Origin of the sequence: Kocuria salina (assembly GCF_013368965.1) — a bacterium.
Lineage (GTDB): Bacteria > Actinomycetota > Actinomycetes > Actinomycetales > Micrococcaceae > Kocuria > Kocuria rosea.
This window is the reverse complement of sequence record NZ_SSSF01000002.1, coordinates 110,851-222,400: the sequence shown is the minus strand read 5'-3', so window position 1 is coordinate 222,400 and position 111,550 is coordinate 110,851. Positions and strand designations below refer to the sequence as shown.

Annotated in this window: 104 protein-coding genes, 3 tRNA genes and 1 pseudogene (2 of these 108 running past the window's edge); 40 read left to right on the top strand and 68 right to left on the bottom strand. The window is 74.3% G+C overall.

Annotation, left to right across the window (positions count from 1 at the left end):
* Positions 1–526: the start of an alanine dehydrogenase gene (gene ald / locus E7Z53_RS05135; RefSeq protein ID WP_095649823.1), read on the bottom strand. It extends 569 nt beyond the left edge of the window; 526 of the gene's 1,095 nt are visible here — the first part of the coding sequence; its start codon is at positions 524–526; its stop codon lies off the left edge, out of view.
* 75 nt (positions 527–601) lie between these two features.
* The gene (locus E7Z53_RS05130) at positions 602–1,603 is read right to left on the bottom strand and encodes a D-2-hydroxyacid dehydrogenase (protein ID WP_035925582.1); all 1,002 of its coding nucleotides are present in this window, start codon (positions 1,601–1,603) and stop codon (positions 602–604) included.
* Positions 1,604–1,667: 64 nt separating this feature from the next.
* On the opposite strand from E7Z53_RS05130, the gene E7Z53_RS05125 reads away from it, so the two are divergent.
* From E7Z53_RS05125 to E7Z53_RS05110, 4 genes are all read left to right on the top strand, one after another.
* Complete coding sequence (locus tag E7Z53_RS05125; protein WP_035925578.1) at positions 1,668–2,939, top strand: aspartate aminotransferase family protein; 1,272 nt, start codon at positions 1,668–1,670, stop codon at positions 2,937–2,939.
* Positions 2,940–3,081: 142 nt separating this feature from the next.
* Positions 3,082–4,545 carry an NAD-dependent succinate-semialdehyde dehydrogenase gene (locus tag E7Z53_RS05120; RefSeq protein WP_176337434.1) on the top strand — a complete coding sequence of 488 codons (1,464 nt, stop codon included), beginning with the start codon at positions 3,082–3,084 and terminating at the stop codon, positions 4,543–4,545.
* Positions 4,535–5,749 (top strand): M24 family metallopeptidase, encoded by a 1,215-nt coding sequence (locus E7Z53_RS05115; RefSeq protein ID WP_176337329.1) that lies wholly within the window; start codon positions 4,535–4,537, stop codon positions 5,747–5,749. Before E7Z53_RS05120 ends, E7Z53_RS05115 begins: the two co-directional genes overlap by 11 nt.
* Positions 5,750–5,753: 4 nt before the next feature.
* Complete coding sequence (locus tag E7Z53_RS05110; protein WP_217905468.1) at positions 5,754–7,049, top strand: aminotransferase-like domain-containing protein; 1,296 nt, start codon at positions 5,754–5,756, stop codon at positions 7,047–7,049.
* Between the two features lie 59 nt (positions 7,050–7,108).
* Here E7Z53_RS05110 and E7Z53_RS05105 read toward each other — a convergent pair whose 3' ends face one another.
* Together E7Z53_RS05105 and E7Z53_RS05100 are read right to left on the bottom strand one after the other, a co-directional pair.
* A complete protein-coding gene (locus tag E7Z53_RS05105) occupies positions 7,109–8,824 on the bottom strand; it encodes an alpha/beta-hydrolase family protein (RefSeq protein WP_126350424.1) in 1,716 nt (571 codons plus the stop codon).
* A 44-nt stretch (positions 8,825–8,868) separates the two neighbouring features.
* Positions 8,869–9,267 carry a phage holin family protein gene (locus tag E7Z53_RS05100; RefSeq protein WP_035925575.1) on the bottom strand — a complete coding sequence of 133 codons (399 nt, stop codon included), beginning with the start codon at positions 9,265–9,267 and terminating at the stop codon, positions 8,869–8,871.
* 152 nt (positions 9,268–9,419) lie between these two features.
* Here E7Z53_RS05100 and E7Z53_RS05095 point away from each other — a divergent pair, with 152 nt between their 5' ends.
* From E7Z53_RS05095 to E7Z53_RS05085, 4 genes are read left to right on the top strand one after another with little or no spacing between them, the layout of a single operon-like run.
* Positions 9,420–11,735, top strand: coding sequence for a helix-turn-helix transcriptional regulator (locus E7Z53_RS05095; RefSeq protein WP_217905467.1), 2,316 nt, complete (start codon positions 9,420–9,422; stop codon positions 11,733–11,735).
* An 18-nt stretch (positions 11,736–11,753) separates the two neighbouring features.
* Positions 11,754–12,239: a response regulator transcription factor gene (locus E7Z53_RS20715; RefSeq protein WP_217905466.1), complete on the top strand. Its 486-nt coding sequence runs from the start codon at positions 11,754–11,756 to the stop codon at positions 12,237–12,239.
* Entirely contained in the window at positions 12,236–12,709 is a 474-nt protein-coding gene (locus tag E7Z53_RS20615) for an SHOCT domain-containing protein (protein WP_017833062.1), read from the top strand. The genes E7Z53_RS20715 and E7Z53_RS20615 overlap by 4 nt, the downstream gene beginning before the upstream one ends.
* 42 nt (positions 12,710–12,751) lie before the next feature.
* A complete protein-coding gene (locus E7Z53_RS05085) occupies positions 12,752–14,002 on the top strand; it encodes a phospholipase D-like domain-containing protein (RefSeq protein WP_051063743.1) in 1,251 nt (416 codons plus the stop codon).
* Positions 14,003–14,024: 22 nt separating this feature from the next.
* On the opposite strand, the gene E7Z53_RS05080 is transcribed toward E7Z53_RS05085, so the two are convergent.
* Positions 14,025–15,026 carry an AI-2E family transporter gene (locus tag E7Z53_RS05080; RefSeq protein ID WP_369597957.1) on the bottom strand — a complete coding sequence of 334 codons (1,002 nt, stop codon included), beginning with the start codon at positions 15,024–15,026 and terminating at the stop codon, positions 14,025–14,027.
* A 94-nt stretch (positions 15,027–15,120) separates the two neighbouring features.
* Here E7Z53_RS05080 and E7Z53_RS05075 point away from each other — a divergent pair, with 94 nt between their 5' ends.
* On the top strand, positions 15,121–15,858 hold the full coding sequence (locus E7Z53_RS05075; protein ID WP_109242986.1) for a trimeric intracellular cation channel family protein: 738 nt from the start codon (positions 15,121–15,123) through the stop codon (positions 15,856–15,858).
* A gap of 31 nt (positions 15,859–15,889) precedes the next feature.
* Here E7Z53_RS05075 and E7Z53_RS05070 read toward each other — a convergent pair whose 3' ends face one another.
* From E7Z53_RS05070 to E7Z53_RS05005, 14 genes are all read right to left on the bottom strand, one after another.
* On the bottom strand, positions 15,890–16,552 hold the full coding sequence (locus E7Z53_RS05070) for a GntR family transcriptional regulator (protein WP_043738845.1): 663 nt from the start codon (positions 16,550–16,552) through the stop codon (positions 15,890–15,892).
* 219 nt (positions 16,553–16,771) lie between these two features.
* Positions 16,772–17,191, bottom strand: coding sequence for a DUF3151 domain-containing protein (locus E7Z53_RS05065; protein WP_017833053.1), 420 nt, complete (start codon positions 17,189–17,191; stop codon positions 16,772–16,774).
* 120 nt (positions 17,192–17,311) lie between these two features.
* Positions 17,312–18,334, bottom strand: a complete 1,023-nt coding sequence (gene fbaA, locus E7Z53_RS05060) for a class II fructose-bisphosphate aldolase (protein ID WP_109221779.1) — start codon at positions 18,332–18,334, stop codon at positions 17,312–17,314.
* Between the two features lie 98 nt (positions 18,335–18,432).
* On the bottom strand, positions 18,433–19,086 hold the full coding sequence (locus tag E7Z53_RS05055; protein WP_109221780.1) for a TrmH family RNA methyltransferase: 654 nt from the start codon (positions 19,084–19,086) through the stop codon (positions 18,433–18,435).
* Positions 19,079–19,660: an orotate phosphoribosyltransferase gene (gene pyrE / locus E7Z53_RS05050; protein ID WP_017833050.1), complete on the bottom strand. Its 582-nt coding sequence runs from the start codon at positions 19,658–19,660 to the stop codon at positions 19,079–19,081. Before pyrE ends, E7Z53_RS05055 begins: the two co-directional genes overlap by 8 nt.
* Positions 19,661–19,685: 25 nt before the next feature.
* Positions 19,686–20,444, bottom strand: coding sequence for an SDR family NAD(P)-dependent oxidoreductase (locus E7Z53_RS05045; protein WP_035925563.1), 759 nt, complete (start codon positions 20,442–20,444; stop codon positions 19,686–19,688).
* Between the two features lie 65 nt (positions 20,445–20,509).
* Positions 20,510–21,718 (bottom strand): acyl-CoA dehydrogenase family protein, encoded by a 1,209-nt coding sequence (locus tag E7Z53_RS05040; protein ID WP_109221781.1) that lies wholly within the window; start codon positions 21,716–21,718, stop codon positions 20,510–20,512.
* Positions 21,719–21,842: 124 nt separating this feature from the next.
* On the bottom strand, positions 21,843–22,481 hold the full coding sequence (locus tag E7Z53_RS05035) for a sulfate/molybdate ABC transporter ATP-binding protein (RefSeq protein WP_249033731.1): 639 nt from the start codon (positions 22,479–22,481) through the stop codon (positions 21,843–21,845).
* A 29-nt stretch (positions 22,482–22,510) separates the two neighbouring features.
* Complete coding sequence (locus E7Z53_RS05030) at positions 22,511–23,317, bottom strand: ABC transporter permease (RefSeq protein WP_017833046.1); 807 nt, start codon at positions 23,315–23,317, stop codon at positions 22,511–22,513.
* Positions 23,314–24,072 carry a molybdate ABC transporter substrate-binding protein gene (gene modA, locus E7Z53_RS05025; protein ID WP_176337328.1) on the bottom strand — a complete coding sequence of 253 codons (759 nt, stop codon included), beginning with the start codon at positions 24,070–24,072 and terminating at the stop codon, positions 23,314–23,316. Before modA ends, E7Z53_RS05030 begins: the two co-directional genes overlap by 4 nt.
* Before the next feature lie 7 nt (positions 24,073–24,079).
* Positions 24,080–24,478 carry a TOBE domain-containing protein gene (locus tag E7Z53_RS05020; protein WP_017833044.1) on the bottom strand — a complete coding sequence of 133 codons (399 nt, stop codon included), beginning with the start codon at positions 24,476–24,478 and terminating at the stop codon, positions 24,080–24,082.
* 61 nt (positions 24,479–24,539) lie between these two features.
* Positions 24,540–26,345: a DNA helicase RecQ gene (recQ, locus tag E7Z53_RS05015; RefSeq protein ID WP_176337327.1), complete on the bottom strand. Its 1,806-nt coding sequence runs from the start codon at positions 26,343–26,345 to the stop codon at positions 24,540–24,542.
* On the bottom strand, positions 26,342–28,696 hold the full coding sequence (locus E7Z53_RS05010) for a glycoside hydrolase family 65 protein (protein WP_109221785.1): 2,355 nt from the start codon (positions 28,694–28,696) through the stop codon (positions 26,342–26,344). Before E7Z53_RS05010 ends, recQ begins: the two co-directional genes overlap by 4 nt.
* A gap of 50 nt (positions 28,697–28,746) precedes the next feature.
* Positions 28,747–29,610 carry an enoyl-CoA hydratase gene (locus tag E7Z53_RS05005; RefSeq protein WP_229587642.1) on the bottom strand — a complete coding sequence of 288 codons (864 nt, stop codon included), beginning with the start codon at positions 29,608–29,610 and terminating at the stop codon, positions 28,747–28,749.
* Between the two features lie 153 nt (positions 29,611–29,763).
* On the opposite strand from E7Z53_RS05005, the gene nadE reads away from it, so the two are divergent.
* On the top strand, positions 29,764–30,588 hold the full coding sequence (gene nadE / locus E7Z53_RS05000; protein ID WP_035925543.1) for an ammonia-dependent NAD(+) synthetase: 825 nt from the start codon (positions 29,764–29,766) through the stop codon (positions 30,586–30,588).
* 114 nt (positions 30,589–30,702) lie between these two features.
* Positions 30,703–32,445, top strand: a complete 1,743-nt coding sequence (locus E7Z53_RS04995) for an HNH endonuclease signature motif containing protein (RefSeq protein WP_176337326.1) — start codon at positions 30,703–30,705, stop codon at positions 32,443–32,445.
* Between the two features lie 264 nt (positions 32,446–32,709).
* On the opposite strand, the gene E7Z53_RS04990 is transcribed toward E7Z53_RS04995, so the two are convergent.
* The 4 genes from E7Z53_RS04990 to E7Z53_RS04975 all read right to left on the bottom strand — a co-directional run bounded on the left by E7Z53_RS04990 (position 32,710) and on the right by E7Z53_RS04975 (position 36,198).
* Positions 32,710–34,002 carry a CAP domain-containing protein gene (locus tag E7Z53_RS04990; protein WP_176337325.1) on the bottom strand — a complete coding sequence of 431 codons (1,293 nt, stop codon included), beginning with the start codon at positions 34,000–34,002 and terminating at the stop codon, positions 32,710–32,712.
* Positions 34,003–34,140: 138 nt separating this feature from the next.
* Positions 34,141–34,866 carry a hypothetical protein gene (locus E7Z53_RS04985; RefSeq protein ID WP_176337324.1) on the bottom strand — a complete coding sequence of 242 codons (726 nt, stop codon included), beginning with the start codon at positions 34,864–34,866 and terminating at the stop codon, positions 34,141–34,143.
* Between the two features lie 13 nt (positions 34,867–34,879).
* Complete coding sequence (locus E7Z53_RS04980) at positions 34,880–35,803, bottom strand: ATP-binding cassette domain-containing protein (protein WP_176337323.1); 924 nt, start codon at positions 35,801–35,803, stop codon at positions 34,880–34,882.
* Positions 35,800–36,198, bottom strand: a complete 399-nt coding sequence (locus E7Z53_RS04975; RefSeq protein ID WP_017833036.1) for a GntR family transcriptional regulator — start codon at positions 36,196–36,198, stop codon at positions 35,800–35,802. The genes E7Z53_RS04980 and E7Z53_RS04975 overlap by 4 nt, the downstream gene beginning before the upstream one ends.
* A 112-nt stretch (positions 36,199–36,310) precedes the next feature.
* On the opposite strand from E7Z53_RS04975, the gene E7Z53_RS04970 reads away from it, so the two are divergent.
* The 5 genes and pseudogenes from E7Z53_RS04970 to E7Z53_RS04950 form a co-directional block, all read left to right on the top strand.
* Positions 36,311–37,117, top strand: a complete 807-nt coding sequence (locus E7Z53_RS04970; RefSeq protein WP_017833035.1) for an exodeoxyribonuclease III — start codon at positions 36,311–36,313, stop codon at positions 37,115–37,117.
* 6 nt (positions 37,118–37,123) lie between these two features.
* A complete protein-coding gene (locus tag E7Z53_RS04965) occupies positions 37,124–37,996 on the top strand; it encodes a hypothetical protein (protein WP_241482840.1) in 873 nt (290 codons plus the stop codon).
* 213 nt (positions 37,997–38,209) lie between these two features.
* Positions 38,210–38,515 carry a DUF4193 domain-containing protein gene (locus E7Z53_RS04960; protein WP_035925540.1) on the top strand — a complete coding sequence of 102 codons (306 nt, stop codon included), beginning with the start codon at positions 38,210–38,212 and terminating at the stop codon, positions 38,513–38,515.
* Positions 38,516–38,575: 60 nt separating this feature from the next.
* Positions 38,576–39,823 carry an MFS transporter gene (locus E7Z53_RS04955; protein ID WP_095649843.1) on the top strand — a complete coding sequence of 416 codons (1,248 nt, stop codon included), beginning with the start codon at positions 38,576–38,578 and terminating at the stop codon, positions 39,821–39,823.
* 40 nt (positions 39,824–39,863) lie between these two features.
* A pseudogene (locus E7Z53_RS04950) lies at positions 39,864–40,814 on the top strand (Gfo/Idh/MocA family protein); the annotation flags it as partial.
* Here E7Z53_RS04950 and E7Z53_RS04945 read toward each other — a convergent pair.
* Positions 40,757–42,283 (bottom strand): carboxylesterase family protein, encoded by a 1,527-nt coding sequence (locus E7Z53_RS04945; protein WP_176337322.1) that lies wholly within the window; start codon positions 42,281–42,283, stop codon positions 40,757–40,759. The pseudogene E7Z53_RS04950 and the gene E7Z53_RS04945 sit on opposite strands and share 58 nt — an antisense overlap.
* 222 nt (positions 42,284–42,505) lie before the next feature.
* On the opposite strand from E7Z53_RS04945, the gene E7Z53_RS04940 reads away from it, so the two are divergent.
* Positions 42,506–43,522, top strand: a complete 1,017-nt coding sequence (locus tag E7Z53_RS04940) for a DMT family transporter (protein WP_176337321.1) — start codon at positions 42,506–42,508, stop codon at positions 43,520–43,522.
* 69 nt (positions 43,523–43,591) lie between these two features.
* Complete coding sequence (locus tag E7Z53_RS04935) at positions 43,592–45,298, top strand: glycoside hydrolase family 13 protein (RefSeq protein ID WP_035925530.1); 1,707 nt, start codon at positions 43,592–43,594, stop codon at positions 45,296–45,298.
* 126 nt (positions 45,299–45,424) lie between these two features.
* On the opposite strand, the gene E7Z53_RS04930 is transcribed toward E7Z53_RS04935, so the two are convergent.
* The 6 genes from E7Z53_RS04930 to E7Z53_RS04905 all read right to left on the bottom strand — a co-directional run bounded on the left by E7Z53_RS04930 (position 45,425) and on the right by E7Z53_RS04905 (position 47,073).
* Positions 45,425–45,922, bottom strand: a complete 498-nt coding sequence (locus tag E7Z53_RS04930) for a hypothetical protein (protein ID WP_126350435.1) — start codon at positions 45,920–45,922, stop codon at positions 45,425–45,427.
* Entirely contained in the window at positions 45,919–46,077 is a 159-nt protein-coding gene (locus tag E7Z53_RS04925; RefSeq protein ID WP_017833025.1) for a hypothetical protein, read from the bottom strand. The genes E7Z53_RS04930 and E7Z53_RS04925 overlap by 4 nt, the downstream gene beginning before the upstream one ends.
* 66 nt (positions 46,078–46,143) lie before the next feature.
* Positions 46,144–46,605, bottom strand: a complete 462-nt coding sequence (locus tag E7Z53_RS04920) for a hypothetical protein (RefSeq protein WP_176337320.1) — start codon at positions 46,603–46,605, stop codon at positions 46,144–46,146.
* A 106-nt stretch (positions 46,606–46,711) separates the two neighbouring features.
* Positions 46,712–46,784, bottom strand: a tRNA-Phe gene (locus E7Z53_RS04915).
* 63 nt (positions 46,785–46,847) lie between these two features.
* Positions 46,848–46,921 (bottom strand) — tRNA-Asp (locus E7Z53_RS04910).
* A 79-nt stretch (positions 46,922–47,000) separates the two neighbouring features.
* Positions 47,001–47,073, bottom strand: a tRNA-Glu gene (locus E7Z53_RS04905).
* Positions 47,074–47,229: 156 nt separating this feature from the next.
* On the opposite strand from E7Z53_RS04905, the gene E7Z53_RS04900 reads away from it, so the two are divergent.
* Positions 47,230–47,583: a metallopeptidase family protein gene (locus E7Z53_RS04900; RefSeq protein WP_017833023.1), complete on the top strand. Its 354-nt coding sequence runs from the start codon at positions 47,230–47,232 to the stop codon at positions 47,581–47,583.
* A gap of 10 nt (positions 47,584–47,593) precedes the next feature.
* Here E7Z53_RS04900 and E7Z53_RS04895 read toward each other — a convergent pair whose 3' ends face one another.
* A complete protein-coding gene (locus E7Z53_RS04895) occupies positions 47,594–48,673 on the bottom strand; it encodes a universal stress protein (protein WP_017833022.1) in 1,080 nt (359 codons plus the stop codon).
* Between the two features lie 180 nt (positions 48,674–48,853).
* On the opposite strand from E7Z53_RS04895, the gene E7Z53_RS04890 reads away from it, so the two are divergent.
* Complete coding sequence (locus E7Z53_RS04890) at positions 48,854–50,215, top strand: D-arabinono-1,4-lactone oxidase (protein ID WP_017833021.1); 1,362 nt, start codon at positions 48,854–48,856, stop codon at positions 50,213–50,215.
* Between the two features lie 82 nt (positions 50,216–50,297).
* Here the strand turns inward: E7Z53_RS04890 and E7Z53_RS04885 are convergent, their stop codons facing one another.
* The 8 genes from E7Z53_RS04885 to E7Z53_RS04850 all read right to left on the bottom strand — a co-directional run bounded on the left by E7Z53_RS04885 (position 50,298) and on the right by E7Z53_RS04850 (position 59,517).
* On the bottom strand, positions 50,298–51,725 hold the full coding sequence (locus E7Z53_RS04885) for an FAD-dependent oxidoreductase (RefSeq protein WP_017833020.1): 1,428 nt from the start codon (positions 51,723–51,725) through the stop codon (positions 50,298–50,300).
* Between the two features lie 99 nt (positions 51,726–51,824).
* Entirely contained in the window at positions 51,825–52,808 is a 984-nt protein-coding gene (locus E7Z53_RS04880; protein ID WP_035925516.1) for an ABC transporter permease, read from the bottom strand.
* Positions 52,798–53,571: an ABC transporter ATP-binding protein gene (locus E7Z53_RS04875; protein WP_017833018.1), complete on the bottom strand. Its 774-nt coding sequence runs from the start codon at positions 53,569–53,571 to the stop codon at positions 52,798–52,800. The genes E7Z53_RS04880 and E7Z53_RS04875 overlap by 11 nt, the downstream gene beginning before the upstream one ends.
* Positions 53,568–54,704 (bottom strand): ABC transporter substrate-binding protein, encoded by a 1,137-nt coding sequence (locus tag E7Z53_RS04870; RefSeq protein ID WP_017833017.1) that lies wholly within the window; start codon positions 54,702–54,704, stop codon positions 53,568–53,570. The genes E7Z53_RS04875 and E7Z53_RS04870 overlap by 4 nt, the downstream gene beginning before the upstream one ends.
* Before the next feature lies 1 nt (position 54,705).
* Positions 54,706–56,097, bottom strand: a complete 1,392-nt coding sequence (locus E7Z53_RS04865; protein ID WP_017833016.1) for a sulfate adenylyltransferase subunit 1 — start codon at positions 56,095–56,097, stop codon at positions 54,706–54,708.
* A gap of 2 nt (positions 56,098–56,099) precedes the next feature.
* Positions 56,100–57,032: a sulfate adenylyltransferase subunit CysD gene (cysD, locus tag E7Z53_RS04860; RefSeq protein WP_031282790.1), complete on the bottom strand. Its 933-nt coding sequence runs from the start codon at positions 57,030–57,032 to the stop codon at positions 56,100–56,102.
* Between the two features lie 26 nt (positions 57,033–57,058).
* Positions 57,059–57,826 carry a phosphoadenylyl-sulfate reductase gene (locus tag E7Z53_RS04855; protein ID WP_176337319.1) on the bottom strand — a complete coding sequence of 256 codons (768 nt, stop codon included), beginning with the start codon at positions 57,824–57,826 and terminating at the stop codon, positions 57,059–57,061.
* Positions 57,823–59,517, bottom strand: coding sequence for a nitrite/sulfite reductase (locus E7Z53_RS04850; RefSeq protein ID WP_176337318.1), 1,695 nt, complete (start codon positions 59,515–59,517; stop codon positions 57,823–57,825). Before E7Z53_RS04850 ends, E7Z53_RS04855 begins: the two co-directional genes overlap by 4 nt.
* Positions 59,518–59,805: 288 nt before the next feature.
* Here E7Z53_RS04850 and E7Z53_RS04845 point away from each other — a divergent pair, with 288 nt between their 5' ends.
* Together E7Z53_RS04845 and E7Z53_RS04840 are read left to right on the top strand one after the other, a co-directional pair.
* A complete protein-coding gene (locus E7Z53_RS04845; protein ID WP_133408924.1) occupies positions 59,806–61,275 on the top strand; it encodes an NCS2 family permease in 1,470 nt (489 codons plus the stop codon).
* A complete protein-coding gene (locus tag E7Z53_RS04840) occupies positions 61,272–61,661 on the top strand; it encodes a YchJ family protein (protein WP_176337317.1) in 390 nt (129 codons plus the stop codon). Before E7Z53_RS04845 ends, E7Z53_RS04840 begins: the two co-directional genes overlap by 4 nt.
* Positions 61,662–61,671: 10 nt before the next feature.
* Here E7Z53_RS04840 and E7Z53_RS04835 read toward each other — a convergent pair whose 3' ends face one another.
* The 3 genes from E7Z53_RS04835 to E7Z53_RS04825 all read right to left on the bottom strand — a co-directional run bounded on the left by E7Z53_RS04835 (position 61,672) and on the right by E7Z53_RS04825 (position 64,068).
* Positions 61,672–62,037, bottom strand: a complete 366-nt coding sequence (locus E7Z53_RS04835) for a VOC family protein (RefSeq protein ID WP_017833010.1) — start codon at positions 62,035–62,037, stop codon at positions 61,672–61,674.
* 9 nt (positions 62,038–62,046) lie between these two features.
* A complete protein-coding gene (locus tag E7Z53_RS04830; RefSeq protein ID WP_017833009.1) occupies positions 62,047–62,931 on the bottom strand; it encodes an SDR family NAD(P)-dependent oxidoreductase in 885 nt (294 codons plus the stop codon).
* Positions 62,932–63,042: 111 nt separating this feature from the next.
* On the bottom strand, positions 63,043–64,068 hold the full coding sequence (locus tag E7Z53_RS04825; protein ID WP_176337316.1) for an AraC family transcriptional regulator: 1,026 nt from the start codon (positions 64,066–64,068) through the stop codon (positions 63,043–63,045).
* Between the two features lie 69 nt (positions 64,069–64,137).
* Between E7Z53_RS04825 and E7Z53_RS04820 the strand changes: the two genes are divergently transcribed.
* Both E7Z53_RS04820 and E7Z53_RS04815 read left to right on the top strand, forming a co-directional pair.
* On the top strand, positions 64,138–65,685 hold the full coding sequence (locus tag E7Z53_RS04820) for a flavin-containing monooxygenase (RefSeq protein ID WP_136341835.1): 1,548 nt from the start codon (positions 64,138–64,140) through the stop codon (positions 65,683–65,685).
* Complete coding sequence (locus tag E7Z53_RS04815; protein WP_081994315.1) at positions 65,682–66,617, top strand: alpha/beta fold hydrolase; 936 nt, start codon at positions 65,682–65,684, stop codon at positions 66,615–66,617. Before E7Z53_RS04820 ends, E7Z53_RS04815 begins: the two co-directional genes overlap by 4 nt.
* Before the next feature lie 183 nt (positions 66,618–66,800).
* Here E7Z53_RS04815 and E7Z53_RS04810 read toward each other — a convergent pair whose 3' ends face one another.
* From E7Z53_RS04810 to E7Z53_RS04785, 6 genes are all read right to left on the bottom strand, one after another.
* Positions 66,801–67,676, bottom strand: a complete 876-nt coding sequence (locus tag E7Z53_RS04810) for a helix-turn-helix domain-containing protein (RefSeq protein ID WP_095649856.1) — start codon at positions 67,674–67,676, stop codon at positions 66,801–66,803.
* A gap of 43 nt (positions 67,677–67,719) precedes the next feature.
* On the bottom strand, positions 67,720–68,619 hold the full coding sequence (locus E7Z53_RS04805) for a macrolide 2'-phosphotransferase (protein ID WP_176337315.1): 900 nt from the start codon (positions 68,617–68,619) through the stop codon (positions 67,720–67,722).
* The gene (locus tag E7Z53_RS04800; protein ID WP_176337314.1) at positions 68,609–69,508 is read right to left on the bottom strand and encodes a spermidine synthase; all 900 of its coding nucleotides are present in this window, start codon (positions 69,506–69,508) and stop codon (positions 68,609–68,611) included. The genes E7Z53_RS04805 and E7Z53_RS04800 overlap by 11 nt, the downstream gene beginning before the upstream one ends.
* On the bottom strand, positions 69,505–69,855 hold the full coding sequence (locus E7Z53_RS04795) for a GNAT family N-acetyltransferase (protein ID WP_440941479.1): 351 nt from the start codon (positions 69,853–69,855) through the stop codon (positions 69,505–69,507). Before E7Z53_RS04795 ends, E7Z53_RS04800 begins: the two co-directional genes overlap by 4 nt.
* Before the next feature lie 188 nt (positions 69,856–70,043).
* Positions 70,044–70,361 carry a thiamine-binding protein gene (locus E7Z53_RS04790; protein ID WP_017833001.1) on the bottom strand — a complete coding sequence of 106 codons (318 nt, stop codon included), beginning with the start codon at positions 70,359–70,361 and terminating at the stop codon, positions 70,044–70,046.
* Positions 70,362–70,493: 132 nt separating this feature from the next.
* On the bottom strand, positions 70,494–71,063 hold the full coding sequence (locus E7Z53_RS04785) for a rhodanese-like domain-containing protein (RefSeq protein WP_176337313.1): 570 nt from the start codon (positions 71,061–71,063) through the stop codon (positions 70,494–70,496).
* A 122-nt stretch (positions 71,064–71,185) separates the two neighbouring features.
* Here E7Z53_RS04785 and E7Z53_RS04780 point away from each other — a divergent pair, with 122 nt between their 5' ends.
* The 4 genes from E7Z53_RS04780 to E7Z53_RS04765 all read left to right on the top strand — a co-directional run bounded on the left by E7Z53_RS04780 (position 71,186) and on the right by E7Z53_RS04765 (position 75,490).
* On the top strand, positions 71,186–71,443 hold the full coding sequence (locus E7Z53_RS04780; protein ID WP_017832999.1) for a metal-sensitive transcriptional regulator: 258 nt from the start codon (positions 71,186–71,188) through the stop codon (positions 71,441–71,443).
* Between the two features lie 81 nt (positions 71,444–71,524).
* Positions 71,525–73,618, top strand: a complete 2,094-nt coding sequence (gene pta, locus E7Z53_RS04775) for a phosphate acetyltransferase (RefSeq protein WP_035925493.1) — start codon at positions 71,525–71,527, stop codon at positions 73,616–73,618.
* A 67-nt stretch (positions 73,619–73,685) separates the two neighbouring features.
* On the top strand, positions 73,686–74,843 hold the full coding sequence (locus E7Z53_RS04770) for an acetate/propionate family kinase (RefSeq protein ID WP_176337312.1): 1,158 nt from the start codon (positions 73,686–73,688) through the stop codon (positions 74,841–74,843).
* Positions 74,844–74,986: 143 nt separating this feature from the next.
* Positions 74,987–75,490, top strand: coding sequence for a hypothetical protein (locus E7Z53_RS04765; protein WP_176337311.1), 504 nt, complete (start codon positions 74,987–74,989; stop codon positions 75,488–75,490).
* A 31-nt stretch (positions 75,491–75,521) separates the two neighbouring features.
* Here E7Z53_RS04765 and E7Z53_RS04760 read toward each other — a convergent pair whose 3' ends face one another.
* From E7Z53_RS04760 to E7Z53_RS04750, 3 genes are read right to left on the bottom strand one after another with little or no spacing between them, the layout of a single operon-like run.
* On the bottom strand, positions 75,522–75,983 hold the full coding sequence (locus tag E7Z53_RS04760; RefSeq protein WP_176337310.1) for a MarR family winged helix-turn-helix transcriptional regulator: 462 nt from the start codon (positions 75,981–75,983) through the stop codon (positions 75,522–75,524).
* Entirely contained in the window at positions 75,980–76,675 is a 696-nt protein-coding gene (locus tag E7Z53_RS04755) for a CE1759 family FMN reductase (RefSeq protein ID WP_144836415.1), read from the bottom strand. Before E7Z53_RS04755 ends, E7Z53_RS04760 begins: the two co-directional genes overlap by 4 nt.
* The gene (locus E7Z53_RS04750; protein WP_017832993.1) at positions 76,672–77,859 is read right to left on the bottom strand and encodes an LLM class flavin-dependent oxidoreductase; all 1,188 of its coding nucleotides are present in this window, start codon (positions 77,857–77,859) and stop codon (positions 76,672–76,674) included. Before E7Z53_RS04750 ends, E7Z53_RS04755 begins: the two co-directional genes overlap by 4 nt.
* Positions 77,860–77,985: 126 nt before the next feature.
* Between E7Z53_RS04750 and E7Z53_RS04745 the strand changes: the two genes are divergently transcribed.
* Positions 77,986–80,400 (top strand): glycoside hydrolase family 31 protein, encoded by a 2,415-nt coding sequence (locus E7Z53_RS04745; RefSeq protein WP_176337309.1) that lies wholly within the window; start codon positions 77,986–77,988, stop codon positions 80,398–80,400.
* A gap of 70 nt (positions 80,401–80,470) precedes the next feature.
* Here E7Z53_RS04745 and E7Z53_RS04740 read toward each other — a convergent pair whose 3' ends face one another.
* Complete coding sequence (locus tag E7Z53_RS04740; protein WP_017832991.1) at positions 80,471–81,028, bottom strand: hypothetical protein; 558 nt, start codon at positions 81,026–81,028, stop codon at positions 80,471–80,473.
* A 126-nt stretch (positions 81,029–81,154) separates the two neighbouring features.
* Between E7Z53_RS04740 and E7Z53_RS04735 the strand changes: the two genes are divergently transcribed.
* From E7Z53_RS04735 to E7Z53_RS04725, 3 genes are all read left to right on the top strand, one after another.
* A complete protein-coding gene (locus tag E7Z53_RS04735; protein WP_017832990.1) occupies positions 81,155–81,619 on the top strand; it encodes an OsmC family protein in 465 nt (154 codons plus the stop codon).
* Between the two features lie 155 nt (positions 81,620–81,774).
* Positions 81,775–82,710, top strand: a complete 936-nt coding sequence (gene ppk2 / locus E7Z53_RS04730) for a polyphosphate kinase 2 (RefSeq protein WP_035925478.1) — start codon at positions 81,775–81,777, stop codon at positions 82,708–82,710.
* Positions 82,711–82,720: 10 nt separating this feature from the next.
* Positions 82,721–83,164 (top strand): anthrone oxygenase family protein, encoded by a 444-nt coding sequence (locus E7Z53_RS04725; RefSeq protein WP_176337308.1) that lies wholly within the window; start codon positions 82,721–82,723, stop codon positions 83,162–83,164.
* Positions 83,165–83,260: 96 nt separating this feature from the next.
* Here E7Z53_RS04725 and ppc read toward each other — a convergent pair whose 3' ends face one another.
* Positions 83,261–86,077, bottom strand: a complete 2,817-nt coding sequence (gene ppc / locus E7Z53_RS04720) for a phosphoenolpyruvate carboxylase (RefSeq protein ID WP_176337307.1) — start codon at positions 86,075–86,077, stop codon at positions 83,261–83,263.
* 225 nt (positions 86,078–86,302) lie between these two features.
* On the opposite strand from ppc, the gene E7Z53_RS04715 reads away from it, so the two are divergent.
* Positions 86,303–86,833 carry a hypothetical protein gene (locus E7Z53_RS04715; protein ID WP_176337306.1) on the top strand — a complete coding sequence of 177 codons (531 nt, stop codon included), beginning with the start codon at positions 86,303–86,305 and terminating at the stop codon, positions 86,831–86,833.
* Positions 86,834–86,875: 42 nt separating this feature from the next.
* Here E7Z53_RS04715 and E7Z53_RS04710 read toward each other — a convergent pair whose 3' ends face one another.
* Complete coding sequence (locus E7Z53_RS04710; RefSeq protein ID WP_017832986.1) at positions 86,876–87,379, bottom strand: phosphoribosyltransferase; 504 nt, start codon at positions 87,377–87,379, stop codon at positions 86,876–86,878.
* A gap of 124 nt (positions 87,380–87,503) precedes the next feature.
* Between E7Z53_RS04710 and E7Z53_RS04705 the strand changes: the two genes are divergently transcribed.
* Both E7Z53_RS04705 and E7Z53_RS04700 read left to right on the top strand, forming a co-directional pair.
* A complete protein-coding gene (locus tag E7Z53_RS04705) occupies positions 87,504–88,079 on the top strand; it encodes a cysteine hydrolase family protein (protein WP_176337305.1) in 576 nt (191 codons plus the stop codon).
* A gap of 158 nt (positions 88,080–88,237) precedes the next feature.
* The gene (locus E7Z53_RS04700; protein WP_176337304.1) at positions 88,238–90,190 is read left to right on the top strand and encodes a hypothetical protein; all 1,953 of its coding nucleotides are present in this window, start codon (positions 88,238–88,240) and stop codon (positions 90,188–90,190) included.
* Positions 90,191–90,313: 123 nt separating this feature from the next.
* Here the strand turns inward: E7Z53_RS04700 and E7Z53_RS04695 are convergent, their stop codons facing one another.
* The 6 genes from E7Z53_RS04695 to E7Z53_RS04670 form a co-directional block, all read right to left on the bottom strand.
* Positions 90,314–91,030, bottom strand: coding sequence for a cation diffusion facilitator family transporter (locus tag E7Z53_RS04695; RefSeq protein ID WP_176337303.1), 717 nt, complete (start codon positions 91,028–91,030; stop codon positions 90,314–90,316).
* A complete protein-coding gene (locus E7Z53_RS04690) occupies positions 91,027–91,359 on the bottom strand; it encodes an ArsR/SmtB family transcription factor (protein WP_176337302.1) in 333 nt (110 codons plus the stop codon). Before E7Z53_RS04690 ends, E7Z53_RS04695 begins: the two co-directional genes overlap by 4 nt.
* 41 nt (positions 91,360–91,400) lie before the next feature.
* Positions 91,401–93,083, bottom strand: coding sequence for a peroxidase family protein (locus tag E7Z53_RS04685; RefSeq protein WP_176337301.1), 1,683 nt, complete (start codon positions 93,081–93,083; stop codon positions 91,401–91,403).
* Between the two features lie 165 nt (positions 93,084–93,248).
* On the bottom strand, positions 93,249–93,788 hold the full coding sequence (gene lepB, locus E7Z53_RS04680; RefSeq protein ID WP_176337300.1) for a signal peptidase I: 540 nt from the start codon (positions 93,786–93,788) through the stop codon (positions 93,249–93,251).
* Between the two features lie 69 nt (positions 93,789–93,857).
* Positions 93,858–95,696 (bottom strand): multicopper oxidase family protein, encoded by a 1,839-nt coding sequence (locus E7Z53_RS04675; RefSeq protein ID WP_255219439.1) that lies wholly within the window; start codon positions 95,694–95,696, stop codon positions 93,858–93,860.
* A 35-nt stretch (positions 95,697–95,731) separates the two neighbouring features.
* Positions 95,732–96,283: a hypothetical protein gene (locus E7Z53_RS04670; RefSeq protein ID WP_152609241.1), complete on the bottom strand. Its 552-nt coding sequence runs from the start codon at positions 96,281–96,283 to the stop codon at positions 95,732–95,734.
* Positions 96,284–96,614: 331 nt separating this feature from the next.
* Here E7Z53_RS04670 and E7Z53_RS04665 point away from each other — a divergent pair, with 331 nt between their 5' ends.
* The 3 genes from E7Z53_RS04665 to E7Z53_RS04655 all read left to right on the top strand — a co-directional run bounded on the left by E7Z53_RS04665 (position 96,615) and on the right by E7Z53_RS04655 (position 99,786).
* Positions 96,615–97,574 (top strand): BTAD domain-containing putative transcriptional regulator, encoded by a 960-nt coding sequence (locus E7Z53_RS04665; RefSeq protein WP_176337299.1) that lies wholly within the window; start codon positions 96,615–96,617, stop codon positions 97,572–97,574.
* Between the two features lie 158 nt (positions 97,575–97,732).
* Complete coding sequence (locus tag E7Z53_RS04660; RefSeq protein WP_052132837.1) at positions 97,733–98,398, top strand: response regulator transcription factor; 666 nt, start codon at positions 97,733–97,735, stop codon at positions 98,396–98,398.
* Positions 98,395–99,786, top strand: coding sequence for a sensor histidine kinase (locus E7Z53_RS04655; protein WP_176337298.1), 1,392 nt, complete (start codon positions 98,395–98,397; stop codon positions 99,784–99,786). Before E7Z53_RS04660 ends, E7Z53_RS04655 begins: the two co-directional genes overlap by 4 nt.
* Positions 99,787–99,815: 29 nt before the next feature.
* On the opposite strand, the gene E7Z53_RS04650 is transcribed toward E7Z53_RS04655, so the two are convergent.
* From E7Z53_RS04650 to E7Z53_RS04625, 6 genes are all read right to left on the bottom strand, one after another.
* Entirely contained in the window at positions 99,816–100,868 is a 1,053-nt protein-coding gene (locus E7Z53_RS04650) for an LLM class flavin-dependent oxidoreductase (RefSeq protein ID WP_176337297.1), read from the bottom strand.
* Positions 100,869–100,959: 91 nt separating this feature from the next.
* A complete protein-coding gene (locus tag E7Z53_RS04645; RefSeq protein ID WP_176337296.1) occupies positions 100,960–101,661 on the bottom strand; it encodes a hypothetical protein in 702 nt (233 codons plus the stop codon).
* A gap of 151 nt (positions 101,662–101,812) precedes the next feature.
* The gene (ggt, locus tag E7Z53_RS04640) at positions 101,813–103,657 is read right to left on the bottom strand and encodes a gamma-glutamyltransferase (RefSeq protein ID WP_176337295.1); all 1,845 of its coding nucleotides are present in this window, start codon (positions 103,655–103,657) and stop codon (positions 101,813–101,815) included.
* A gap of 45 nt (positions 103,658–103,702) precedes the next feature.
* Positions 103,703–107,233, bottom strand: a complete 3,531-nt coding sequence (locus E7Z53_RS04635; RefSeq protein ID WP_176337294.1) for a proline dehydrogenase family protein — start codon at positions 107,231–107,233, stop codon at positions 103,703–103,705.
* A gap of 131 nt (positions 107,234–107,364) precedes the next feature.
* Complete coding sequence (locus tag E7Z53_RS04630; RefSeq protein WP_176337293.1) at positions 107,365–107,838, bottom strand: DUF2867 domain-containing protein; 474 nt, start codon at positions 107,836–107,838, stop codon at positions 107,365–107,367.
* A gap of 54 nt (positions 107,839–107,892) precedes the next feature.
* Positions 107,893–108,291: an NUDIX hydrolase gene (locus E7Z53_RS04625; RefSeq protein WP_035925442.1), complete on the bottom strand. Its 399-nt coding sequence runs from the start codon at positions 108,289–108,291 to the stop codon at positions 107,893–107,895.
* 155 nt (positions 108,292–108,446) lie between these two features.
* Between E7Z53_RS04625 and E7Z53_RS04620 the strand changes: the two genes are divergently transcribed.
* The gene (locus E7Z53_RS04620) at positions 108,447–109,520 is read left to right on the top strand and encodes a threonine aldolase family protein (RefSeq protein ID WP_176337292.1); all 1,074 of its coding nucleotides are present in this window, start codon (positions 108,447–108,449) and stop codon (positions 109,518–109,520) included.
* An 84-nt stretch (positions 109,521–109,604) separates the two neighbouring features.
* On the opposite strand, the gene E7Z53_RS04615 is transcribed toward E7Z53_RS04620, so the two are convergent.
* Positions 109,605–110,237 (bottom strand): TetR/AcrR family transcriptional regulator, encoded by a 633-nt coding sequence (locus tag E7Z53_RS04615; protein ID WP_035925439.1) that lies wholly within the window; start codon positions 110,235–110,237, stop codon positions 109,605–109,607.
* 239 nt (positions 110,238–110,476) lie between these two features.
* On the opposite strand from E7Z53_RS04615, the gene E7Z53_RS04610 reads away from it, so the two are divergent.
* Positions 110,477–111,190: a DUF899 domain-containing protein gene (locus E7Z53_RS04610; protein ID WP_035925436.1), complete on the top strand. Its 714-nt coding sequence runs from the start codon at positions 110,477–110,479 to the stop codon at positions 111,188–111,190.
* Between the two features lie 8 nt (positions 111,191–111,198).
* Here the strand turns inward: E7Z53_RS04610 and E7Z53_RS04605 are convergent, their stop codons facing one another.
* On the bottom strand, positions 111,199–111,550 hold the final stretch of the coding sequence (locus E7Z53_RS04605) for a 3-oxoacyl-ACP reductase (protein ID WP_035925435.1). Its footprint extends 425 nt past the window's final position; the window shows 352 of its 777 coding nt (coding positions 426–777); its start codon lies off the right edge, out of view; the stop codon is at positions 111,199–111,201.

The window sequence follows — 111,550 nt, the reverse complement described above, 5'->3', positions numbered from 1 at the left end:
CCCCGCCGCCGACCACCACGACCTTGGCCGCGGCGACGCCGGGGACCCCGCCCATCAGGAGCCCGGGGCCGCCGGCGTTGGACTGCAGGTGGTGGGCGGCGGACTGCGCGGCGAGCCGGCCCGCGATCTCGGACATCGGCTGGAGCAGGGGCAGGGTCCGGCCGGCGCGGACGGTCTCGAAGGCCACGGCGGTGGTGCCCGCCTCCAGCAGCGCCTCGGTGAGCGGGCGGTCGGCGGCCAGGTGCAGGTACGCGAAGAGCGTGAGGTCGGGGCGCAGGAAGCCGTACTCCTCGGCCACCGGCTCCTTCACCTTGACCAGCAGCTCCGCCCGCTCCCACACGGCGGACCGGTCGACCACCTCGGCCCCCGCGGCGGTGTAGGCGTCGTCGTCGAACCCGGAGCCCTCCCCCGCGCCGGTCTCCACGAGCACCTCGTGGCCGTCCCGCACGAGCTGGGTCACCCCGGCGGGCACGAGGCCCACCCGCCGCTCGGCCGGCTTGATCTCTCTGGGAACTGCTACGCGCACGGTCCGTGCTCTCCTCTCGTCGTGGCCCGCCGGCACGGGACCCGCGGCGCCGTCGCCGGCGGTCCCGCCGCCCCCTCACCGGGAGCGGACGTAGCCGGCGTTCTTGTCCACCTGGTCGACCAGCCGCTCCCCGGCCGTCCAGCGCCGGAGGTTGTCCTCGAACTGGGCGGCGAGCTCGTCCCGCCACCCCTCCACGTCCCCGCACATGTGCGCGGACACGTGCACATTGTCCATCGCCCAGAAGGGGTGGTCCCGCGGAAGGGGCTCCGTGTCGAAGACGTCCAGGGTCGCGGCGGCCGGACGCCCCGCCCGGAGGGCCTCCAGCAGCGCGTCCTCGTCCACCAGCGCGCCCCGGCCCACGTTCACGAGGTGGGCGTGCGGGGACATCGCCGCGAGCACCCGGGGGCCCACGATCCCGTGCGTCCGCCCAGTCAGCGGGGCGGCCAGCACCACGTGGTCCGCCCACCCGGCGTGCTCGGCCAGCTCGGCGGCGGGGACGACGGTCCCGAAGTCCGGGTCCTCCGTCCGCGCCGTGCGCCCGGCGCCGCGGACCTCCACCCCCACCGCCCGCAGCAGCCTGGCGGTGGCGCGGCCGATCCCCCCGGTGCCCACGACGAGGGCCGTGGAGCCCTGGGTGCGCCGCAGCTCGCGGTGCACCCACCGGTGCTCGCGCTGCAGCCGCGCGCTCCGGTGCAGCTGCTTGTCCTGGGCCAGGACCGCGGCGAGGACGAACTCGGCGATGGGCCGGTCGAAGACGCCGTGCGCGTTGGTCACCAGCACCGCCGAGGAGCGCAGCGCCGGGAACAGCACGGCGTCCACCCCGGCGGCCGCGACGTGCACCCAGCGCAGCCCCGTCGCGGCGTCCCACGCGCCGGCGAGCGCGTCCGAGAAGAAGTCCCACAGCAGCAGCACCTCCGCCGGGCGCCGCCCGCCGGTCCCCGCGAGGGCGTCGGCGAGGCCCTCGCGCGTCACCACGGTGACGTCGGCGAGGGCCCGGAGGGCCTCCTCGTTGCCGGGCGGTGGCGTGCCCTCGGCGGTCAGCACGACGACTCGGGGCGGCTCGCGCACGGTGCTCATGGGGCCACCCTACGGGGGCGGTCCGATTGTTGACAATCTGCACGGGCTGTTCCCATGATGGGCCATGACCTCACTGAGTCCGCTCCTGAAGCAGGCGACCCCGGTCGTCGTCGACTCCGCCCGGGGCTGCTGGATCTCCGGCACGGACGGGCGCGAGTACCTGGACTTCACCACCGGGATCGGGGTGACCAGCACGGGCCACTGCCACCCCCGGGTGGTCGAGGCGGCCCGCGAGCAGGTCGGCCGGGTCATCCACGCCCAGTACACGACCGTGCTGCACCCCCCGCTGCTCGAGCTCACCGAGAAGCTGGGCGAGGTCCTGCCGCCGGGCCTGGACTCCGTGTTCTACGCCAACTCCGGCTCCGAGGCGGTCGAGGCCGCGGTGCGGCTGGCCCGGATGGCCACGGGCCGGCCCAACGTGGTGGTCTTCCAGGGCGGCTTCCACGGCCGCACGGTGGCCGCGGCGACCCTCACCACAGCGGGCACCCGGTTCTCCGCCGGCTTCTCCCCGCTCATGGGCGGGGTGCACATGGCCCCGTTCCCCTACGCCCACCGCTACGGGTGGGACGAGCGGACGGCGGTCGACTTCGCCCTGCGGGAGCTGGACTACCTCCTGGTGACCAGGACGGCGCCCGAGGACACCGCGGCCCTCCTGATCGAGCCCGTGCTCGGCGACGGCGGCTACCTGCCCACCCCGCCGGCCTTCCTCGAGGGGCTGCGGGAGCGGGCGGACCGGCACGGGATCCTGCTGGTGCTGGACGAGGTGCAGGCCGGGGTGGGGCGGACCGGGCGGTTCTGGGGCCACCAGTTCGCGGACGTGGTCCCGGACGTGCTGATCACCGCGAAGGGCCTCGCCTCGGGCTTCCCGATCTCCGCGATCGCGGCGCCGACCGCGCTGATGGAGCGGGGCTGGCCCGGGTCGCAGGGCGGGACCTACGGCGGCAACGCCGTGGCCGCCGCGGCGGCCTGCGCCACCCTGGACGTGGTCCGCGACGAGCACCTGGTGGAGAACGCGCGGGTCCGCGGGGACCAGCTGCAGGCGGGGCTGCGGCCCCTGCAGCAGCGCTACCCCGGGATCAGCGACGTCCGCGGCCGCGGGCTGATGCAGGGCGTCGAGTTCGCGCAGGAGGACGGCTCCCCGGACGCCGCCGCCGCGCTCGCGGTGCAGCAGGCCACCACCGGCCACGGGCTGCTCACCCTGACGTGCGGGCCGGCCGGCAACGTGGTCCGGCTGATCCCCGCGCTGGTGGTCTCCGAGCAGGAGATCCGCACGGGCCTCGAGCGCTTCGAGGCCGCCCTGGCCGAGGTCCTCGCCGGGGCGGCGGCGACCGCATGAGCCCCGCCCCGTCCCGCACCGCGCCCGGACGCACCGGATCCCGCCTCGGACCCCGCGCCGCACCCCGCGCCGATCCCGACCGGAAGGACACCCCGTGACCGACTCCGCCGCCCCCGCTCCCGTCACCGCCTCCGAGGACGTCCTGCGCCGGTCCCGGGAGGCCGTCGCCGGGGTCAGCACCGGGGTCTTCGTCGACGGCGAGTGGACCGAGGCCGCCTCCGGGCGCCGCTTCGACGTGGTGGACCCGGCCACCGAGGAGGTCGTCGCCACCGTGGCGGACGGCGGCCCGGAGGACGCCGTCCGGGCGATCGAGGCCGCGGGGCGGGCCCAGAAGGACTGGGCGCGGACCGCGCCCCGCGAGCGCGGCGAGATCCTGCGCCGCTCCCACGACCTCATCATGGCCCGCCGGGACGAGCTCGCGCTGGTGATGTCCACGGAGATGGGCAAGCCCCTCGCCGAGGCCCGCGGGGAGGTCGCCTACGCCGCCGAGTTCTTCCGCTGGTTCTCCGAAGAGGCCGTGCGGATCGGCGGGGACATGACCCTCTCGGGGGACGGGAGGACCCGGATCCTGGTCTCCAAGGAGCCGGTGGGACCCTGCGTGCTGGTCACCCCGTGGAACTTCCCGCTGGCCATGGGCACCCGCAAGATCGGCCCGGCCGTCGCGGCCGGCTGCACGATGGTCTTCAAGCCCGCGAACCTCACGCCGCTGTCCTCCCTGGCCCTCGTGGACGTCCTGGTGGAGGCCGGACTGCCGGCGGGGGTGCTCAACGTCGTGTGCACCTCGAGGGCCTCCTCGGTGGTCGGGCCCTGGATGTCCTCGGGGATCGCCCGCAAGATCTCCTTCACCGGCTCCACCGAGGTGGGGGTGCGGCTGCTCGAGCAGGCGGCCCAGCACGTCATGCGCTCGTCCATGGAGCTGGGCGGCAACGCCCCCTTCATCGTGTTCGAGGACGCCGACCTCGACGTGGCGGTCGAGGCCGCGATGACCGCGAAGATGCGCAACATGGGCGAGGCCTGCACGGCGGCCAACCGCCTGTTCGTCCACCGCTCCGTGGCCGGGGAGTTCTCCGCACGCCTCGCGGAGCGCATGGGCTCCCTCACCGTGGGCCACGGCGTGGCCCAGGGCACCCAGGTGGGCCCCCTCGTCGAGGAAAAGGCTCTGGCCAAGGTGGAGGAGCTCGTGGACGACGCCCTGGCCCGGGGGGCGTCCGTGCTGTGCGGGGGACGCCGGGCCGGGGGCCGGGGCTGGTTCTACGCCCCCACCGTGCTGTCCGGGGTCAGCCCCGAGGCCGCGCTCATGTCCCAGGAGATCTTCGGGCCGGTGGCGCCCGTGGTGGCGTTCGACTCCGAGGAGCAGGTGCTCGGGTGGGCCAACGACACCCCGTGGGGGCTCGTGGGCTACCTCTTCACCCGCGACGTGGACCGCAGCTTCCGCGTCAGCGAGGCCCTCGAGGTCGGCATGGTCGGGATCAACACGGGGCTGGTCTCCAACCCGGCGGCGCCCTTCGGCGGGGTCAAGGCCTCGGGCCTCGGGCGCGAGGGCGGCCGCACGGGGATCGAGGAGTTCCTCGAGACGAAGTACACGGCGGTGCCCCGTGGCCGATGACACCGTGGCCGATCCGGACGTCCGCCCCGCGCTGTTCCCCGACGCGGAGTACGCCGCCCGGCTGCGCGCGGTGCGGGGGCGGATGGCGGAGCAGGGCCTGGATGCGCTGCTGGTGACCGACCCCGCGAACCTGTTCTACCTGACGGGCTACGACGCCTGGTCCTTCTACACCCCGCAGCTGCTGTTCGTGCCGGCGGAGGGCGAGCTGCTGCTGTTCCTGCGGGAGATGGACGCCAACGGCGCGTTCCGCACGGCCCGGCTGGACCCCGGGCAGATCGTCGGCTATCCCGAGCGCTACGTGCACCGCCCGCACCTGCACCCCTTCGACTGGGTGGCCTTCGCCCTGCGCCGCCGCGGCCGGGTCGCCCCCGCCGCCCGGGGGTGCGTGGGCCTGGAGATGGACTCCCACTTCTTCTCCCCCAAGGGCTACCGCTCGCTCGTCAACGCCCTCCCGGAGTGGACCCTCGTGGACGCCTTCGACCTCGTGAACTGGGTGCGCGCCGTGAAGTCCCCGACGGAGATCCAGTACCTGCGCACGGCCGCCCGCGTCACGACGGCCGCGATGCAGGCCGCGATCGACACGATCGAGCCCGGGGTCCCGCAGCACCTCGTCGCGGCGCAGATCGCCAGGGCCCAGGTCGAGGGGGTCGACGACGCGTGGGGGGACTTCCCGGCCATGGTCCCGATGCTCCCCACCGGGGCCTCCGCCGACACCCCGCACCTCACGTGGTCGGACCGGGTGCTGCGGGAGGGCGACGCCGTGGTGGTGGAGCTCGCCGGGGTGCACCGGCGCTACCACGTGCCGCTGGCCCGCACGGTGATGCTCGGCCCGCCCACGGCCGAGCTGGGTCTGCTCGAGGAGGCCGTGGCCTCGGGGCTCGAGGCCGTGCTCGACGTCACCGCCGCGGGCGTCCCGGTGCGCGAGCTCGCGAGCACCTGGAACTGGGCGCTCGCGGAGTTCGGGCTCGAGAAGCCCAGCCGGCTCGGCTACTCCGTGGGCATCGGCTATCCCCCCGACTGGGGCGAGCGCACCATCAGCATCCGCTCGGAGGACGAGAGCGTGCTCGCCGAGAACATGACGTTCCACCTCATCTGCGGCATGTGGATGACCGGGTACGGCTACGAGGTCTCCGAGTCGATCCGCATCACCGCCACCGGGACGGAGGCCCTGACCTCCTTCCCCCGAGCCCTCATCAGGAAGTGATCCCATGACCACCACCGCCGCATCCCTCACCACCGTGGCCGGCCTGCGCACCGCCCCCACCGCGGGGGTGGGCGGCGACCCCGCCCGGGGCCTGCTGCCCCTGGCCCGCCGGGCGGACGGGCTCGTGGGGTCGGTCATCGACTCCTCGACGTCCCTGCTCGCCGCCCAGACCCACGACATCGTCCGCTTCGCGATGGGCGCCCCGGACGCCGAGGTGATCCCCACGGAGCAGTTCCGGCGGATCGCCGCCGAGGTCCTCGGCGCCGGCTCGTTCACGTACGGGGCCACGGAGGGCGAGCCCGGTCTGCTCGAGACCGTCGTGGCCCACCACTCCACGACCCCGGAGCCGACCCGGCCCGAACGGCTCGTCATCACCTCCGGCGGCATGCAGGGCCTGGACCTCGCGTTCAAGCTCTTCGTGGACCCGGGCGACCTCGTGGTGGTCGAGTCCCCCACCTACACGAACGGCTCCGGCACCGCCCTCAGCTACGGCGCGGACCTGCTCGAGGTCCCGGTCGACGAGGACGGCATGGACGTGGACGCGCTCGAGACGCTGGTCGCCGAGACGGGGCGCACCCCGCGGGCGGTCTACACGATCCCGAACTTCCAGAACCCCTCCGGCACCACGCTGAGCGAGCCGCGCCGGCGGCGCCTCCTGGACCTCGCGCACCGGTGGGGGGCCGTGATCATCGACGACGACCCGTACGGGGGCCTGCGCTTCGCCGGCGAGGACGTCCCCGGCTTCCGCGAGATCAGCCCGGACGACCCGCTCGTGTTCTCGGTGCGGACCTTCTCCAAGGTCCTCGCCCCGGGGCTGCGCGTGGGGTGGGTGGACGCCGACCCGCGGCTGCGGAGGCTGCTGATCGCCGGCAAGCAGGCCATGGACACCTGCACGAACGTCCCCGGTCAGCACATCGTGGAGCGGTTCGTGCGCCAGGGCGGCTACGACGACCACCTGGCCGGCCTGCGCACGGAGTACCGGCGGCGCAAACAGGCCATGGACGCCTCGATCGCCCGTCACCTGGGCTCCCGGGTGGTCACGACCGACCCCGAGGGCGGCTTCTTCCTGTGGGTGACCCTGCAGGGCGACGACGCGGCCGTGGCCACGCCCCGGCTGTTCGAGATCGCCCTCGCCGAGGGGGTCGCCTTCATCCCCGGTCCCGCGCTGTCCCCCTCGGGCCGGTTCCAGGACGCCTTCCGGCTGTGCTTCGCCTCCACGAGCCCGGAGCGCACGGAGGTGGGCGTGCAGCGCCTGGCCCGGGCCCTGGACCTCGCCCGGGCGGAGCTGACGGGGCGGTAGCACCGGGCCGGCCCGGGACCCGGCGGCCGGGACGACCGCGCCCCGCCCGGCCGCCGGCCTCAGTCCGCCCCGGCGTCCTCGTAGGGGTAGGCGGCGATGACCTCCCGGACGCGGTCCAGGGCCGGCCCGTCCAGGCCGTGCTCCGGCAGGACGGCGGCCCACGCGTCCACGGCGACGTCCCCGTAGTTGTGCCCGTGGCCGGCCGGGACGGCCTCGCCCAGGACCATGTCCACGGCCAGCTGGAGGTAGGTCAGGAGCGGGATCCACACCATCGCGTCGCTCACGTCCGCGGCGCGCCCGCCCTCGGCCTGCGATCCCGCCAGCCACTCCGGCCGCTGCCAGATCACGGCGGGGTCCAGCCAGGTGATGGGGTCCGTGGCGTGCTGGAGGTAGGCGATCCGCGGGCGCTCCCACGGCCCGGGCACGGCGTCGAAGTCCCCCGGGACGGAGAGCCAGCGCACGGTCCGGCCCTGGTCCAGGACCGGCTGCCACACGGGGCTGCCGGGGTCGCGGCCCTCCTGCAGGCTCCGCCAGGGCTGGGCGTTGTTCGGCGGGCCGGTGAACACGGCGCCGTCCGTGCGGCGGGTCATCTCCGGGACGTCGGCGAACACGGACTGCATCCCGGAGGCGCCGAGGCTCAGCCCGTACACCACCAGCCGGGGGCGGTCCCCCGCCGGCATCCGCGCCCACTCGGCGTGCACGGCGTCGAACAGCGCCCGGCTCGAGGCGCGGGGCAGCTCCGGGGCGAAGAGGAAGGAGACCCAGCTGGGCTGGTAGGAGTACTGCGTCGCCACGATCGCCGTGCGCCCCCCGTTGAGGTACTCCACGGTGTCCACGGACTGGCGCTCGAGCCAGCCCGACCCGGTGGGCGCGGCCACCACCAGCACCTCCCGCTCGAAGCCGCCGGTGCGGCGCAGCTCGTCCACGGCCAGGGCGGCGCGCTCCTCGGCCGTCTCGGCCTGGTCCAGCCCCACGTAGACCCGCACCGGCTCCGCCGCGGGACGGCCCGTCACCTCCTCGATCTGCGCCGGGGTGGGCCCGCCGCCGACGAAGGCGCGGCCCTGCATGCCGAGCGCCTCCCAGCGCACCGGCGAGTCCCCGCCCGCCGAGCGCCACCGGGAGCCGGGCTCGACGACGCCCTCGGGGGTCGTCGCGTCCCGTGCCGCGTAGACCCGGTCCGCCGCGGCCAGCACGCCGAGCACCACGAGCAGGACGGCCAGGAGGACGGCCGTGCCCGCGGCGGCCACGGAGACGGCCGAGGCCGCGCCCGCGCCGGCGCCGCGACGGCGGGCGAGGTCGCGGGCGCGCCGCCGCACGGCGCCCAGCGCGCCCAGGAGCCCCAGTCCCGCCGCGGAGGTCAGCGCCCAGGACAGCAGGAACGGGCCCAGCCCGGCGGCGGCCCGAGGGGGCATGTCCACGTTCGCGCGGACGTCGTTCTGCCACTCGACCACCAGGGCGGACAGGGCCAGCGAGCCCAGGACCACGAGGGCGGCGGCCGCCGCCCACTCCCGCACGGCGGTCCGGCGGGAGTCGCGCCCGGAGCCCCGGGCCGGTGGGAGTCCGCCGGTGCGGCGGGCGGCAGCGGCCCGGAGCACGAGCCCCACGAGCAGGACCCCCAGGCCGTGGCCGAGCGTGAAACCGACCCCGGCGAGAAAGCCCTGGAAGACGGGCGGCCGCGGCAGCAGGGAGGGCGTCACCGCCGCCACGGAGAGGCCGAGCCCGAGCACGAGGCCGATCGAGCGCGCCACGGCGGGGGCGCTGGAACCGGGGTCCATGGCACGAGCGTAGTCGCCGCCCCTCCCGGCGCCTGCGGGGCGCCTCACCCGCGAGTGGCGGGGGCCGGACCGGTGCGCTGGGCGCGCGCGGCCAGGAGCCGATCGGCCACCAGGGACAGCACGGCGGCGAAGACCGAGATGAGCAGCGCCGCCAGCGCGGCGACGAGCAGCCCGGAGACGGCCAGCAGGCCCGTCAGGGCGGAGAAGACCCAGATGAGCACCGCGTTCACCGCCAGGGTGAGCAGCGCCAGCAGCACCACCGACCCCGGCTGGGGCAGCCGGGCGGTGACGAGCGGCACGAGCACGTTGCAGAGGCCGATGAACAGCGCCACCACCAGGTGGGAGAGCAGACCGCCCTCGATGGAGAACCCCGGGAGCAACCACGCGGTGAGCTCGACCGCCCCCGCCAGCACCGCCCACCGCACGAGAAGCGACACGACCATGGCTGTCTCCTGTCCTGCTGCGCCCCGCTGCCTGCCGGACGGTGCTCCCACTGTCGCGCCCACGGCCGGGCCCCGCATCACCCGCGACGGGTGATGCGGCGGGCCGGCCGGACACAATTCCGGCATCCGGGCTCCTGGAGTAGCCTCCAAGCATGACGGGCGAACGGAGCGGGGCTCGTCCACCGCCGCCGGAACCGCTGTCCGCCACGCGCTCCTCGATCCCCCGGGTGCCCGCCAGGACGGTGCGCCGCCCGCGTCTCGAGCGGATGCTCGACGCCGGGGTGGCCGCCGGCACCGTGGTCGTCTCCGCCCCGGCGGGGGCGGGCAAGACGCTGCTCCTGTCGGGGTGGGCCGCACCGCGCCGCCCGCCCGTGGCCTGGCTGTCGGTGGAGCCCGAGGACCGGGACCCCCAGCAGCTCTGGGCCCGCGTCCTGGCGTCCCTGCAGGCCGCGTCCGACGTCGGCCCCGGGAGCGCCCTGGCCGGTCTGCGCGCCCCGCCGACCCACGACCCCCGCTTCGTCGACCTCCTGGTGGAGGCCTGCGGGCTGCTCCCGGCGCCGCGGGTGCTCGTGCTCGACGACCTGCACCGCATCGCGGGCTCGCCCGCCGAGGAGACCCTGGCCGCGGCGGCCCGGAAGGACCTCGGCGCCCTCCGCCCGGTGATCGCCACCCGCAGCGACCCGGACCTGCCGCTGCAGCGGCTGCGGCTGAGCGGCCGGCTGACGGAGCTCCGCGCCGACGACCTCCGCTTCGACCCCGCGGAGGCCCTGGAGCTCCTCGCCGCCCAAGAGGTCGCCCCCACACCGCCGCAGCTGGCCGTGCTGCTGACGAGGACGGAGGGCTGGGCGGCAGGGCTCCGTCTCGCCGCGCTGGCCCTCGAGGGCGCCGAGGACGTGGGCGCGGCCGTCCGCGGACTGGCCGGGGACCAGCGCGGTCCCGCCGACTACTTCACCGAGGAGGTCCTCGCGCAGCAGGAGCCCGCGCTGACCCGGTTCCTGCTCGACACCTGCGTGGTCCGGCGCGTCTCGGGCGAGCTCGCCGACACCCTGACGGGCCGCAGCGACGGCCAGCGGCTGCTGGCCAGGCTCGAGCACGAGAACCTCTTCGTGGTCGCCCTCGACGACCGGCGGAAGTGGTACCGCTACCACCACCTCTTCGCCGACCTGCTGCGCCACCGGCTCAGGGCGGAGGACCCCGCGCGGCAGGCCGTCCTGCACCGGCGCGCCGCGGGCTGGTTCGCGGCCCACAGGGAGCTGCTCGAAGCGGCCCGGCACCTGCGCGCGGCGCAGGACTGGCCGGCGCTGGCCCGGTTCGTCCTGCGCAGCGCCGGCGCGGAGGTCCTGGGCACGGACCGCGCGGCCGTCGTCGCGCTGCTCAGCGGCGTGCCGGACGAGCTGGTCGCCCGGGACTGCGAGGTGGCCGCCGCGGTCGCCGCCGTGCGCTACGCCGCCTACGACCCGGTGGGGGTCGCCTCCCACGCCGCGCGCGCCCGCAAGCTGCTGCCCCGGCTGTCCGCGCAGGACGCCCGGCTGACCACGGTGGTGCTCTCCACGCTCGACGCCGTTCTGGCGTGGATGCACGCGGACGCCACCGAGCAGGTCCGCCGTTCCAGGACCGCGATCCGGCAGCTGGACGAGGTGCTCCCCGAGGAGCTCCCGGCCGCCCCCGTGTACCGCATCGCCACCGCCACGGTGCTGGCCATGGGCCTCCTGTGGACCGGTGAGCTCGGCGCCGCCGAGACCACCCTCACCCGGACGGTCGCGGCCCTCGCGGACCGCTCCGCCATGACCCCGGTGCTCGCGCTGCACCTGCACGGGAACCTCGCCGCCCTGAAGGCGATGCGCGGCCGGCTGCGGGAGGCTCGCCGCGAGGTGGACGTCGCACTGGCCGTCGCGGAGGAGTCCGGCTGGACCTTCCTCCCGCTGACGGCCACGGCGTTCCTGGCGGAGGCGGTGATCCGGCTCCTGGAGCACGACGTCGGGGCCTGCGCCGCCGCCCTCGACCGCGGGAGGGCGTGCGTGGGCCGGGTGCCGGACCGCTACGCGGAGACCGGCCTGGCCCTGGTGGGCGTGCGGCTCGAGCTCTCGAAGGGGGACGTGACCGCGGCCCGGCACCTCCTGGGGCGGCTGCGCGGGAGCACGCAGGACTGGGCGATGCCGGACTTCCTCGCCCAGTGGTGCGAGCTGGTCCGGGCCGAGATCCTCCTGGCGGAGGGACGGCCCGCCGCCGTCCCGGCGCTGCTCGGCGACCCGCCCGTCACCGCCCCGTCCCGGGGGCGGCCGCACGGGCACCGGATCGTCCTGCGGGCCCGGGCCCTGCTGGAGACCAACGACCCCGCGCAGTGCCTGCGGCAGCTGCAGCACCTGTTCCGGGAGACCGAGGTGGACGGAGGACCCGCCGTCGAGGCCTGGCTGCTGGCGGCCCTCGCCCACGACCGGCTCCGCGACGAGGTGCAGGCCCACGCCTGACTCGGGCGTTGTCTGGCCGTGGCGGCCCCCGAGCACATCGTGCGCCCCTTCCTGCTCGTGGACGGGCAGCGGGTCAGGAGACTGCTGGAGCTGCACCGGCGGGCCGTGGGCACGCACCGGGAGTTCGTCGGGACCGTCCTGGACCTCCTCGGTGGCAGCACCCCCACCCGCGCACCGGCCGTGCTGGAGTCGCTGACCAGCCGCGAGCGCAGCGTGCTCCTGCTGCTGCCGACGATGATGAGCAACACGGAGGTCGGCGCCGAGCTGTACCTGTCGGTGAACACCGTCAAGGCGCACCTGAAGTCCCTGTACCGCAAGCTCGGCGTCAGCACCCGGCGGGAGGCCGTGCTCCGCGCCCGGACGCTCGGCCTCCTGGAGCACACGACCCTCGACGGGTCCCCCGGATCACCCGCGCCGGGTGAGGCCCGGCCCGCGGCGGAGCGGGACCCTGGAGGTGAACCCGGGGACGCCGAGAGCCCCGCCGGACCGGGGAGGACCTCATGAACTTCTGGGAGTTTCTGTGGCTGCTGGTGATCTGGACGCCGCTGGCCCTGCTCTGGGGCGTGGCGCTGGTCGACATCACCCGCCGTGAGGACATCAGGGGCGGGACGAAGGTGCTGTGGGCGCTCGTGATCGTCCTGCTGCCGTTCGTGGGACCGCTGGTCTATCTCCTCACCCGGTCCGTCGGCGCCGCCGAGGAGCAGCGCCTCGCGGCGGCCCGGTCGCGTCCGGGGCCGGGTGACGGGGGCCGTGCCCACCAGCTGACGCTCCTGGCGGACCTCCGGGACCGCGGCGCGCTGACCGCCGGGGAGTTCGAGGCCGAGAAGGCCCGACTCCTGGGCGACGGCTCCCCGGGCGCGGACGGGCCGACCGCCGGCGGCACGACCGCAGCGCCGTCGTCGTCGACGGGTGGCGGCGCGGAGGACGGTGCGGAGGACGACGCCGCGGGCCGGGCGGCGGCGCGGACGGTCTGAGGCCGCCCCGCACCGCCGGCGGCGCCCGGGTAGGCTTCGCGGATGAGAATTCCTCGTTCCTCCGGGCCCCGCCTGCTCCGTTCGTTCGCCGTCCGCTCCGCCCTGGGCATGGTGGCCGTGCAGGCGGCGGTGGTGGCCACCCTGGTGGCCACCGACGCGATCAAGCGCCGGAGCCGCTCGAGGCGCTCCGGGTTCCCCCGCCCGGGCACGTTCGAGCACACGGTCGCGGAGACCGGCACCACGATCTACACCTACGGCGAGGACCTCTACCGGGACATGCTCGCCGCGATCCGCGGCGCCCGGCACCGGGTGCTGCTGGAGACCTTCATCTGGAAGGACGACGAGGTCGGGCGCGAGTTCCTGGACGCCGTCAACGACGCCGCCGCCCGCGGTGTCGAGGTGCACGTCATGTACGACGGCTTCGGCAACCTCGTGGTGCCCCGCGGCTTCTACCGCTTCCACCCGGACGTGCACGTCTTCCGGTTCCCCGTCCTGCGCCCGCGCCTGCTGCTGAGCCCGCTGCAGGCGACCGGGCTGACCCACCGCAAGCTGCTGGTGGTCGACGACGAGGTCGGGTTCGTGGGCGGCTACAACCTCGGCTCGCTCTACGCCACGCAGTGGCGGGACACCCACGTGCGGCTCACCGGCCCCGCCGCCTTCGAGCTGGGCCACTCCTTCGCCGCGGTGTGGAACCACCCCTCGGCGCGGCGGCCGAAGCTCCCGCACGTGAACCCCGGCTCCTGGGACTCGCGGGTGCGCGCGATCAACAACATCCCGGCCAGCCTCGTGTACCCGATCCGCAGCGTCTACCTCGACGCGATCCACCGGGCCACGGACCACATCTACCTGACCACCGCCTACTTCATCCCCGACCAGCAGATCCTCTCCGCCCTGATCGAGGCGTCCCGGCGGGGCGTGGACGTGCGCGTCATCCTGCCCGAGGACTCCAACCACGTGCTCGCCGACTGGCTCTCCCGCGGCTTCTACTCGACCCTGCTGGCCGCGGACATCACCGTGCTGCTCTACCGCCACGCCATGATCCACGCCAAGACCGCGACGATCGACGGGCAGTGGTCGATCGTCGGCACCGCCAACATCGACCGGCTGAGCCTGGGCTTCAACTACGAGACGAACCTCGAGATCCACGACCGGGACGTCGCCGCGGACATGGAGGCGGTCTTCGCCGCCGACAGCGAGAACTGCCGGGAGCTGACCGCGGGCCGGTGGGACGAGCGGTCCCCCGCGGCCTGGTTCGCCGAGACCGTCCTGGTGCCGCTGCGCCCCTTCCTGTGACGCCGTGGCCCTCCGGGGCCGCTCAGGCCTGCCCGTCCGGCTCGTCCCCGGCCGGGGCGGGCCCGTCGTGCGGACGCCCGCGGGCGTCGTGCCCCGTGGCCCCGAGCCGGCCGCCGGGGCGGTGCTGGTAGCGCATCCGCTGGTACTTCCACCGCTCGGCCATGCTCGCCTTGGACCGGGCGGTGTCCTGGGGGTCGAGCGGGTCCGGCCCCAGCACCGGGTCCTCCCCCGCCTGGTACCGGTCGCTCCACACCTGGACCACGGCCCAGCCCACCGCGGTGATCGGCACGGCGAGGATGGCCCCGAAGATCCCGCCGACGATGGTGCCCACCGTGAGGGCCAGGAGCACGACGATCGCGTGCAGGCTCAGGGTCCGGCCCATCACCACGGGCTGGAGGAGGTCGCCCTCGATCTGGTTGACGACGACGACGACGCCGGCCACGATCAGGGCGGTCCACGGGCCGTTGGTCACGAGCGCGACCAGGGCGGCCAGGATCCCCGCGGCCGTGGCGCCGACGATCGGGACGAACCCGCCGATGAACACGATGACGGCCAGCGGCAGCGCCAGGGGCACCCCGAGCAGGGCCAGGGGCACCCCGATGAACACCGCGTCGACGGCGACGACGACCGCGGTGCCGCACACGTAGCCGCCGAGCACCTGGACCGCCCGGTCCCCGGACTCTGCGAGCCGCGCCCGGGTCCCGCCGTGGAACCAGCGCAGCGTGAAGTTCCACATCTTCGCGCCGTCCTTCAGGAAGAAGAACAGGACGACGGTCATGAGCACCACCCCGGCGAGGAACTCGGTGGCGGCCGTGAGCCCGCTGATGGCTCCCCCGGCGAAGGCGCTGGACGTGAGGAAGTCGGTGGCCCGCTGGAGCAGCGCGTCCAGGGAGGCGGTGTCCACGGGCAGGGGCCCGGACATGATCACGCGCTGCAGCTCCTCCCACCCCTCCACGGCCGAGGCCGAGAGGTTGTCCCACTCGCTGCGGACCGCGAGCACGATGCCCGTCACCACCCCGCCCACCAGGGCGAGGATGCCCAGGAACGCCGCCGCGGTGGCCAGCAGGGGCGCGGGAGACGGTGCTACCCTCGGGCGTCGGCGTGACGCGGGAGAGGCGGTGGTGGCCGTGGTGGCCGTGGAGGATCTCGACCCGAGCGCGGCCTTCGACGCCGTCGACCTGCTCGGCGTGCTGACCAACGGCGTCCTGGGCGGGGTGGTGGCGCGCCAGCTGAAGATGGACCCCGTCGGCTTCGCGTTCCTGGCCGTCGTCTCCGCGCTCGGCGGGGGACTGCTGCGCGACACCCTCCTGCAGGTCGGCTTCCCCGTGGCCCTGACCAACCCCGCGTACCTGATCACGGCGATCGCCGGCGCCACCATCGCGTTCTTCCTGCAGTTCCGGGGGAAGTGGACCAACCGCGTGCTGGTGGTGGCCGACGCCCTGGCCCTGGGCTGCTGGGCGGCGACGGGCACGGGCAAGGCCCTCGACGTGGGACTGACCTGGCTGCCGGCCGTCATGATCGGGGTGATCACCGCCGTGGGCGGCGGGATGATCCGCGACATCGCGGTGGGGCGGGTGCCGATGATCTTCGGCGGCAACACCCTCTACGCGACCGGGGCGGTGATCGGCAGCGCCGAGATGGCGGTGCTGCACGGCCTGGGCTACCCCAACTGGGGCATGGCCGCGGCGATCCTCACCGCCGCCACGGTCACCGTGGTGGCCCGGCGCCGGGGGTGGCGGCTGCCCGGGGCGGGCGAGTGGAACGTGCGCCTGCCCCGCAGGGACTGGCCCCGCCCGATGTGGCGTCCGCGCCGGCCCGGCGGCCCCGGCCGCGGCGAGGAGCCCGGCGCGTCCTGACGCCCCGCGCGCGGGCAGGGGCGCGGCCCGGTCAGGCGCCCAGGACCCGCTCGAGTCCGTCCTGCATGTGGGCCCGCAGCAGCGTGTCCGCACGGTCCGCGTCCTGCGCGTCGAGCGCCTCCGCGATCTCGGTGTGCTCCCGGAGGCGGGCGTCGGCGGACCCGTAGGTCCCCTGCATGCCGGTCAGGGACATCCGGATCTGGGTGAGCAGCGTCCGGTGCATGCCGAGCAGCCGGGGGCTGCCGGCGAGCTCCACGAGCAGCTCGTGGAAGTGCAGGTCCGCCTCCGACATCGCGCGCCCGTTCGGCTCCGGGGCGGCGGCCCGCATCTCGGCCAGCGGCACGGCCAGCGCCTCGGCGGCCCAGGGCCCGGTGCCCGTGGCCACGATCCGGCGCACGGCCGCGCACTCCACGGCCTCCCGGGCGAGGTACATGTCCCGGACCGCGTCCTCGGTCAGCTCCATCACGAACAGCCCGCGGTTGCGGTGGCCCACGAGCAGGCCCTCCTGCGTGAGCCGCTGCATGGCCTCGCGCAGGGGTCCCCGGCTCACGTTGAGCTCCCTGGCCAGCTCCTGCTCCACGAGTTGGCTCCCGGGCGGGAAGCGGCCGTCGGCGATGGCCTCCCGCAGGATCCTGGCGATGAGCGCAGGGGTCGACTCCTGGACCACGGGGGGAAGGGCCGACCGGGCTGCCATGCTGCTCTCCATCTCTCGTCCGGGTCTCTCCTCCGGCCCGGGGCGAGTGGACCCGGTGCGGCTTGATTGTCGACAATCAAACTGTAAGCCGGTGCCGGACGAGATCCAACTCCTCAGGTCCGAGGCGGCGCTCGACGGAGGCCTCCGGGGAAGGACGCGGACACGACGAGGGCCCGGGAGCCGTCCTCCGACGTCCCCCGGGCCCTGGCGACCGCCGGGTCAGCGCTGCAGCTGCTCCGCGGCGGTGGGGTCCGAGTCGTTGAGGAACTTCTGGATCCGCTCGGCCTCGTCGAACTCGCCGATGGCCGCGGCGGCCCGGCCCAGGGCCGCGAGCGCCCGCAGGAAGCCGCGGTTGGGCTCGTGGGAGAACGGGACGGGCCCGTGGCCCTTCCACCCGTGGCCGCGCAGGGCGTCGAGGCCGCGGTGGTAGCCCACGCGGGCGAAGGCGTAGCCCTCGAGGACGCGGCCCTCGGCGAGGGCGTCCTCGGCGCACATGGCCCACGCGAGGGAGGCCTTCGGGAAGCGCGCGGCGAGGTCCTCCGCCTCGTCGCCCGCCTCGATGCGCTCGACCAGGCCCGGGTCCTCGGTGAGGTAGGTGGGCTCGGGGCCGCCGAGCAGGTTCTTGCCGGTGAGGCTCATGAGGGACGGGGTCCTTTCGATGCGCGGGACTGCGGGGCGTGCAGGACGGGCGCGGGAACGACGGCGGCGCCCCGCTCGGGCAGGACGCCGCCGTCGTGCTCCGCGGCCGCGGAGGGGCGGCTACTTGACGGAGGTCCCGGCGGAGCCGAGGTTCTGGCAGGCCTCGACCACGCGGGCGGCCATGGACTCCTCGGCCAGGGCCCCCCACACGCGCGGGTCGTACTTCTTCTTGTTGCCGACCTCGCCGTCGATCTTCAGGACGCCGTCGTAGTTGGCGAACATGAACCCGGCGATGGGGCGGGTGAAGGCGTACTGGGTGTCGGTGTCCACGTTCATCTTGACCACGCCGTAGGAGACGGCGTCGGCGATCTCCTGCGCGGAGGAGCCGGAGCCGCCGTGGAAGACGAGGTCGAACGGGCGGTCCTGGCCGAGCTTCTTGCCGACCTCCGCCTGGATCTGCTGCAGCAGCTCGGGGCGCAGCTTGACCCCGCCGGGCTTGTACACGCCGTGCACGTTGCCGAAGGTCAGGGCGGTGAGGTAGCGGCCGTTCTCGCCGGCGCCGAGGGCCTCGACCGTGGCGAGACCGTCCTCGACGGTGGAGTACAGCTTCTCGTTGATCTCGTTCTCGACGCCGTCCTCCTCGCCGCCGACCGCGCCGATCTCGACCTCGAGGATGATCTTGGCCTTGTTCGTGCGGGCCAGCAGGTCCTGGGCGATCCTGAGGTTCTCGTCGAGCTCGATGGCGGAGCCGTCCCACATGTGGGACTGGAAGATCGGGTCCTCGCCGCGGGCCACGGCCTTCTCCGACTCCTCCAGCAGCGGCAGCACGAAGCCCTCGAGCTTGTCCTGCGGGCAGTGGTCGGTGTGCAGGGCGATGTTGACGTCGTAGTTCTTGGCGACCTCGCGGGCGAAGGCGGCCATCGCGAGCGAGCCGTTGACCATGTCCTTGACGGAGGCCCCGGACCAGTAGGCGGCGCCGCCGGTGGAGGCCTGGATGATGCCGTCCGAGCCGGCCTCGGCGAAGCCGCGGATGGCGGCGTTGAGGGTCTGGGAGGAGGTGACGTTGATCGCCGGGTAGGCGAAACCCTTCTCCTTGGCCCGGTCGATCATCTCGGCGTAGACATCAGGGGTTGCGATGGGCATGCTGGCTCCTTCGGTTCGGGTGTGGCCTGGCTCCCACTCTAGCCAAAGCCGCGCCGCGGGACGACGGGGGACGGCGGGTGGACGCGGCGGGTCGCCCGTCAGGCGACCGGCTGGCCGAAGACGTGGCGCCGGACCCAGGCGTGCATCGCCACCGCGGCCGCCGCGGAGGCGTTGATGGAGCGGGTCGAGCCGAACTGGGCGATCGACAGGGTGGCCCCGGCAGCGGCGTGCATCTCGGGGCTCAGCCCCGGCCCCTCCTGGCCGAGCACCAGCACGCAGCGCTCGGGCAGGTCGTAGGTCTCGAGCCGCTGCGAGTCGGGGAAGTTGTCGATCCCGATCACGGGCAGGCCCTCGGCGTCCGCCCAGGCGGCGAACTCCTCGACGCTCGCGTGGTGGCGCAGGTGCTGGTACCGGTCGGTGACCATCGCTCCCCTGCGGTTCCAGCGCCGTCTGCCGACGATGTGCACCTCCCGGGCGAGAAACGCGTTGGCGGTGCGCACCACCGAGCCGATGTTCAGGTCGTGCTGCCAGTTCTCGACCGCCACGTGGAACCCGTGCCGGCGGGTGTCCAGATCGGCCACGATCGCGTCCATCGTCCAGTACCGGTAGGCGTCCACGACGTTGCGCCGGTCCCCGTGCTCGAGCAGCTCCGGATCCCACTGCTCCCCCTCGGGCCACGGGCCCGCCCAGGGGCCGACGCCCACCGCGGGGCCCGGTCCCGCGGCGCCGGTCCCGTCGACGGGGTCAGTCAAGCCCGAGCTCGTCCTTCGTGAAGGCGTAGAGGCACGGCACGCCCGCCGTCTCCTCGATGCGCTCCTTGGCGCCGGTCCGCCGGTCCACGATGATCGCCACGGCCACCACGTTGGCGCCGGCCCGCTGCAGGGCCTCCACCGCGGTGAGCGCGGACCCGCCGGTCGTGGAGGTGTCCTCCACGACGACGACGTCGCGGCCCTGCACCGGGGGGCCCTCGACCTGGCGGCCCATCCCGTAGCTCTTCTGGGCCTTGCGGACCACGAACGTGTCGACGGCCCGGCCCTGGTCCCCCGCCGTGCGCATGATCGCGTGGCCCACGGGGTCCGCCCCCATGGTCAGCCCGCCCACGGCGGCGCAGGAGATCCCGGCCTCGTCGAGCAGCGCCAGCATCACCTGGCCCACGTAGCGCGACGCCTCGTGGTGGAGGGTCACGCGGCGCAGGTCCACGTAGTAGTCGGCCTCGATGCCGCTGGCGAGCGTGACCCGGCCCCGCACCACGGCGAGGTCGATGATCAGCTGGCGGAGGCGGTCGCGGGCCGTCGCGAGGTCGACGGGCGAGAAGTCGGTGGTCATGGGCCCCAGTCTATGGGGCGGTCTCTCAGCGGGGCGCCATGCGCAGCGCCCCGTCCATCCGGACGGTGGTGCCGTTGAGGTAGTCGTTGTCGAGGAACGCCGCCACGAGCTGGGCGAACTCCCCGGGCCGGCCGAGCCGGCGCGGGAACGGCACACCCGCCGCGAGCGCGGCCCGGAACTCCTCGCCCACCGCCGCGAGCATGGGCGTCTCGATCACGCCGGGGGCGATGGTGTTCACCCGGATGCCGGCGCTCGCGAGGTCCCGGGCCGCGGTGAGCCCTAAGCTGTGCACCCCGCCCTTCGACGCCGCGTAGGCGGCCTGCCCCACCTGCCCCTCGAACGCGGCGACGGAGGCCGTGTTGACGACCAGCCCGCGCTGGCCGTCGTCGTCGACGGGGTCGGTGGCGGCGATCCGCTCCGCGGCCAGGGCGAGGACCGTGAAGGTGCCGAGGAGGTTCACGCGCAGCACGGTCTCGAACAGGTCGAGGTCGTGCACCCCCTTCTTCCCCAGCACCCGGGCCGAGGGGCCGATGCCGGCGCAGTTGACCACGGTGCGCAGGGGCCCGGCGCCGGCCGCGGCCGCCACGGCCCCGCGCACCTGCTCCCGGTCGGTGACGTCGGCGGGCACGCGGGTGACGCCGGGGACGTCGGGGGCGTTCTCGAGCGCGGCCGGGAGGTCCACGCCGAAGACCCGCACGCCGCGCCCGGCGAGCATCGCGGCGGTGGCCGCGCCGAGGCCCGAGGCGGCGCCGGTGACGAGGGCGGAGGTGTCGGTGACGTCCATGCGGGGTCCTTTCGGAGGGGTGCTCGGTGCGGTAGGGGGGCCGGACGGTGGTGCGGGGACCCGGCTCAGACGAACGCGGAGACGCCGGTGACGGCGCGGCCCACGATGAGGGCGTTGATCTCGTAGGTGCCCTCGTAGGTGTAGAGGATCTCGACGTCGTTGAAGAGCTTGGCCATCTCGTGGTCGGTGACCACGCCGTTGCCGCCGAGCAGGTTCCGGCCCAGGGCCGCGGACTCGCGGGCCAGGGACGTGGTGGTGGCCTTGGCCAGCGCGGCGTGGGGCATGTCGAAGCCCCCGTCCTCCTGGAGCCGGGCGATCTGGGCCATGAGGCCCAGGGCGGCCGTGGCGTTGCCGAGGATCCGGGCGAGGGGCTCCTGGACGAGCTGGAACTTCGCCAGGGGCTTGCCGAACTGCCGCCGGGTCAAGGCGTAGTCGCGGGCGACGTCGAAGATCGCGAGCTGGACCCCGGCGCTCTGCCAGCCCACCCAGGCGCGGGAGTTGCGCAGCATCACGTTGGCCGCGGCGAAGTCCTGTGCCCCGGGCAGGGCGTTGGTCGCCGGGATCCGGACCTCGTCCAGGACGATGTCGGCGTTCTGCATGATCCGCAGCCCGATCTTGTGCTCGATCTTCGTGGCGGACCAACCGGGCCGGTCGGTCTCCACGAGGAAGCCCTTGACCTTCCCGTCGGCGGTGTCCCGGGCCCAGACGATCGCGACGTCGGCGATCGTGCCGGCGCCGATCCAGCGCTTGGTCCCGGTGAGCACCCACTCGTCCCCGTCCCGGGTCGCGGTGGTGGCCAGGCCGCCGGCGATGTCGGAGCCGTGCTCGGGCTCGGTGAGGGCGAAGGCGCCGAGGGCCCGGAAGCGGCGCAGGTCGGGCAGCCAGCGGTTCTTCTGCTCCTCCGAGCCCAGCGCGGCGATCAGGTCGACGATGAGCTCGTTGTGGATCCCCACGAGGGCGCTCAGCGACACGTCGGCCCGGGCGACCTCGGCGTAGGCCAGGCCCCGGTAGAGCCGGCTCGCCCCGGAGAGCTGGAGCTCGCCGAGCCCGTGGGCGGCCAGCGCCGGGAGCAAGTGGGACGGGAACTCCTCGCGGTTCCAGTAGGGCGTGACCACGGGGCGGACCTGCTCCTGGAGGAAGGTGTGCAGGTCGGCCAGCCGGGCGCGTTCATCCGGGGGGAGCAGGGCGGCGAAGCAGAAGAGGTCGGCGTCCGGGAAGGGGATGCCGGGGTGCTGCTCCACGGACGGGGATTCGCCGCGCAGGACGGGAGTCATGGGTGGTCCTCTCGTCGGCCCGTCACGACGGGGTGGGTCGTGTGAGCCGGGTCATACGAAAACGGTGGTGGTCCCGATCGTACTGCGCGGACCGGGGAGGCGCCGGAGCGCTCCGGCGCGGTGCTCAGCCCGCCGCGACCCGGCCGTGCTCGAGCACCACGACGTGCTCGGCGAGGGCGGCGGCGTCCCCGGGGTCGTGGCTGATGACCAGGGCCGTGCGCTCCGCCAGGACCCGGACGAGGAGTTCGCGGACGAGGGGCCGGGCGGCCGCGTCCAGGGCGGAGAACGGCTCGTCCAGCAGCAGCAGCCGCGGCTCGGCCGCCAGGGCCCGGGCGATCGCCACGCGCTGCGCCTGGCCGCCGGAGAGCTGGGCCGGGCGGCGGTCGGCGAACTGCTCGGCGCCCACCTCGGCGAGCCAGTGCCGGGCGGCGGCCCGCGACCGGGCGCGGCCCGCCCCGCGGCTGCGCGGGCCGAAGGCCACGTTCTCGAGCACGCTCAGGTGCGGGAACAGCAGCGGCTCCTGCGCCATGAGCGCGATGCCGCGCTCGTGCGGGGGCACCCAGCGCCCGCGCCCGGTCTCGTCGAGGTCGAAGAGCACGGTCCCGTCGAGGGTGCACCGGCCGGTGTCCGGCACGAGCAGCCCGGCGAGGACGGCGAAGAGGGTGGACTTCCCCGCGCCGTTGTGGCCGGTCACCGCCACGGTGGCCCCCGGGGGGACGCTCAGCGAGAGGTCCACGTCCCGGGCGGCCAGCCGGGCGGTCACGGACAGCCCCTCCGTCGTCGCCGTCCCGGTCACCGCCGGCCCGCCGTCCGGCGCACGGGGGCGGAGAGCCCCACGACGAGGACCGCCACGACCACGAGCACGAGCGAGAGGGCGACGGCGGCGTCCGGGTCCGTCTCCCGCAGCAGGTAGATCTCCAGGGGCAGGGTCCGGGTGGTCCCCTGCAGGCTGCCGGCGAAGGTCAGGGTGGCGCCGAACTCGCCCAGGCAGCGGGCGAAGGAGAGCACCGCGCCGGAGGCCAGCCCCGGCAGCACCAGCGGGAGGGTGACCCGGCGCAGCACGGTGGTGGGCCGGGCGCCGAGCGTGGCCGCGACCTCCTCGTAGCCCGCCGCCGCGCTGCGCAGCGCGCCCTCGAGGCTGACCACGAGGAACGGCAGCGCCACGAACGTCTGGGCGAGCACCACGGCCACGGTGGTGAAGGCGATGCTGATCCCCGCCAGCTCGAGGTGGCGCCCCACGAGCCCGTGGCGCCCGAAGGTGTGGAGCAGGGCGATCCCGCCGACCACGGGCGGCAGCACGAGCGGCAGCAGCACCAGTGCCCGCAGCAGCCGCGCCCCGGGCAGCCGGGCGCGGGCCAGCACCAGGGCCAGCGGGGTGCCCAGCAGCACGCACAGCGCGGTGGAGACGGTCGCGGTGCGCAGGCTCAGCCACAGCGCGGTGCGGGAGGACTCGGAGGTGATCAGCCCGAGGAAGCCGCCCCCGTCCACCCGGGCGAGCATCCCGAGGACCGGCAGGACCACCACCAGGGCGCCCAGGGCCGCCGGGATCCACACCCAGCCGGGGACGGTGCTGAACCCGCGGGGAAGACGCCGGGTCACGGCGCCCCGAACCCCGCCCCGGCCAGGACCTCCCGGCCGCGGTCGCCGGCGACGAGCTCGGTGAACTGCCGGGCGAGCTCCGGCTCGTCGGAGTCCGCGAGCGCGGCGACGGGGGAACGGGTGACGGCCTGCGCCGCCTGCGGGACCTCGACGACCTCGACCGCGTCCCCGGCCGAGCGTGCGTCCGTGGCGTAGACCAGGCCGGCGTCCGCCTGGCCCGAGACGACCTTGCCGAGCACGTCCGTCACGGAGCCCTCCTCGCTCACCGGGCTCAGCCGCACGCCCGAGAACTCCTGGACCCGCTCGCCGGCGGCGCCGCACGGCACCTGCGGGGCGCACACCACGACCTGCACGCCCGGCTCCGCCAGGTCCCGGAAGGACGCGACGCCGGCGGGGTTGCCGGCGGGCACGACCACGGTCAGGACGTTGGTCGCGAAGACCTCGGGCTCGCCGTCGACGAGGCCGGCCGCCACGGCCCCGGCCATGCTCCGCTCGTCCGCGGTGGCGAGGACGTCGGCGGGCGCCCCCTCCGTGAGCTGCTGGACCAGGGTGGAGGACCCGGCGAAGCTCAGGGACACCTCGATCCCCGGGTGCTGCGCCTCGAACTGCTCGGCGAGCTCGGTGAAGGTGCCGGTGAGGGAGGCGGCGGCGTGGACGTCGAGAACGGTCGCGGGGTCCCCGCCGGCCCCGCACCCGGTGGCGCCGAGGCCGAGGGCGGCGAGGAGGACGGCCGCGGCGGGGGCCCTGGTGCGCACCGCCGCCTCACGCCCCGGGGGTCTCGACGACGACACTGGTCGACTTGACGACGGCCGTGGCCACGCGGCCGGGCTCCAGGCCCAGGTCCCGGACGGCCTCGGTGCTCATGAGCGAGACCACCCGGTGCGGGCCGCACTGCAGCTCCACCTGGGACATCACGGTGTCCGAGACGACCTCGGTGACCAGTCCCACGAACCGGTTGCGCGCCGAGCTGGCGACGTGCGCGGGGTCCTCGGGCCGGACGGCGCGCTCCTTGAGCAGGCGGGCCAGCTCCAGTCCGTCCACCACGGTCTGGCCGGTCGCGCTCCGGGTGCTGTGCAGCGCGCCCTGGTCGATCCAGCGCCGGACGGTGTCGTCGCTGACGCCGAGGAAGCGGGCGGCCTCGGCGATCCTGAGCTCGGTCATGGCGCCATGCTATCCGCATCTACGGTCATTCGTCCGGCACGGCATCCGCAGGTGCGGATCATCAGGCGTCGGCGACGACCTGGCAGACGGCCTCGCCGTAGCGCTCGAGCTTGGCGTCGCCGACACCGGAGATGCCGCGCAGCTCCCCCAGCGAGCTCGGCCGGGCCTGGGCGATCGCGGCGAGGGTCGCGTCGTTGAAGACGACGTACGCGGGCACGCCCTGCTCCTTGGCCACGGCGGAGCGCCAGGCCCGCAGCTGCTGGAAGAGCTCCTGCTGGGGCTGGTCGAGGACCGGCGGCGCGGCGGCGGTCCTCGGCGTGCGGACGGTCCTGGCCCGCTCCGGCTCGCGCCGCAGGCGCACCTCCCGCTGCCCGCGCAGCACCTCCCCGGCGGCCTCGGTGAGCGCCAGGACGCCGTACTCGCCCTGCACCTGGAGCAGGCCCTGGGCGAGCAGCTGGCGCACCACCCCGCGCCACTCCTGGTCGCTCAGCTCGGTGCCGATGCCGAACGTGGTGAGCTCGGTGTGGCGCATCCGCACCACCCGCTCGGTCTCCCGGCCGAGCAGGATGTCCACCAGGTGCCCGGCGCCGAACTGCTGGCCCCGCTCCCGCTGCAGCCGCACGATCGTGGACATGAGCTTCTGCGCCGGGACCGTGCCGTCGAAGGCCTCGGGCGGGTCCAGGCACGTGTCGCAGTTGCCGCACGGCTCGCTCGCCTCGCCGAAGTAGCGCAGCAGCTGCCGGCGGCGGCACTGCACCGTCTCGCACAGCGCGAGCATCGCGTCCAGGTGCAGCGTCTGGGCGCGCTTGCGCTGCCGGTCCCCCTCGCCGTCCTCGATCATCCGGCGCTGCTGGACGACGTCCTGCAGCCCGTAGGCCAGCCACGCCGTCGACGGCAGCCCGTCGCGCCCGGCGCGCCCGGTCTCCTGGTAGTAGCCCTCGACGCTCTTGGGCAGGTCGAGGTGGGCGACGAAGCGCACGTCGGGCTTGTCGATCCCCATGCCGAAGGCGATGGTCGCGACCATGACGACGCCGTCCTCGCGCAGGAAGCGGGTCTGGTGCTGCGAGCGCACCTCGGCGGGCAGGCCGGCGTGGTACGGCAGCGCGGTGACGCCCTGGCCGGCCAGCCACTCCGCGGTGCGCTCGACCGAGGCGCGGCTGAGGCAGTAGACGATGCCGGCCTCGCCGTCGTGCTCGGTCCGGATGAGCTGGAGCAGCTGCCGGCGGGCGTCCTTCTTGGGCCCGACCCGGTACTGGATGTTGGGCCGGTCGAAGCTGGAGACGAAGACCCGGGCGTCGTCCAGGCGGAGGTTGCGGACGATCTCCTCGCGCGTCTCCGCGGTCGCGGTGGCGGTGAGGGCGATGCGCGGGACCCCGGGCCAGCGGTCGTGGAGGATCGTCAGCCCGAGGTAGTCGGGGCGGAAGTCGTGGCCCCACTGGGCCACGCAGTGCGCCTCGTCGACGGCGAAGAGCGCGATGCGGGCGCGGTCGAGCAGATCGGCCGCGACCGGGAGGCGCTCGGGAGCGAGGTAGAGCAGGTCGAGCTCGCCGGCCAGGAGTCGACGCTCCACGTCGCGGCGCTCCTCGACGGTCTGGGTGGAGTTGAGGTACGCGGCGCGCACGCCGACCTGCTCGAGGGCGTCGACCTGGTCGTGCATGAGCGCGATGAGCGGGCTGATGACCACCCCGGTGCCCTCCCGGACGAGCGCCGGGATCTGGTAGCACAGGCTCTTGCCGCCGCCGGTGGGCATGAGCACGAGGGCGTCCTCGCCGCCGGTGACCGCGTCGATGATCTCGGCCTGCTGCCCGCGGAAGGCGTCGTAGCCCCAGACGCGGGTGAGCACCTCGAGGGGCGCGGGGCGCGTCACGGCGTGCGGGGGGCGCGCGGGGCGCGTCCCGGGGGCTGGTGCGGGGCGGGGGTGGGCGGGTGCGGCGTGTGCAGCGGCGCGGTCGCGGGGCGCGCGGCCGTGACGGCCAGGGCCTCGCCGTCGATCTGCAGCGCCACCTCGCCGGCGTCCCCGTCCAGGACCCGCACGGTCGTGCCCGAGCGGGTGATCTCCACGCCGAGCCGGCGGCCGTGCCACCGGAGGCGGAAGGCGATCCGGTGCAGGCGCTCCGGGAGCCGGGGGGCCAGGCGCAGCTCGCCCCCGTCCGTGTCCAGTCCCCCGAACCCGCAGACCACGGCCAGCCACGACCCGGCGGCGGAGGCCAGGTGCAGGCCCTGCTCGGCGTCCTGCTGGATGTCCCGCAGGTCCACGAGGGCGGACTCGCGCAGGTGCTCGAGGGCGAGGTCCAGGTGGCCCACGCGGGCGCAGACCACGGCCTGCACGCAGGCCGAGAGGGACGAGTCGCGGACGGTGCGCTGCTCGTAGTAGTCCAGGTCCCGGGCGGTCTGCTCCGGGGTGAACGCCTCGGCGCACCACCACAGGGCGAGGACCAGGTCCGCCTGCTTGACGATCTGGCGGCGGTAGATCTTGGCGTAGTGGAAGTGCTCCTCCACGGGGTAGCCGTCGCGCTTGGCCTCGAAGTCCCACTCGCGGTAGGTCGTGAACCCCTCGTTGGAGGGGTGCACGCCGCGCACGGCGTCGTAGGGGATGTGGATCGCGTCCGCCAGGGCCCGCCACCGCTGGAGCTCGTCCGCCGTCACGGAGAGCCGCCCCACGTGCTCGGGGTGCTCCTCGCACGCGTCGGCGGCCGCCCGGAGGTTGCGCCGGGCCATGAGGTTGGTGAAGACGTTGTCATCCACCACGCCGGTGTACTCGTCCGGCCCGGTCATGCCGAGGAGGTGGATGCCGCCCTCGTGGTCCTCGTGCACCATGGCCGCCCACACGCGCGCCGTCTCCACCAGGACGTCGACCCCGCCGACCTCGGTGAGGTCCTCGCCGGTGGCGTCGGCCCACCAGCGGAAGGCCCGCGCGATGTCGGCGTTGACGTGCATGGCCGCGGTGCTGGCCGGCCAGTACGCCGACGTCTCGTGCCCGTCGATGGTGCGCCACGGGAAGGAGGCGCCGCCCAGGTCCAGGACCTGCGCCCGCTCCCGGGCCCGGTCCAGGGTCGAGGAGCGCCACTGCAGGAGCCGTGCGGCGTCCCGGGGGCGCAGCAGCGCCAGGGCCGGCAGCACGAAGCCCTCGATGTCCCAGAAGGTGTGCCCGCTGTACCCGCCGCCGGTCAGCCCCTTCGCCCCGACCGGGGCGCGGCTGACGCAGGCCGCCGCCTGCAGGAGCTGGAACAGGTCGAAGCGGATCGCCAGCTGCAGCTCGGGGTCGCTGTCGATCTCCACCTCGGCGCTGTCCCAGTACTCGTCCAGCTCCGCCCGCTGGTCGGCGAGCAGCCCGTCCCAGCCGCGCCGCCGCGCCCCGGTCATCGCGGCGAGCACCTGCTCCCGCAGGTCGGCCGAGGGGTCCGCGTCCGAGGACGCGTGGCAGAGGTACTTGACGAACCCCACCCGCTGCCCGGGCCGGAGGTCGGTCACGAGGGTGGTGACCACCTGGTCGTCGTCGCACTGCGTGCTCACGGCGCCGCCGGCCGGCATGTCGACCTCGTGCTCGACCGCCGCGGCCACCCCGATCTCGCTCCCGTGGGTGCGGTGGACCAGGACGCCGCCGGTCTCGTGGCAGCGGCTGAGGCGGGCGCGGAACGGCTGCTCCAGGACCGCGGCCACGCGCGGGTCCTCGTTCTCCACCTTGGGCGGGGTGCCGTTGACGACCAGGTCGGAGCGCAGCACCGCCTGGACCGTGCGGTCCAGCGCCTCGACCTCGTAGCGGATCGCCGTGACGGAGCGCTGGGTCAGCGAGACCAGGCGGGTGGACGTCAGGCGCATCCGGGCGCCGCGCGGGGTGACCCACTCCGTCTCGCGGCGCAGCGTGCCCGCGCGCAGGTCGAGCACGCGGTCGTGCTGCTCCGGCGGGGACTCCCGGACGTCCAGCTGCACCCCGTCCACCTGCAGGCGCACGGTGCTCCCGTCGGCCACGCCGATGATGGCCTGCCCGTGCTCCGGGTGCCCGTAGCCGCCCTCGGGGTAGGACAGCGGGTGGTACTCGTAGACCCCGGCCAGGAAGGTCCCGCGGGAGGCGCTGGGCTGCGCCTCGTCCAGCGTGCCCCGGATCCCGACGTACCCGTTGGACAGGGCGAAGACGGACTCCAGGGCGCCGTGCGCGCCGGGGTCGAGGGCGGACTCGCGGACCTGCCAGGCGGAGGCATCGTTCGACGGTTGAGGCATGGCACCACGTTAGCTCCCGCGGCCGGGCGGCACCCGGCCGCGGCGGGGGTTCAGCGGTGCGTGAACCGCGGCTCGCGCTTCTCCGCGAACGCGGCCATGCCCTCCTTCTGGTCCTCGGTGGCGAACAGCGCGTGGAAGAGCCGCCGCTCGAGGTGCACGCCCTGCGCGAGGGTGGTCTCGAACGCGGTGTCCACGGCTTCCTTGGCCGCGAGGACCGAGGGCAGGGACTTCGCCGCGATGGTCCCGGCGACGTCCAGGGCCTCCGCCAGCAGGTCCGCCGCGGGCACCACGCGGGAGACGAGACCCGCCCGCTCCGCCTCCGCGGCGTCGAGGTGCCGGCCGGTGAGGACCATGTCCATGGCCTTGGCCTTGCCCACCGCACGGGCCAGGCGCTGGGAGCCGCCCATCCCGGGGATCACCCCGAGGTTGATCTCGGGCTGCCCGAAGCGGGCCGTGTCCGCGGCGATCAGCAGGTCGCACATCATCGCGAGCTCGCACCCCCCGCCCAGGGCGTAGCCCGAGACCGCGGCGACCACGGGGGTGCGCACCCGGGTGAAGGCGTCCCAGCCCGCGAACCAGTCCGCGAGGTACATCTCCGGGGCGCTGCGCCCCGCCATCTCCTTGATGTCGGCGCCGGCGGCGAAGGCCTTCTCCGAGCCGGTGAGGACGATCGCCCCGATCCCCGGGTCGGTGTCCAGGGCGGTGGACGCGGCGACGACCTCCCGCAGGGTCGCGGCGTCGAGGGCGTTGAGCGCCCGCGGCCGGTTCAGGGTGATGATCCCGACCCTCCCGCGGGTCTCGACCAGGATGTTCTCGTACGTGCTCCCCGAGACGTTCCGTGAGGTGTTCCCGGAGGTGTTCCCAGGGGTGTCCTCGGCGGTGTTCCGGCGGTCGGTCCCGTGCTGCTCGCTCATGCTGCGCTCCTGGTTCGCTCGGTCGGTCGGATCCGGTGCTCCCGGGGGCGGCTCCGGTGCGGGGGCATGGCCCGCATCCTACGCAAGGGCCCCGCCGTTCCGGGACCGTGTTCCCCTTGCCCGCCCGGGCGCGGCCCGCACTAGCATGGGCCCATGCGGACACTGCAGGCAGCAATCATCGAAGAGATGGGCGTGAAGCCCGAGATCGACCCCGAGCAGGAGATCGAGGCGCGCGTCGGCTTCCTCTGCGACTACCTGCGGGCCAGCGGCACGAAGGGCTTCGTGCTCGGCATCAGCGGGGGCCTCGACTCCACGCTGGCCGGCCGGCTCGCCCAGCTGGCGGTCGAGCGGGTGCGCGCCGAGGGCGGCGAGGCGGAGTTCGTGGGCGTGCGCCTGCCCCACCGGAAGCAGCACGACGAGGAGGACGCCCAGGCGGCCCTGCGCTTCGTCGCCGCCGACCGCACCATCACCTACGACATCGCCCCGGCGGTGGACGGCTTCGAGCACGGCTTCGAGGGCGCCACGGACCGGGAGATCTCCGACTTCAACAAGGGCAACATCAAGGCCCGGATGCGGATGATCGCGCAGTACGCGATCGCCGGGGAGCACAACTACCTGGTGATCGGCACCGACCACGGCGCCGAGTCCGTGACCGGGTTCTTCACCAAGTACGGCGACGGCGGGGCGGACGTGCTGCCGCTGTTCGGGCTCGACAAGCGGCAGAACCGGCTCCTCGCGAAGACCCTCGGCGCCGAGGAGCGGCTGTGGGCGAAGGCCCCCACCGCCGACCTGCTCGACGACGCCCCGGGCCAGACCGACGAGGCCGAGCTCGGGCTGTCCTACGACGACATCGACGACTACCTCGAGGGCCGCGAGGTCGCCGACGCCGTGGCCGAGCAGATCGAGCACCGCTGGCGCATCACCCGGCACAAGCGCACGACCCCCGCCACGATCCTCGACGACTGGTGGCGCTCCTGACGCCCGAAGCACCCGCACCACCACGGAGCCGCGCACCCCGATCGGGGTGCGCGGCTCCGTCGTCGTCGGGGCCCGTCGGCTTAGCGAGTCTGAGGTGCTGGGGAGAATGGTTCCATGACGGCGACGGCGCAGCGGCGGACCCGGACCCCGGTGGCCGGGGAGGAGTCTCCGGCGCGGCCGGTGCTCGCCGAGGTGCACGACACCGCGGTGCAGGGCGCTCCCGGGCCTGCCGCCGAGGTGCGGGCTGCCGCGGCGGGCCTGGTGGAGGCCGCGGCGGCGGAGGCGCGGGCGGTGGGCGCACAGGTGCGCTGCATCCACCGGTTGTGGCTGGCCGGGCAGGCGGCGCGCACGGCGGCCCGGTTCCAGGCGATGGCGCAGGCCGAGGCCGAGATCGCCGCCGGCGGGTTCCTCCGCCCGGACCCGCTGAGCCCGCTGGCCGAGGCGGAGCACCAGCTGCTCGTGGACGTCGCGGCCGAGGTCGGTCCGGCCCTGCGGCTGCCGGCGGGCACGGCCCGGCGGCGGGTGGAGGACGCCGTGCTGCTGGCCGAGATGCTCCCGGAGGTCCTCACCGCCCTGGAGGAGGGCCGGATCGGCTCGCCCCAGGCCGCGGTGCTGGTCGAGCAGTGGCGTGAGCTGATCACCCAGGCCCCGACCTGGGCCCCCGGCCGGTGCGACCCGCCGCCGGTGGCGGCCGTCGGCCGGCTGATCGCCGAGCTGCTGGACCGGGCCCCGCACGCCACCGCCGCGCAGCTGCGCGCGACCGCCCGCACCCGGCGGGCCGTGCTCGTGGCCGGCGCCGAGGAACGCGCCCGCCGCGCCGCGCGCAGGGCCCGGGCGGTGTGGGTGGAGCCGGCCGCCGACGGCACGGCCTGGCTGCACGCCCTGCTGGAGGCCCCGGTGGCCCTGGCCGTGCACGACCGGCTCGAGGACCTGGCCCGGCTGCTGGGCCAGGACGTCCCGGACCCCGCACGATCGGGGCGGCCGGGACCGCAGGATCAGGAAGAGTCCGTGCCGCGCTCGGTGTCGGAGCTGCGGGCCGACGTGCTGGCGGACCTGCTGCTGGACGGGGTCCTGCCGGAGGAGCCGGGCTTTCGGCGCGGGGTGCGGGCCCGGGTGAGCGTGCTGGTCCCGGTCTCGGTGCTGACGTGCGCCGGCACGGCCGGGGGCGAGTCGGCCGGGGACGGGGTTCCGGTGCTGTCGGGCTACGGGCCCATCAGCGCGGAGGTGGCCCGTCAGCTGGCCGCCGGGGCCGGGGCGTGGCACCGGGTGTTGACCCACCCCGTGACCGGAGTGGTCCTCGACCACGACCGGACCGTCTACGCCGTGCCCCGGGACCTGCGCCGGCTGGTCGAGCTGCGCGACGGGACCTGTCGCTTCCCCGGGTGCCGGCGCCGGTCCGAGGCCTGCGATCTCGACCACACGGTGGCCTGGGCCCGGGGCGGGCCCACGGCCGAGCACAACCTGGCCGCCCTGTGCCGCCACCACCACCGGGTCAAGCACCGCCACGGCCACCTCGGAGCCTGGTCGGTGCGGCGGATCACCCCCGGCCCGCACGACGGCACCGCCCCGGGCACGGACGGCAGCCCGCCCGGGGGAACGGCCGGGGGCGCGGCCGGGCACGCCGCGGTCCTGGAGTGGACCTCACCGGGCGGGCTCGTGCACCGCACCGCACCCGAGCACACGGCTGCCCGCCCCGAACCCGAGCACACCGCTGCCGGCACCGCACCCGACTGCCGGAGCGCCCCGGCCACCGGCCGGCCGCCCGGCAACCCTCCGCCCGTGGGTCCGGCCGCTGATCCTCCGCCCGGCGGCCTCCGGCTCGACGACCTCCCGCCCGATGACCCCCCGCCGTTCTGAGACCGGCGAGCCCGCGGCCTCCTGGGCCCGGCTCCCCGAGGCCGGTGTCGTGGTGAGGTGGTCCGGACCGGCCGCGCGAGCGCGCCTGTTGCCCACGGCCGGGAACGACCCGCAGCCGTTTCCCCTGAGCATCTCCTCAGGTCACCGGGGCCGGAACCGCGGTGGAACCGCCGGACGATCCGACGAACCGTGCGCGCCACGTCGGAACACCCCCGGCTCGGCCGGTCCCACCGCACGGAGAGACCGACCTCGACAGCTTCGGTCTCAGCGGGTGACCCAGGTGCGCCCCGCGGCGTAGTGGACGGTGACGCCCTTCGAGAAGCGCTGGCGCACCTCGGCGCCGTAGCGGTACTCGTCGGTGACGGGGAAGCCCCAGCCGCGCTCGGAGCCGGCGGCCTTCCAGGCCCGCCCGATGGCCCCGTACTGCTTGACCGCGCGGGAGCCCGTCCCGGGACTCCACAGGAGCATGGTGGAGCGACCGTCGCGGCGGAAGACCTGGTACGCCCCACCGGTGGCCGGGCGCTCGTCCGTGACGGGCAGGCCGAAGTGGTGCTCCCGGCCGGCCGCGACCCACCGGCCGCCGATGGATCCGTAGTTCTTCACGGCCATCGCGCCGTAGCCGGGGGCCCAGTAGACGGTGGTGGTGCGGGTGCCCTTCCGGAACTGCTGGTAGACGCCGCCCTCGATCAGGCCGCCGCGCTCGTTCATGGTGGGCTCCCCGAGCACGGCCGCCCCGCCCAGACGGTGGTACTTGGTGCCGATCGCCCCCCGGACGGCGTAGGACGGCGCCGTCACCGGGGGTGCGGTCACCGGCGGCACGAACCCCTGCGCCGGGCTCGCGACCGTCCCGGGCACGGCCTGCCCGGCCGGATAGGCGTAGTAGTAGATCGTCAGGTAGGTCTCCCACCCGGGACCGCCCGAGCCCGACGTGGCGGCGTGACTCACCCCGACCCCGAGATGGGTCAGGTCCCGGGCGAACTGGTCGGTCCCGTTGCGGGGGAAGAAGTCCAGCAGGTAGTGCGCGAGCGCCTCGACCGCCTCGACGCCCTCGAAGGGGCCGGTGAAGACGCCCTTCCCGTAGTACTGGTCCATCCGGATCCCGCCGGCAGGGGCGCCCGCCCAGGGGTCCGGGTTGCGGGACTCCTTGCGGGCCCCGGCCATGGTCTCCGCCCACTGCTGGGCGTTGCGGGACAGCGCGGTGTTGTAGACCAGCGGGGCGCGCCTCGCCTGGCCGCGGTGGTCGTTGACGATCTTGAAGGCCTCGGTGATGTCCTCGACCGTGGTCGGGTGGGCGCCGGCCGACGCCGCCCCGGCCAGGCCGCCGGCGGCCGGGTCCTCCGCGGCCGCCGGCGCCGGAGCCCCGGCCGGGGCGGCGTCGGTGCCCGAGCCGCCGTGCAGGCTCAGGGCGGGCGCGCCCGCGGTGGCGGCCGGCTCGGCCGGACCGGACAGCTCGGGCAGATCGGCCGGAGGAGTCGGGGCTGCGAGCGCCGCCGGGACTCCGCCGAGGAGGAGGGCGAAGGTGGTGGACACGACGAGCGCGGTCCGTGCGAGGTTCATGGGGGTCTCTCCCTGCTGGGGGCGGCGCCGCCGGGGGCACGGGCCAGCAGGAAATTAGCATGTGCAACCACCCGGTGGAAGGGCGCGCGGGGAAACCCCTGGTCCCCCGGCGCGGCGGCGCTGGCCGCGCCGGGGTGCTCAGCGGACGGAGACCCGGCGGTACAGGCCCCAGCCCAGCAGCGCGAGCAGCACGGGCGCCGCCGCGGCCAGGAGCACGAGTTCCGCCGGGACCCCCGCGGAACCCGCGCCGACGGCCGCGGCGGAGCCCGCTCCGGTCGCGGCGGCCCACACCAGCACGGCCAGGGTCGTCACGACGGTCCCGATGATGGACAGCGTCAGCGCCACGGGGCCGCCCCGGACGTACACCGTGGCGAAGACCGCCCCGACCAGCTGCGCCCCGAGGTAGACCAGGAACGCCACGAGGAGGGCCCACGCCGGGGACCCTCCGGCGAAGAGGTGGACGTCGAAGGCGGGCAGGCCCAGGAACCAGCCGCCGGTGGCGCGCTCCAGGAGCAGGAACACGGTGAGGACGGCCGCGGCCAGCAGGGCGTGGAGCACGAAGGTCAGCACCGAGCCCCACCACATCGACCGGCGGGTGGTCCCCAGCGCCAGGGCGAGGGGCGTGCTCGTGCCGATCACCTGGGCGGCGTGGACCAGCAGGGCGATCCCGGGCCACCAGAGCAGGACCTGGTTGTAGCGCAGGCCCTCGGCCACGGCGCCCAGCGGGGCGCCCAGGACCACGTGCAGCACGACCCCGGCGAGCAGGCTGAGCAGCCCGGACACCGTGATCACGCCCACGACCATCCAGACCCCGGCGGACCGGTTGACGGTGTTGAGCTTGAGGACAGGGGTGAGTCGTGACATGGCGGAGGTCCTCTCAGGCGTTCTGGAGCTGGTCGGCGGGCACCGGGACGAGCCCGTGGGCGGCCACGGCCGACTGCAGGGAGACGGCGTCGATCTCGATCCCGTGGCGCGCGGCGGCCGCCCGGGCGTCGTCGTCGTGGGGCGCCGCCACGGTCACGGTGCGCAGCGCCCCGATCCGCTGCTCGCGGGAGACCTGGTGCTCGAGGCGCCGCTCGGCCAGGTAGCCGGCGACGTCGGCGGCGGGCCCCGCGACCGTGTGGGCGCTGGCGCGGGCTGCCTCGAGACCGGCGTCCAGCACGAGCCGCCCGCGGTCGAGGAGCAGGACGTGGTCGAGGAGGTTGGCGACCTCGTCGACCAGGTGCGTGGAGATCACCACGGTGCGCGGGTGCCGCGCGAAGTCCTCGAGGAGCCGGTCGTAGAACAGCTCCCGGGCCACCGGGTCCAGCCCGCCGTAGGGCTCGTCCAGCATCGTGAGCTCCGCGCGGGACGCGAGGCCCAGGACGATGCCGAGGGCCGTGTGCTGCCCCGTGGAGAGCTTCTTGATCCTGGTCCGCGACGGGAGCCGGAGGTCCTCGGCGAGACCGCGGGCGAGCTCCTCGTCCCAGCCGGGGTAGAACGCCGGCGCGGCGTCGAGGACGTGGCGGACCCGGAACTCCTCGGGGTAGCGCTGCCGGTCCCGCAGCAGCACCGTGCGGGAGAGCGCCTCGGGGTTCTCCCACCCGGGGCGGCCGAACAGCTCGACCCGCCCGCCCCGGTCGGGGCGGACCTGCTGGCCGATCACGGACAGCAGGGTGGTCTTGCCGGAGCCGTTGCGCCCCACGAGTCCGTAGATCCGGTCCGGGGCGAGGTCGAGGTCGACGCCGTCGAGGGCCCGGGTCTCCCGGTAGGTGCGGGAGACGCCGCGCAGGGCGACGATGGGGGCTGGCGTGCCGTTCATGGGGTGGACTCCTGACGGGTCGGTGCGGCGGCCTCGGACCGGCCGAGGGCGGAGCGGACGAGGTCGAGGACGTCCCCCGGCGGGAGCCGGAGGGAGTGCGCCTCGGTGACGAGCGGTGCCACGTAGCGGTCGGCGAACTCCTGCCGCCGCTGCTCGAGGAGCCGCTCCCGGGCGCCGGCGGCGACGAACATGCCGATGCCGCGGCGCTTGTAGAGGATCCCCCGGTCCACGAGCCGGTTGACGCCCTTGCCGGCGGTGGCCGGGTTGATCCGGTAGAAGGCGGCGAACTCGTTGGTGGACGGGACCTGGGTCTCCTCCGGATAGGCGCCCGCGAGGATGTCGGCGCAGATCCGTTCGGCGATCTGCTGGAAGATCGGGCGGTCGTCGGCGATCACGGCCCTCCCCCTCACTGGTTCATTAGTTATGTAACTAACCATGGCACTTGGACCGGTGCTGCGCAAGGGGTGCTGAAAATTCCCGTCCGGGGCAGCCGGTAACGTGGGGCCCATGAGGATCGCCACCTGGAACGTGAACTCCGTCCGCGCCCGCGCCGACCGTGTGGAGGCGTGGCTGCAGCGCTCGGACGTGGACGTCCTGGCCATGCAGGAGACCAAGGCGAAGGACGACAACTTCCCCTGGGAGCTCTTCGAGTACATGGGCTACGACGTCGCCCACTTCGGCCTCAGCCAGTGGAACGGCGTGGCGATCGCCTCCCGGGTGGGCCTCGAGGACGTCGAGCGCACCTTCCCGGACCAGCCGGCCTTCGGCAAGCCCGGCGAGGAGCCCGTACAGGAGGCCCGGGCGATCGGCGCCACGTGCGCCGGCGTGCGCGTCTGGTCCCTCTACGTCCCCAACGGCCGCGGCCTGGAGGACCCGCACATGCCCTACAAGCTGGAGTGGCTGCGCGTGCTCAAGGACCACGCCAAGCAGTGGGTCGACGAGGACTCCACGGCGCAGGTCGCCCTGGTGGGCGACTGGAACGTGGCCCCGCAGGACGAGGACGTGTGGGACATGCAGTTCTTCCTCGACAACGGCCTGACCCATGTCAGCGCGCCCGAGCGCGCAGCCTTCCGCGCCTTCCTCGAGGAGGCCGGCTACCTGGACGTGGTCCGCCCCCGGCACCCCGGCCCGGGCGTCTACACGTACTGGGACTACAAGGGCCTGCGCTTCCCGAAGAAGGAGGGCATGCGCATCGACTTCCAGCTCTACTCCCCCGCCCTGGCCGGCCGCGTCACCGACGCGTCGATCGACCGCGAGGAGCGCAAGGGCAAGGGCGCCTCGGACCACGCCCCCGTCGTCGTCGAGATCGCCTGAGCCGCCGTGGCCCAGCTGCTGCAGGTCGGCCGGACGTTCCGCTCGGCCACCGGGATCCCCCACCAGTTCGCCCTGCGGGTGTACGTGCCCGCCGAGGAGCTCGATGCCGTGTACGCCCCGCTGGTGCCCCGGGCCCTGTCCCCCGAGGAGGCCGGGGTCAACGAGCTGACCGAGCAGCTCGCCCGCCTGGCCGAGCCGGGCCAGGAGCCCCTGCCCCCGGCCGTGGAGCCGCTGTGGACCCTGCCGTTCTCCGCGGCGCCCCGGGGCCGGGACATGCTCGCGGCCGGGGTCGGGGACTTCCCCGTCTACCACCCCCCGCAGCGGCTGCGGCGCTCGCTGCGGCTCGTGGCGCTCGCCGAGGAGGAGGGCGGCCAGCCCCTGCCCAACCTGCTCATCCCCGAGGACGCCGTCCGGGCCGCGGGCGATCGCGTGAGCCGGGAGCACTTCGTGCCCGTGCACGCGCGCCAGTCGGCGTTCACCGTCCCCATGGCGTGGTTCTCCCTCTTCACCGCTCAGGACCACACCGAGAGCTTCCACCACGGCAACCGTGTGCACCGGTGCGCGGTGCCGATGGACCTCGCGACCCGTCGCGTGGTGCGCGCCGCGCAGGTGGTGGAGGACGCGGGCGGCGAAGACCTCGAGGACCTCGCCGAGGACCTCACGCACCTGGGCCGGTGGCTCGGGGCGTTCTCCGCCAACTCCCTCGTGGTCCTGCACTACGGCTCGCTCGCTGACCCGTTCCAGCCGGACGAGAGCCCGCAGGACTTCTCGGACGCCGTGGAGCTGCTGGCCGCGCGGGACGCCCACGGCGCCGCCGTGGCGTTCCGCCGGCTCATGCACCGCTGGCTGCGCCTCGCGCACCTGGAGAGCGCCAGCTGACACCGGACCAGGGCCGGGCGGCGTCCTGCGCGGCGCGCCAGGGACCGATCCGGGCCCCTCCGGGGTGCGACGAGGATCACGCCCGAGACGCCGGACTTCGCCGGGACGCGCGGGGACTCGACAGTTGCCCATGTCGTAGGGGTACACTCTGGTCCTTCCGTGCAGGGCACCCTCTGCACAGCACCACCCCGTTCCAGGAGGACGCACCACATCATGGCCACCGATTACGACGCCCCGCGCACCCGGCCCGAGGACGAGCCGGCCAACGAGTCCCTGGAGGCGATCCAGGTCCAGCGCAGCGCCACCACCCAGACCGCGGTCATCGACGCCGAGGACTTCGACACCGCCGAGGGCATCGACCTGCCCGGCGCCGACCTCTCCCACGAAGAGCTCACCGTGGCCGTCATCCCGGAACAGGTCGACGAGTTCACCTGCGCCTCCTGCTTCCTGGTCCGGCACCGCTCCCAGCTGGCCCGCCAGTCCGGCGAGACGCGGTACTGCACCGACTGCGAGGGCTGAGCGGACCGCTCCGTCCGGCCCGCGCCCCGGTGCCGCCGCGCCCCGTGATAGAACAGGCCGGTGCGCCCGTCCACCCCGCCCCCTGACCGTTCCGCCGTCCCGCCCCGCGTGCCGGGGTGGCTGGTGGTGCTCGCGGTGGCGGTCGTGGCGGTCAATCTCCGCCCCGGGGCCACCTCCGTGGGGCCCGTGCTCGCGGAGGTGCAGCAGGGACTGGGGCTGAGCCCCACGATGGCCGGCGTGCTGACCGCCCTGCCCGGGCTCACGTTCGCCGCGGCGGGGGCGTGCGCGGCCGCGCTCTCGCGCAGGACCGGCATCAGCGGTGCCGTCACCGCCGGTCTGGTCCTGGTCGCCGCCGGGCTGCTGGCCCGGTCGGTCACGGGATCGGTGCCGGTGTTCCTGCTCCTGTCCGTGCTGGGCTTCGCCGGCATGGCCGTCGGCAACATCCTGGTGCCGGCGTTCATCAAGCGCCACGGGGGCCGGCGCACGGCGGCGCTGAACTCCCTCTATACGACCGGCCTGGCCGTCGGCGCCACGCTGCCCCTGCTGGCTGCCGGGCCGCTGGCCGCGAGCGGGCCCGACGGATGGCGTGCCGCACTGGGCCTCTGGGGCCTCGTGGCCCTGGCCGCCGTGGTCCCCTGGGTCCTGGTCACCGTCCGCGACCGGCGCGAGCCCGCCACGACCCCCGGCCGCGCCCTGCGTCCCGGCCGCGGCACCTCGATCCTCCGCTCCCGCACCGCCGTGGCGCTGTGCGTCTACTTCGGCATCCAGTCGATGCACGCCTACGTCCAGTTCGGCTGGGTGGCCCAGATCTACCGCGACGGCGGCCTGGGCCAGGCCCAGGCCGGGCTGATGGCCGCCCTCATCGCCGCCATGGGCATCCCGGGAGGGCTCCTCATGCCCGTCCTGGTGGCCCGCTCACCGCGCCTGCGGCGGTGGATCGTGGGCCTGGGCGTCTGCATGGTCGCCGGCTACTCCGGCCTGCTGCTGGCGCCCGCCACCACACCCTGGGCCTGGGCCCTGCTCCTGGGGGTGGGCGGCTTCGCGTTCCCCACCGCCCTGGCGCTGCTCACGGCCCGCTCCCGGGACCCCCGGGTGACCGCGCAGCTGTCCGGGTTCACCCAGCCGGTGGGCTACCTGCTCGCGGCGGCCGGGCCCTTCGCCGTCGGCGCCCTGCACGAGGCCACCGGCAGCTGGACCGCTCCCCTGCTGCTGCTGATGGGCACCGCGGTGCTCCTCGTCGTCGCCGGCGGCGTCGCGGCCGCGCCCCGCTTCGTCGACGACGAGATCGCGGGCCCGGACGGGCCGTAGCGGCCCGGTGCGGCCCGGTGCCAGGGGCTATCGTGACCGCATGACTGATCAGGGTGCAGGACGAGTGCTCACCGCCGGACTCGTCGGGTACGGCATGGCCGGGCGGGACTTCCACGGGGACCTGCTGCGGCGGGCCGGCGGGCGGGTCACCGACATCGTCACCGGCGACCCGGAGCGGGCCGCCCGCGCGGGCGCCGACTGGCCCGGGGTGCAGGTGCACCGGGACCTGCCCGGGCTGCTGGAGCGCTCGCGGCCCGACGTGCTGGTCGTCGCCTCGCCCACGGGGCTGCACGTGGAGCACGCGCTGGCCGGCCTGGAGGCCGGGGTCCCCGTGGTGGTCGACAAGCCGCTGGCCATGGACCACGAGGGCGCGGTGGCCGTGGTCCGCCGCGCCGAGGAGACCGGGACCCCGCTGACGGTCTTCCACAACCGGCGCTGGGACAGCGAGCAGCTGACCCTGGCCCGGGTGCTCGCCGAGGGGCACCTCGGGGACGTGCACCGGTTCGAGCGCCGCTGGGAGCGGTGGCGCCCGGTGCCCAAGGACCGGTGGCGGGAGAACGCGGTCGGCCGGGGCGGCGGGCTGCTGCTCGACCTCGGTCCGCACCTCGTGGACGCGGCGATCCAGCTGTTCGGGCCGGTGGCCGCGGTGCGGGCCGAACTGCGCGCGCTGACGACCCCGGCCGAGGACGACGTCTTCCTGGCCCTGGACCACGCCTCGGGCACGATCAGCCACCTGTGGGCCGGGAGCCTCGTGGGGGCGCCGGGGCCCCGGACCCGGGTGCTCGGCTCGGCCGGCGCCTACCTCGTGGCCGGGCACGCCGACAGCCCCGGCCCCTTCGACCTGCTGGACCCCGGGGAGGGCATGACGGGTCTGCTCGTCCGGGGCACCGGGACCGACCCCGTGCCCACCGCCCCCGGCGAGCCCGCCGACTTCTACCGGGCCGTGGCCCGGTGGCTCCTCGGCGACGGCGAGGCCCCCGTGGACCCGTGGGACGCCGTGGCCGTCGCCGCGGTGCTGGACGCGGCCCGGCGCAGCGCCCGCACGGGGGCGCGGGAGGTGCCCGCAGCGCCCTGAGCGCGGCGCACCGCGCCGAGGACACAGCCGAGGACGCGCTCGAGGGGTCGTGCACCCGTGGCCGCGCGGTAGCGCAGGACGCCGGGGACCGCCCCGGCGTCCGCCAGCGGCTCCCCGCGGGCGAAGCCGGCCCACAGCCGCCGGAGGCGCCGGCCGTGGGCCTGGACGTCCTCCCACGGGGCCCCGGCGAGCAGCCCGGTGCCGGCCCATGCGGCCTCGTCGCCGAACAGGAGCGGGAGGTCGACCGTGTGGGCGGATCCGTACGGGCTGCCCGGCGCGCTCCAGGTGAGCAGGTAGGTGTGGGCGCGGCCTCCGGCCCGGGCGTGCCGGGCGGCGAACCGGCGGACGGCCCGGCCGTGGACGGCCGCGGTCACCTGCCCCACGACGGCGCGGCGGAGCACGGGGCCGAGCAGCGGGACGCGGGTGACCCGGTGGAGGAGGGGTAGCGTGGGCAGGTAGAGCCGGGCCTCCTCGGCGGTGTGGCCGATGAGCACGTCGATGTGCGGGGCCACGCGGTCCCAGGCTGCCTCGACGCCCTCCTCGGCGGGCAGGGGGTGGTGGCCGTACTGGGTGCCGAACGGCATCCGGCCCCGGAGCCCGAAGGAGGACGCGCCGGCCTCGACCTCGGCCTGCAGCGCCACCACCTCCGCGGCCGGCGTCCCCGCGGTGACGGCACCGGCCGCGCCCGCCATCGCCGCGGTCATCGCCGCCCGGCCGCGGGCGATGCCCAGCGGAGGGCTCTGCAGGATGGCCCGGCGGAACAGCAGCTCCGCGCCCGGGACGGCCATGAGATGGGCCACGGCGTCGCCCCCGGCGGACTGGCCGAACACGGTCACCCGGTCCGGGTCGCCGCCGAAGGCCGCGATGTTGCGCCGCACCCAGCGCAGGGCCTCTAGCTGGTCGAGCAGACCGAGGTTGGCGGGGCGGCCCCGGCCCGCGCCGAGGTAGCCGAACAGTCCCAGCCGGTAGGTGACGCTCACGACCACGACCCGCTGCTCGGCGACCAGGGGGCGGGGATCCATGATCGGGGCGTCCCCGGCCCCGGTGGTGTAGGAGCCGCCGTGGATCCAGACCATCACCGGCAGCCGTTCCGCCGGCCCCCGCTCGAGGGGCAGGGTCACCGACAGCCGCTGGCAGTGCTCGTCCCGCGGGAGCCCGGCGAGGGTGTCGCCGAGGACCCCGGTGAGGAAGGGTGAGTGCGCCTGGGGGCAGGCCGGGGCCGGGCGGGTGGCGTCGAACGGTTCCACCCGGTCCGCGACCGGGACGGGCGCGGCGAACCGGTCCGCCGTGGCGTACGGGATCCCGGTCGCCCGGACGACGTCGCCGTCGACCCGGCCGCGCACCGGCCCGCAGGGAGGCGCGAACGTGCGCGTCGGAGTGGTCATGCCCACTTCTACCACGCGGCCCGCCCGGGACGGGGGCGGGCCGGCTGCCGCGAGCGCTGGCTGCCCCGGGCGCACCGGGCCCGGGGCGCCCGTCGCCCGCCCTGGGTAGATTGGACCGTCGACCGACAGGAGCCCGCCCATGACCGCACACCCGCAGCGCCCGGCGCCGCCCCGCGTCCGCGCGCACGCCCGCACGACGACCACCGACGTGCCGGTCGCACCGTGCGCGGCACCGTGAGCCGCGCCGTGGAGCGCACGGGGCGCCACGCCGGCCTCGGCGTCGCGGCGATCCTGCTCACCGCGGTCCTGTGGGGCACGACCGGGACCGCGGCGACCTTCGCCCCCGGCGCGGGGCCGCTGGCGATCGGGGCCGCCGCCCTGGGCGTGGGCGGGCTGCTGCAGGCGGCGATCGCCCTGCCCGCCCTGCGCCGCTCCCGGCGGGCGCTGCGCTCGCACGCCGGGCCGGTGGCGGCCGGGGCCGCGGCCGTGGCCGTCTATCCGCTGGCGTTCTACAGCTCGATGCACCTGGGCGGCGTCGCGATCGGCACGGTCGTCTCCCTGGCCTCCGCGCCGCTGGCCTCGGGGGTCCTGGAACGCGTCCTCGAGCGCCGCCCCCTGAGCCGGTGGTGGATGACCGCCGCGCTCCTGGGCGTCCTCGGCAGCAGCCTGCTGTGCCTGTCGAGGGCCGGCGGGTCCGGGGCCTCGGCCGCGGACACCGCCGCCGGCATCGGGCTCGGGCTGGTGGCCGGGGCGACGTACGCGCTCTACTCGTGGGTGGTGCACCGGCTGATGGGCCACGGGGTGGGGCGCGCGGCCTCGATGGGCGCCGTCTTCGGCGCCGGCGGGGCGCTCCTGCTCCCGGTCCTCGCCCTCACGGGGGCGCCCCTGCTGGCCTCGGGGCAGGCGTTCGCCGTGGCCGCGTACATGGCGCTGGTGCCGATGTTCCTCGGGTACTTCCTGTTCGGCGTGGGACTCGCCCGGGTGCGCCCGAGCACGGCGACGACCCTCACCCTGACCGAACCGGCCGTCGCGGCGGTCCTGGCCGTCGTCGTCGTCGGCGAACGGCTGACGGGCGCCGGCTGGACCGGGCTGGCGGTCCTCGCCGCCGCGCTCGTCGTCCTGGCCCTCGCCCCCACCAACGTGGTCGCGCACCGGCCGGGCGGTCCCGGCCTGACAACGGCCGCCCCGGCCGCCGCCCCAGCGCCGGCCGCCGTGACACCGCGCCCGGGGACTGACTAGGTTGGGGACGCCCCCGCACCGGAGCCACCCGCGCCGGACACCCCCGACGAAGCACCCGAGGAGCAGCCCATGACGCAGCAGGTCAGCCAGTCCCCCGCCACCGAGGAGGGCGAGTGGTGGCGCTCCGCGGTGATCTACCAGATCTATCCCCGGTCCTTCAACGACTCCGACGGTGACGGTCTGGGCGACCTGCCCGGGATCGTCGACCGGCTGGACTACCTCGCGGACCTCGGCGTGGACGCCCTGTGGCTGTCCCCGTTCTACGTCTCGCCGCAGCACGACGCCGGCTACGACGTCTCCGACTACCGGGACGTCGACCCCCGCTTCGGCACCCTGGAGGACTTCGACCGGATGCGCGCCCGGATGGCGGAGCTCGGGATGCGGCTGATCGTGGACCTGGTGCCCAACCACACCTCGAGCGAGCACGAGTGGTTCCGGGCCGCCGTGGCCGCCGGGCCCGGCAGCCCGGAGCGGGACCGGTACATGTTCCGGGACGGCCGGGGCGAGCACGGGGAGCTGCCGCCGAACAACTGGCGCTCCGTGTTCGGCGGCGAGGCCTGGACCCGGCTGCCGGACGGGCAGTGGTACCTGCACCTGTTCGACAGCACCCAGCCGGACCTCAACTGGGAGAACCCGGAGGTGTGGGAGGAGTTCCGCTCCGTCCTGCGCTTCTGGCTGGACCGGGGCGCGGACGGCTTCCGCGTGGACGTGGCCCACGGCCTCGTGAAGGCCGAGGGGCTGCCGGACTGGGACCACCAGGTGCACATGGTCGAGGGCGAGCACGACGCGCGGGAGCACGACGCCCCGGACACCCCGCTGAGCACCGGCAGCCCCTACTTCGACCAGGACGGCGTGCACGAGGTCTACCGCGACTGGCACCGGGTGCTCGCCGAGTACGACGGCGACCGGATGCTGGTGGCCGAGGCGTGGGTCGAGCCGGCGCACCGGCTGGCGATGTACGTCCGCTCCGACGAGATGCACCAGGCGTTCAACTTCGACTTCCTGGTGGCCGGGTGGGACTGGGCCCGGATGTCCCGGGCCATCGAGGACTCCCTGGCGGAGTCGGCGAACGTCGGCGCGCCCACCACGTGGGTGCTGTCCAACCACGACACCGTCCGGCACGTCTCCCGCTTCGGGCTCACGGACCCCATCGCCTACCCCAAGGGGATCGACGCGGACAGCGAGCAGCCCGACCACGAGCAGGGCCTCGCCCGCGGCCGCGCCGCCGCGCTGGTGGAGCTGGCCCTGCCCGGCTCCGCCTACCTGTACCAGGGGGACGAGCTGGGCCTGCCCGACCACACCCGCCTGCCCGCCGAGCTGCGCCAGGACCCGGCGTTCGCCCGGACCGGGGGCGAGGAGATCGGCCGCGACGGCTGCCGGGTCCCGCTGCCCTGGGCCGCGGGAGAGCCCGGCCACGGCTTCGGGGCCGACCCGTGGCTGCCGCAGCCCGAGGAGTTCGCGCAGCTCGCGGCGGACCGGCAGGTGGGGGTCCCCGACTCCACGCACACGGTGTACCGCACGGCGCTGCGGGTGCGCCGGGAGCTCGGTCTCGGCCGCGGCTCCTTCGCGTGGCACGCGAGCCACGACGCCGCGACGGGCCTGCTGTCCTTCGTGAACACCACCGGCGCCGGGGAGCGGGTCCTCGTGGCGGCGAACCTGGGCGGCGCCCCCGTCCCCCTGCCCGCCGGAGAGCCGCTCGTGCTCAGCAGCCGGGACGCCGTGCAGGACGGCGTCCTGCGGCCCGAGCGGGCCGTGTGGTGGCGCCTGGCCCCCTGAGCCGTCCTGCCGGCCCTCGGGGCCCCGGCCTCGGGGGTCCCGGCGGTCCTGGCGCACGGCGTGCGGCGCCGCATGCCGGCACGCCGCGGACGACCGCTCGTCGCGGACGCCCGGTCGGCGCGCCGGTCAGTGGCTGGTGCGCCCCCGGCCCGACACGAGCGCCGGCGCCACCAGCCGGTCCGCGAGCACGCCGGTGACCACGGAGTACCCCGCCTTGTGCAGGACGTCCACGGCCTGCTCGCCGGCCGGCCAGGACGACGGCGGGGCCCCGACCCCCGTCGCGTTCTCCACGGTCTGGTCGAAGGCCAGCCGCACCACCGTGTGCCAGGCGTTCGCGTGCGGACCCCGGATGCCGGTCACGGCCCACACGCCGCGCAGGGCGCCGAGGGCGGCGCCCGTGCCGTAGTGCATGGCGGAGTTCCAGCCCGTGGGCTGCTCGCGGTCCCCGGGGTGGCGCCCCAGCAGGGTGAGCAGGGCGCGCGCGGGGACGTAGGAGTCCGGCCGGTGGGTGAGCGCCTGCTCCGCCTTCTCCCCCAGCACCATCAGAGCGGCCCCCGCGATCCCCGCCGCGGCGCCGGTCGCCGCGGCCCGTCCGAGCGCGCTCGTCCGCGCGGGGCCGGTCACGGCCGCCCCTGCTCGTCGCCGGGCCGCTCGGCGCCCAGTCCCTGCTGCTCCAGGTCGCGGTCGAGCTCGGCGCCGGGCTCGACGACCACGCCGTCCTCGCGCTGGTCGTCGACCGGCCCGTGCCCCGGTTCCTGCTCGCGTCGGTGCTCGGTCATGTCGGCTCCTCCCGTCGGGGCCACCCGGGCCGGGCGACCTGCCCCCCAGTCTAGACAGGCTGCTGATCAGTTCGAGGGGGTGGGCTCCGCGCACGCCCGGCGGAGCCAGTCGCCGACCGGCGCGAGCGTCCGCTGCAGATCGGCCAGCTCGGCGGGCTGCACGGACGGGCCCGCGGCGTCCAGGGCGGCCACGGCGTCCTCGAACGCGGGGCGCAGCTCGGCGGGCAGCCGGGAGGTGAGGTCCCGCACGGAGGCAGCCGCCCCCTGGGGGCGGAAGTGGGGGTCCGGCTCGTCGCCGGACAGCGGCACGAGGGTCAGCGCCGTGTAGGCGCTCGCCACGTCGAAGCAGGCCTCCGGTTCCGCGGTGGGCCCGGCCGGCACCGGGGCGGGCGAGCCCGCGGTCGGCTCGAGGACGAGCCCGGAGGACTGCGGGCCGGCGCCGCAGCCAGTGAGCGCCAGCAGGCTCAGGGCGGTCAGCGCGGCCGCTGCTGCCCCGCGGGGGCTCGGGCGACGGGGATACCGGGTCACGGCTCCCAGGGTAGGGAGCGAACCTCCGTGTCCGCTGGCAGCGGGCGGCAGGGCCCCCGGCACGAAGAAACCGCCGGCCCCTCGAGGGGACCGGCGGTTTCCGCGGTGGCTCCGACCGGCGTCGATCCGGTGACCTTACGATTTTCAGTCGTACGCTCTACCAACTGAGCTACAGAGCCCCGGCACATCCGCAGCGGATATGCCGCGACGGCGCCGCATCGACTCGATGAACGCCGTCTGAGCGACCCTGACGGGACTTGAACCCGCGACCTCCGCCGTGACAGGGCGGCACGCTAACCAGCTGCGCTACAGGGCCTTGCTGTTTCCAACGAGGACTGATCTTACCAGCATTCCTCGCCGGTTGTGCAAATCGGTGGGCGGACCCTCCGATCGCGTACCCCCAACGGGATTCGAACCCGTGTCGCCGCCGTGAAAGGGCGGTGTCCTAGGCCACTAGACGATGGGGGCCGGACACCCGCGTCGACGACCACGACCTCGGCGACCGAGGACCGTGACACGGGAGAAACCGAGTACAGCTTAGAGGCTCGCGCGGATCCCGCACAATTCCCGCACTGCCCCCGGGGACCCAGCCGGCGCCCGGGCTCGTGGGGTAGGAAGGAGAGCGTGATCGAGATGACCCGCGAGGAGTTCGACGGCGCCGTCGACGACGCCATCGACCTGATCCCGGACGCCCTGTTCCGGGCGATGGACAACGTGGTGATCCTGGTCGAGGAGGAGCCGCCGGAGCACTCCCCCGGGCTGCTCGGCCTCTACGAGGGCGTGCCCCTGACCGCCCGGGACGGCGGGTGGGGCGCCGGCTCCCTGCCGGACCGGATCTTCGTCTACCGGGGTCCGCTGCAGCGCATGTGCGCGGAGCGCGAGGAGCTCGTGGAGGAGATCACGGTGACCGTCATCCACGAGGTCGCCCACCACTTCGGCATCGACGACGAGCGCCTGCACGAACTGGGGTGGGGCTGAGCCGGCCCGCTCAGGCGTCCCAGGGGCGGATGTCGTCGGAGTCGAAGTCCTTGCGGGTCTCGATCCGCTCGTCGTAGCGGTCCGGGACGATCAGCACGGGTCCCGCGGCGTTGTGCAGCACGCCCTGCGAGGTGGAGCCCAGGAGCATCCCCGCGAAGCCGCCCCGGCCGCGCGTGCCCATCACCACGAGCCCGTTGCGCCGGGTCTGCTCGACCAGCACCTGCACCGGCGCGCCGTCCGCGAGCTCCGAGCCGATCTGCAGGTCGGGGAACCAGCTCTCGAGCCAGGCGACGCCGCCGTTGAGCGCCCGCGCGACGTCGTCGTACATCACCTCGAAGTCCACCGCCGTGGGCATCCACGCGAGCGCCCCGCTCACGGGCGGGAGCGCGCACAGCACCGTCAGGGGCACGCCGAGCAGGCGCGCCTCCTCCGCGGCGTAGAGCATGGCCGCCCGGGCCTGGGTGGAGCCGTCCGAGCCGACGACCACGCGGTCCACGAGGGCCCGGGTGCTCGTGAGCTCCTCCGCGCCCAGGTGCTGCTGCGCCCACGGCAGGGGGACCACGCCCGTGGGGCACTTCGAGTGCGCCGGCACCGCCGTGGAGACCGTGCCGAGCAGCCGGCCCAGCAGACCGCCCCGGCCGCGGGAGCCGAGGACCAGCAGCTCCGCCGTGCGGCTCAGCTCGAGCAGGGCCCCGGAGGGGTCCCCGGTCTCGACGGTCGCCCGCAGCTCGACCCCCACGTCACGGACCTGGTCCGCCGCGTGGTTCAGCAGCTCCTCGACGCCCTGGGTGAGGGCGGCCTCGTCCACGGTGGCGTAGCCGGTGTCGAACCCCGAGCCGGAGAACACGGGCAGGCTGTACGCGGTGACCAGCCGCACCGGACGACCGCGGCGGCGGGCCTCCCGGGCCGCCCACCGCAGTGCCCCGAGGCTCTGCTCGGAGCCGTCGATGCCCACGACGATCTCCCCCGTGGCGTCGAGGGAGCGGCTCTGCCCGCCGCCCGAGGGGACGCGGTCGCGCACCGCCTCCTCGCCCAGCGTGGTCTCGTGGGGCTCCTCGCGCTCCCGGTCCGGGGACGGGTGGTCGGTCATGGTGCTGCCTCCTGTGCGCGTCCTCGGTCCGCGGTGCTCCGGATCCCGCCGCGGGCTTCGCCTCCGATGGTACGCGCGGCGGGGCCGCAGGACGGGGTCGTCGAGGGCGCCGGAGCGCCCCCGGGATGACATGATGAGGGCGCACTGTGCACCTGCCTGCGAGGAAGGACGGTCCCGCCGATGAGCGAGGTCTCGCTGCCCGACGCCCTGCCCGGCGAGACCGGGACGAGAGAGTGGGCCACGTGGGGCAGGACGCACTCCGTCACCCCCCGGCACGTGCTGCGCCCCACCTCCGTCCCGGAGCTCGCGGAGGGCGTCGCCGCCGCCGTGCGCCGCGGACTGGGCGTGCGCGCGGTGGGCTCCGGGTGCAGCTTCTCGGCGCTGCCCCTGGCCCCCGACGTCATGGTCGACCTCTCCGGGCTGTCCGGGCTGCCGGCCGTCGACCGGGAGAACCAGCGGGTCACGGTCCTCGCGGGCACCACGATCCGTGACCTGAACCAGGAGCTGGACGCCCACGGGCTGGCCGTGACCAACCTGCCGGACAGCGACTGGCAGACGGTCGCCGGCGCCGTCTCGACCGGCACCCACGGGACCGGCCTGGCCTTCGGCTCCCTCTCCCAGCAGGTGGTGGCCCTGAGCCTGGTCACGGCCGACGGCGAGCTGGTGGAGTGCTCCGCCGAGCAGCGCCCCGAGCTGTTCCAGGCCGCGCGCGTGGGCCTGGGCGCCATGGGGGTCCTCGCGAGCGTCACCCTGGTGTGCGAGCCGACGTTCCGGCTGCACGCGGCGGAGCTCAAGGAGCCCCTCGGCCAGCTCGTGGACACCCTGGGCAGCCGGATGGCCGGGGCCGACCACTTCGAGTTCTTCTGGACGCCGGGCACCGCCACCGCCCAGACCCGGATCCTCACGCGCCTGCACAAGCTCCCGGACTCCTACACCCGGCCCGGCTCCCCCGTGGCCCGCACCGTGCGCCGGCTCGACGACGCCCTGCTGCGCAACACCCTCACCGCGGGGCTCAACCAGCTGGCCACGGCCCTGCCGCGCTCCACGCCGGGGCTCAACCGGCTCGACGCCCTCACGAACAGCCCGCGGCAGTACAGCGACCTGTCCTTCCGGGTGTTCACCGTGCCGCGCCGGACCCGGTTCGTCTCCTCCGAGTACGCCCTGCCGGTCGAGGAGCTCGTCGTGGCCTTCCGGGAGCTGCAGACGCTCATCGAGCGGCGCGACTACTCGTTCTCGCTCCCGGTGGACGTGCGCTGCGCCGCGGCCGAGGACGCCTGGCTCGCCCCCGCCCACGGCCGGGAGACCGGCTGGATCGCGCTGCGGCAGTACTGGCGCCGGTACGACCCGAAGGTGTTCGCCGCGGCCGAGGAGATCTTCGTGGCCCACGGCGGCCGCCCCCACTGGGGCACCGTGCACACGCAGGACGCCGAGTACCTGCGCTCCGTGTACCCGCGGTTCCAGGACTTCCTCGACGCCCGGGCGTCCGTGGACCCGGACGGGGTGTTCCTCAACGACCACGTCCGCGGGCTGCTGGGCCTGTAGGCCCGGGGTCCGGCAACGCGAGGGGCCGCGTCCGGCAGGACGCGGCCCCTCGCGGCACGGCGGCGCGGTGCGGTGCTGCGGCTCAGACGGGCGAGGAGACCGGCTCCGCCACGCCCTCGCGGGAGACGCTGACCATCTCCTCGCGCTCGACCACCTTGACGCGCTCGCGCGGGTTGCCCTCGGCGTCGTGCGAGGACTGGCCGAGGCCCTGCTCGTACTCGTCGAGGGCCAGCCATCCCTCCCAGGTGGTGTACTCGACGCCGCGGGCCTCGAGCACGTCGTTGACGGACGCGGGGTCCGGGCGGGTGGCGCCCGGCAGCACGGCGCGGTCCTCCAGGAGGTGGGTGACCGTCTCGAGGGCGTCGGACTTGGTGGCGCCGATCAGCCCGACCGGGCCGCGCTTGATCCACCCGGTCGCGTAGAGGCCGTGCAGCACGGTCCCGTCCTCGGCCAGCACGCGGCCCTCGGCGTTGGGGATCACGCCGCGGCCGTCGTCGAACGGCAGCTCGGGCAGGCGGGAGCCGAGGTAGCCCACCGCGTGGTAGACGGCCTGCACCGGGTAGTCGACGTACTCGCCGGTCCCGGACACGGAGCCGTCGCCGTTGAGGCGCGTCCGCTCCATGCGCAGCCCCGTGACCCGGCCGTCTTCCCCCAGCACCTCGCGGGGACTCTGCAGGAAGTGCAGGTGCAGCCGGCGGGAGGCGGTCTTCGGGGAGTCGTCGGCCCGCCACTTCTCGAGGGTCTTGACCATGACCTTGACCTGGTTGTTCTCGGCGATCGCCAGCTCGGAGCCCTCGTCGTACTGGAAGTCCTCGTCGTAGACGACGATGTCGACGTCCCGCGACTTGGCGAGCTCGCGCAGCTCGAGGGGGGTGAACTTCACCTGGGCGGGGCCGCGGCGGCCGAAGATGTGCACGTCCGTGACCGGGGACGCCTTGAGCCCCTGGTAGACGTTGCCGGGGATCTCGGTGAGGAGCATGTCGTCGGCGTGCTTGGACAGCACGCGGGCGACGTCGAGGGCCACGTTGCCGTTGCCGATGACCGCGATCTCGCGGGCCTCGAGCGGCCAGGTGCGCGGGAAGTCCGGGTGGCCGTCGTACCAGGCCACGAACTCGGCGGCCCCGTGCACGCCCCGGAGGTCGTTGCCGGGGATGTTCAGCGGGGCGTCGTAGACGGCTCCGGTGGCGAAGATCACGGCGTCGTAGTGGGCGCCGAAGTCGGCGAGGGTCAGGTCCCGGCCGAACTCCACGTTGCCGAAGAAGCGGATGTCGCCGCGCCCCAGGATGGCGCGCAGCGCGGTGATGATGCCCTTGATCCGGGGGTGGTCGGGGGCCACGCCGTAGCGGATGAGGCCGAACGGGGTCGGGTAGCGGTCGAACAGGTCGATGCTGACCTCGAGCTCCCCGTTCTTCACGGGCTCGGACTTGGTGAGCATGTCCGCGGCGTAGATGCCGGCCGGACCGGCGCCGATGATGGCGACGCGCAGGGGGCGGGTGGTGGTGTCAGCCACGTGGCTTCCTTTCGATTGCGCGCACGGCGTCCGCCGCGCGCATCGTAGACCGGGTACAAGGGTAGTGAATCCGGCGCAGAATCTCCTGGGTGCGGAGACTCACGAGCGGTGGCCGAGCAGCCCTCGCCCGCGCAGCAGGCGCCGTTCCACGGGGTTGAAAAAGAGCAGCTCCACGAGGATGCCCACGACGAGGATGGACAGCACGGCGACCATCACCACCGCCATGTTGGAGACCGTCCGCCCCTGCTCCAGCAGGGAGCCGAGGCCGAACCCGATGGAGCCGCCGATCGCGATGAGCTCGGCGCCCATGAGCGAGCGCCAGGAGAAGGCCCACCCCTGCTTGAGCCCGGCGAGGTACCCGGGCAGGGCGGCGGGGAGCACGACCTTGCTGGCCATGGTCCACCCCCGGGCGCCGAGCACGTGCCCGGCGCGGCGCAGCTGCGGCGGGATCTGGTCCACGCCCGCGAGCATGCCGTTGATGATGGAGGGGATGGCGCCCATGAGCACCACGAAGTACACCGTGGCGTCGGACAGGCCGAACCAGATGATCGCGGCGGGCACCCAGGCGATCGAGGGCAGCACCTGCAGCCCGGAGATGATCGGGCCCACGGCGTTGCGCAGCCCACGCCACTGGGCGATGAGCAGCCCCAGCGGCGTGGCGACCGCCGCCGCCACCAGGAAGCCGCTGATCCCCCGCCACAGGCTCGTTCCCAGGGCGCCCAGCACGGTGCCGTCGCCGACCAGCGCGCCGAACTGCCGCGCGACGTCCAGCGGGCCGGGCACGACGTCGGGGCGGGTGCCCAGGAGCGCGACGAGCAGCTGCCACAGCAGCAGGCCGGCCACCAGGGCGACCAGGGGCGGGGCGACCTTGGTGCGCAGCACTTCGCCCAGCGAGGTCTTCCGGGTGCGCTCGGTTTGCAGCGCGTCGAGCCCGGCGAGCTCCTCACCGGTCCCGGCCGGGTCGCCGGCCCGGTCCGGGGCGGGTCCGGGGACGGCCCGTTCCGCGCCGCGGCGGGGTGCCGGGGGCGCGGGCGCCACCGGCGGCGCGGCCGGGACGCCGGGCAGGGCGGTGTCATTTCGCATGGCGGCTGATCTCCTCGCGCAGACGTGCGGTGATGGTGCGGGTCAGCTCGCCGAGGGTGTCGTCGAGCGACTGCGCGCTGCCCTCGAAGCCGTAGGACTCGGGGTCCTTCCACGGGCGGGTGTCCCACTCCTGGACCACCTGACCGGGGCGGGAGGACATCAGCAGCACCCGCTGGCCCAGCCGCACGGCCTCGGCGACGTTGTGCGTGATGAACACGATCGTCCGGCCGGTGGTGCGCCAGACGCGCAGCAGCTCCTCGTGCAGCAGGTCCCGGGTGATGGCGTCGAGCGCGGAGAACGGCTCGTCCATGAGCAGGACCTCCCGGTCCTGGGCCAGGGCCCGGGCCAGGGCCACCCGCTGGCGCATCCCCCCGGAGAGCTCGTGCGGGCGCTTGTCCGCCGCGTGCGGCAGCCGGACCAGCTCGAGCAGCTCCCCGGCCTGGTCCCGCCGCCGGGCGGTGGGGACCCCGCGCAGCTCGAGGGCCAGCTCGACGTTGCGCCGCGCCGTGAGCCAGGGGAACAGCGCGGCGTCCTGGAACATCAGGGCCGCGCCCTCCGCGGGGACCGTCACGGAGCCCTCCGTCGGCTCCTCGAGGCCCGCGACGATGTTCAGCAGGGTGGACTTCCCGCAGCCGGAGGCGCCGAGCAGCGCGACGAACTGCCCGCGCTCCACGTCGAGGTCCACGTCCTGCAGGACGGGGCCGTCCTCGGGGGCGAAGCTCTTGCCGAGGCCGCGGAGCCGGATCGCGGTGGTGGTGCTCATGCGCCCCCCTCCGAGCCGGCGCGGACCCGGTCCAGGACCGTGGTGTCCACGAGCCCCTCGAGCGGGGCCTCCTCCGTGGTCCCCGCCGCCACGCCGTCGGCGAGCAGCTGCGGGTAGGTGTCCGCGAGGGGGTCGGTGGTCCACTCGACGGCCTCGAGCGCACCCGCGACCGTCGCCTCGGGCAGCGTCTCGGTCTGCGCGCTCTCCAGGCCCTCGTTCAGGGTGGAGGCCAGCAGCTCGGGCTCCGCCTCGTGCTCGTGCAGCCAGTCCACGGACCGCTGCAGACCGCGCACGAGCTCCTCGACGGTCTCCGGGTGGCGTTCGAGGTAGTCCTTGCGCACCACCAGGACGGTCGTGGGATAGCGCCCGTCCGCCCAGAGGTCCCGCTCGTCCACGAGGACCCGGGCGCCGTCCTGGACGGCACGGGTGGCCCAGGGCTGGGGCAGCCAGGCGCCGTCCACGCGGCCCTGCCGCAGCATCGAGATGGTCTGGCCGTTGGCCATGGGCGTGATCGCCACGGCGCGGTCCCCCTCACCGTCGGCGTCGTACTCCTGCTCGGCGAGCCAGGTGCGCAGGGCCACGTCCTGGGTGCCGCCGAACTCGGGGCTCGCCACGGTGCGCCCGGCCAGGTCCTCCGGGCCCGTGACGGCGGGGCGCACCACGAACTGCGCGCCGCCGGAGGCGGCGCCCGCGACCACGGCCAGCGAGCGGCCCTGGGAGCGGACGAAGGAGTTGATCGCCGGGTTGGGGCCCACGAACGCGGCGTCGATCGACCCGGCGTTCATGGCCTCCACCGCTGTGGGGCCGCTGTTGAAGACCTGCGCGGACAGCGCGGTGTCCCCCAGCTCCTGGGCGAAGTAGTCGTTCTCCAGTCCGACGAGGGCGGGGCCGTGCGTGAGGTTGCCGAAGTAGCCCAGCCGCAGCTCGGCGGCGTCCGAGGTCTCGACCGCGTCCGCCTCCCAGGCCGCGAGCGTCCCGTTGTCGCGCAGCGCGGTGGCGGCGACCGTCAGGGCGGCCAGTAGCGCCAGCGCGGTCAGCACCAGCGGCCATCCCCGGCGGCGGCGGCCCGAGGCGGCGCGCCCTCCGTCACCGGCGGTCACCGTGACGAGGGCGGGCGGCTGCTGCCCGCCCACCTCAGGCGTCCCGCACGAGCCCGGCGGCGAGCGTGTTGCCCGTGGCCGGGTCCACGACCAGGAAGGCGCCGGTGCGCCGCAGCCGGTCGTAGGGGTCGACGGGCAGCGGGGAGGCCAGCCGCAGCCGGACCCGCCCGATGTCGTTGAGCTCGAGAGTGGTGGCGTCCCGCAGCACCAGCTCCTCGAGGTCCAGCCGCCCCTCGAGCTCGACGACCATGGCCTGGACCGTGGCGGCGCCGTGCTTGACGAGCACGCGGGCGCGGGGCTGCAGGGGCCGCTCGCCGAGCCAGGCCACGGAGGCCACGAGGTCCCGGACGGGCTCCGGCAGCTCGTCGTCGGCGCTCGCGACGAGGTCGCCGCGGGCGATGTCGATGTCGTCGGCCAGCCGCAGCGTCACGGACAGCGGCGCCGCGGCCTCCGTGAGCTGCTCGCCGGGCAGGGGCGCTCCGGGGGCGGGTGCGGTGCCCGCCACGTCGATGCCGGTGACCGTGGTGCGCCGGCCCGCGGGCAGGACCACGACCTCGTCCCCGACCGCCACGGTGCCCGAGGCGATCTGGCCCGCGTAGCCGCGGTAGTCCCGCAGCCGCTCGGCGTCCGCGCCCGGGGCCGTGCCGCCCTGGGGGCGGATGACGTACTGGACGGGGAAGCGGAAGGGGCGGGCGGTGCCTCGGCCGGACTCGTCCACCGTGGGCAGCTCCTCGAGCACCCGCAGCAGCGGCCGCCCGGAGTACCAGGGGGTCCGTGCGGAGGGCTCCACCACGTTGTCGCCCTCGAGGGCGGAGACGGGCACCACGTGCACGTCCTCGACACCCAGCCGGGCGGCGATGCCCGTGGCGTCCGCCGCGACCCGGTCGAAGACCTCCTGATCGTAGTCGACGAGGTCGATCTTGTTCACGGCGACCACCACGTGCGGCACGCGCAGCAGGGACACGACGGCCAGGTGCCGCCGGGTCTGCTCGACCACGCCGTGCCGGGCGTCCACGAGGAGCACGACGGCGTCGGCCGTCGAGGCGCCCGTGACGGTGTTCTTCGTGTACTGCACGTGGCCGGGGCAGTCCGCGAGGATGAAGGAGCGGCGGTCCGTGGCGAAGTAGCGGTAGGCCACGTCGATCGTGATCCCCTGCTCCCGCTCGGCGCGCAGGCCGTCGGTGAGCAGGGCGAGGTCGAGCCGGCCCGTGCCGCCGCCGAAGCCGCGCTCGGCGGAGGTCCGGCCCACGGCCTCGAGCTGGTCGGCGAGGATCGCCTTGGCGTCGTGCAGCAGCCGGCCCACCAGGGTGGACTTGCCGTCGTCGACGGAGCCGGCGGTCGCGAAGCGGAACAGCGAGCCGGGATCGATCGTGGGGACGTGCTCGGCCGCGGGGGCGTGCCCGGTCACGGTGCTGGGGGAAGTCATGTCTAGAAGTACCCGTCCTTCTTGCGGTCCTCCATGGCGGCCTCGGAGATCCTGTCGTCCGCGCGGGTGGCCCCGCGCTCGGTGAGCGTGGACACGGCGACCTCGGCCACCACGTCGGCCACGGTGCGCGCCCCGGAGAGCACGGCGCCGGTGCAGGACATGTCCCCCACGGTGCGGTAGCGCACGGTCTGCCGCTCCACGGCCTCGGCCCCGGCCGGCGCCGAGAACTCGCCCACGGCCATCCACATCCCGTCCCGGCGGAAGACGTCCCGCTCGTGGGCGTAGTAGATGGGCGGCAGCTCGATGTTCTCGCGCTCGATGTAGCGCCAGATGTCCAGCTCGGTCCAGTTGCTGATCGGGAACGCCCGCACGTGCTGGCCGGGGGTGTGCCGGCCGTTGTAGAGGTTCCACAGCTCGGGGCGCTGGTTGCGCGGGTCCCACTGGCCGAACTCGTCGCGCAGTGACAGGATCCGCTCCTTCGCGCGGGCCTTGTCCTCGTCGCGGCGGCCGCCGCCGAACACGGCGTCGAACCGGTGCTCCGCGATGGCGTCCAGCAGCGGGAGGGTTTGCAGCGGGTTGCGGGTGCCGTCGGCGCGCTCGAGCAGCCGGCCGTCGTCGAGGTAGTCCTGCACGCTCGCCACGACCAGCCGCAGGCCGAGCCGCTCCACGGTGCGGTCCCGGAACTCCAGCACCTCCGGGAAGTTGTGGCCCGTGTCCACGTGCAGCACGGGGAAGGGGATCCGGCCGGGCCAGAAGGCCTTGGCGGCCAGGTGCAGCATGACCACCGAGTCCTTGCCGCCGGAGAACAGCATGGCCGGGCGGTCGAACTCCGCCACGACCTCGCGCAGGATGTGGATGGACTCGGCCTCGAGCGCGTCGAGGCTGCTGTGCACGCCGGCCTCCGCGGGGGCCGGGGCGGTGGTGGGGGTGGTCACGTTCGCCTCCGTCGTGGTGGGTGCGCTCACAGGTGGATACCGCACTCGATCTTGTCCTGGCCGGCCCAGCGGCCCGCGCGCGGGTCCTCGCCCGGGGCGGTGGGCCGCGTGCAGGGGGCGCAGCCGATGGAGAGGTAGCCCTCCGCCATCAGCGGGTTCGTCGGCACGCCGTGGTCCTGCGACCACTCGACGAGGTCGTCGAGGCTCCAGCGCACCATGGGGTTGACCTTGACGAGCTTGTGGGTCTCGTCGAAGGTCACCATCGGGGCGTTGGTGCGGGTCCAGGACTCGTCCCGGCGCACGCCGGTGAACCACACCTCGTAGCCCTCCAGGGACTTCTTGAGCGGGGCCACCTTGCGGATCGCGCAGCACAGGCCGGGGTCGCGGGCGAAGAGGTCCTTGCCGTGCTTCTCGTCCTGCTCGGCCACGGTCAGCTCCGGGAGGGCGTCGACCACGGTGATGTCGAGCATGTGCGCCACGGCGTCCCGGGTGCCGATGGTCTCCGGGAAGTGGTAGCCGGTCTCGAGGAACAGCACTTCCACGCCGGGCAGCTGCTCGGCGACGAGGGCCGGGAGCACGGCGTCGGCCATCGAGCAGGCCACGGTGACGCTGCGCAGGTCGAAGTTCTCCGCGACCCAGCGGATGGCCTCCTCCGTGGAGGCCTCCCCCTCGGCCGGGACCCGGCCCTCGGCGTCGAGCTCCGCGTGCAGGGCCGCGGCGCCGGCCGCCGCGAGGTCGCGCAGCTGCTGCTCGTCCCGCAGCGCGGGGCGGGTGCCCGTGTCCGTGCCGGTCATGCCAGTTCACTCTCCTCGACCCGGTGGGTCCACTCGGCAAAGCTCTCGTCCTCGGTGCGCTGGGCCAGGAAGCGCCGGACCAGCCGCTCCACGTAGTCGGCGAGGTCGTCCTGGAACACCTTCAGCCCGCGCACGGTCCGGCCCAGGCCGGCTTCCGCACGGTCGTCCGCGGCGAGCCCGCCGCCCAGGTGGACCTGGTAGCCGGGCTTCTGCCCGCCGTCCTCGGTGGGCAGCAGCTGGCCCTTGAGCCCGATGTCCGCGGTCTGGATGCGGGCGCACGAGTTGGGGCAGCCGTTGACGTGCATCGAGATGGGGTGGGGCAGCTCCACGCCGTCGAGCCGCCGCTCGAGCTCGTCGATGGTGTCCGAGGCGGTCTGCTTGGTCTCGACGATCGCGAGCTTGCAGTACTCGATGCCGGTGCACGCCACGGTCGAGCGGCGGAACGCGGAGGGCCGCGCCTGCAGGTCCAGGGCGTCGAGGTCGGCGACGGCGTTCTCGACGTCGGCCTCCTCGATGTCGAGCAGCACGAGCTTCTGGTGCGGGGTGGTGCGCAGCCGGTCGGAGCCGTACTTCGCCATCACGTCGGCGAGGGCCAGCAGCTTCGCCCCGGAGACGCGGCCCACGCGCGGGGCCACGCCGATGTAGAACCGGCCGTCCTTCTGCCGGTGCACGCCGATGTGGTCGCCGGGGACGGCCGCCTTCTCCGGCGCGGGGCCGTCCGCGAGCGCGTAGCCGAGGTACTCGTCCTGGAGCACCTGCCGGAACTTCTCCGGGCCCCAGTCCTGGACCAGGAACTTCAGCCGGGCGCGGTTGCGCAGCCGCCGGTAGCCGTAGTCGCGGAAGATGCTCGTGACGCCCTTCCACACCTCGGGGGCCTGCTCCTCGGTCACGAACGCGCCGAGGCGCTTGCCGAGGAACGGCACCACGGACAGGGCGCCGCCGACCCACAGGTCGTAGCCGGGGCCGAGCTCGGGGTGGACCACGCCCACGAGGGCGCAGTCGTTGATCTCGTGCACCACGTCCAGGGACGGGTGGCCGGTGATCGCGGTCTTGTACTTGCGCGGCAGGTTGGAGAACTCCGGGGAGCCGATCCAGGTGGACTTGATCCGCTCGATCACCGGGGTGGGGTCGATGATCTCGTCCTCGGCGATCCCGGCGAGCGGGGAGCCCAGGATCACGCGTGGCACGTCCCCGCAGGCCTCGACGGTGTCCAGTCCCGCGTCCTCGAGCCGGCGCCAGATCTGCGGGACGTCCTCCACCCGGATCCAGTGGTACTGGATGTTCTGCCGGTCCGTGATGTCGGCCGAGTCCCGCGCGAAGTCCGCGGAGATCTGCCCGAGCACCCGCAGCTGCTCGCGGGTCAGGGCCCCGCCGTCGAGCCGGACGCGCATCATGAAGTACTCGTCCTCGATCTCGGCGTCGGACAGCGAGCCCGTCCGCCCGCCGTCGATGCCCGGCCGGCGCTGGGTGTAGAGGCCCCACCAGCGGAAGCGCCCGTGCAGGTCCTGGGGGTCGATCGAGGCGAAGCCGTGCTTCGAGTAGACCTCCTCGATCCGGGTGCGCACGTTGAGCCCGTCGTCGGCCTGCTTGAAGACCTCGTTGGGGTTCAGGGGGTCCCGGCCGTCGACCTTCCACTGCCCCTCGGCCTTCGGCTTCCGGGCAGCGCGGGGCGCGCGCGTCGTCTGTGTCATGCGCTCGATTGTTCGCGCGTCCCGCTGGACAGTCACGCCGGTCGTCACAAACCGCCACGAACCGTCGTGACGGGACACAGGGGTGGACACGGGGCCCGGCGTGTGCAAGGACACCGGGCCCGCAGCCCGGCGTCGTCCCGGCGGCGTCCCGTCCCGGCGGGGACGGGCCCCGGCGCGCCCGGACGCGGGGAGGTAGTGTCGTCCCGGTGGCACGCCGGTGCCGCCGTCAGCCCGGGAGCGTCCCCTGTGGAGTCGTGCTCCCTCCCGTCGAGTGCCTGAAGGACCGCCATGGCATCCTCCGCTTCCGTCTCCACCGAGACCCCCTCCGGTCCGCCGCGCAACGGCCTGGACCGCTTCTTCAAGATCAGCGAGCGCGGCTCCTCGGTGGCGAGCGAGGTCCGCGGCGGCGTGGCGACGTTCATCGCGATGAGCTACATCGTGGTCCTCAACCCGCTGATCCTCGGCTACGGCCCGGACGGCGCCGGCAACGTCCTGGGCGGTGAGCGGGTCGCGGCCGTGACGGCGCTCGTCGCCGGGGTGCTGACGATCCTCATGGGCGTCGTGGCCCGCGCGCCCTTCGCGATCGCCACGGGCCTGGGCGTCAACGCGTTCCTCGCCGTGACGATCGTGACTACCCCGGAGCTCACGTGGCCCCAGGTGATGGGGCTGGTCGTGTGGGCGGGCCTGATCATGTTCGTCCTGGTGCTCACCGGCTTCCGCACCGCTGTGTTCAACGCCGTGCCGGCGTCCCTGAAGACCGCCATCGTGGTGGGGATCGGCCTGTTCATCGCCCTGATCGGCTTCGTGAACGCCGGCTTCGTGCGCCGCATCCCGGACGCCGCCGGCACCACCGTGCCCGTGCAGCTCGGCGACGGCGGGACGCTGCTGGGCTGGCCCATGCTCACGTTCGTGGTCGGCCTGCTCCTGACCGTGGCCCTCATCGTCCGCAACGTCCGCGGCGCGATCCTGATCGCCGTGGTCGCCACCACGATCCTCGCCCACGTGCTCGAGGCGGTCGTCCCGTCCGGCTCCTCCGTGGACGCCCCCACCGGGTGGTCGCTGGTCGTGCCCGCGGCCCCCACCTCCTTCGTGGCGCTGCCGGACCTCTCCCTCGTGGGCTCGGCCGCCCCGCTCGAGGCGTTCCGGAGCCTCGGGGCGCTCGCCGCGGCGCTGCTGATCTTCACGATCCTGCTCTCCATCTTCTTCGACGCGATGGGCACGATGGTCGGGCTCTCCCAGCAGGCCGGGCTCGTGGGCCGCAACGGGCAGATCCAGAACGTGGACAAGATCCTGCTGGTGGACGCCGCCGGCGCGATCGCCGGCGGCGCGGGCTCCGTGTCCTCCAACCAGATCTTCGTGGAGTCCTCCACCGGCATCGCCGACGGCGCCCGCACCGGCCTGGCCAACGTGGTCACCGGCGTGCTGTTCCTGCTCGCCATGTTCATCACCCCGCTGGTCAACGTGGTGCCGTTCGAGGCCGTGGCCCCGGCCATGGTCGTGGTGGGCTTCCTCATGGCCAAGCAGGTCGTGCGCATCGAGTGGGACGACTGGGGCCTGTCCGTGCCGTCCTTCCTGACGTTCGCCGTCATGCCGTTCACCTACTCGATCGCGGACGGCATCGGCGCGGGCTTCGTCTCCTACGTCTTCATCCGCCTCGTGCAGGGCCGCGGCAAGGAGGTCCACCCGCTCATGTACGTGGTGGCGGCGGCCTTCGTGGTGTTCTTCGGCAAGGGCGTGGTCGAGGGCTGGATGGCGTGATCGACGACGACGCCCGCTGCCCCTGCGGCACCGGGGAGATTTACGGCGCGTGCTGCGGGCGCTTCCACGGCGGCCGCCCGGCGCCCACGGCCGAGCTGCTGATGCGCTCGCGGTTCAGCGCCTTCGCCGCCGGGGACGATGCCTATCTGCTGGCCACGTGGCACCCGGGCACGCGCCCGGCGTCCGTGGACCTGGACCCCGCGCTGCGCTGGACCCGGCTCGACGTCCACGGGGTGACGGGCGGCGGCCCCTTCGACGACGAGGGGTGGGTGGACTTCACCGCGCACCGGCGCGGCCCGGACGGGGCGCGGGGGGCCCAGCGGGAGAACTCCCGGTTCCGGCGCGAGGACGGCCGGTGGTACTACGTGGACGGCGTGCTCGCCTGAGCCCGCCGGCTCAGTCCTCCTCGAGGTCGGAGAGCACGCAGAACTCGTTGCCCTCCGGGTCGGCCAGCACCACCCAGGTCACCTCGGGCCCCTGGCCCACGTCCACGCGGCGGGCGCCGATGGACTCCAGGCGGGCGACCTCGGAGTCCCGGTCGGTGTCCACGGCGCGCAGGTCGAGGTGCAGCCGGTTCTTGACGGTCCGGGGCTCGGGGACGACCACGAAGTCGAGGTGCGGGCCGCTGCCCTCCGCGGGCACGATGCCCACGAACCCCTCGGCCTCCGCGTGGACGACGTAGCCCAGGGCGGCGCACCAGAAGCGGGCGAGGGTCTCGGGATCGCGGCAGTCGACGACGACGGCGGACAGGGTGCTGGTCATGCGCTCAGCCTAGGCCCGGCGCCGCCGCCCGGGAAGACGCCGCAGGACCCGGGGCGCATGCTTCAGGACCCGGGGCGCGTGCCGCAGGACCGGCCAGTAGGAGCCCGGGAGGACTCGCGCCACGAGGTCCGGCAGCACGGCGCTGGGCGCCACGAGCAGCCGGTTCCGGCGCCGCTCCACCGCCCCCAGGATGTCGGCGGCCGCACGCTCCGCCGGATAGCTGAGCAGCGCCGCGAAGTCCTCCCGGTCCTTCCGCGCCCGCTCCTCCGACACCCCGGCCGGGGTGCGGGCGGTCTCGGCGATCCTGGTCCGGACCCCGCCCGGGTGCACCACGGTGACCCCCACCCGGCCCGCCAGCTCGTGGCGCAGGCCCTCGGAGAACCCGCGCAGGGCGTACTTGCTCGCGGAGTACGCCACCTGCCCGGGCGGGGCGATGAGGCCGAACAGGCTGGAGAGGTTGACCAGGTGGCTGCCGGGGGCGGCGAGCAGGGCGGGCAGCAGCTCGCGGGTGAGCACCACCGGCGCCCGGAAGTTGATGTCCATGAGCCAGTCGAACTCCTCGGCGGAGACCTGCTCGAAGGTCCCGCCCAGGCCCACCCCCGCGTTGTTGACCAGCAGGTCGATCCGCGGGTGCTCGGCCCGGATCCGCTCGGCCACGCCCGGCAGCGCGGACAGCTCGGCGAGGTCGGCCACGACCGTGCGCACCGGCAGGTCCGGGTGCCCCGCGCGGATCGCCCCGGCGACGGTCTCGAGTCCCGCGGCGTCCCGGTCGAGGAGCACCAGGTGGGTGCCGCGGGCGGCGAGGCCGTGGGCCAGCTGCTCGCCGATGCCGGAGGCGGCGCCGGTGAGCACCGCGGTGGCGCCGGCGAAGCGGAAGGGTGCGGACGGGGACACGGGCTGCTCCTGGGGTCGGGGTCGTGGATCGGGGCCTGCTGTCCAGTGTGCGGGCGGGCACCGGTCACCGCTTGACCCACCGCGACAGGAAGTTGACGCGCGGCGACACCGTCAGCCGACCGGGACGCCCCGGCGGCGGACGTCCCGCGGCGGGGCACCCCACCAGCGGCGGGCGCACCGGGTGAGCGCCGAGGACTCCGAGAGCCCCACGAGCCCGGCGATCTGGCCGAGGGGGACGTCGGTGGTGGTGAGCCAGCGCAGGGCCGCGCTGCGCCGGGTCTCGTCCAGGACGGCGCCGAAGGTGGTGCCCTCCTCGGCGAGCCGGCGCTGCAGGGTGCGGGGGTGCAGGTCCAGCACCCGGGCCACGGCCTCGATCTCCGGGGACGCGGTGCCGAGCAGCTGCACCAGCACGCCCCGGACCCGGGGCGCCCACGCGGAGCCGGGCCCGGGGAGCTGGGTGTCGAGGAAGGCGAGCGCCACCTGCCGGACCCCGGCGTCCCCGTGCAGCGGGCGGGCGAGCGTGCTGGTGGGGATCCGCAGGAGGACGTCGGGGCGGCCGGTGCGCACGGGTGCCCCGAAGAACTCCTCGTAGACCCGCAGCGGCGCCGCCGGCCGGTGGGCCAGCTCGACCGTGCGCAGCCCGTAGCGGCCCCCCACCAGGGAGCTCAGGGCCCGGTGCAGCAGGCCCAGGCCCAGGTCGGTGCCCTGCGGGCTGCCGCGCCCGGGGTCCCGGGCGGTCGCGGCGGAGCCGCCGTAGCGCACCGCCGTCACCCCGCGGGCCCCGTAGGGGTCCGGCACCAGCGCCAGCTCGAGGGACGGGGCGTGGACGAAAAGGTAGCGGGAGGTGCACTCGAGGGCGTCGCGCACCGTCTCCGAGTGGCGGGCGGCGAGCGCGAGCGGGCCGAGCACGCCCGGGTCCTGCCGGGCGGCGACCCGCAGCCCCAGGTCGGGGCAGTCCAGCTCCCGGGCGGCGGTCTCCAGCACCCGCGCGACGGCCCGCTCGGGGACCAGGAGGTCGTCGGTGTCCAGGGCCGACCGGGGCAGGCCGGCGGCGTCGGCCAGGGCCTCGGCGATCCCGCCGAGCTCCGCGACCGCGGCGCGGAAGCCGCGCAGACCTGCGGACCGGATGACCGTCATGTCGCCCAGGGTCAAGCAATCGTCGCGCAGCGTCAAGTCCTGGCGGGCGCGCCGGGCGATCCTGGAAGCATGCGAGCACCTTCCACCGCCAGCGAGCCGCCCCGCGAGATCCCCGGCGGCACCGACCACCGGGACGTCGTCGTCGTCGGAGCCGGCCTGTCCGGCATCGGCGCGGCCTACCGCCTGCAGACCGAGCGCCCCGAGCTGTCCTACGCCGTGCTGGAGGCCCGGGACGACCTCGGCGGGACCTGGGACCTGTTCCGCTACCCGGGCGTGCGCTCCGACTCGGACATGTTCACGCTCGGCTACTCCTTCAAGCCGTGGCGGGACCCGCAGGCGCTCGCGGACGGCCCGTCGATCCTCGCGTACATCCACGAGACGGCGGAGCAGTTCGGCATCGACCGGCACCTCCGCCTCCGCACCCGGGTGGTCTCGGCCGACTGGTCCGGCGCCGAGCAGCGCTGGAGCCTGGGCCTCGAGGTGCGGGACGAGGACGGTGCCGTCCACCGGCGCAGCATGACGTGCTCGTTCCTGTACTCGTGCGCCGGCTACTACGACTACGACCGCGGCCACGACGCCGCGCTGCCCGGCCTGGAGGACTTCGGCGGCCGGGTGGTGCACCCGCAGTTCTGGCCCGAGGACCTGGACTGGACGGGCCGGCGCGTGCTGGTGGTCGGCAGCGGCGCCACCGCCGTGACCCTCGTGCCGGCCATGGCGCGGACCGCCGCGGGCGTGACCATGCTGCAGCGCTCCCCCACGTGGATCAGCGCCGTGCCCGGCCGGGACCGGCGGGCCGACGCGCTGCGCCGGCTCCTGCCCGCGGGGCTCGCCCACCGGGTCATCCGCGCCAAGAACATCCTGTTCAGCATGGCCGTGTACCAGTTCTGCCGCCGCCGCCCGGCCGCGGCCCGGGCGTTCTTCACATCCCGGGCCGCGCGCATCCTCGGCTCCGAGGAGCTCGTGGCCGAGCACTTCACCCCGTCCTACGATCCCTGGGACCAGCGGTTGTGCGCCGTTCCGGACGCGGACCTGTTCAAGGCGCTGAAGCGGGGGCGGGCCGAGGTGGTCACCGGCACGATCGACACGTTCGTGCCCGAAGGGGTCCGGCTGAGCGGGGGCCGGGTCCTCGAGGCCGACCTCGTGGTCACCGCCACGGGTCTGCGGCTGCTCCCCTTCGGCGGGATCGTCCTGACCGTGGACGGGACGCCGGTGGAGCTCGCCGAGCAGTTCGTGTGGAACGGGGCGATGCTGACCGGCGTGCCGAACTTCGCGCTGTGCATCGGCTACACCAACGCGTCCTGGACCCTGCGCGCGGACCTCACCCACCGGCTGGTGTGCAGGGTGCTGCGGCACCTGGAGCGCCACGACGCCGGGGCCGTGGTGCCGCGCGCCCCCCGGGGCATGGCCGAGCAGCCGCTGCTGGACCTCAGCTCCGGCTACGTCCGGCGCGCGATCGGCGCCTTCCCGCGCCAGGGCGACCGGCACCCGTGGCGGGTGCGGCAGAACTACCTGCTGGACTCCGCGACCACCCTGCGCACCCCGCTGTCCCGCACCCTCGACCTGATCCCCCGCACCGCGGCCCGCCGCGGCGCCCGCCCGCAGGAGACCCACGCATGACCGACCGACACGCGCCCGTCCCCGCCGCAGACTCCCCCGCCGGCACCCCGGAGGCCACGACGACGACGGTGGAGGTCGCCGGCCGGCCCGTGCGCATCCGCCGCTCCGGGCCCGCGCAGGCGCCGCCGGTCGTGCTGCTGCACGGCATCGGCCGGAGCCTTGAGGACTGGTCGGCCGCCCACGACCTGCTGGCGCGGGACCACTGCGTGCTGAGCATGGACCTCCCCGGCTTCGGGCTCACCCCCGCCGGCGCGGACCGGCCGGGGCTCGGGACGTTCGCCCGCGCCGTGGTCGGCGTGCTCGACGCGCTCGGCGAGCAGCGGCCGGTGCACCTCATGGGCAACTCCCTGGGCGGCGCCGTGGCCATGACCGTGGCCGCCGAGCATCCCGGGCGGGTCGCGGGGCTGCTGCTCGCCAACAGCGCCGGGTTCGGCCGGGAGGCCAACGTCTCCCCCCTGCCCATGGTGTGGGCGGGGCTGTCCCGGCTGCCCGTGGTGGGCCGCCGGTTCCGGCCGCTGGCGCGGGCCGCCGCGGTGCGGTCGAACCAGAACTGCTTCTTCGACCCGGCCCTGGCCACCCCGGAGCTGCTGCGGCACGCGGCGCGGGTGGGCGCCCAGCCGGACTTCCGGGCCACGTTCCTGGGCACCTACCGGAGCATCGGGCTGCCGGTGATCGGCGTCCTGCCCGGCTGGCGGAGGGCCCTGCTGGAGAAGGTGCGGGCAACGGGCCTGCCCGTGCTCGTGGTGTGGGGCGAGGCCGACGCCGTGCTGCCGGCCCACCACGCCGAGGCCGCGGCCGCCGCCCTGCCCGGCGCCCGGCTGCACGTCTTCCCGGACACCGGGCACATGCCGCAGATCGAGCGCACCCAGGAGCTGGTGGAGCTGGCCCGGGAGTTCGTGGCGTCGGTCGAGGCCTCGCGCGCCTCCCGCTGATCCCCGAGCCCACCGGAACGCCGCCGCGGGGTCGCCTCCGCGCCCAGCACACGCGGCGGGTCGCGTTCCGACGTTCAGCACACGCGGCGGGTCGCGTTCCGACGTTCAGCGCGGCATGTTCTCGCCGATGGCGACCCCTCGGGCAACAGGGGCGCGACGACGTGCACGTGCCGCAGCCGCGGATCAGCGCTCGGGGACGGCGGCGTGCCGGTCGGCCGCCCAGGATCCGAGCAGCCGGAGCCGCTCGGCCGAGGGCGAGCCCGGTTCGGCGGTGTAGATCATGAGGACCTGCCCGGGCTCGGCGGTGACGGCCAGCTCCTCGTAGGCCAGCGTCAGCTCCCCCACCACCGGGTGGCGGAAGCGCTTGGTGCCGGTGCCGTGGGTGCGCACGTCGTGGGCGGCCCACAGGGTGCGGAAGGTCTCGCTGCGGGTGGACAGCTCCCCGACCAGGTCCTGCATCGCCCGGTCGTGCGGGTCGCGGCCGGCCTCGGCGCGCATGATCGCCACGCACATGCTCGCGAACACCTCCCAGTCCGGGTAGAACTCCCGGGAGGCCGGATCCAGGAACTGGAACCGGGCCAGGTTGGGGGTGCGTCCGCCGTCCCCGAGCAGCGGGGCGTAGAAGGCGCGCCCCAGGGCGTTGGTGGCCAGCAGGTCCTGGTGCTGGTTCCGCACGAACGCCACCCCGCCGGTGATCGCCTCCAGCGCCCACTGCAGCCCCGGCCGGGAGCTCGCCTGCCGCGACGCCCGGCGGCGCGGGCGCCGTGCGGCGGACACGCCGTCGGCCGCCCGCGCCAGGTCGAGCAGGTGCGCCCGCTCGGTCTCGTCCAGGCGCAGGGCGGCGGCGACCGCCTCCAGCACCGAGGCCGAGGCCCCGGCGACCGCCCCGCGCTCGAGCTTGGCGTAGTACTCCACGCTCACCCCGGCCAGGGCCGCCACCTCGGAGCGGCGCAGCCCCGGCACCCGGCGGTTGCCCCCGGCCGGCAGACCGGCCTGGGCCGGGGTGAGCTTGGCCCGGCGCGAGACGAGGAAGTCGCGGACCTCGGTGCGGTTGTCCATCCCGCCAGGATAGGGCGCGGCCGGACGGTGGAGCGTGGGGACCTCAGGGACGCAGCTGCGCGGCGGCGGCCTCGCGGTGGCCCGGTTCCCCGGACGCCAGGGCGAAGAGGGCGTAGTTGAGGGGTCCTGCGGCCACGAGGGCCTCGCAGCGGTCGGCGAGGCGGGGTTCGTGGCGGCCGGTGAGCTCCTCGTAGGCGCGGACGGTCGCCGCGAAGGACTCGGGCGGGGCGATGAGGTGCTGGTACATGAGGTCCAGGGCCGGGTCGCCGACGCCGGCCGTCGTCCAGTCCAGGACGGACAGGATGCGGCTGCTGTCGTCGAGCAGCAGGTGGGCGGGATAGAGCTCGCCGTGCGTGAGGACGGTGCGGCGCGGCCACAGCCCGTCGTCGTCGAGCCAGGCCCGCCACCGGGCCGCGAGCTCCGCGGCGACGTCGAACTCCGCGAGCACCCGCTCGAGGTCGGCCGCCCACCGCCGGCGCACCTGCTCGGGGGTCTCGGCGGAAACACCCGCCGCCGCGGCGGCGGCGGGGTCGAGGCGGTGGAGGGACGCGACGACCTCCGCCAGGGACCGGGCGTGCTCCGGGGAGGCGGTGTCGTAGTGCCAGACCGGCTGCCCCGCGGCGTCGAGGGTGAGACCGGGCCGGCCGGGCAGCAGCGGATAGGCGACGAGCTCCGGGCCCGCGATCCGCCAGTCGGGCACCGCGACCGGGAGCCGCGGGCGCACGAAGTCCAGGATCCGCAGCTCGTCGGCCACCTTCGCCGCGACGTCGGGGCGGCGCGGGATCCGCAGCACCCACTGCTCGCCGGTCCCGGAGGCGGCGGCGAACGCCACCCGGTAGTCCAGACCCGCCTCCTCGAACCGGACGGTCCCCTGTTCCAGGTCCAGGCCGTGCCGCCGGGCGAGGCCGCGCACGTCCTGCTCGGTCGCGGACTCAGGCGCCATCGCGCGCCCCCTCGGCGACCGGGTCGTGGCGCGGCGGGGTGCCGCCCACGAAGGAGCGCACCCACGCCTCGTCCTTGTACTGGGCGGGCACCGCGCCGCCGAGCAGCTCCCGGCCGAGCGCGGCCGCCCCGGGCGAGCCCTCCAGCGGCAGCGGGGCGGAGGAGGCGGCCAGCACGATGTTGCCGTAGCGGCGGCCCTTGAGCATCGCCGGGTCCGCCACGGCGGCGACGTGCTCGAACACCTCGGACAGCGCGGCGAGCTCGGCGCGCGCCCCGGCGAGGTCCCGGGTGTCGCCGCAGTTGAGCACGTACAGCCCGCCGGGGGCCAGGACGCGCCGCACGTGCCGGGCGAACTCCACCGTGGTGATGGGCTCGGGGGTCACGGCCCCGGCGAAGACGTCGCGGACCACGACGTCCCGGGTGGCCGGGCTCAGCGACTCCGTGACGGCGCGGGCCTCCCCCACCCGGATCCGCAGCAGGGGGGCGCGCGGGAGGTCGAACCACTCCCGGACCAGCTCGGCGAGCCGCCCGTCGAGCTCGACGACGACCTGCCGCGCGGCCGGGTGCGCGTGGGCGAGGTAGCGGGCGAGCGAGCAGGCGCCGCCGCCGAGGTGCAGCACCCGCAGCCGCTCCGGATCCGGGTGGGCGGCGAGGTGGGCGTCCACGACCGCGGCGATCCAGCGCATGTACTCGAAGTCCAGCCGCTCGGGGTGCTCCGGGTCCACGTGGGAGGAGGGGACGCCGTTGACGTGCAGCACCCAGGAGCCGGGGGCGTAGGCGTCCGGGACGAGCTCGGCGGTGCCGGTCGAGATCTCGTAGCTCCCGGCCGCGGGGCCGGTGGGCCCGGCGGGCGCCGGCGCCGTGCGCGAGCGGCGGGACGCGCGGCTCACGCGGTCCCCGTCCGCAGCATGCGGTGCATGCGCTGCCCGGTCCAGGGCCCGCCGGCGGGGAAGGACTCGGCCAGGGCCCGGAAGCCGTGCCTGGCGTAGAAGCGCTCCGCGCGGGCGTTGCCGTCCATGATCCACAGGTACGCGTCCGCGGAGCCGATCGCGGCCTCCTGCAGGGCAGCGCCGAGGCCCGTGCCGTGGGCGGCCCGCAGCACGTAGAGCTGGAACAGCTGCAGCGGGACGAGCGGGGCGGGCACCCCGGCCCGCCCCTCCCACGCGGCGGGGGCCAGGCCGGCGGAGACCAGCCCCAGGGCGGCCCCGTCGTCGTCGACCGCGAGGAGGGTGCGCACGTGCGGGTCCGCGAGGAGGGCGAGGTCGTAGCCGGCGGTGCGCTCGGCCGCGGCCTGCTGCCGGTCGGCGAAGGCGTCCCCGAAGAGCGGACGGTAGGTCTCGTCGAGGCAGCGCAGGTGCAGGGCGGACCAGGCCCCGGCGTCGGACGGTCCTGCGGTCCGCAGGCGGACCGCCGCGGGGGCAGCGCTCAGGACTCTATGGCCTGCCGCTGGATCGCGGCCTCGAGGCGCTCGACCTTGCCCTGCAGCTCACCGGTGTGGCCGGGGCGGATGTCGGCCTTGAGCACGAGCGAGACCCGGGGCCCGTAGCGGCCCACGGCCTCGGTGGCGCGCTTGACGACGTCCATGACCTCGTCCCACTCGCCCTCGATCGTGGTGAACATGGCGTCGGTCTCGTGCGGCAGTCCGGACTCGCGGACCACGCGGACGGCGGCGGCGACGGCGTCGTGGACGGAACCGCTCGGGTTCTCGCCGCCGGACGGGGAGACGGAGAAGGCAACCAGCATGCCCCCATCCTCCCACCCGGCGGCGTCCGGGTGAACCCCGGGGACGACGCCGGCCCCGCCGCCACGCGAACGGCGTGGCGGCGGGGCCGGCGGATCAGTCCGCGGGGCCGACCCGGCGGATCACTGGACGGATCACTGGGCGGTGAGCTGCTCCAGCACGGCGTCCTTGGAGGGATCCTTGGCACCCTGGTTCCAGGGCATCTTCGAGAGCACGTTGGCCATGGCGCAGGTGTTGGACAGCGCGGAGTACGCGAGCCCGCCGCCGACGCCCGCGGCGACGGCGCGCAGCTTCGGGGAGACCAGCTGCCCGCCCACCACGCTCGCCAGCACGAGCGAGCCGGCGACCATGCGGACCTGACGGTCCATGGCCCAGGTCGAGGCGCCGCGGACGACCGCGCCGCCGGCCTTCTCGAAGTCGTCGACGGTGCCGTCGACGACGTGGGTGTTCTCGGTGCCGGCCGAGGAGAGGATGTCCTGGGCGCGGGTGGCCCGGGCGCCGGAGCGGCAGATCAGGGCGACCTTGCCGCCGAGGGCCGCGGCGATGTCCTGCGCGTGGTCGGCCACGAGGTCGACGGGGACGTTGTAGGCGCCGTCGATGTGCTCGGCGGCGAACTCGGCGGCGGAGCGCACGTCGAGGACGGCGACCTCCTCTCCGGACTCGATCCAGGACTTCAGCTCGGCGGGGGCGACTTTCGAGGTCATGCGGCAGTTCCTTCCGGGTGACGGTGGGTGTGACTCCATGATGCACTATACCCCCCTGGGTATGCAAGATCCCCCAGGGGGTATAGAATCGTCGGAGCAACCACCACACCCAGGAGCGCCCCGTGCAACTCGACCCCCAGGACCTCACCCCCACCATCAACCGGCTCAAGCGGGCCCAGGGCCAGCTCGGCGCCGTCATCCGCATGCTCGAGGAGAGCCGCGAGTGCAAGGACGTGGTGACGCAGCTCTCCGCGGTCTCCCGCGCCCTCGACAAGGCCGGCTTCTCCATCATCGCCACGGGCCTGGACCAGTGCCTGCGCTCGGAGGACCCGAGCCTGGACAAGGCCGAGCTGGAGAAGATGTTCCTCTCCCTCGCCTGAGCGGCCCCGCACCCGGCCCTCCGGCGGGTGGGCCCTAGACTGGGCACGGACCCAGCCCGACCGTCGGAGGACCCCGCCACCATGACCCAAGGCATCTACGTCAGCGCCATGACGCCGCAGTCCGGCAAGTCGCTCGTGGCCCTCGGCCTGGCCGACTCGCTGTTCCGCAAGACGGACCGCCTGGGCTACTTCCGGCCCGTCCACCTCGGGGAGACCCCGGCGGAGGACCCGATGGTGCAGCTGATGAAGCGCAACTTCGACCTCCCGGACGAGCGCTGCCGCGGCGGCATCTCCCTGGCGCGCACCCGGGAGCTGCTCGCCGCGGGGGACCACGACGAGCTCGACGCGATGGCCGTGACCGTCTACGGCGAGATGGCCCGGCACTGCGACGTGATCGTGGTGGACGGCACCGACCTCCTGGCGCACAACGCGGCCACCGCCGAGTTCGACATGAACGCCCGGATGGCCAACAACCTGGGCGCCTCCGTGCTGGCCGTGATCGGCGCCGACGAGTCCGAGAGCCCCGAGGACGTGCTCAACGCGGTCGAGGTCACCCGGGCCGAGCTGAACCAGGTGCGGTGCGACATCTTCGCGGTCATCGTCAACCGCGCCCGCCCCGACTGGGTGGAGCAGATCGAGCACAACGCCGCCCGCGGCGTGCGGGGCCTGCCCGTGTACGTCATCGCCGAGAACGAGGCGGTGGCCGCGCCGACCGTCGCGGAGCTGCGGGACCGGCACGGGTTCGGGGACGGCCCGTCCGCGGTCTCCCTGGACCGGGACGTCAAGGGCGTGAAGATCGCCGCGATGACCGTGGGCCACTACCTCGAGCAGCTCGCCGACGGCGACTTCGTCATCACGCCGGGGGACCGCTCCGACATCGTCGTCGCGTCCCTGGCCTCCGCCCTCTCCCCCGCCCTGCCCGTCCCCTCCGGGATGCTGCTCACGGGCGGCTTCGAGACCGAGGGGCGGATCCGGGAGCTCACCGCCGCGGCGCCGTTCCCCGTGCTGACCACCGGGCTGGACACCTACCGGGCCGCCCGGGAGGTGTCCCGGACCCGGGGCACCCTCTCCGGGGCGCACCCGCGCAAGGTCGCGGCCGCGCTCGGTGAGTGGGCCCGGCGGGTGGACGGCGAGGAGCTCGTGAGCCGGCTCGACCTGCCGCGCCCGGCCAAGCGCACGCCCCTGCGCTTCCTGCACGAGCTCGTCGAGACGGCCCGGGCGGACCGGAAGAACATCGTGCTGCCCGAGGGCGAGGACCCCCGCATCCTGCGGGCCGCCGAGATGATCCACCGCCGCAACTTCTGCGACCTCACGGTCCTGGGCGACCCCGGGCGGATCGCCCAGCTGTGCCAGACGGAGGGCATCAACCTCGACTTCGCCGAGGACGGGCTGACCCTCGTGGACTTCGAGCACGACGACGCGCTGCGCGAGAAGTACGCCGGGGAGTACGTGCGGCTGCGCGCCCACAAGGGCGTGCAGCCGGAGACGGCACTGGAGCGGATGCTCGACGGCTCCTACTTCGGCACCATGATGGTGCAGATGGGGGACGTGGACGGCATGGTCTCCGGCGCCGCGCACACCACCGCCAACACGATCCGCCCCGCCCTGGAGTTCGTGAAGACCTCCGAGGGCGTGAGGATCGTCTCCTCCGTGTTCTTCATGCTCCTCGAGGACCGCGTCCTGGTCTACGGCGACTGCGCCGTGAACCCCAACCCGGACGCCCAGCAGCTCGCGGACATCGCGCTCGCCTCCGCCCGCACCGCCCGCCAGTTCGGGGTGGAGCCCAGGGTGGCGATGCTGTCCTACTCGACCGGCGGGTCCGGCTCCGGCGAGGACGTGGACAAGGTCCGGACGGCCACCGAGATCGTGCGCGGCGCGGACCCGGGGCTCGAGGTGGAGGGCCCCATCCAGTACGACGCCGCGGTGGACGCCTCGATCGCGGCCTCCAAGCTGCCCGGTTCCGCCGTGGCCGGCCGGGCGACCGTGTTCGTCTTCCCGGACCTCAACACCGGCAACAACACCTACAAGGCCGTCCAGCAGTCGGCCGGCGCCGTGGCCGTGGGCCCGGTGCTGCAGGGGCTGCGCAAGCCCGTCAACGACCTCTCGCGCGGGTGCACCGTGGACGACATCGTCAACACGGTCGCGATCACCGCGATCCAGGCGCAGGGCATGTGACCCACCGGCCCACCGCTCGCACCGTCCCCGTCCCCATGCCCGTCGCCACAGCCCCAGGGAGTCCTCCATGCTCGTGCTCGTCGTCAACTGCGGCTCGTCCTCGCTCAAGTACCAGGTCCGGGAGCTCGAGGCCGGTGCGGACGGCGGGACGGTGCTGGCCTCCGGGCTGATCGAGAACATCGGCAGCTCGCGGATCGCGGACCACACGCAGGCGCTCGAGCTGCTCGCGGAGCGGCTCGAGACCGAGCTGGAGGGGCGCACGATCGCCGCCGCGGGCCACCGCGTGGTCCACGGCGGCGAGCGCTTCTCCGCGCCGGTGCTCGCGACCAACGAGATCATCCGCGACATCGAGCGGCTGGTCCCGCTGGCTCCCCTGCACAACCCCGCCGCCGTCCTGGGCCTGCGGGCCGTCCAGAAGACGTGGCCGCACCTGCCGCAGATCTGCGTGTTCGACACCGCGTTCCACCGCACCATGCCCGAGCACGTGTGGCGCTACGCCGTGCCGGAGGAGTTCTACGAGCGGTGGGGGATCCGCCGCTACGGGTTCCACGGCACGTCCCACGACTGGGTGACGGGTCAGGCGGCGCAGTTCCTGGGCGTCCCGCGCGAACGGTTCAGCTGCGTGGTGGCGCACCTGGGCAACGGCGCGTCGGTGACGGCGGTCAAGGACGGCGCCTCCTACGACACGTCGATGGGCTACACCCCCCTGGCGGGCCTGGTCATGGGCACCCGCACCGGGGACCTGGACCCGTCCGTGGTCACGGCCGTCCTGCGCCGGGACCCCGGGATGACCCCCGAGCGACTCGACGCCGTGCTCAACAAGGAGTCCGGTCTGCGGGCGATCGCCGGCGACCACGACATGCGCGCCGTCCAGGAGGCCGCCGACCGCGGCGACGAGCGCGCCGAGCTGGCCCTGGAGATGGCCGCCCACCGCCTGGCGAAGTACGTGGGCGGCTACCACGTGGCCGTGGACGGCGCGCAGGCGCTGGTCTTCACGGCCGGGATCGGGGAGAACGCCTCGGCCTTCCGCGCCCGCGTCTGCGGGCGGCTGGGCGCCCTCGGGGTCGTGCTCGACGACGACGCCAACGCCGCCCGCTCGCGGGAGGTCCGCCGGATCTCCGCGCCGGGATCCGCACTGGAGGTCCTCGTGGTGCCCACCGACGAGGAGCAGGCGATCGCGGCGGCGACCGCGGCGCTCGTCGCGGCCGGGACCTCCCCCGCCTGAGCGGATCCGGGCGTCACGCTCCGCCGCACCGGGGCCATGGGGCCGCCAGGTGTTCGCGAATGCGATTCCAGCGGATAGGTTCGGTGCTGGGCCCTGCGCAGGGCCCTCCCCGTGTCAGGCCCGTGCGTCAGGAGGCACCGACGATGTCCCAGCAGCCCCACCAGCCCCGGGGCCACGGCGGCCCGCCGCCGCCCGGCGCTCCTCCCGACGCGAGGGCCCGCCCGCCCCGGCCCCCGGTGACGGCCGATCTGCGGCTGCTGCTCCGGCTCACCGTGGCGTCCTTCGTGGTCGCGGTCCTCGGCAGCGGGGTGGGGTACCTGGCGGCGCCCGAGCAGTACACCGGCCTGCCCGCAGGGGCGTTCGGGACAGTCGTCCTCGCCATCTCGCTCCTGTTCGGCCTCGGGTTCACCGCCGGGCTCTACGCCCTGGTGTACTTCCCGCTGCGCGAGCAGCGGCAGTGGGCGTGGATCCTCGGCATCGTCTTCGCGTCCATGGCGCTCCTGACCACCGTGGCCAACGCCGTGCTGCTGCTCGTGGTCCCGGCGGGCACGTCGATCGGGCTCGTGACGGGCGCGCTCAAGGCCGTCGTGGACGTGGCCTGGCTCGTGGTGGCCGCCCGGCCGGGCGTGCGGGCGGCACTGCGCTGAGCTCGCGGACCGGGACGCCGCAGCCCCGTCCTCAGGCCAGACGGCGGGCCAGCCGGTCCATGACGGCGGCCAGCCGGTCGGCGTCGTCGCCCTCGAGCGCACGGAGGAACAGCTCCTCGACGTCGCGGGCGTGGGCGGGCCGCAGGCGCCGGAAGGCGCGCAGCCCCTCCTCCGTGAGCTCGGCCTCGAGGCCTCGCGCGTCCTCGGCGCAGCGCCGGCGCCGCACCCAGCCGCGCTTCTCCAGCACGCCGATCTGGTAGCTGAGCCGGCTCGGGGAGAAGACCAGCCGCTGGGCCAGCTCCCCCATCCGCAGCCGGTGGTCCTCGGCGTTGCGCAGCAGCAGGAGCACCTGGTAGTCCATGAGCGAGCAGCCGTGCTCCTTGAGCCGCGCCTCGATCTCCGTGGTCAGCCGGGCGGTGGTCTCGAAGAACAGCTGCCACACGTCCCACGGGCGGGCCGCGGGCTCCGGCGCGGCCGCCGGGTGGCCGGTCACCGGCCGGCCCGGGCGAGCAGGTCCGCGAAGTCGGGGACCCCGTCGAACCCGCCGCCCCGCCCGGGCGCGGCCGCACCGGCCGGGACCTCGCCGGCCGCCCGTCCGGCCGGCTGCGCTCCCGGCGCGATCGAGCGCGCCAGCTGCGCGCCGGCGCGCCGGATGCGCGACTCGAGCGATCCGCCGGCCCAGTCCTCGGTGGCGGCGTAGACCCCCAGGGGCAGCACCAGCGCCTTGAAGTGGGTGAACAGGGGGCGCATGGCGGTGTCGAGCATCAGGGAGTGGCGTGCCGTGCCCCCGGTCGCGGCCACCAGCACGGGCACGTCCTCCAGCGCGGCGTCGTCGACGAGGTCGAAGAAGGACTTGAACAGCCCCGAGTAGGAGGCCTTGTACGTCGGGGTGGCCGCGATCAGGGCGTCCGCCCCGGCGACCGTGTCCAGGGCGGTCCGCAGCTCCGGACCGGGGAACCCGGTGAGCAGGTGGTCGGCGACGGCGTGGGCCAGCGGGCGCAGGTCCACGCGCTCGATCCGCACCGGCGTCTCGGCCAGTCCGTCCCGGGCGGCCTCGGCGAGCCGGTCGGCCAGCAGCGAGGTGGAGGAGGCGTCGGACATCCCCGCCGACACCACGGCCACGGTGAGCGGGCGCGCCGCGGTGGGGTCCGGCGTCGTCGTCCCGGTGGGGTTCCGGACGCTCATCGGTGGGCCTTCTCCGTGGTCCGCCCCGTGGTCGGCTCCGCGGCCTGCGCGGCGCGGGCCCGCCCGGCGGGCGAGTCCTCGGCGCCGCCGGGCACCGGGTCCTGGCCGGCGCGGTGGCGTTCCAGCAGCGAGGCGTGGGTCGGGGCCTCCGGCACGTGGGCGGGCCTGAGCGCGGCGAACTCCTTGCGCAGCACCGGCACGACCTCCTCGCCCAGCAGGTCGAGCTGCTCCAGGACGGTCTTGAGCGGCAGGCCGGCGTGGTCCATCAGGAACAGCTGGCGCTGGTAGTCGCCCGCGTAGTCGCGGAACCCGAGGGTCTTCTCGATGACCTGCTGCGGGGAGCCGACGGTCAGCGGCGTCTGCGTGGTGAAGTCCTCCAGGGACGGCCCGTGCCCGTAGACGGGGGCGTTGTCGAAGTAGGGGCGGAACTCCCGCACGGCGTCCTGGGAGTTCCGGCGCATGAACACCTGGCCGCCGAGGCCCACGATGGCCTGGTCGGCCGAGCCGTGGCCGTAGTGCTCGAAGCGCGTCCGGTAGAACTCCACCATCCGTCGGGTGTGCTCGGCGGGCCAGAAGATGTTGTTGTGGAAGAACCCGTCGCCGTAGTAGGCGGCCTGCTCCGGAATCTCGGGGGAGCGGATCGAGCCGTGCCACACGAAGGGGGCCACGCCGTCGAGCGGGCGCGGGGTCGAGGTGAAACCCTGCAGGGCGCCGCGGAACCGGCCCTGCCAGTTGACCACGTCCTCCCGCCACAGCCGGTGGAGCAGGCTGTAGTGCTCGATCGCCAGCGGGATGCCCTGGCGGATGTCCTGGCCGAACCACGGATAGACCGGGCCGGTGTTGCCCCGCCCCATGGTGAGGTCCACGCGGCCGTCGGTCAGGTGCTGCAGGTAGGCGTAGTCCTCCGCGATGCGCACCGGGTCGGTGGTGGTGATCAGGGTGGTGGCCGTGGACAGCTGCAGCCGCTCGGTCTGCGCCGCGATGCTCGCCAGCAGGACGGGCGGGTTCCCCGGCGCCACGAACGGCGGGTTGTGGTGCTGGCCCGTGGCGAAGACGTCCAGGCCCACCTCCTCCGCCTTCTTCGCGATCTCGACGGTGGCCCTGATCCGCTCGTGCTCGGTGGGGGTGCGTCCCGTGGTGGGGTCCTCGGTGACGTCCCCGATGGTGAAGATGCCGAACTGCATGTGGTCCTCCTGCTCCGCGGCGGCGTCCGGCCGGACGGCCCGCCCTGTTCTTTCAAATTTGAACTACTACCGTCAAGCGGCGCCCGTCCCGGATTATTCCCGCCCCGGTCCGCCTAGGGTGGACGCATGCCCCTCCCCCACTTCCGTCCCACCGGCGCCGGCACCGCGGACCCGGGCGCCGTCGTCGCCGGCGAGCACTACCGCATCAGCGTGCTGAGCCCCGGGCTGCTGCGCCTGGAGTACAGTCCCGCCGGCCGCTTCGAGGACCGTCCGTCCGCGTTCGCCGTCGACCGCCGGTTCCCGGTGCCGGACTTCCGGGTGCGGCGCACGGCGGCCGGGCTGGAGCTGAGCACGGAGCGGATCCACCTCAGCTACGACGAGCGGGCCTTCAGCCCGACGGGACTGTCCGCGCAGATCCGCGGCGGCGTGACCAGCTACCACAGCGTGTGGCGCTACGGCGTACCCGCCCCCACCCTGGGCGGGACCGCGCGCACCCTCGACGAGGCCGACGGCCCGATCCCGCTCGAGCCGGGCATCACGTCCCGCGAGGGCTTCGGGGTGATCGACGACTCCGCCTCGGTGCTGCTCACGGACGACGGCTGGTACGCGCCGCGCGCGCCCGAGGAGGGCGCCGTGGACCTCTACCTCTTCGGCTGGGGCCACGACCACCGGCAGGCACTGCGCGACCTCTACGCCCTGTCCGGGCCGCAGCCCGTCCTGCCGCGCTGGGCGCTCGGCAACTGGTGGAGCCGGTACCACGCCTACGACGAGGCCGAGTACCGGGAGCTGGTCGCCGAGTTCGACCGGCGCCGCCTGCCGTTCTCCGTGCTGGTGGTGGACATGGACTGGCACCTCACGGACGAGCACGTGGAGCGCCGGCACGGCTCGGGCTGGACGGGCTACACCTGGAACCGGGAGCTGTTCCCGGACCCGCGGGCCTTCCTCGCGTGGGCGCACGAGCACGGCTACCGGGTCACGCTCAACCTGCACCCGGCCGACGGGGTGCGCTCCTTCGAGGACGCGCACCCCGCGATGCTCGAGGCCCTGGGGCGCGAGCCGGGCTCGGAGGAGCCCGTGGCCTTCGACGTCACCGACCGGGACTTCGTGGCCGCGTACTTCGAGGTCCTGCACCGCGGCCTGGAGGCCGACGGCGTGGACTTCTGGTGGGTCGACTGGCAGTCCGGGCCGCACTCGCGGCTGCCCGGGGTGGACCCCCTGTGGGTGCTCAACCACTACCACTTCCTGGACTCGGGCGCGGACGGGTCCCGCCCGCTGACGCTCTCCCGCTACGCCGGGCCCGGCAGCCACCGCTACCCGGTCGGCTTCTCCGGCGACACCGTCATCTCCTGGGCCTCGCTGGCGTTCCAGCCGTACTTCACGGCGACCGCGGCGAACATCGGCTTCGGCTGGTGGAGCCACGACATCGGCGGGCACGTCTTCGGCGCCCGCGACGACGAGCTGGCCACCCGCTGGCTGCAGTTCGGGGTGTTCTCCCCGATCCTGCGCCTGCACTCGGGCGACAACGACTTCATCGCCAAGGAGCCGTGGCGCTACCGCTCCCCCTACGCGGAGGCCATGGAGCGCGGCCTCCGGCTGCGGCACCGGTTGGTCCCCTACCTGCACACCGCCAACCGGGCCGCCGCCGTGGAGGGCGTCCCCCTGGTCCGGCCCCTGTACCACGAGCACCCGGAGGCGGAGCAGGCCTACCGGTACGGCCACCAGTACCTGTTCGGGCCCGAGCTGATGGTCGCCCCGGTCACCTCCCCCGCGGACCCGGTGGTCACCCGCGCGGCCGTGCCGGTGTGGTTGCCGGAGGGGTCCTGGACGGACCTGTTCACGGGCACCGTCTACGACGGCGGGCGGGAGCTCGTGCTGCACCGGGGTCTCCACGACGTGCCCGTCCTGGCCCGCGCCGGCGCGATCGTGCCCCTCGCGGGGTCCGACGACGACGCCGCGCCGGGCCCCGGCAATCCCGGGGAGCTGGAGGTCCTGGTGGTCGCCGGCGCCTCGCACCGCACCGTCCTGGACGAGGACGACGACAGCGGCGACGGCCTCGACCCGGCCCGCTGGGCGCGCACCCCGCTCGCCCTCGACGCCGCCGCCGGGGAGTTCACGGTCGGCCCGGCACAGGGCCACCTCGGCTGCCTGCCGGCGGCGCGCACCTGGACCCTCACCTTCATCGGCCTCGATGAGCCGGCGGAGCCGACCGTGACCGTGGACGGGAGGACCGTCCCGGCCCGCACCGACCGGCGGGGGAACGGCGTGCGCGGGCACCGCACCTCGGTCACCGTCGAGGGGGTCGCCCCCGGGGCGCAGATCGTGGTGCGGTCGGCGGGACTGGGCGCCGTGGCCGCCCAGGATCCCGCGGACCGCGTCTTCGACCTGCTCAACGACGCCCAGATCGGCTACGAGGTCAAGCGGCGGGTGCACGAGGCCGTGCGGCGCGATCCCGTGGGGGCGCTCGGGCAGGCACCCGCCCTGGGCGTGGAGGGGCCGCTGCTCAGCGCGCTCACCGAGCTGGTGCTGGCGACGCGGACCTGACCCCTGGTCGCCGGAGGTCGACCCGTCGTGGCGTGCCCCGCGCCCCCGGCCGCCGCCCGCGGCGGAGAGCTCACCCGGGGCAGGGGCCGTCCTCGTCCAGGCCGAGCTCGACGACCAGGATGGGCAGCCTCAGCCGTTCCGCGGTGAAGGACACCACGCGGGCGTGCGGGATGCCCTTCTCCCGGACGAAGCGGCAGGCGACCAGTCCGTGGTCACGGTTCTGGCCGATCATCAGCACCCAGTTCCGGCCCGCGGCGTCCAGCGCGTGCGCCTGGCGCTCCAGGTCCCTTCCCGCCGGGTCCTTCTCGGTGCTGCGCCGGGCGAAACGGGCCGCGTAGGCCCTCATGTCCTCCTCGGTGCGCAGCAGCCCGGCGGCGACCCGCCGCGCGTCCTGGACCCTCAGCGCGGGCGCGATCTGCTCCTCGCGGATCTCGCCGGCACGGTCCCCGCCCTCCTCGTCGGCGGACCGGTGGGCGGCGTGGATGATGCGCTCGATCCGGCGCAGACGGGCGTCGTCCTGGTGCAGCCGGCGGTAGTCGGCGATCAGCGCCTCGAGCTCGGCGTCCAGGTGGCTCCGCTCGGGCTCCTCGGGCTCGCGGCCGTCGTGCGCCGGTCGTGATGGGGACAAGCCGGCCTCCTGGGCGCTGGACGGTGACGTTCCCACGTCAACGGCGACGGCCGCAGCGCCTATTCCGCCGGCCCCCGGGGGCGGTGCCGGGACCGCCGACGCGAGCGGGGTTGGCATCATGGGTGCATGAGTGAGATCAACGACCCCGCCCCGCGTTCCGTCGAGCTGACCCGCACCGCCACCGGCCACTACACCGCCCGCAACGCCGAGGGGGCCGAGATCGCCTTCGGCCGCGGTGAGGGCCTGCTGTCCCCCGTGGAGCTCCTGCTGGCCGCCGTCGCCGGGTGCTCGGCCATCGACGTGGACGTGGCGACCTCCCGCAGCTCGGAGCCCTCGGAGTTCCGCGTCGAGGCGACCGGACAGAAGATCCTCGAGGAGAACGGGGCGAACCGCCTGGAGGACCTGCACCTCTCCTTCCACCTCGCGTTCCCCGACGACGCCGCCGGCCGCAAGGCCGCCGGCATGGTCCAACGCCTCGTCACCCTGTCCCACGACAAGTACTGCACGGTCTCGCGGACGGTGGAGCACGGCACCGCCGTCGGCCACGACGTCAGCGTCGACATCGACGGTGCCGCGGGCGAGCCCCTGTAGCCGACCGCACGGGGTTCTGCACGGTCGGCCCCGGGCGGGGCAGGAGGACCGAGCCCCTGGTGTTCACCGGGCGGTCATGTGCCCGCCGTCCGGGCGGGTCAGGATGAGCACGCCTACACTGCGCTCAAGAGACCCTGACCGGAGAGGAACGGCCGATGCCCGACGGAAAACGGCAGTGGATGCCCGCCGACCAGTGGGCCGTGCGGGAGAACCTGCGGGAGTTCATCGACCACCTCACGCAGATGGGCTACACCGTGCCCCACGGGCACGAGGAGGACCCGGACCTCATCGACCCGGGGGGCTCGGCCGTGGAGACCTGGCGGGAGGACCACCCCTACGACGAGCTGATGGGCCGGGAGGAGTACGAGCTGGAGAAGTACAAGCTCCAGATCGAGCTGCTGAAGTTCCAGTACTGGGGCCAGGACCACGACCTCCAGCACGTCATCGTGTTCGAGGGCCGGGACGCCGCCGGCAAGGGCGGGACGATCAAGCGGTTCACCGAGTACCTCAACCCGCGCGCCGCCCGGGTCGTGGCCCTGACCAAGCCCTCGGACCGCGAGGCCGGGCAGTGGTACTTCCAGCGCTACATCCGCCACCTGCCCACCGCCGGGGAGATGGTGCTCTTCGACCGCTCCTGGTACAACCGCGCGGTGGTGGAACCCGTGATGGGCTTCTGCACCCCGCAGGACTACGCGTGGTTCATGGACCAGGCCCCGGTGTTCGAGAAGATGCTCGTGGACTCCGGCATCCACCTCACCAAGCTCTGGTTCTCCGTGACCCAGCAGGAGCAGCGGACCCGGTTCGCGATCCGCCAGATCGACCCCGTGCGCCGGTGGAAGCTCTCCCCGCAGGACCTCGCCTCCCTGGACCGGTGGGAGGACTACACCGAGGCGAAGGAGGAGATGTTCCTGCGCACGGACACCGACCACGCCCCGTGGACCACGGTGAAGTCCAACGACAAGAAGCGGGCGAGGATCAACGCACTGCGCTTCTTCCTGGACCAGTTCGACTACGAGGACAAGGACCCGTCCGTGGTCCACCCAGCCGATCCGCTGATCGTGCGCCGCGGCCGCGACGCCGTCGGCGACTGAGCCCCGCGGCGTGGAGACGTGGCCGGCGCTGGTCGCCGGGATCGGCTCGGGCCTGGTCGGCGGGTTCTACCTGGCGTTCTCCCTGGTGGTGATGCCGGCGCTGCGGCGCCTCCCCGGCGGCGCGGCGGCCTCGGCGATGATCGCCGTCAACCGGGCCGCGGTGCGGGCGCCCTTCCTGGTGCTGCTCTTCGGCACCGCCCTGGCCTGTCTGGTCGTGGTCGGCACGAGCCTCTCCGCACCCGGCGGGCCGCTGCGCGTGCTGGGTGCGCTGGCCTCCCTGGCGGGCTGGGTCCTGACCGTGGCGGTCAACGTCCCGCTCAACGCCCGGCTGGCCGGCACCGATCGCCGGACCGTGGTGTGGTCCGCCTACGCGCGGCCGTGGACGCGGGCCAACCACCTCCGGGCGGGACTGTCCGTGCTCGGCGCCGTCGCCCTGCTGCTGCCCGTCCCCTGATCCGGGCCCCGGTCCGGCCGGGCCGCGGACGTCTTCCCGCCCGCGGACCGGGTCCGGGCGACCGCGTCCCCCCGCGCCGCCGCCCGGCCCGGGCGGTCAGCCGGTGTTGCGCAGGCCGGCGGCCACCCCGTTGATGGTGATGAGCAGGGCCCGCTGCAGGCCCTCGTCGACCTCCCCGCCCTCGGCGTCCTGCTCCCGGATCCGGCGGAGCAGCTCCACCTGCAGGTAGGAGATGGGGTCGAGGTACTGGTCCCGCACCTCGAGCGTCTGCTTCAGGGTGGGGTTGCCGTCCAGCAGCTCCGCCTGCCCGGTGAGCCGGGCGAGCTCGTCGAGGGTGAGCTCGTACTCGCGGCGGATCACCTCGAACACGTGCTGGAGCCGCTCGGGCACCAGCGCCCGGACGTAGTGGGCGGCGATCTCCAGGTCGGTCTTCGCCACGGTCATCTCCACGTTGGAGATCACGGAGCGGAAGAAGTGCCAGCGCTCCAGCATGGTGCGCAGGTCCCCTTCCATCCCCGCCTCGCGGGCGGCGCGCAGGCCCGAGCCCACCCCGAACCAGCCGGGCACGATCTGCCGGGACTGCGTCCAGCCGAAGACCCACGGGATGGCCCGCAGCCCGGACAGGCCCTTGTCCGACGACGGGCGCTTGGCCGGGCGGGAGCCGATGTTCAGCGCGCCGAGCTGCTCCACCGGGGTGGCGGACAGGAAGTACTCCGGCAGGTCGGGGTCCTCGACCAGGCCCGTGTAGGAGGCGAAGGCGGCGTCGCTGACCACGTCCATGACCTCGCCCCACCGGTCCAGCTCCTCCTCGGTGGAGCGCGGGTCCTGGTGCAGCGCCGTGGCGCGCAGCACGGCGGCCAGGGACAGCTCGAGGTTCTCCCGGGCCAGGGCGGGGAGGGAGAACTTGTCGCTGATCACCTCGCCCTGCTCGGTGAACTTGATCTCGCCGGCGAGGACGCCGCTGGGCTGGGCGAGGATCGCGTCGTGGGTGGGGCCGCCGCCGCGGCCCACGGAGCCGCCGCGGCCGTGGAAGAGCCGCAGCCGCACGCCGTGCCGGGCGGCGACGTCGCGCAGCCGGCGCTCGGTCCGGTGGATCTCCCACCGGCTGGTCATCACCCCGGACTCCTTGTTGGAGTCGGAGTAGCCGAGCATGACCTCCTGGATGTTCCCGCGCGCCGCGACCACCCGCCGGTAGGCCGGGTCGGAGAGCAGCTCGTCGATGACCTCCGCGGAGCGGCGCAGCTCCCCGACGGTCTCCAGCAGCGGTGCGAAGCCGAGGGTGGCGCGGTCCTGCTCGCCGGTGAGGTCCACCAGCCCGGCCTCGCGGGCCAGGATCACGGGGGCCAGGATGTCGTCCGCGTCGCGGGTCATGGACACGATGTAGGTCTCGACGATCTCCTCGCCGTAGGTCTCCTGGGCCCGGGCGATCTCCCGGAAGACCGCGAACGTCCGGTCCGCGTCGCCGTCGAGGTGCACGGCGCCCGTGGACAGACCCGGCGGGGCGAGCGGGCGGCGGCCGGCGAGCTCCCCGGCGAGCGCCGCGGCGCGCGCCCCCCGGTCCATGTCCGCGTACGGCTGGTCCAGCTCGCCCAGCCGGTCGAGCAGCTGCCCCACGGCCTCGTGGTGGGCGTCGGCGTGCTCGCGGACGTCCAGGGTGGCCAGGCCCAGGCCGAAGCCGGCGATGGTGCGGGTCGCCGCGGCGAGCGAGCCGTCGGCGGCGAGCGCGCCCGCGTGGTGCCGCAGCGAGCGTGCCACCACGTCGAGGTCGGCCACGAGCTCGGCGGTGGTCCGGTAGTCCCGGCCCGGCTCGTGGACGGTCTCCTCCGCGAACCGGCGGCGGGTGTTGATCAGCTTGGCCTTGATGCAGGTGAGCTTGAGCCGGTACGGCTCCTGCGCGTTGAGCTCCAGGACCCGCGGGTCCAGGCCGGGCAGGTGGGCCACGTCCCGCTCCACGGACTCGCGGAGCTCGGGGTCGACCTCGACGATGGCGGTGGAGGGGGACAGCCGGGAGACCAGCACGTCCAGGAAGCTCAGGGCGATGTCCACGGCGGCCTGCCCCTGCAGCTGGAGGACCCGGCGGGTCATCTCGGGGGTGACGTTGGGGTTGCCGTCCCGGTCCCCGCCGATCCAGGACCCGAAGCGCAGCGGCGGGGGGCCGGCCGGCAGGTGCACGTCGTGCTGCGAGAGCTGGTCCTCGAGGTCCGCGAGCAGCACGGGCATGGTCTCGGTGAGGACCTCCCGCAGGTAGTACAGGGCGTTGCGGGCCTCGTCGAGCGGGGTGGGGCGGTTCTGGCGCAGCTCGTCGGTCTGCCACAGGAGCTCGATCAGCTCGGCGAGGCGCCGGTCCTGGCTGCGGCGCGCGGCGGAGCCCTCGGCGGTCTCGCGGGCCAGGATGTCGGAGAGGTGCCGGATCTTCGTCAGCACGGAGCGCCTGGAGGCCTCGGTGGGGTGCGCCGTGAACACCGGCCGGACGTCCAGGCTGCCCACCGCCTCGCGCAGGGCGTCGGGACCGGCCTCGGCGGCGACGTCGGCGACCGCCGCGGCGAGCCACCCCTCGTCCTCGGGGCGGCGGCCGAGCACGCGCACGCGGTGCACCTGCTCGGCGGCGTTGGCCAGGTGGAAGTAGTGGGCGAAGGCCCGCACCAGGTCCGTCGCCCGGTCCAGGGGCAGGGAGCCGAGCAGGTCGCGGACCTGGCCCGCGGCGTCGTCGGCCCCGGAGGCCTTGGCGTCCTTCGCGTCCTTGGTGAGCCGGCGGACCTGCTCGACCAGCTCCAGCAGCTCATCGCCGCGCTGGCGGGCCAGGGTCTCCCCCAGAAGGGTCGTGATGCGGCGGACGTCCGCACGCAGCGGGGCGTCGATCACCTCGGCGCGGTGGCGGTCGGGGGCTGCGGTCCGGTCGTGCTGAGTCGTCATGTCGCGGCTGCTCCTGGCTGGTCGGTCGTCACGGGTGCGCGCACGACCGACGAGCGGTCGCGCCGTCGGTGCCTACCGTGCCAGCCTACCCCGGGTGATCCACGTCGCACGGGCCGCCCCGGGGAGGTCCCGCGGGGGACGCTCCCGGGAAACCCGTGCCGGACGGGGCAGGGAGCGGTAGGTTCGGCGGTGAGCACACCTCGCGCGCGCCAGGAGGCACAGGCCATGAGCCAGCACCCGCACGGTCCCGGCGGCCCGCACCGTCCGGGCGGCGGGCCGCCCCCGCGGCTCCCCGGCGGCCCGGGTCCCGGCACGGTCCCGCCCGGGCCGCCGATGACGGCCCGGCTGCGCCTGCTGCTGCGGCTCACCCTGCTCTCGTTCGCGGTCAACGTGGCGGACACGTTCGTGCAGGCGGTCGCGGGCCCCAGCGCCCAGCTCCCCGGTATGGAGGACCTGGTGCGGGTGCCGGGGCTCCCCGGCGCCGGGCTGTCCGCCGCGCTGGCGCTCCTCGGCGTGGTGCTGACGACGGCCCTCTACTCGCTGGTCTGGTTCCCGCTGCGCGAGCAGCTGCAGTGGGGCTGGATCCTCGGCATCGTCTTCTGCTCCCTGGCCGTGCTCGGCGACCTCTTCGACCTGGCGGTGTTCCTCCTGGGCGGGCACCTGCTGCCCGGGCTCAGCACCACCGTCCTGGTCGCGGTCAACGTCGTGTGGCTCGTCGTGGCCGGCCACCCCGGGGTGCGGGCGGCGCTGCGCTGACCGGATGAGGAGCGGCCCGGGCGGGACGCGGCCCGGGGGCGGTCAGGCGCCGGCGGTGACGGGTGGGGCGGCCGACCAGGGGAAGACGATCCAGTCGTCGGTGGCCTTCCACAGGTAGTCGGGCCGGATCACGGAGCGGGGCTTGCCGTAGATGACGGCGGAGCGCGCCTCCGCGCCCAGGCCGCGCAGCAGCTCCAGCACCAGGGCGAGGGTCCGCCCGGAGTCCGCCACGTCGTCGACGACGAGCAGCTTCCGGCCCGCGATGGACTCGGTGTCCAGCATCGGGGCGAGCAGCACGGGGTCCGGCAGGGTCTGGTGGACGTCGGTGTAGAACTCCACGTTGATCGCGTCCGAGAGCTTGACCCCCATCGCGTAGGACAGCGCACCGGCCGGGAGCAGACCGCCGCGGGCCACCGCGATGATGATGTCCGGCAGGAAACCGCTGTCCACGACGCTCTGGGCGAGCTCCTGGGTCGCTTCGCCGAAGCGTTCCCACGTGAGGATCTCCTTGCCCTCGAGCTCGAGGGCGTCCGCGTGATAGGCCATGCGCCTCAGGCTACCGGAGCCCCGGAGCGGGTGGAGCCGCGCGCCCGAAGGTAGTAAGTTCACTGATCGGATCGTTGTCCACCGGAGCCCCCCGCGGGGCTCCCCCCGCACCGGAGAGGACGCCATGCCCCAGCACCCGGCGCAGGGCCGCACCGCCCTGCTCGTCATCGACATGCAGAACTCGTACTTCGACTTCCCCGAGCTCGAGGAGCAGCGGGAGCCCGTGACGGAGAAGGTCAACGAGCTGATCCGGGCGGCCCGCGACGGCGGCTGCCCGATCGTGCTGATCCGCACCCAGCACGAGCGGGACGGCTCCACGTGGACCGTCAACATGCACGACGACGGGCAGGGCTTCGCGTTCCCCGGCACGGAGCAGTCCGAGTACGTGGCCGGTCTCGACACCGAGGGCGGGACGGGGCTGGTCAAGACCCGGGACAGCGCGTTCTTCGACACGGACCTCGCGGCCCGGCTGCGCAACCTGGGCGCCACCCACCTGATGCTCTGCGGGATCTCCACGCACAGCTGCGTGGCCCAGACCGCGATCGACGCGTTCGCCCACAACTTCCGGGCCGCGGTGGCCCGGGACGCCGTGGCCTCCGAGAACTCGGAGCTCTCCCGCGCGCTGCTGGCGTTCCTCGAGGACGAGATGCGCCAGGACATCCTGCACCAGGACGACGCCGTGGCCCGGCTGCGGAGCTGAGCGCAGTCCCTCCTCCGGGCCCGTCATGACGTCGTGCGTCGAGCCCTCCCCCCTCCCGTTCCGTGGCGGCCCCGGCCCGGGCCCGGTGCCACAGGGTTTTCTCAAGTGCGCTTTTGCATATTCGCGCTATCAGCACCGCCGCTACTTGAGGAGACATCATGAGCACCTCCACCGGGCCCCGCGAACTGCTGCGGGACCCGCCACAGCACCCCCGCGGCCGCCGCACGGTCGCCGCCGCCGCCGCGCTCCTGCTCGGCGCCACCGGCATCAGCGCCTCGACCGCCGCCACCGAGGTCGTCCAGCGCAACCCGGGCGGCCTGACCGCCGTGGGACCCGTGAACACCGAGCACGGGTTCCCGGCCTGGTACGAGGACAGCAGCAAGGTCCGCACAGAACTGTGCCTGGACGGCGACAACCCGCTGTGCGCCTTCCCGCCGGGGGACGTCCCCGATCCGCTGAAGCCCATCTCCTTCCCGGACAACTTCCCCGGCGAGGCCTTCTACATGCTCGCCGGCTCCGAGGTCCAGATCCCCGGCGGTGGGGACGCGGTCCTCACCCTCGCCCTGGAAGCCGCCTTCGCCAACGAGAACCCGGTCCCGGGGGACCAGGTCGTCTTCTCCCGCCAGCGCATCGACGTGGACGACGCCGCGCCCAACACCACCCTGACCTTCCAGCACCCCTACGGCACCGTGACGGTCGACACCGACGAGCGGGGCCGCGGGCGCCTGGTGGAGGACGTCTCCCCCGCCATCGGCAACTTCCAGACACCGCTCAAGGGGGACCTCGGACCGTTCCTGAAGTGGGACGCCGGGGCTCCCGAGGGCTACCTGGGCAACCCCGACGTGGAGCACACCGTGACGGGCAGCCCGCTCGGCACGAACTTCTTCGAGGTGAAGACCTCGGACGGCGCCACCGCCCGCAACGACCAGTTCTCCGTGATGGGCAAGATCTCCACCAACACGGGCGTGCAGGCCGACCGGGCCGTCGTCGGCGGAGGCCACCTCGACGTCTTCGCCACCAGCCGCGGGGACCAGCTCGAGGTGGTCGGCCAGGACGGGGTCTTCGCGACCACGCCCATGGAGAAGGACGAGGGCGACTCGGAGCGCGCCTACGCCCGCATCGCGTACACGGGCGCCGCTCCGGCGACCGTGACGGTCCGGAACCTCGGGGACAAGCCCGTCAGCAGCGCCGAGGTCGCCGTCACCGACGTCTCGGTCGCCACGGCCGCGACCTACGACGGCACCGCCCTGACCGTCGAGGCGACGTCCGCCTCCGGGACCGCCCCGGAGGTCGCCGGCTTCGGGAAGCTCACCGCCACCGGCACCGCGAACGTCTACAAGGGCTCGTTCCCCACGCTCGCTCCCCCGGTCGAGGCCACGGTCTCCACCTCCGGGACGAGCCGGACCACCGTGCCCGTGGTCGTCACCGGCGGGGACGCCACCCCGGTCGGCGAGGCCCCGATCGATCCCGCCCCGGATCCCGGTCCCGTCACGGAGGGCACCACCCCGGACAATCCCGACGTCGTGCAGCCCGCGGCCACCGCGGCCGTCGCGGCCCTGCCCGGCTCGGTGGCCCGGGGGATGGCCACGGAGCTGGACGGCAGCGGGTCCACGAACGCGGCCTCCTACGAGTGGACGCAGGTCAGCGGGCCGCAGGTGACGTTCAGCAGCAAGACCGTGGCCAAGCCGAAGGTGGTGGTGCCGTTCTTCACCACGGTCTCCGCCACGGCGCCCGCGGCCGCGGACCAGGACCCGGTCCTCCAGCTGGTGGTCAAGAACGCCGCCGGGGTCGCGAGCGCCCCCGCGACGATCACCCTGAAGAGCGACGACGTGGTGACCGTCGCGGCGGCCTCGCGCCACCGGGTCGGCAAGGAGCTGCGGCTCACCGGCACGGCGCTCGTGCCCGGTGCACCGTCCCTGCTGAACCCGGCGACCTCGGTGAACATCTACAACACGACCTCGGGCACGCCGGTCAAGGTCGGCTCCGCCCCGGTGGACTCGCTCGGCAACTGGGAGTACCGGGCCAAGCCCGGCCCGGGCCAGCGCATCTCGAGCGTGCTCGTGCAGTCCACGCGCGGCGGAGAGGCGAGGGGGGTGGTGGGCACCGGATGAGCATCTGAGACAGCGCTCCCTCCAGCCGGCCCGTGCTCCGACCCCCTCGGCGCACGGGCCGGCCCCTGGGTGCGCTCCCGCCCGGACGGGGCCGGCCGCCCGCAGGGACCGGCGGCCGAGGGGTCAGGGGGCGCAGCAGGAGCAGCCGGGGCCGCACGCGCCGGCGCACCCGTCGCCGTCCTCGTCGTCACCGACGAGCACCGCCGCCGGGGTGCAGCAGGCGTCCCCCCGCCAGGCCTCCAGCCCCTCCTTCACGGCGAACCCGGCGATGACCAGGGCCGCCAGCGGGTCGGCCCAGGACCAGCCCAAGGTGCTGTTGAGCAGCAGTCCGACCAGCAGCACGGCCGAGAGGTAGCTGCAGATCAGGGTCTGCTTGGAGTCGGCCACCGCCGACGCGGAGCCCAGCTCCCGGCCGGTGCGCCGCTCGAACCAGGACAGCAGCGGCATGATCACCAGGCTCACGGCGGCCAGTCCGATGCCGACCGGGGAGTGCTCGGGCTCGGCGGCCCCGAGCAGGCTGCGCAGCGCATCGACGGTGACGAAGGCGGCCAGGCCGAAGAAGGAGAACGCGATCACCCGCAGGGCCACCTTCTCCCGGCGGTGCGGGTCGGGAGCGGCGAACTGCCAGGCGACCGCCGCAGCCGAGAGGACCTCGACGACGGAGTCCAGCCCGAAGCCGATCAGCGCGGCGGAGGAGGCGATGGTGCCGGCGGTCAGGGCGACCACGGCCTCGAGGACGTTGTAGGTGATGGTGCCGGCCACGATCAGGCGCACCCGCCGGTGCAGGACCGCCCGGCGTGCCGAGGTGAGGGGGCCCGGTCCCAGAGTGCGGGAGCTCATGCGCAGGTGCATCCGGCCGGGGAGCAGCAGGTGGGGTCCACGGTCACCACCAGCTCCAGCAGGTCCCCCAGCGCCGGGCCGAGGCGAGGATCGGCCAGCCGGTACCAGGTGCTGCGCCCCTCGGCGGAGGCCGTCACCAGCCCGCATCCGCGCAGGCAGGCGAGCTGGTTGGACATCACCTGCTTGGACACGCCCAGGGCCTGGGCCAGCTCCGAGGGGCGGCCCGGGGCGTGGCGCAGGGCCAGCAGGATCTGGAGGCGCGTCTCGTCGGAGAGGGCGGCACCCAGCCGGGACAGCGCCGAGGTGTGGGTGGGGGCGACGAAGGACATGCCCTCACGGTACACGCTTCCGTGTACTCACAGCAGGCGGGTCAGGCGCCCCCGGGGTCCTCGTCCTCGGGGTGCTCGTCCTCGAGGTCCTCCTCCTCCGGCAGCTCGACCTCCGGGTCCTCGTCCTCGTCGCCGACCGGCATGTTCTCGAGGGCACCGGCCATCTCGAGGAAGTCGCCGCACTCGAACGGTGTCCTCGCAGGCGCCCATCCGGTCCGGGCGTTGAGGAACGAGGAGCGGTCCAGGGAGAGGATGCCGAGGACGACCTCCGCGATGATCCTCCCGCCGACGGGGCCCAGCGTCCTGCCGCCGAGCAGCTCCGCCTCCTTCAGGATGTAGTACCAGAGCGGTGCCCGGCCCTTCCAGCCGGGGTCCGTGAGCCCGAGCCTGTCGTTGGGGATCGGTGCCACACCCATGGCCTTGGCGACGTCCTGGCCGGCCGGCAGGCCGAGCCGCTTGCCCCGCACCAGGTTCCGGTGGGCCAGGGAGAGGATGGCGCCGTCTACGTGCTGCACCACGGTCGGCGGGAGCTCGTTGAGCGGGAGCGCCAGCTTGGTGTCGATCAGCCGCGTCATGTTGCGGTCGTCCGGCTCGCTCATCCCGGGGACGTCGAAGAAGTAGTTCCAGTCGGCCCGTGCGATGGTCGGCAGCGGGCGGGACCCGCGGAGGTCGTTCGCGGGGTGCCCGAAGAAGGGAATGGTGACCGCGTCGTGCATCTCGTACTCGGCGCGGATCATGCTGTGGCCGAACCGGTAGGCGGCCACCGAGTACTCGATGGGCATCATGGGCCGGGTGGGATTGCCGGGTTTGTAGAACTTGCAGTCCACCCCGGTCGGTCCGCCCCTGCGCGGCTTGAGCATGCCGGCCACCAGCCCCCTGCCCACCATGCGGGGCAGGAAGTCGTGCACGATCAGCCACTGGTAGTGCCACCGGGTCATCTGCTGCGCCTGCTGGAACGTCATGCCCTCGTCCACGAACCTGTTGTGCAGCTGCAGGAAGGTGAGGTGGAACTGGGCGACGATCAGGTTCTCGTCGTTGCGGTGGTCCCCGATGATCGCGGTGCCGTCCGCGTTGCGCGGCAGGTCCGGGAAACCGTCGTGGTTCCGCCCGATGCGCATCCGGCGCCGATCGGCCGGGTCGTAGAGCTGGGGGTCGGCGGCCGGCCCCCTGCCGTAGACGGAGCCCAGCTCGAAGAAGGGGGTGTCGAAGTTGGTGAGTCCCTTCGGGTCCAGCTCCTGCTGCGGCATGGGCGTCTTGTCGAGCGTCATGTCGTGGTCGATGAACTGCCCCAGATAGGCGTAGCCGGCAGGAATGTCCGGGTTGTCGAACCCGTCGTTGCTCAGCGAGACGTCGGCCAGCGGCGGGGTGCGGTCGACCATCTGCTGCGCGAGGTCCGCCAGCAGGTCGTCGCTCGGGGCGAAGGCCGGGAGCTTCTTGAACATGACCCCGAAGCGTCCCTCCTTGGTCCGCCCCGCGGTGACCGCGATGTCGGAGCCCCGCGGCGCCCCCGTACCGTGGCCCGACCGGGTCGCGCTCAGCACGCGAGCCGCAGCGGGAGCCGTGGGCGCGGGGACTTTGGGTGTGGGCGCCTTGGGCGCGGCATGGGCCTGCCCCGTGACCGGCAGCGCGGCCAGGCCGGCCATCACGCCGGTGAGGACGCCTCTGCGCGAGACGCCCTCCGCCGCCGTCTCCTCCGGCACGCGGATCCTCTTCGTGGTCTTCATCGGATGCCCTTCTCCCCCAGTTGGTGCATGTGCAAACAGACAACGGTGCGGGTCTTGGAAATACCTTGCGGATGCCCCGTTCATGACATGGAGGAGCGGGCCCGGGACGAGGGCAGTGGCGAGTCCCGGGCCCGCTGGTGCGGTTGCCGTCGAGCGGCGGCGGGCTTAGGGCCGGGGCAGCAGGACCGTGGCTTCCAGGTCCTCTGCGGGAACGGTGCCGAAGTGCCGGGAGTCGACCGACACGCCCCGGTTGTCGCCCATGACGAAGACGTGTCCGTCGGGGACGGTGACCGGGCCGAAGTAGGTGCCGTCGATCCGGCTGTGGTCGACGAACGGCTCGTCGACCGTCCTGCCGTCGACGACGAGGAGGGAGTCCTCGATCGCCACGGTCTGTCCGCCGGTGGCCACCACCCGCTTCACGGTCATGCTGCCGTCGTCGGGGTGGGGGAAGACGACCGCGGTGCCCGCGGACACCGCGGCGGGATCGGGATCGGGCTTCAGCAGCAGCGCCACGCTCTTCTGCCCCATGGCGGGCTCCATGCTGTCCGAGGCGACGACCACGGGTTCGATCAACCAGACCCGGGTGGCCAGGACCAGGACCAGGCCCAGCAGCACCGCCCAGACCGCCCGCGGCCCGATGGGCCGGTGACGTGTCCGGTCCGGCTTCTGCCGGGTCGGGACGGGGGCGGGTCTCAGCTGCACCATGTCAGCTCATCCTCTCTTCTCGGGACAGCGGGGCCGCTGCGCCCGTGCGGCTGATACGACAGGTCCACGTCATCTGCCGGCACGCGGACCCTTGGTCTGCGTCTTCTTCCCGGACTTCTTGGTGGGCGTGGGCGTGGGCGACGGCGAGGCGGACGGCGACGACGTGGCCGACGGCGAGACTGACGGCGTGGGCGAGGCCGACGGCGAGGGGGACGGCGTGGGGGAAGGAGTGGTGCTGCTCGTTCCCGCCGGCACCGCCGGGTCCGCCGTCATCGGATCGTTGGGGTCCGGGTCCGCCGACTCGCCGACCTGGTACTGCGCCATCATGTCGTGGTCCTCGTGGACGAGGTTGTGGCAGTGCACCATGTACCGGCCCTGGTGGGGTCCGAACTTCATGAGCAGCCGGACGGTCTCCCCCTCGCCCACGTAGACGGTGTCCTTCGGCCCCTTCTCGTAGGCGAACGGAGCCCGGCCGTTGCGTCCGATGATCTTGAAGTCGATGAGGTGGATGTGCATGGGGTGGAACCACCCGCCCGAGGAGTTCTCGAACTCCCAGATCTCCGTGGCCCCCAGCTCGACCTCCGCCATCACCTTGCGGTAGTTGCTGGCGATCACGTCCGCCCACGTCTCCCCGTCGATCGTCCAGGTGCTGTCGTCGCGCTTCACCCGGAAGTGTCGTCTCCTCGTCGACTGGCTCTCCTGCAGATCCATCACCTCGCTGCCGACGAGAGCGGTGGGAATCCGGTTCCAGGTGGGGTCGGACGTGTCCACGGGCTCGTCCACGACGTCGAAGGCCATGATCTTGTTCGTGAAGTCGTAGTCGACGTTGTTGTCGTTGGACAGGTTCTGCAGTTCGATCCGCTGTCCCGTCCTGTACTTGCTGAAGTCGACGAGGAACTCGTAGCGCTCGGCGCCGGCGTGCCGGTACTCGCGGACCGACTGGGCGCTCGGCATCAGCCCGCCGTCCGTGGCGACCATGACGAGCGGGTCCCCCGTGCTGAGCCGGGGCCGGAAGGACCGGGAGATGCAGCAGTTGAGGAAACGGAACCGGTAGACCCGCTTCTGCACCTTCATGACGGGCCAGGGCCTGCCGTTCACGAGGATGACGTCCCCCCACAGCCCCGACCGGCTGTTGTCGTCGTAGCCGAGAGCTCCGTTGGCGGCGAACATCGCGTCGGAGACGGTGAGCGCGACGTCGTACTTCCCCCGCGGCAGGAGCCGCTCCGAGTTGGCGTCGTGCATGTGGTACTGCCCCGCCAGCCCCGAATAGGCGTTGAGCGCAGTGTGGTGGACCCCGTGGTCGTGGTACCACAGGGTCCTGGCGCCCTGGAAGTTCGGGTACTTGTACGTCTTCTGGAATCCCGGGCGCGTGATGTCGCTGGCATAGCCGTCGTACTGGGGCAGCGACGCGGAACCGTGCAGGTGGGTGGACGTGTCCAGGCTGTGACCGTCCAGGGCGTGCTGGCGCGGCAGCTTGTTGACCACGGTCAGCTCGATCTTCGTGCCCTGGTAGACGTCGATCGTAGGGCCCGGGAAGATGCCGTTGTAGCCGAGAATGGGCGTCAGGAGACCCGCCTTCGGCAGGATCTGGGCCGAGGCGGCCTGCTCCGTGACCGTGTAGTACTTGATGGGCTTCCCGTCGACGGGATCGATCGTGGGCCGGCCGAGCGGGTCGTCAGCAGCGAGAACGGGCGCCTGGGCGAACTCGGTCCGGAACGGCCTGGGCATCAGGGAGTCGGCGAGCGCGCTCGCCGACTTGGCGTTGACCGCTGTCGTCGGCACGCCCAGAGCCGCCCCTGCGACTCCCAGCCCGCCCAGCAGCAGGACGTTTCTTCTTGAGACGGCCATGATGTTGCTCCCCCTTGGATCGGGACCGTTGCGCTCCGCGCGGTCCCGCGTTCTGGTCATGACATATGGTGGAACGACCGGGTCGTTCCGTGCGGTCAGCGTCCTCTGCCGCCGCTGTGGTGTTCGGCACCCATCGAGAGGCGCACGTCGCCGGCTCCGGCGAGAGTCAGTTCGAGGGCTTTGTCGGGCACCTCGAAGACCAGCTCCGCCTGCACGGTCTCGTTCTGCGCGAGCGGAGCCTCGGAGGGCGACGCCCAGACCACCTGCGACGTGCGGCCCCCGAGCCGTTCCACCACGTAGTCGTCGGCGTCGAAGTCCAGGCCTTCGGGCTCCATCGCGGTGAGCTCCAGCAGGACGATCACCAGGTGGGCGCCGCTCGGAACGTCTCCGCTGAGCTCCGCCGGCACGTCCCGTCCCTCCTGGGCGACGAACTGCGTGTACGGCATGACCCCGTTGAGACGCGCGAGCCCTCCGGGCACGGACCCGGAGGCTCCGAGCATGGTGCCCGGCTCTTTCTCCGCGGAGAGGGCACCGTGCGCCAGCACCAGAAGGACCGCCAGCAGGAACAGCGCCGGCGGCATCCAGCGGTGGCGTCCCCGCCGGGCCGGCGGGGTGTCGACGACGGCTGTTGAGTCCTGAGTGGTCATGACCCCACGGTCGGCACGGAACCTTGGAGAAACGTTGCGGTGCGGACCGATCACCTCCGCACGTCGTCAGCTCGGGGGACAGTCGCCCCGTGTTCATGACGTTCCATGTCGCAGATCGGTGCCGGTGAAGGCTGCGGTCGGGCCCGTCCGGCCCTCGGGGCGGGCTGCTTCCAGGCGGTCGAGGCCCGGACTCCCGGGGGCCGGCGCCCTGTGCGCCGGTCATTCCCTTTGGCACACCCCTCAGATGGGGGGTGCCCCACCCCCCATCCGGTGCTGTTGGCCGAGGGGGGCCGCCCGCCACAGTGGAGGCACTTCGGGGGGAGTGATCACGATGGATGTTTCTACTGTCGACGTTCGAACCGCAGCCGGTGCCACGGGGGCCAGGCTGTCGGTGCAGGTCATCGGTCCGTTGGTGGTCCGGTGCGGGAGCCGGACCCTGACGTCCAAGGAGCTGGGGGGTCCCCGGCAGCGGCGGATCCTCGAGATCCTCCTCCTGCATCTGGGGACACGGGTGTCGAAGCAACGACTCGTCGATCTGCTGTGGGGGGACGACGCACCCGCGGCGGCTTCCGCGAACCTGGAGAGCTACGTCAGCGTTCTGCGCCGGCACCTCCAGCCCGGGCAGGGCAGGAACGGTCCGCTGAGGACCACGAACGGCGGCTACGTCATCGACGCCGCCCTGGTGGATCTGGACCTGCCCCGCTTCGAGCGACTGCTGGAGACTGCGATGCGCTCCTCCGCCCGCGAGGCGGATCGGCTGCTGCACCGAGCGCTGGGCATGGCCTCGGGCTCCCTGCTGGAGGACGAGCAGGACTGCGAGTGGATCGAGTCCCAGCGCAGCGCCTTCGCGGCTCGAGTGACCGAGGCCCGTGTGCTGCTGGCCGAGGCAGACCTCGAGCTGGGCCGCTGCGAGGAAGCCGTGGCCCAGGCACGGAAGGTGGTCGCGGCCGACCCGTTGAACGAACGAGCCTGGACCGTGCTCGTGCTCGGGCTCGAAGGGGCTGGGCGCTCGGTCGAGGGCCTGCAGGCCTACGAGCAGTGCCGGTGGACCCTGGACCAGGAGCTGGGATGCGCTCCGTCCGGGGTGCTGCAGTTGGCCTACACCCGCATGCTGCAGGCCACGGCCGCGACCGGCGACGAGCTGGGCCAGGCCCTGACGGCCCTCCTGGTGCTCCACAGCCGGGCCGGCGACCCCGACTGGGTCCCTGGCGCCCGCGTCCCGCTCGCCCGGCAGGAGGCGGTCTCGGTGCTCCAGGCCTTCCTGGGCCGCAGCCTGAGCACGGCCGCATAGGGGGTGGAGGCATGAGCTGGTGCAGCCGACGGCGTTCACGAACCGAATGTCCCCTTGTCAACCCCCAAACAGATGACACTCGCCCGCTTGGTGTCCATGATTTGCAATCGGCATACTACCCACACGTAGTACAGGGGTTGCCGGGGGGCTGGTCCAAGATGGACGCTGACATTGCGGAGGGGCGCGCGGCGCGCACCTCGATCCTGGTGGTGGACGACCACACCACGTTCGCGGAGCTGCTGACCGGCGCGCTGGGCCAGGAGCCGGACCTGTGCAGCGTCGGCGTGGCCGACGACGTCGAGTCGAGCGTCCGCCTGTGCGCGGCGCTGCGGCCCGATGTGGTGGTCATGGACTACCACCTCGCCGGCGGCAACGGGGTGACCGCCTCCGCCCGGATCCTCCGGGACCGGCCGGGGACACGGATCGTCATGCTCACCGGTGACCCCACCCAGCACGTGCTGGAGGCCGCCGCGAGCACCGGGATCTGCGCGTTCCTGCCGAAGGACGGCTCGCTCGCGACCCTGCTGGAGACCATCCGCAGCGCCCGCTGCGGCACGATGGCGGTCCACCCCTCACTGCTCGCGACCACGGATCCGGCCCGCCGGCCGGACCCCGGGGTGCCGGCGCTCACCCGGCGCGAGCTCCAGGTCCTGCGCCTGATGGCCGAGGGGCACAGCGTGGGCGCGAACGCACGACTGCTGAACATCACCCCGAACACCTGCCGCGGCTACGTGAAGACGATCCTCGTCAAGCTGGGGGCCCACTCCCAGCTGGAGGCGGTCGCCGTGGCCTCGAGGCTCGGCCTGCTGACGGTCCGGTCATGAGACGCCTGCTCTCGCACGTGGGCCGCGCCGACCCGGGGGCTGCGGTCGTCTTCGACGACTGGCCGCTGCCCCCGCCGGCCCCGCCGACCGACCGGTCCGAGGTGCGGGCCGCCGTTCGCAGGTTCCTGCTCACGGGACTCGTGGTGCTGCTCGTCGCCGCCGTGCCCACCACCTGGTGGATCCGGGCCGTCGCCGAGGAGCACGCCGTGCAGCACGTCCTGCGCGTCACCCAGCGGCTGGCCACCCACGCCGTGGCGCCCCTGATCACCGACGACCTGCTCGCGGGCGACGCGGCCGCCACGGCCCAGCTGGACGTGCGGATGCAGCCCTGGCTCGACGACGGGACCATCCACCGGATCAAGATCTGGGACGATGAGGGCACGATCGTCTACTCCGACGAGCACGAGCTCGTGGGGCAGAACTACGGCCCGCCCCCGTGGGACGAGGACCTCGTGGCCCGGGGCGAGGGGGTCGCCACCATCGAGCACCAGCAGGCGGCGGAGAACTCCCACGAGTCCGGCGCGGGGCAGCTGGTCGAGGTCTACGTGGGGTTCGTCCCCGCCGGCGGCGAGCAGCTGGTCCTCGAGGCGTACTACGACGACTCGATCGTGCGGGACGAGCAGAGCTCGGTGCTCATGGGCATGGCGCCGGCGCTGCTGCTGACCCTGGCGCTGTTCCAGCTGGCGCAGCTCGCCCCGGCGGTGGGTCTGGCCCGCCGGATCCAGGACCACCGGACGGCCCGCGCACAGCTGCTCCAGCACGCCGTGGACGCCGCCGAGCTGGAGCGGGTGCGGGTCGCCCGGGACCTGCACGACGACGTGATCCAGGACCTGGCCGGCCTGTCCTACTCCCTGGAGGCCCAGGAGATGACGGCTGACGTCCCGGAGCAGCGCAGCGCGCTGGGCCGGTCCCGGACGATCCTGCAGGGCAGCCTCCGCACCCTGCGCGGGATCACCACCGCCCTGTACTCCCCGGACCTGCTCACCCTGGGACTGCCGAAGGCCCTGGCCCGGCTCGCGGACCCGCTGGCCCAGCGGGGGATCGACACGTCCGTGCAGATCGGTCCCGCGGTGTTCCTCACCCCGGAGCAGGAGGGCATGTTCCTGAAGGTGGCGCGGGAGGCGTTCGCGAACATCTCCAAGCACGCCCACGCGTCCACGGTGAGCCTGCGGCTCGGCGTGGAGCACGGCGCCACGGTGCTGACGATCAGCGACGACGGCACCGGCTTCGACGACTCCCGGGGCTCCCCCGAGGGCCATCTGGGCCTGCGGATCATGCGGGACATCGCCGACGCCGCGGGGGCCGCGCTCGAGGTCCGGTCGCAGCCGGGCGTCGGGACCACGGTGCTGGTCACCCTGCCCCACGACGCGGTCACGACGCGGCTCTGAGCGGCCCGCCCCGGCCGGCCGGGGCGGGGCTACGCGGCGGTGCCCGCGGGCAGGTCGGCGGTCATGTCCTCGACGTAGCGGCGCACCTCGGTGCCGAAGAGCTCGATGCTGCGCCGCATCCGGGCGTGGTCCAGGGTGCCCACCGCGTACTTGAGGTCGAAGCGCGAGGCGCTGAGCGCCGCCGAGGACCGGACGATCTTGCGGGCGACCGTCTCCGGGGAGCCCACGAAGTAGGCGCCCTCCGGCCCGCACATCGCGTCGAACTCCGCGCGGGTCAGCGGGCCCCAGCCGCGCTCCCTGCCGATCCGGGCGTGCGTGTACGCCTGGTGCGGGAAGAACTCCTCGCGGGCCTGCTCGTCGGTCTCCGCGACGTAGCCCGGGGAGTGGAAGGCCACCGGCTGCGGCTCCTTCTCGAAGTGCTCGAGGGCCTGGCGGTAGTAGTCGGCGAAGGGCGCGAAGGCCGAGGGGCTGCCGCCGATGATCGCGAAGATGACGGGCATCCCGTAGTGGGCGGCGCGGACCACCGAGTTGGGCGAGCCGCCCACGGCGATCCACGTGCGCAGCGCGCCGGCCTCGGTCTTGGGGTAGACCTCCAGGCCCTGGATGGGCGCGCGCAGCCGGCCCTGCCAGTCGATCCGGCCCTCGGTGCGGAGCCGGTCGAACAGCTGCAGCTTCTCCTCGAACAGCGCCTCGTACTCGTCCAGCGGGTAGCCGAACAGCGGGAAGGACTCGGTGAAGGAGCCGCGGCCCAGGATGACGTCGGCGCGGCCGGAGGAGAGGGCGTCCACGGTGGCGAAGCGCTGGTAGACCCGCACCGGGTCGTCGGAGCTGAGCACGGTCACCGCGGAGCCCAGGCGGATCCGCTCCGTGACCGTGGCGATGCCGGCGAGCACCGTCTCGGGCGAGGAGACCGCGAAGTCCTCCCGGTGGTGCTCGCCGATGCCGAAGAAGTCCAGTCCCACCTGGTCGGCCAGCACCGCCTCGGCCACGACGTTGCGGATCACCTGTGCCCCGCCGAGCATCCGCCCGTCCGGCCCGGGGTAGAGGTCGCCGAAGGTGTTCAGGCCGAGCTGGATGGTCATGCGGGGCTCCTCGTCGCAAATTTTGTGGATACATCCATAAAAGTCGTCGGCGGGCCGGCTTATTCCGGTGCCGCTGCGGCCGGGGTCCGGCTCAGCGGGTGAGCCACTCCCAGGCGGTGTGCTTCTCGGGGCCGGGGACGCCGCTGACGATCCACGCGATGTCGTCCGTGGAGAGCGGGAACGGGGGCTCCCCCTCCTGGTCGGCGGGCTCGAGCTCGTCCACGTGCTCGAGGCTCCACAGCTCGGCGAACACCTGGGTGGGGCCGCGCCGGTCCACCAGCCGCTCGCGGACCTCCTCGGCGAGCTCGTCCAGGTGGTCCTGCAGGAACCCGGCGAGCTCCGCCGCGAACCCCTCCGCCCCCTCCTCCGCGGGGTCGATCTCCCACGTCTGCCGCACGACCGCTAGGACCTCGTCGTCGCCCAGGGGGGCGCCGTCCCGGCGGGGGTCGGGCGCCCCGGCCGGGACCGGTTCACCGGCGGCGACGGACAGGAAGCGCTCCTGGAGGACGAACAGCGCGGCGACGGTCATCAGGTCGTGCACCCGCCGGCCGACGGCGTCGTCGTCGTCCGGCCCGGCGGCCGCGCCGTCGACACCCCCGCCGGCGAGGCCCTCCCAGGCGTGGCGCACCCAGGCGCGGACGCGGTCGGGCTCGCCCGAGCGGATCGAGGACGGGCGGATCGAGGACGGGCGCCACCCGTCCGTGGCCGCCCGCCACCGGTCGTCCAGGGCGGGGTCCCCCGGCACGACGGGCTCGGAGGGGCCGGGGCGGTCGGCGGGCGGGTGGCTGAACACGGTGCGGCTCCTGGGTCGGACGGACGTGGCGCGGGACGCGCGGTCCGGACCCAGCCTAGGACGTGTCCCGACAAGCCCCGGGCCCCGTCCGGAGCGGACGGGGCCCGGGGCCTCGGTGACAGGTCAGCGGCCGGTCAGCAACAGCGCGGCGTCACGGCTCGGGGTGCACCACCATGGCGGAGCCGCCGTAGCCGCGCTCGGTCTCGGCCGCCGCCTCGAAGCGGCCGTCGCCGAGGATCCGGATGGCGGAGGCGTTGCCGATCCAGCGCACGTCCTCGAGCTCGTGCCCGAGGGCGATCAGTTCGTCGCCCGTGGGCGAGTCGAGGAGGCCCAGGTCGGCGCCCTCGGCCCCGTTGCGGGAGCTCAGCCGGGGCGCGGCCACGGCGTCGACGAGGTCGAGGTCCCGGTCGATGTGCCCGGTGAGGATCTGCGCCACCGTGGTGATGATCGTGGCGCCGCCGGGGGTGCCCACCGACATCCACGGCTCCCCGTCCCGGAGCACGATCGTGGGGCTCATCGACGAGCGGGGCCGCTTGCCCGGGCCGGGCAGGTTCGGGTCCGGCACGCCCTCGGTGACGGGCGCGAAGTTGAAGTCGGTCAGCTCGTTGTTGAGCAGGAACCCGTGGTCCGGGACCGTGATCCCGGAGCCGCCGGTCTGCTCGATGGTGAGGGTGTAGGAGACCACGTCGCCCCACCGGTCGGCCACGTTGAGGTGGGTGGTCGAGACGCCGCCGACCGGCTCGGGCTGACGGGCCCCGGGAGTCCCGCAGGCGGCGTAGTCCCCGTCCGGCTCGCCGAAGGGGATCGGCCGCTCCTGGGCCTCAGCGGGGTCGAAGAGGCAGGCGCGCTCGTCGGCGAACTCCTGGCTGGTGAGCTCCTCGACGGGCACGCCCTGCACGTCCCCGATCCACCGGTTGCGGTCGGCGAAGGCGGTCCCCGTGGCCTCCGAGAAGCGGTGCAGGTACTGGGTCCCGGAGACTTCGCCGAGGCCCGTCCCGGTGCGCTCGTCGTAGGCCTCCAGGAGGTTCAGGGTCTCGGCCACCGTGATGCCGCCGGAGCTGGGCAGCCCCATGCCGTAGACCTCCAGGCCGCGGTACTCGGTGGAGACCGGGTCCTTGAGCAGGGCCTCGTAGGATCCCAGGTCCTCGAGGGTCATCTCCCCGGGGAGCACCTCCACGCCCTCGGCGGTGGCGGGCTCCCGGCTCGCGTCGACGACCGCCGCCCCGATCGACCCGTCGTAGAAGGCGCCGGTGCCCTCGTGCCGGATGGTGCGGTAGGTGCGGGCGAGGTCGGGGTTGCGGAACACGGTGCCGACCGCGGGCGCCTCGCCGTCGCGCAGGAACAGCTCCGCGGTCTCGGGGAACCTCCCGAAGCGCTCGGCGTTCTGGGCGGTCTGCTCCTGGAAGTTCTCGTCCACCACGAAGCCGCGGGCGGCGATCCGCTCCGCGGGCCGCAGCAACCGGTGCAGGTCCATCGTGCCGAACTCCTCGGCCGCGGTCTCCCACGTGGCCAGGGTGCCGGGCACGCCCACGGACTTCCCGGAGCTGACCACGGTGGCGAAGTCGAGGGGCTCGCCGCCCTCGTCCAGGAACTCGTCCTCCGTGAACGTGGCCGGGGCCGTCTCGCGCCCGTCGACCGTGCGGACCTCGCCGGTCTCCGCGCTGTAGTGCACGAAGAACCCGCCGCCGCCGATGCCCGCGGAGTACGGCTCGGTGACGCCCAGGGCCGCGGCCGCGGCCACGGCGGCGTCGGCGGCGTTGCCGCCCCGCTCGAGCACGTCGATGCCGACCTGGCTCGCGAGCGGGTCCACGGAGGAGACCGCGCCGCCGCCGCCGGTCATGACGGGGACCTTGGGCAGCTCGGCGGTGACCGGCGAGCCCCGGCCCCCGTGCTGCCGGTCGTCGTGCGCAACGGCCGCGGAGCCGCCGAGAACGGTGCCGGAGACGCCGAGCGCTCCGGCCAGACCCAGTGCGAGGTACCTCAGGGATGCGCGCATGGGCTCAGCCTCGCACCGGCGCCTCGTTCCCACCAGGGGCGACGCCTACATTTCGACCGGTGGCGCCGGGGTGCCCAGGCTCGGCGAGGACGCGATCACCCGGCGCACCACCGTCTCGGCGTCCGTCGAGGGGTTCCCGAAGCGGTGCATCGTCACGGACACGGCCTGCTCCGCGAGCAGCGGGAGCATCTCCACACGGGAGGCGCCGACCACCGGCCCGGTGAGCAGCGCGACCTCGGGCCGCTCGGCGAGCGCCTCGGCCAGGCCCGGCGCGGTGCCCACCACCCGGATCCGTCCCGCCCCGCTCGGATCGGACCAGTCGGCGGCGACGCGGGCGAAGGCCTCGTCACCGCAGGGGTCCAGCACCGAGCGGAAGAGCTCCTGCACCTGCGCGGGGACCTCCCCCGCGGGGACGAGGACCACGCGGGCGCCGGAGCGCACGGCGGCCAGCCCCACCCGGATCACGTCCGTGAGCGGGGCGTCCTCGGCCGCGCGCACGACGACGTCGCGCGGGCGGTAGCGGAACAGGTTGGCCTCGGACTGCAGGCCGGTGGGGTCGTGGGCGCGGCCGAACTCCCGGTCCCACCACGCCTGGTCCTGCTCGGCGCAGGCGGTCAGCCAGGCGGCGTCCGGCTCGGGCACGAGGGGGCGGAGCTCCGCGAGGTGGCGGGCGACGGACACGGAGAGCTCGGTGCCGGCTTGCTCGGCCGGGACCTCCCCGAAAGGGGCCTTCTGCCACGAGCCGAGCTGGACCAGGTAGTTCGGTCCGCCGGCCTTGGCGCCCAGGCCCACCGAGGACCGCTTCCAGCCGCCGAAGGGCTGCCGCTGGACGATCGCCCCGGTGATGCCGCGGTTGACGTAGAGGTTGCCCGCCGCGACGAGCTCCACCCACGTGCTGACCTCGTCGGGGTCCAGGGAGTGCAGCCCGGCGGTCAGCCCGTACTCGACCGCGTTCTGCAGCTCGATCGCCTCCTGCAGGTCCGCGGCCTCCATCAGCCCCAGGACGGGGCCGAAGCACTCGGTGCGGTGGAAGAAGGAGCCGGGGGCCACCCCCGTCCTGATCCCGGGCCGCCACAGCCGTCCGGTGTCGTCGAGCTGCCGCGGCTCGAGCAGCCACTGCTCCCCCGGGTCGAGGCGGGTCAGGGCGCGGTGCAGCTTCTCACCGGGCTCGGCGATCACCGGGCCCACCGAGGCCTGCAGGTTCTGCGGCCAGTCCACGACCATCGAGGACGCGGCGTCCAGCAGCTGCCGGCGGAACCGCTCGGACCGCGCCACGCTGCCCACGAGGATCCCGAGGGAGGCCGCCGAGCACTTCTGCCCGGCGTGGCCGAACGCGCTGGTCACGAGGTCCCACACGGCCCGGTCCCGGTCCGCGCTGGGCGTGATGACCAGGGCGTTCTTGCCCGAGGTCTCCGCGGTCATCGGCCGCCCCGCCCGCCAGGACTGGAAGAGCCGGGCCGTCTCGTAGGCGCCGGTGAGGACGATGCGGTCCACCCCGGGGTGGGAGACGAGGGCCTGCCCCACCTCCCCCTCCACGGAGTCGACGAGCTGGAGCACGTCCCGCGGCACGCCGGCCTCCCACAGCGCCTCGACCACGGCGGCCGAGCAGCGCCGTGCCTCCGGGGCGGGCTTGTGCAGCACGGCGGCGCCGGCGGCCAGGGCCGCGACCGTGGAGCCGGTGGGGATCGCCAGCGGGAAGTTCCACGGCGGGGTGACCAGCACGAGCCGGTCCGGGACGAACCGGGCGCCGTCCACGGTCTCGAGCTCGAGGGCGCGGCGGGCGTACCAGCGGCAGAAGTCGATCGCCTCCGAGACCTCCGGGTCCGACTGGCCCAGGGTCTTGCCCGCCTCCGCGCCGGCCACCGCCAGCAGGTGCCCGCGGCGGGCGGCCAGGACGTCGGCCGCCCGGTTGAGGATCTCCGCCCGCTCGCGGGCGCCGCGGCCGTGCCATCCCTCGGCGGCGTCCCGTCCCGTGCGCACGAGCCGCTCGACGTCCTGCGCGCCGACGGGGTCGGGCACGGCCAGGGCCTCGTACCAGGACCGGTCCGGAATCCGGGCCGCGATCCCGTCCGCCCACGCCTGGTTCGCGGGGACCGAGACGTCGGTGTCCGGCTCGTTGCGGAAGGGCTCCTCCAGCGGCAGGTGCGCGGACCCGGCGTCGGGCGCGGTGCGGTCCTGGGCGCGGGCGGGGGCCGGGGCGGTGTCCTGCCGCGGGTCCAGCGCCTCGAGGGCGGCCCGGAAGCGCTGCTCCTCCCGTGCGAAGACCTCGTTGTCCGGGGCCAGCTCGAAGATCCCGGACATGAAGTTCTCGTGCGAGGCGTTCTCCTCGAGCCGGCGCACGAGGTAGGACACGGCCACGTCGAACTCGGCCGGGCGCACGGCGGGCACGTAGAGCAGCAGCTGCCCGACGTCGGCGCTCACGGCCCTCGCCTGCTCGACCGCCATGCCCTGGAGCATCTCGAACTCGATCCGCTCCGTCACGCCGCGGCGCTCGGCGAGCAGGTGGGCGAAGGCGATGTCGAAGAGGTTGTGCCCGGCCACCCCCAGCCGCAGCCCCGTCATCCGGCCGGGCACGAACAGCCAGTCGAGGACCCGCTTGTAGTTGGTGTCGGTCTCCTGCTTGCTGCTCCACGTGGCCAGGGGCCAGCCGTGGAGCTCGGCGTCCACGCGCTCCATGGGGAGGTTCGCGCCCTTCACGAGCCGCACCTTGATCCCCGCGCCCCCGGCCTCGACCCGCGCGGCGGACCACACCGAGAGCCGCCGCACCACCGCGAGCGCGTCCGGCAGGTAGGCCTGGACCACGATCCCCGCCTCGAGACCCCGCAGCTCCGGGTGCTCCAGGAGACGGGTGAACACCTCGGTGGTCAGGTGCAGGTCGGAGTAGACCTCCATGTCGAGGTTGATGAACTTGCTCCCGGCCGGGGCCTGGGCGGCGGCCCGGTAGACGGGCAGCAGCCGCTCGACGACCTTCGCCACGGTCCCCTCGAAGCCCCAGTGGGACAGCTGCGGGACCACGGAGGAGACCTTGACGGACACGTAGTCGACGTCGTCCCGGTCCAGCAGCGCCGCGGCGTCGGCGAGGTGCTTGTCCGCCTCCTCCACGCCGAGGACCTCCTCGCCCAGCAGGTTGATGTTGAGCCGGTGGCCCTGGGCCGTCAGCTTCTTCACGGCCTGCCCGAACGGCCGGGGGCGGGCATCGACGATCATGTGGCCCACGAGCTGGCGGAGCCGGGTGCGGGCGGCGGGGACGACCACCTGCGGCGCCGAGGCCGAGAGCGCGGCCCCGAGCCGGATCTGGGCGCGGTCCGCCGCGGACATGGTGCGGGGCACGATCTCGGCGAGCGCGTGCAGGGCCCGCCCGGCGGCCCGCACGTCCTCGGTGCGCACCACCCGGTCCACGAAGCCGACGGTGAACTCGAGCCCGTGCGGGTCCTGGAGGACGGTGGCGAGCCGGTCGGCGGCGCCGTCGCGGTGCCGGCGGCCCTCGGCGGCGCGCACGAGCCACTCGCGGACCAGGGCGACGGCCTCGTCGGCCAGGGCGCGGGAGTCGGGGACGGACGGGGCGTCGGCGGTCATGGCGGCACTCTCCTGGAGGCTCCGCCCGGCAGCGGTGCCGAGGCACTCCCCCGGCCGCCGGCCGCGTCCACCGGGCGTCACGGTGGCCGGTGAGTCCACGCTACGGCCGGAGCGGCCGGGGCGGAAGAGCCCTATCCGCCCGCCTGCCGCAGGATGTCCGTGGCGAGCCGGCCCAGGACGGCCTTGTGCGGGGCGAGCATGGCGTACCAGTAGGCCCGGCCGGCCGAACCCGCGGGGCGGAACACCGTGGTCTGGCGGTAGACGAGAGTGCCGTCGGGTCCCGGTTCCAGGCAGATGTCCAGCCAGGCGTCCCCCGGCATCCGCACGACGGACCGCAGCCGCAGCCGCCGCGGCGGCTCGAGGGCCTCGACCGTCCACCAGTCCAGGCGCTCCCCGGCCGCCAGGCGGTCCGGGTGCTCGCGGTGGCGCAGCCGCCCGGGCGAGAGGTTCAGCCGGTTGGCCGTGGCGCGGGCGGCCCAGAGGCGGTCGGTGCTGTACCAGCCGCGCTCGCCGCCGATGCCTTCGACGACCGCCCAGACCGCGTCCCGGTCCGCCGTGGTGGTGCGCTCCACGGTGTCGACGTAGAAACCCCGCGTCTGTGCCATGCCCCTATCCAAGCACGCGCTCCGGGCCCGGACGAGAGGCCGGGCCCGCGGGTCTCAGGCCGGGCGGATCCCGAACCGTGCGAGGTGCTCCAGCAGGCCGTCGGTGGTCTCGAGCCCCGGCAGCTCCTCCGGGGCCACCCAGCGCACGGCGTCGGCGTCGTCGCCGGGGCGCAGCACACCGCCGAGGTAGGTCGCGGCGACGTCGTGCACCTCGTACACGAGATCCGGTCCCCCGGGGACGTGCACCACCCCCAGCTCGCGCTCCGCGCGGACCCGGGCGCCGGTCTCCTCGAAGGCCTCCCGGACGGCGGCCTCGGCCACGGTCTCGCCCGGCTCCAGCTTCCCGCCCGGCACGCTCCAGCGCCCGCGCTGGGGCTCCCGGCCCCGGCGGACCAGCAGCAGCCGGCCGTCCTCCCCGACGACCACCGCCGCGGCGGCCCGGACGATGCGCATGCCCCGAGCCTACCGACGGCCCGGGCCGGGCGGCCCCGGGCGGGGCCCGGACCGGACTGCCCCGGGCCCGGTGCGGGTCCGGACTGCCCCGGCGGGGGCGCGAGTAGAGTGCGAGTGCCGCCCGGCACACCGCCGATCCACCGGAAGGGCCACCCGTGACCGACTCCGTCCTGTCCCGCCTGCACGACCCCGCCCGGAAGGGCTTCGCCAGCGACAACCACGCGGGCGTCCACCCCGAGGTGCTCCAGGCCCTGGCGACCGCCAACGGCGGGCACGTGGGGGCCTACGGCGCGGACCCCTACACCGAGGCGCTGCAGGACGTGGTCCGCCGGCACTTCGGCGAGCAGGCGGAGTGCTATCCCCTGTTCAACGGCACGGGGGCGAACGTCGTGGCGCTCGCGGCGATGACCGACCGCTGGGACGCCGCGATCTGCACCGCCACGGCCCACGCGCACGTGGACGAGTGCGGCGCCCCCGAGAAGGTCGCGGGCGTGAAGATGCTGGCGGTGCCCACCCCGGACGGGAAGCTCACCCCGGAGCTGATCGACCGGGAGGCGCACGGCTTCGGCTTCGAGCACCACGCCCAGCCCCGCGTCGTCACCGTCACCCAGTCCACCGAGCTCGGCACGGTCTACACGCCCGAGGAGCTGCAGGCGGTCTGCGAGCACGCGCACGGCCTGGGCCTGACGGTCCACCTGGACGGCGCCCGCCTCGCCAACGCCGCCGCGGCCCTGGACGTCCCGCTGCGGGCGCTGACCACCGACGCGGGCGTGGACGTGGTCTCGTGGGGCGGGACCAAGAACGGTCTGATGGGCGCGGAGGCCGTCGTGGTGCTCACCCCGGACGCCGTGCGCCAGCCCCGGTTCGTGCGCAAGCTCTCGACCCAGCTGGCCTCGAAGATGCGCTTCGTGTCCGCGCAGCTGCTGGCGCTGCACACGGGGGACCTGTGGCTCGAGGCGGCCCGCCGCGCCAATGCGATGGCCGGGCGGCTGGCGGCCGGGATCGCGGAGGTCCCCGGCGCCCGGGTGACGCAGACCCCCCAGGCCAACGCGGTCTTCGCGGTGCTCCCGGCCGGGACCACCGCCCGGCTGCAGGAGTGCTGGCCGTTCTACGTGTGGGACCCGGCCGTCGGCGAGGTCCGCCTGATGTGCTCGTGGGACACCACCGAGGAGGACGTGGACGGGTTCGTGGCGGCGCTGCGGGAGGACCTGGTCGCCGCCGCCCGCTGACCGGGCGCCGCTCGCGCGACCGCGGGGTGCCGCCGCCCGGGCTCCTGGGAAACGGCGCAGGTCCCGCGGCACGGGCCCGGCCCGTCAGGCGATCCCGGTGATGATGTCGTCCACGACCCGCTCCGCCCACCGGTCGACCCGCTCGGGACTCTGCCCGCGCAGGGGGCCGTGGACCACGAGCTCCGCGAAGCCGTGCACGGTGCTCCAGCAGGCCCACTCCGCGCCGTCCCGCCGCTCGCGCGAGAGCGCGCCTGCCTCGACCATGCCGTCGAGCTCCTCCACCAGCAGCGCGAACGGCGGCGGCAGGCGGTCGTGGGGGTCGTGGGGGTCGTGGAGCACGTCGCCCGGCCCGCCGCCCGGTCCGAAGAAGGCCGTCGCGAACCACCCCGGCTCGGCCACGGCGAAGGCGATGTAGCCGAGCCCCACCCCGCGGAGCCGGAGCCGCGCCCGGTCCTGCGGATCGAGGTCCCCCGCCACGGGCATCCGCGCCCGCATCCGCTCGGCCATCCGGTCCTGGATCTCGTGCGCGACCGCCGCCAGGAGGGCCTGCCGGTCGGCGAAGTGCCGGTACGCGGCGTTCGGCGAGACGCCCGCCTGACGGGTGACGTCACGCAGCCCCAGGGCCGCCGCACCGCGGGCCCGCGTCGCGGCGAGGCCGGCGTCGACCAGGGCTCTGCGGAGATCACCGTGGTGGTAGGAATCCCGTGTGCGCGGCACCCTTGACCTCTCTTTCCATCGATGTGTACGGTGTACACACTCTACTGGTCCACGGTGCCGCGGGACGACGGCGCACCCTCTGGGCACGGACGGAGGAGTCCCGGCATGCGGACCCTGGTCATCACCGAGAACGTCACTCTCGACGGCGCGATCGAGATGCTCGACGCGCGGTCGTTCGGGTCCGGGGTCGACTGCGCCGCCCACCAGCCGGCCTGAGGCCGGACCGAGGAGGATCTGCCATGACCAGCACAGGACGGCCCCGTGTCGTCGACCAGGAGACCTGGCAGCGGGAGCTCGACGCGCTGCGCGTCCGGGAGAAGGCCGCCACCCGGGAGCTGGACGCGATCGCGGCGCAGCGCCGCCGACTGCCCATGGTGGAGCTGCCGGACTACACGCTGGAGGGCGAGGACGGGCCGGTCCGTCTCGTCGACGTCTTCGCCGGGAGGCGGCAGCTCATCACCTACCACCACATGTGGTTCCCCGGCGAGACCTGGCAGTGCGGAGGGTGCACGAGCTTCACCTCGCAGTTCACCCGCCTGGACTTCCTCGACCGCTACGACGCCCGGTTCGTGGTCGTCACCCAGGGCCCGATCGACGAGGCGCTCGCCTACCGCCGTCGCGTCGGCAACCGCATGACCTGGTACTCCACCGCCGGCAGCCCGTTCGGCGCCGACGTCGGGGCTCCTCCGGGCGGAGAGTTCGCCCTGAACGTGTTCTTCCGGGACGGGGACACCGTCCACCGCACCTGGCACAGCAGCGGCCGCGGTGTCGAGCAGGTCAGCCACACCTTCCCGCTCATCGACCTGCTGCCCTGGGGGCGCCAGGAGGAGTGGCAGGACTCCCCCGAGGGCTGGCCGCAGTCGCCCACCTTCAGCGGGTGGCTCGGCTCCGAGGAGGTCGCCGCCCTCTACGGCGAGGAACCCGTGAACCGCCCTGCCGCCCCCGCCGACTGACCACTGGGTCACACCGGGGTGACGTAGGCCCCGGCGATCCCCCCGTCCACCAGGAACGTGGCGGCGTTGACGAACGAGGCGTCGTCGCTGGCCAGGAAGGCGACCGCCGCGGCGATCTCCTCCGGCTCCGCGAACCGCCCGGCCGGCACGTGCACGAGCCGGCGCTGGGCCTGCTCGGGGTCCGCGGCGAACAGCTCCTGCAGCAGCGGCGTGTTGACCGGGCCCGGGCACAGCGCGTTGACCCGGATCCCCTCCCGGGCGAACTGCACGCCCAGCTCCCGGCTCATCGAGAGCACGCCGCCCTTCGAGGCGCTGTAGGAGATCTGCGAGGTGGCCGCGCCCATGACGGCCACGAAGGAC

Excerpts from the sequence above, each read along its gene's own strand:
- E7Z53_RS05130 (WP_035925582.1), bottom strand. The coding sequence starts at position 1,603 with ATGAGCACCGTGCGCGAGCCGCCCCGAGTCGTCGTGCTGACCGCCGAG.
- E7Z53_RS05125 (WP_035925578.1), top strand. The coding sequence starts at position 1,668 with ATGACCTCACTGAGTCCGCTCCTGAAGCAGGCGACCCCGGTCGTCGTC.
- E7Z53_RS05110 (WP_217905468.1), top strand. The coding sequence starts at position 5,754 with ATGACCACCACCGCCGCATCCCTCACCACCGTGGCCGGCCTGCGCACC.
- E7Z53_RS05105 (WP_126350424.1), bottom strand. The coding sequence starts at position 8,824 with ATGGACCCCGGTTCCAGCGCCCCCGCCGTGGCGCGCTCGATCGGCCTC.
- E7Z53_RS05100 (WP_035925575.1), bottom strand. The coding sequence starts at position 9,267 with ATGGTCGTGTCGCTTCTCGTGCGGTGGGCGGTGCTGGCGGGGGCGGTC.
- E7Z53_RS05095 (WP_217905467.1), top strand. The coding sequence starts at position 9,420 with ATGACGGGCGAACGGAGCGGGGCTCGTCCACCGCCGCCGGAACCGCTG.
- E7Z53_RS20615 (WP_017833062.1), top strand. The coding sequence starts at position 12,236 with ATGAACTTCTGGGAGTTTCTGTGGCTGCTGGTGATCTGGACGCCGCTG.
- E7Z53_RS05085 (WP_051063743.1), top strand. The coding sequence starts at position 12,752 with ATGAGAATTCCTCGTTCCTCCGGGCCCCGCCTGCTCCGTTCGTTCGCC.
- E7Z53_RS05070 (WP_043738845.1), bottom strand. The coding sequence starts at position 16,552 with ATGGCAGCCCGGTCGGCCCTTCCCCCCGTGGTCCAGGAGTCGACCCCT.
- E7Z53_RS05065 (WP_017833053.1), bottom strand. The coding sequence starts at position 17,191 with ATGAGCCTCACCGGCAAGAACCTGCTCGGCGGCCCCGAGCCCACCTAC.
- fbaA (WP_109221779.1), bottom strand. The coding sequence starts at position 18,334 with ATGCCCATCGCAACCCCTGATGTCTACGCCGAGATGATCGACCGGGCC.
- pyrE (WP_017833050.1), bottom strand. The coding sequence starts at position 19,660 with ATGACCACCGACTTCTCGCCCGTCGACCTCGCGACGGCCCGCGACCGC.
- E7Z53_RS05045 (WP_035925563.1), bottom strand. The coding sequence starts at position 20,444 with ATGGACGTCACCGACACCTCCGCCCTCGTCACCGGCGCCGCCTCGGGC.
- E7Z53_RS05040 (WP_109221781.1), bottom strand. The coding sequence starts at position 21,718 with ATGACTCCCGTCCTGCGCGGCGAATCCCCGTCCGTGGAGCAGCACCCC.
- E7Z53_RS05020 (WP_017833044.1), bottom strand. The coding sequence starts at position 24,478 with ATGACCGAGCTCAGGATCGCCGAGGCCGCCCGCTTCCTCGGCGTCAGC.
- E7Z53_RS05010 (WP_109221785.1), bottom strand. The coding sequence starts at position 28,696 with ATGCCTCAACCGTCGAACGATGCCTCCGCCTGGCAGGTCCGCGAGTCC.
- E7Z53_RS05005 (WP_229587642.1), bottom strand. The coding sequence starts at position 29,610 with ATGAGCGAGCAGCACGGGACCGACCGCCGGAACACCGCCGAGGACACC.
- nadE (WP_035925543.1), top strand. The coding sequence starts at position 29,764 with ATGCGGACACTGCAGGCAGCAATCATCGAAGAGATGGGCGTGAAGCCC.
- E7Z53_RS04995 (WP_176337326.1), top strand. The coding sequence starts at position 30,703 with ATGACGGCGACGGCGCAGCGGCGGACCCGGACCCCGGTGGCCGGGGAG.
- E7Z53_RS04990 (WP_176337325.1), bottom strand. The coding sequence starts at position 34,002 with ATGAACCTCGCACGGACCGCGCTCGTCGTGTCCACCACCTTCGCCCTC.
- E7Z53_RS04985 (WP_176337324.1), bottom strand. The coding sequence starts at position 34,866 with ATGTCACGACTCACCCCTGTCCTCAAGCTCAACACCGTCAACCGGTCC.
- E7Z53_RS04980 (WP_176337323.1), bottom strand. The coding sequence starts at position 35,803 with ATGAACGGCACGCCAGCCCCCATCGTCGCCCTGCGCGGCGTCTCCCGC.
- E7Z53_RS04970 (WP_017833035.1), top strand. The coding sequence starts at position 36,311 with ATGAGGATCGCCACCTGGAACGTGAACTCCGTCCGCGCCCGCGCCGAC.
- E7Z53_RS04960 (WP_035925540.1), top strand. The coding sequence starts at position 38,210 with ATGGCCACCGATTACGACGCCCCGCGCACCCGGCCCGAGGACGAGCCG.
- E7Z53_RS04945 (WP_176337322.1), bottom strand. The coding sequence starts at position 42,283 with ATGACCACTCCGACGCGCACGTTCGCGCCTCCCTGCGGGCCGGTGCGC.
- E7Z53_RS04935 (WP_035925530.1), top strand. The coding sequence starts at position 43,592 with ATGACGCAGCAGGTCAGCCAGTCCCCCGCCACCGAGGAGGGCGAGTGG.
- E7Z53_RS04925 (WP_017833025.1), bottom strand. The coding sequence starts at position 46,077 with ATGACCGAGCACCGACGCGAGCAGGAACCGGGGCACGGGCCGGTCGAC.
- E7Z53_RS04895 (WP_017833022.1), bottom strand. The coding sequence starts at position 48,673 with ATGACCGACCACCCGTCCCCGGACCGGGAGCGCGAGGAGCCCCACGAG.
- E7Z53_RS04890 (WP_017833021.1), top strand. The coding sequence starts at position 48,854 with ATGAGCGAGGTCTCGCTGCCCGACGCCCTGCCCGGCGAGACCGGGACG.
- E7Z53_RS04880 (WP_035925516.1), bottom strand. The coding sequence starts at position 52,808 with ATGCGAAATGACACCGCCCTGCCCGGCGTCCCGGCCGCGCCGCCGGTG.
- E7Z53_RS04875 (WP_017833018.1), bottom strand. The coding sequence starts at position 53,571 with ATGAGCACCACCACCGCGATCCGGCTCCGCGGCCTCGGCAAGAGCTTC.
- E7Z53_RS04865 (WP_017833016.1), bottom strand. The coding sequence starts at position 56,097 with ATGACTTCCCCCAGCACCGTGACCGGGCACGCCCCCGCGGCCGAGCAC.
- E7Z53_RS04855 (WP_176337319.1), bottom strand. The coding sequence starts at position 57,826 with ATGACCGGCACGGACACGGGCACCCGCCCCGCGCTGCGGGACGAGCAG.
- E7Z53_RS04850 (WP_176337318.1), bottom strand. The coding sequence starts at position 59,517 with ATGACACAGACGACGCGCGCGCCCCGCGCTGCCCGGAAGCCGAAGGCC.
- E7Z53_RS04845 (WP_133408924.1), top strand. The coding sequence starts at position 59,806 with ATGGCATCCTCCGCTTCCGTCTCCACCGAGACCCCCTCCGGTCCGCCG.
- E7Z53_RS04835 (WP_017833010.1), bottom strand. The coding sequence starts at position 62,037 with ATGACCAGCACCCTGTCCGCCGTCGTCGTCGACTGCCGCGATCCCGAG.
- E7Z53_RS04825 (WP_176337316.1), bottom strand. The coding sequence starts at position 64,068 with ATGACGGTCATCCGGTCCGCAGGTCTGCGCGGCTTCCGCGCCGCGGTC.
- E7Z53_RS04820 (WP_136341835.1), top strand. The coding sequence starts at position 64,138 with ATGCGAGCACCTTCCACCGCCAGCGAGCCGCCCCGCGAGATCCCCGGC.
- E7Z53_RS04815 (WP_081994315.1), top strand. The coding sequence starts at position 65,682 with ATGACCGACCGACACGCGCCCGTCCCCGCCGCAGACTCCCCCGCCGGC.
- E7Z53_RS04810 (WP_095649856.1), bottom strand. The coding sequence starts at position 67,676 with ATGGACAACCGCACCGAGGTCCGCGACTTCCTCGTCTCGCGCCGGGCC.
- E7Z53_RS04805 (WP_176337315.1), bottom strand. The coding sequence starts at position 68,619 with ATGGCGCCTGAGTCCGCGACCGAGCAGGACGTGCGCGGCCTCGCCCGG.
- E7Z53_RS04790 (WP_017833001.1), bottom strand. The coding sequence starts at position 70,361 with ATGCTGGTTGCCTTCTCCGTCTCCCCGTCCGGCGGCGAGAACCCGAGC.
- E7Z53_RS04785 (WP_176337313.1), bottom strand. The coding sequence starts at position 71,063 with ATGACCTCGAAAGTCGCCCCCGCCGAGCTGAAGTCCTGGATCGAGTCC.
- pta (WP_035925493.1), top strand. The coding sequence starts at position 71,525 with ATGACCCAAGGCATCTACGTCAGCGCCATGACGCCGCAGTCCGGCAAG.
- E7Z53_RS04770 (WP_176337312.1), top strand. The coding sequence starts at position 73,686 with ATGCTCGTGCTCGTCGTCAACTGCGGCTCGTCCTCGCTCAAGTACCAG.
- E7Z53_RS04765 (WP_176337311.1), top strand. The coding sequence starts at position 74,987 with ATGTCCCAGCAGCCCCACCAGCCCCGGGGCCACGGCGGCCCGCCGCCG.
- E7Z53_RS04755 (WP_144836415.1), bottom strand. The coding sequence starts at position 76,675 with ATGAGCGTCCGGAACCCCACCGGGACGACGACGCCGGACCCCACCGCG.
- E7Z53_RS04750 (WP_017832993.1), bottom strand. The coding sequence starts at position 77,859 with ATGCAGTTCGGCATCTTCACCATCGGGGACGTCACCGAGGACCCCACC.
- E7Z53_RS04745 (WP_176337309.1), top strand. The coding sequence starts at position 77,986 with ATGCCCCTCCCCCACTTCCGTCCCACCGGCGCCGGCACCGCGGACCCG.
- E7Z53_RS04735 (WP_017832990.1), top strand. The coding sequence starts at position 81,155 with ATGAGTGAGATCAACGACCCCGCCCCGCGTTCCGTCGAGCTGACCCGC.
- ppk2 (WP_035925478.1), top strand. The coding sequence starts at position 81,775 with ATGCCCGACGGAAAACGGCAGTGGATGCCCGCCGACCAGTGGGCCGTG.
- ppc (WP_176337307.1), bottom strand. The coding sequence starts at position 86,077 with ATGACGACTCAGCACGACCGGACCGCAGCCCCCGACCGCCACCGCGCC.
- E7Z53_RS04715 (WP_176337306.1), top strand. The coding sequence starts at position 86,303 with ATGAGCCAGCACCCGCACGGTCCCGGCGGCCCGCACCGTCCGGGCGGC.
- E7Z53_RS04710 (WP_017832986.1), bottom strand. The coding sequence starts at position 87,379 with ATGGCCTATCACGCGGACGCCCTCGAGCTCGAGGGCAAGGAGATCCTC.
- E7Z53_RS04705 (WP_176337305.1), top strand. The coding sequence starts at position 87,504 with ATGCCCCAGCACCCGGCGCAGGGCCGCACCGCCCTGCTCGTCATCGAC.
- E7Z53_RS04700 (WP_176337304.1), top strand. The coding sequence starts at position 88,238 with ATGAGCACCTCCACCGGGCCCCGCGAACTGCTGCGGGACCCGCCACAG.
- E7Z53_RS04695 (WP_176337303.1), bottom strand. The coding sequence starts at position 91,030 with ATGAGCTCCCGCACTCTGGGACCGGGCCCCCTCACCTCGGCACGCCGG.
- E7Z53_RS04690 (WP_176337302.1), bottom strand. The coding sequence starts at position 91,359 with ATGTCCTTCGTCGCCCCCACCCACACCTCGGCGCTGTCCCGGCTGGGT.
- E7Z53_RS04685 (WP_176337301.1), bottom strand. The coding sequence starts at position 93,083 with ATGAAGACCACGAAGAGGATCCGCGTGCCGGAGGAGACGGCGGCGGAG.
- lepB (WP_176337300.1), bottom strand. The coding sequence starts at position 93,788 with ATGGTGCAGCTGAGACCCGCCCCCGTCCCGACCCGGCAGAAGCCGGAC.
- E7Z53_RS04675 (WP_255219439.1), bottom strand. The coding sequence starts at position 95,696 with ATGACCAGAACGCGGGACCGCGCGGAGCGCAACGGTCCCGATCCAAGG.
- E7Z53_RS04670 (WP_152609241.1), bottom strand. The coding sequence starts at position 96,283 with ATGACCACTCAGGACTCAACAGCCGTCGTCGACACCCCGCCGGCCCGG.
- E7Z53_RS04665 (WP_176337299.1), top strand. The coding sequence starts at position 96,615 with ATGGATGTTTCTACTGTCGACGTTCGAACCGCAGCCGGTGCCACGGGG.
- E7Z53_RS04660 (WP_052132837.1), top strand. The coding sequence starts at position 97,733 with ATGGACGCTGACATTGCGGAGGGGCGCGCGGCGCGCACCTCGATCCTG.
- E7Z53_RS04655 (WP_176337298.1), top strand. The coding sequence starts at position 98,395 with ATGAGACGCCTGCTCTCGCACGTGGGCCGCGCCGACCCGGGGGCTGCG.
- E7Z53_RS04650 (WP_176337297.1), bottom strand. The coding sequence starts at position 100,868 with ATGACCATCCAGCTCGGCCTGAACACCTTCGGCGACCTCTACCCCGGG.
- ggt (WP_176337295.1), bottom strand. The coding sequence starts at position 103,657 with ATGCGCGCATCCCTGAGGTACCTCGCACTGGGTCTGGCCGGAGCGCTC.
- E7Z53_RS04635 (WP_176337294.1), bottom strand. The coding sequence starts at position 107,233 with ATGACCGCCGACGCCCCGTCCGTCCCCGACTCCCGCGCCCTGGCCGAC.
- E7Z53_RS04630 (WP_176337293.1), bottom strand. The coding sequence starts at position 107,838 with ATGGCACAGACGCGGGGTTTCTACGTCGACACCGTGGAGCGCACCACC.
- E7Z53_RS04625 (WP_035925442.1), bottom strand. The coding sequence starts at position 108,291 with ATGCGCATCGTCCGGGCCGCCGCGGCGGTGGTCGTCGGGGAGGACGGC.
- E7Z53_RS04610 (WP_035925436.1), top strand. The coding sequence starts at position 110,477 with ATGACCAGCACAGGACGGCCCCGTGTCGTCGACCAGGAGACCTGGCAG.